This window comes from Polyangiaceae bacterium, assembly GCA_020633235.1.
Lineage (GTDB): Bacteria > Myxococcota_A > Polyangia > Polyangiales > Polyangiaceae > JACKEA01.
In genome coordinates, this window is the sequence record JACKEA010000001.1 from 1,832,972 (window position 1) to 1,943,143 (window position 110,172).

Annotated in this window: 118 protein-coding genes and 1 pseudogene (2 of these 119 only partly in view); 61 read left to right on the top strand and 58 right to left on the bottom strand. The window is 66.6% G+C overall.

The genetic code is table 11. From position 1 onward, the window contains the following. From H6717_07995 to H6717_08020, 6 genes are all read left to right on the top strand, one after another. Positions 1-5 carry the final stretch of a ThiF family adenylyltransferase gene (locus H6717_07995; protein MCB9576951.1) on the top strand. The gene continues 1,399 nt to the left of window position 1, outside the view, so the window shows 5 of its 1,404 coding nt (coding positions 1,400-1,404); its start codon lies beyond the left edge, outside the window; the stop codon is at positions 3-5. 4 nt (positions 6-9) lie between these two features. After that, complete coding sequence (locus H6717_08000) at positions 10-459, top strand: hypothetical protein (protein ID MCB9576952.1); 450 nt, start codon at positions 10-12, stop codon at positions 457-459. Positions 460-510: 51 nt separating this feature from the next. Continuing rightward, positions 511-1,767: a hypothetical protein gene (locus tag H6717_08005; protein MCB9576953.1), complete on the top strand. Its 1,257-nt coding sequence runs from the start codon at positions 511-513 to the stop codon at positions 1,765-1,767. Positions 1,768-2,792: 1,025 nt separating this feature from the next. Further along, positions 2,793-3,368, top strand: coding sequence for a type IV toxin-antitoxin system AbiEi family antitoxin domain-containing protein (locus H6717_08010; GenBank protein MCB9576954.1), 576 nt, complete (start codon positions 2,793-2,795; stop codon positions 3,366-3,368). Then, positions 3,365-4,267, top strand: coding sequence for a nucleotidyl transferase AbiEii/AbiGii toxin family protein (locus H6717_08015; GenBank protein MCB9576955.1), 903 nt, complete (start codon positions 3,365-3,367; stop codon positions 4,265-4,267). The genes H6717_08010 and H6717_08015 overlap by 4 nt, the downstream gene beginning before the upstream one ends. 115 nt (positions 4,268-4,382) lie before the next feature. Then, positions 4,383-5,168: a CbrC family protein gene (locus tag H6717_08020; protein MCB9576956.1), complete on the top strand. Its 786-nt coding sequence runs from the start codon at positions 4,383-4,385 to the stop codon at positions 5,166-5,168. A 13-nt stretch (positions 5,169-5,181) separates the two neighbouring features. Here H6717_08020 and H6717_08025 read toward each other — a convergent pair whose 3' ends face one another. Next, entirely contained in the window at positions 5,182-5,808 is a 627-nt protein-coding gene (locus H6717_08025) for a class I SAM-dependent methyltransferase (GenBank protein MCB9576957.1), read from the bottom strand. Between the two features lie 29 nt (positions 5,809-5,837). Further along, positions 5,838-6,731, bottom strand: a complete 894-nt coding sequence (locus tag H6717_08030) for a hypothetical protein (GenBank protein ID MCB9576958.1) — start codon at positions 6,729-6,731, stop codon at positions 5,838-5,840. Positions 6,732-7,023: 292 nt separating this feature from the next. Here H6717_08030 and H6717_08035 point away from each other — a divergent pair, with 292 nt between their 5' ends. The 3 genes from H6717_08035 to H6717_08045 all read left to right on the top strand — a co-directional run bounded on the left by H6717_08035 (position 7,024) and on the right by H6717_08045 (position 8,298). Next, positions 7,024-7,425 carry a cupin domain-containing protein gene (locus tag H6717_08035; GenBank protein ID MCB9576959.1) on the top strand — a complete coding sequence of 134 codons (402 nt, stop codon included), beginning with the start codon at positions 7,024-7,026 and terminating at the stop codon, positions 7,423-7,425. Positions 7,426-7,588: 163 nt separating this feature from the next. Beyond that, positions 7,589-7,972: a hypothetical protein gene (locus H6717_08040; GenBank protein ID MCB9576960.1), complete on the top strand. Its 384-nt coding sequence runs from the start codon at positions 7,589-7,591 to the stop codon at positions 7,970-7,972. Further along, positions 7,969-8,298 carry a carboxymuconolactone decarboxylase family protein gene (locus tag H6717_08045; GenBank protein ID MCB9576961.1) on the top strand — a complete coding sequence of 110 codons (330 nt, stop codon included), beginning with the start codon at positions 7,969-7,971 and terminating at the stop codon, positions 8,296-8,298. The genes H6717_08040 and H6717_08045 overlap by 4 nt, the downstream gene beginning before the upstream one ends. Before the next feature lies 1 nt (position 8,299). Here H6717_08045 and H6717_08050 read toward each other — a convergent pair whose 3' ends face one another. The 4 genes from H6717_08050 to H6717_08065 all read right to left on the bottom strand — a co-directional run bounded on the left by H6717_08050 (position 8,300) and on the right by H6717_08065 (position 11,400). Next, positions 8,300-9,247: an aldo/keto reductase gene (locus tag H6717_08050; GenBank protein ID MCB9576962.1), complete on the bottom strand. Its 948-nt coding sequence runs from the start codon at positions 9,245-9,247 to the stop codon at positions 8,300-8,302. A 33-nt stretch (positions 9,248-9,280) separates the two neighbouring features. Continuing rightward, positions 9,281-10,006, bottom strand: a complete 726-nt coding sequence (locus H6717_08055) for a glutathione S-transferase (protein ID MCB9576963.1) — start codon at positions 10,004-10,006, stop codon at positions 9,281-9,283. A gap of 112 nt (positions 10,007-10,118) precedes the next feature. Continuing rightward, complete coding sequence (locus H6717_08060; protein ID MCB9576964.1) at positions 10,119-11,078, bottom strand: TerC family protein; 960 nt, start codon at positions 11,076-11,078, stop codon at positions 10,119-10,121. A gap of 4 nt (positions 11,079-11,082) precedes the next feature. Further along, positions 11,083-11,400: an HPF/RaiA family ribosome-associated protein gene (locus tag H6717_08065; GenBank protein MCB9576965.1), complete on the bottom strand. Its 318-nt coding sequence runs from the start codon at positions 11,398-11,400 to the stop codon at positions 11,083-11,085. 87 nt (positions 11,401-11,487) lie between these two features. On the opposite strand from H6717_08065, the gene nhaR reads away from it, so the two are divergent. From nhaR to H6717_08080, 3 genes are all read left to right on the top strand, one after another. Continuing rightward, positions 11,488-12,393: a transcriptional activator NhaR gene (gene nhaR, locus H6717_08070; protein MCB9576966.1), complete on the top strand. Its 906-nt coding sequence runs from the start codon at positions 11,488-11,490 to the stop codon at positions 12,391-12,393. A 445-nt stretch (positions 12,394-12,838) separates the two neighbouring features. Further along, a complete protein-coding gene (locus tag H6717_08075) occupies positions 12,839-14,488 on the top strand; it encodes a hypothetical protein (GenBank protein ID MCB9576967.1) in 1,650 nt (549 codons plus the stop codon). Beyond that, on the top strand, positions 14,481-15,818 hold the full coding sequence (locus H6717_08080; protein MCB9576968.1) for a sigma-54-dependent Fis family transcriptional regulator: 1,338 nt from the start codon (positions 14,481-14,483) through the stop codon (positions 15,816-15,818). Before H6717_08075 ends, H6717_08080 begins: the two co-directional genes overlap by 8 nt. Before the next feature lie 39 nt (positions 15,819-15,857). Here the strand turns inward: H6717_08080 and H6717_08085 are convergent, their stop codons facing one another. From H6717_08085 to H6717_08100, 4 genes are all read right to left on the bottom strand, one after another. After that, positions 15,858-16,079: a hypothetical protein gene (locus H6717_08085; protein ID MCB9576969.1), complete on the bottom strand. Its 222-nt coding sequence runs from the start codon at positions 16,077-16,079 to the stop codon at positions 15,858-15,860. Next, positions 16,076-16,642, bottom strand: coding sequence for an SRPBCC family protein (locus H6717_08090; protein ID MCB9576970.1), 567 nt, complete (start codon positions 16,640-16,642; stop codon positions 16,076-16,078). The genes H6717_08085 and H6717_08090 overlap by 4 nt, the downstream gene beginning before the upstream one ends. After that, entirely contained in the window at positions 16,639-16,965 is a 327-nt protein-coding gene (locus tag H6717_08095) for a winged helix-turn-helix transcriptional regulator (GenBank protein MCB9576971.1), read from the bottom strand. The genes H6717_08090 and H6717_08095 overlap by 4 nt, the downstream gene beginning before the upstream one ends. A gap of 148 nt (positions 16,966-17,113) precedes the next feature. Continuing rightward, positions 17,114-17,542, bottom strand: coding sequence for an MmcQ/YjbR family DNA-binding protein (locus H6717_08100; protein ID MCB9576972.1), 429 nt, complete (start codon positions 17,540-17,542; stop codon positions 17,114-17,116). A gap of 106 nt (positions 17,543-17,648) precedes the next feature. Between H6717_08100 and H6717_08105 the strand changes: the two genes are divergently transcribed. Together H6717_08105 and H6717_08110 are read left to right on the top strand one after the other, a co-directional pair. After that, on the top strand, positions 17,649-17,984 hold the full coding sequence (locus H6717_08105) for a winged helix-turn-helix transcriptional regulator (GenBank protein MCB9576973.1): 336 nt from the start codon (positions 17,649-17,651) through the stop codon (positions 17,982-17,984). Between the two features lies 1 nt (position 17,985). Next, positions 17,986-18,414 carry an SRPBCC domain-containing protein gene (locus H6717_08110; GenBank protein MCB9576974.1) on the top strand — a complete coding sequence of 143 codons (429 nt, stop codon included), beginning with the start codon at positions 17,986-17,988 and terminating at the stop codon, positions 18,412-18,414. A gap of 72 nt (positions 18,415-18,486) precedes the next feature. On the opposite strand, the gene H6717_08115 is transcribed toward H6717_08110, so the two are convergent. Further along, on the bottom strand, positions 18,487-20,085 hold the full coding sequence (locus H6717_08115) for a glycine--tRNA ligase (protein ID MCB9576975.1): 1,599 nt from the start codon (positions 20,083-20,085) through the stop codon (positions 18,487-18,489). 134 nt (positions 20,086-20,219) lie between these two features. Between H6717_08115 and H6717_08120 the strand changes: the two genes are divergently transcribed. Then, complete coding sequence (locus H6717_08120; GenBank protein MCB9576976.1) at positions 20,220-20,684, top strand: hypothetical protein; 465 nt, start codon at positions 20,220-20,222, stop codon at positions 20,682-20,684. A 12-nt stretch (positions 20,685-20,696) separates the two neighbouring features. Here the strand turns inward: H6717_08120 and trpS are convergent, their stop codons facing one another. The 10 genes from trpS to H6717_08170 all read right to left on the bottom strand — a co-directional run bounded on the left by trpS (position 20,697) and on the right by H6717_08170 (position 31,364). Next, positions 20,697-21,809, bottom strand: coding sequence for a tryptophan--tRNA ligase (trpS, locus tag H6717_08125; GenBank protein MCB9576977.1), 1,113 nt, complete (start codon positions 21,807-21,809; stop codon positions 20,697-20,699). A gap of 25 nt (positions 21,810-21,834) precedes the next feature. Further along, on the bottom strand, positions 21,835-22,467 hold the full coding sequence (locus H6717_08130; protein ID MCB9576978.1) for a dimethylmenaquinone methyltransferase: 633 nt from the start codon (positions 22,465-22,467) through the stop codon (positions 21,835-21,837). A gap of 28 nt (positions 22,468-22,495) precedes the next feature. Further along, positions 22,496-23,164 (bottom strand): hypothetical protein, encoded by a 669-nt coding sequence (locus tag H6717_08135; GenBank protein ID MCB9576979.1) that lies wholly within the window; start codon positions 23,162-23,164, stop codon positions 22,496-22,498. Between the two features lie 256 nt (positions 23,165-23,420). After that, positions 23,421-23,915, bottom strand: a complete 495-nt coding sequence (locus H6717_08140; protein ID MCB9576980.1) for a nitrous oxide reductase accessory protein NosL — start codon at positions 23,913-23,915, stop codon at positions 23,421-23,423. Beyond that, positions 23,912-24,709 (bottom strand): ABC transporter permease subunit, encoded by a 798-nt coding sequence (locus tag H6717_08145; protein ID MCB9576981.1) that lies wholly within the window; start codon positions 24,707-24,709, stop codon positions 23,912-23,914. The genes H6717_08140 and H6717_08145 overlap by 4 nt, the downstream gene beginning before the upstream one ends. After that, positions 24,709-25,626 (bottom strand): ABC transporter ATP-binding protein, encoded by a 918-nt coding sequence (locus H6717_08150; protein MCB9576982.1) that lies wholly within the window; start codon positions 25,624-25,626, stop codon positions 24,709-24,711. The genes H6717_08145 and H6717_08150 overlap by 1 nt, the downstream gene beginning before the upstream one ends. After that, positions 25,623-26,846, bottom strand: a complete 1,224-nt coding sequence (gene nosD, locus H6717_08155) for a nitrous oxide reductase family maturation protein NosD (GenBank protein MCB9576983.1) — start codon at positions 26,844-26,846, stop codon at positions 25,623-25,625. Before nosD ends, H6717_08150 begins: the two co-directional genes overlap by 4 nt. Further along, complete coding sequence (locus H6717_08160; protein MCB9576984.1) at positions 26,843-28,951, bottom strand: 4Fe-4S binding protein; 2,109 nt, start codon at positions 28,949-28,951, stop codon at positions 26,843-26,845. The genes nosD and H6717_08160 overlap by 4 nt, the downstream gene beginning before the upstream one ends. 50 nt (positions 28,952-29,001) lie before the next feature. Further along, entirely contained in the window at positions 29,002-30,888 is a 1,887-nt protein-coding gene (locus H6717_08165) for a nitrous-oxide reductase (protein ID MCB9576985.1), read from the bottom strand. Between the two features lie 71 nt (positions 30,889-30,959). After that, the gene (locus H6717_08170) at positions 30,960-31,364 is read right to left on the bottom strand and encodes a c-type cytochrome (GenBank protein ID MCB9576986.1); all 405 of its coding nucleotides are present in this window, start codon (positions 31,362-31,364) and stop codon (positions 30,960-30,962) included. A 236-nt stretch (positions 31,365-31,600) separates the two neighbouring features. On the opposite strand from H6717_08170, the gene H6717_08175 reads away from it, so the two are divergent. Beyond that, positions 31,601-31,759 carry a hypothetical protein gene (locus H6717_08175; GenBank protein ID MCB9576987.1) on the top strand — a complete coding sequence of 53 codons (159 nt, stop codon included), beginning with the start codon at positions 31,601-31,603 and terminating at the stop codon, positions 31,757-31,759. A gap of 51 nt (positions 31,760-31,810) precedes the next feature. Here H6717_08175 and H6717_08180 read toward each other — a convergent pair whose 3' ends face one another. Beyond that, a complete protein-coding gene (locus H6717_08180) occupies positions 31,811-32,287 on the bottom strand; it encodes an Rrf2 family transcriptional regulator (GenBank protein MCB9576988.1) in 477 nt (158 codons plus the stop codon). A gap of 144 nt (positions 32,288-32,431) precedes the next feature. Between H6717_08180 and H6717_08185 the strand changes: the two genes are divergently transcribed. The 6 genes from H6717_08185 (at position 32,432) to H6717_08210 (ending at position 37,853) form a co-directional block, all read left to right on the top strand. Further along, positions 32,432-34,021 carry a benzoate-CoA ligase family protein gene (locus H6717_08185; GenBank protein ID MCB9576989.1) on the top strand — a complete coding sequence of 530 codons (1,590 nt, stop codon included), beginning with the start codon at positions 32,432-32,434 and terminating at the stop codon, positions 34,019-34,021. After that, complete coding sequence (locus tag H6717_08190) at positions 34,014-34,793, top strand: alpha/beta hydrolase (GenBank protein MCB9576990.1); 780 nt, start codon at positions 34,014-34,016, stop codon at positions 34,791-34,793. Before H6717_08185 ends, H6717_08190 begins: the two co-directional genes overlap by 8 nt. A 128-nt stretch (positions 34,794-34,921) precedes the next feature. Then, positions 34,922-35,851, top strand: a complete 930-nt coding sequence (locus H6717_08195) for a family 16 glycosylhydrolase (protein ID MCB9576991.1) — start codon at positions 34,922-34,924, stop codon at positions 35,849-35,851. A 20-nt stretch (positions 35,852-35,871) separates the two neighbouring features. Continuing rightward, positions 35,872-36,585 (top strand): methyltransferase domain-containing protein, encoded by a 714-nt coding sequence (locus H6717_08200; protein ID MCB9576992.1) that lies wholly within the window; start codon positions 35,872-35,874, stop codon positions 36,583-36,585. A gap of 112 nt (positions 36,586-36,697) precedes the next feature. Then, positions 36,698-37,441, top strand: coding sequence for a hypothetical protein (locus tag H6717_08205; GenBank protein MCB9576993.1), 744 nt, complete (start codon positions 36,698-36,700; stop codon positions 37,439-37,441). 40 nt (positions 37,442-37,481) lie between these two features. Continuing rightward, positions 37,482-37,853, top strand: a complete 372-nt coding sequence (locus H6717_08210) for a VOC family protein (protein MCB9576994.1) — start codon at positions 37,482-37,484, stop codon at positions 37,851-37,853. Positions 37,854-37,913: 60 nt separating this feature from the next. Here the strand turns inward: H6717_08210 and H6717_08215 are convergent, their stop codons facing one another. Both H6717_08215 and norR read right to left on the bottom strand, forming a co-directional pair. Then, positions 37,914-38,270 (bottom strand): VOC family protein, encoded by a 357-nt coding sequence (locus tag H6717_08215; GenBank protein MCB9576995.1) that lies wholly within the window; start codon positions 38,268-38,270, stop codon positions 37,914-37,916. 115 nt (positions 38,271-38,385) lie between these two features. Continuing rightward, entirely contained in the window at positions 38,386-39,927 is a 1,542-nt protein-coding gene (gene norR / locus H6717_08220; protein MCB9576996.1) for a nitric oxide reductase transcriptional regulator NorR, read from the bottom strand. Between the two features lie 161 nt (positions 39,928-40,088). On the opposite strand from norR, the gene H6717_08225 reads away from it, so the two are divergent. Further along, positions 40,089-40,571 (top strand): hemerythrin domain-containing protein, encoded by a 483-nt coding sequence (locus tag H6717_08225; GenBank protein ID MCB9576997.1) that lies wholly within the window; start codon positions 40,089-40,091, stop codon positions 40,569-40,571. A 16-nt stretch (positions 40,572-40,587) separates the two neighbouring features. After that, positions 40,588-42,870: a nitric-oxide reductase large subunit gene (locus H6717_08230; protein MCB9576998.1), complete on the top strand. Its 2,283-nt coding sequence runs from the start codon at positions 40,588-40,590 to the stop codon at positions 42,868-42,870. Positions 42,871-42,966: 96 nt separating this feature from the next. On the opposite strand, the gene H6717_08235 is transcribed toward H6717_08230, so the two are convergent. Both H6717_08235 and H6717_08240 read right to left on the bottom strand, forming a co-directional pair. Continuing rightward, entirely contained in the window at positions 42,967-44,178 is a 1,212-nt protein-coding gene (locus H6717_08235) for a sigma-70 family RNA polymerase sigma factor (GenBank protein ID MCB9576999.1), read from the bottom strand. Continuing rightward, positions 44,175-44,510, bottom strand: coding sequence for a hypothetical protein (locus tag H6717_08240; GenBank protein MCB9577000.1), 336 nt, complete (start codon positions 44,508-44,510; stop codon positions 44,175-44,177). Before H6717_08240 ends, H6717_08235 begins: the two co-directional genes overlap by 4 nt. A 236-nt stretch (positions 44,511-44,746) precedes the next feature. On the opposite strand from H6717_08240, the gene H6717_08245 reads away from it, so the two are divergent. After that, the gene (locus tag H6717_08245; GenBank protein MCB9577001.1) at positions 44,747-45,781 is read left to right on the top strand and encodes a S1 family peptidase; all 1,035 of its coding nucleotides are present in this window, start codon (positions 44,747-44,749) and stop codon (positions 45,779-45,781) included. Between the two features lie 149 nt (positions 45,782-45,930). After that, positions 45,931-47,004 carry a CarD family transcriptional regulator gene (locus tag H6717_08250; protein MCB9577002.1) on the top strand — a complete coding sequence of 358 codons (1,074 nt, stop codon included), beginning with the start codon at positions 45,931-45,933 and terminating at the stop codon, positions 47,002-47,004. A gap of 466 nt (positions 47,005-47,470) precedes the next feature. Here the strand turns inward: H6717_08250 and H6717_08255 are convergent. From H6717_08255 to H6717_08275, 5 genes and pseudogenes are all read right to left on the bottom strand, one after another. Beyond that, positions 47,471-47,938: pseudogene (locus H6717_08255) on the bottom strand (SRPBCC family protein). Then, a complete protein-coding gene (locus H6717_08260; protein MCB9577003.1) occupies positions 47,935-48,267 on the bottom strand; it encodes a winged helix-turn-helix transcriptional regulator in 333 nt (110 codons plus the stop codon). Before H6717_08260 ends, H6717_08255 begins: the two are co-directional and overlap by 4 nt. A gap of 92 nt (positions 48,268-48,359) precedes the next feature. Beyond that, positions 48,360-48,794, bottom strand: coding sequence for a YciI family protein (locus H6717_08265; protein MCB9577004.1), 435 nt, complete (start codon positions 48,792-48,794; stop codon positions 48,360-48,362). Between the two features lie 117 nt (positions 48,795-48,911). Beyond that, on the bottom strand, positions 48,912-49,496 hold the full coding sequence (locus H6717_08270; protein MCB9577005.1) for a hypothetical protein: 585 nt from the start codon (positions 49,494-49,496) through the stop codon (positions 48,912-48,914). After that, the gene (locus H6717_08275; GenBank protein ID MCB9577006.1) at positions 49,489-49,764 is read right to left on the bottom strand and encodes a hypothetical protein; all 276 of its coding nucleotides are present in this window, start codon (positions 49,762-49,764) and stop codon (positions 49,489-49,491) included. The genes H6717_08270 and H6717_08275 overlap by 8 nt, the downstream gene beginning before the upstream one ends. Positions 49,765-49,845: 81 nt before the next feature. On the opposite strand from H6717_08275, the gene H6717_08280 reads away from it, so the two are divergent. Genes H6717_08280 through H6717_08295 form a run of 4 tightly spaced genes read left to right on the top strand, consistent with a single transcriptional unit; the run spans position 49,846 to position 53,144 of the window. After that, positions 49,846-50,715 carry a LysR family transcriptional regulator gene (locus H6717_08280; protein ID MCB9577007.1) on the top strand — a complete coding sequence of 290 codons (870 nt, stop codon included), beginning with the start codon at positions 49,846-49,848 and terminating at the stop codon, positions 50,713-50,715. Between the two features lie 9 nt (positions 50,716-50,724). Next, the gene (locus H6717_08285; GenBank protein ID MCB9577008.1) at positions 50,725-51,081 is read left to right on the top strand and encodes an arsenate reductase family protein; all 357 of its coding nucleotides are present in this window, start codon (positions 50,725-50,727) and stop codon (positions 51,079-51,081) included. A 55-nt stretch (positions 51,082-51,136) separates the two neighbouring features. After that, positions 51,137-51,688: an RNA 2'-phosphotransferase gene (locus tag H6717_08290; protein ID MCB9577009.1), complete on the top strand. Its 552-nt coding sequence runs from the start codon at positions 51,137-51,139 to the stop codon at positions 51,686-51,688. 1 nt (position 51,689) lies between these two features. Next, positions 51,690-53,144, top strand: coding sequence for a hypothetical protein (locus tag H6717_08295; protein ID MCB9577010.1), 1,455 nt, complete (start codon positions 51,690-51,692; stop codon positions 53,142-53,144). Here H6717_08295 and H6717_08300 read toward each other — a convergent pair. After that, on the bottom strand, positions 53,141-53,578 hold the full coding sequence (locus H6717_08300; protein MCB9577011.1) for a helix-turn-helix transcriptional regulator: 438 nt from the start codon (positions 53,576-53,578) through the stop codon (positions 53,141-53,143). The genes H6717_08295 and H6717_08300 overlap by 4 nt on opposite strands. A 45-nt stretch (positions 53,579-53,623) precedes the next feature. On the opposite strand from H6717_08300, the gene H6717_08305 reads away from it, so the two are divergent. Continuing rightward, positions 53,624-55,837, top strand: a complete 2,214-nt coding sequence (locus H6717_08305; protein MCB9577012.1) for a molybdopterin-dependent oxidoreductase — start codon at positions 53,624-53,626, stop codon at positions 55,835-55,837. A 33-nt stretch (positions 55,838-55,870) separates the two neighbouring features. On the opposite strand, the gene H6717_08310 is transcribed toward H6717_08305, so the two are convergent. From H6717_08310 to H6717_08340, 7 genes are all read right to left on the bottom strand, one after another. Further along, positions 55,871-56,353 (bottom strand): GNAT family N-acetyltransferase, encoded by a 483-nt coding sequence (locus H6717_08310; GenBank protein MCB9577013.1) that lies wholly within the window; start codon positions 56,351-56,353, stop codon positions 55,871-55,873. A gap of 30 nt (positions 56,354-56,383) precedes the next feature. Next, on the bottom strand, positions 56,384-56,656 hold the full coding sequence (locus tag H6717_08315; GenBank protein ID MCB9577014.1) for a DUF1778 domain-containing protein: 273 nt from the start codon (positions 56,654-56,656) through the stop codon (positions 56,384-56,386). Between the two features lie 199 nt (positions 56,657-56,855). Next, complete coding sequence (locus H6717_08320; protein ID MCB9577015.1) at positions 56,856-57,854, bottom strand: AraC family transcriptional regulator ligand-binding domain-containing protein; 999 nt, start codon at positions 57,852-57,854, stop codon at positions 56,856-56,858. A gap of 17 nt (positions 57,855-57,871) precedes the next feature. Next, positions 57,872-58,684: an oxidoreductase gene (locus H6717_08325; GenBank protein ID MCB9577016.1), complete on the bottom strand. Its 813-nt coding sequence runs from the start codon at positions 58,682-58,684 to the stop codon at positions 57,872-57,874. A gap of 153 nt (positions 58,685-58,837) precedes the next feature. Further along, positions 58,838-60,355: a M20/M25/M40 family metallo-hydrolase gene (locus H6717_08330; GenBank protein MCB9577017.1), complete on the bottom strand. Its 1,518-nt coding sequence runs from the start codon at positions 60,353-60,355 to the stop codon at positions 58,838-58,840. A 12-nt stretch (positions 60,356-60,367) separates the two neighbouring features. Continuing rightward, positions 60,368-61,486, bottom strand: coding sequence for a knotted carbamoyltransferase YgeW (locus tag H6717_08335; GenBank protein MCB9577018.1), 1,119 nt, complete (start codon positions 61,484-61,486; stop codon positions 60,368-60,370). Position 61,487: 1 nt separating this feature from the next. Beyond that, positions 61,488-62,435, bottom strand: coding sequence for a carbamate kinase (locus tag H6717_08340; protein ID MCB9577019.1), 948 nt, complete (start codon positions 62,433-62,435; stop codon positions 61,488-61,490). Between the two features lie 251 nt (positions 62,436-62,686). Between H6717_08340 and H6717_08345 the strand changes: the two genes are divergently transcribed. The 4 genes from H6717_08345 to H6717_08360 all read left to right on the top strand — a co-directional run bounded on the left by H6717_08345 (position 62,687) and on the right by H6717_08360 (position 65,195). Continuing rightward, positions 62,687-63,232 carry a hypothetical protein gene (locus H6717_08345; GenBank protein MCB9577020.1) on the top strand — a complete coding sequence of 182 codons (546 nt, stop codon included), beginning with the start codon at positions 62,687-62,689 and terminating at the stop codon, positions 63,230-63,232. A gap of 311 nt (positions 63,233-63,543) precedes the next feature. Then, positions 63,544-63,774: a hypothetical protein gene (locus H6717_08350; protein MCB9577021.1), complete on the top strand. Its 231-nt coding sequence runs from the start codon at positions 63,544-63,546 to the stop codon at positions 63,772-63,774. 177 nt (positions 63,775-63,951) lie between these two features. Then, entirely contained in the window at positions 63,952-64,467 is a 516-nt protein-coding gene (locus H6717_08355) for a hypothetical protein (protein MCB9577022.1), read from the top strand. Positions 64,468-64,514: 47 nt separating this feature from the next. After that, positions 64,515-65,195 (top strand): hypothetical protein, encoded by a 681-nt coding sequence (locus H6717_08360; protein MCB9577023.1) that lies wholly within the window; start codon positions 64,515-64,517, stop codon positions 65,193-65,195. Between the two features lie 31 nt (positions 65,196-65,226). Here H6717_08360 and H6717_08365 read toward each other — a convergent pair whose 3' ends face one another. After that, the gene (locus tag H6717_08365; GenBank protein MCB9577024.1) at positions 65,227-65,883 is read right to left on the bottom strand and encodes an NAD(P)-binding domain-containing protein; all 657 of its coding nucleotides are present in this window, start codon (positions 65,881-65,883) and stop codon (positions 65,227-65,229) included. A gap of 98 nt (positions 65,884-65,981) precedes the next feature. On the opposite strand from H6717_08365, the gene H6717_08370 reads away from it, so the two are divergent. The 6 genes from H6717_08370 (at position 65,982) to H6717_08395 (ending at position 72,446) form a co-directional block, all read left to right on the top strand. Continuing rightward, the gene (locus H6717_08370; protein ID MCB9577025.1) at positions 65,982-66,866 is read left to right on the top strand and encodes a LysR family transcriptional regulator; all 885 of its coding nucleotides are present in this window, start codon (positions 65,982-65,984) and stop codon (positions 66,864-66,866) included. A gap of 151 nt (positions 66,867-67,017) precedes the next feature. After that, positions 67,018-67,752: a DUF1641 domain-containing protein gene (locus H6717_08375; GenBank protein ID MCB9577026.1), complete on the top strand. Its 735-nt coding sequence runs from the start codon at positions 67,018-67,020 to the stop codon at positions 67,750-67,752. Positions 67,753-67,757: 5 nt separating this feature from the next. Next, positions 67,758-68,945, top strand: coding sequence for an NAD(P)/FAD-dependent oxidoreductase (locus H6717_08380; protein MCB9577027.1), 1,188 nt, complete (start codon positions 67,758-67,760; stop codon positions 68,943-68,945). 108 nt (positions 68,946-69,053) lie between these two features. After that, positions 69,054-69,740, top strand: a complete 687-nt coding sequence (locus H6717_08385) for a hypothetical protein (protein MCB9577028.1) — start codon at positions 69,054-69,056, stop codon at positions 69,738-69,740. Between the two features lie 34 nt (positions 69,741-69,774). Further along, positions 69,775-70,737, top strand: a complete 963-nt coding sequence (locus H6717_08390) for a hypothetical protein (protein MCB9577029.1) — start codon at positions 69,775-69,777, stop codon at positions 70,735-70,737. A gap of 35 nt (positions 70,738-70,772) precedes the next feature. Continuing rightward, on the top strand, positions 70,773-72,446 hold the full coding sequence (locus H6717_08395) for a serine/threonine protein kinase (protein ID MCB9577030.1): 1,674 nt from the start codon (positions 70,773-70,775) through the stop codon (positions 72,444-72,446). A 10-nt stretch (positions 72,447-72,456) separates the two neighbouring features. Here H6717_08395 and H6717_08400 read toward each other — a convergent pair whose 3' ends face one another. Next, positions 72,457-73,419 carry a hypothetical protein gene (locus H6717_08400; GenBank protein ID MCB9577031.1) on the bottom strand — a complete coding sequence of 321 codons (963 nt, stop codon included), beginning with the start codon at positions 73,417-73,419 and terminating at the stop codon, positions 72,457-72,459. A 255-nt stretch (positions 73,420-73,674) separates the two neighbouring features. On the opposite strand from H6717_08400, the gene H6717_08405 reads away from it, so the two are divergent. Then, positions 73,675-74,412, top strand: coding sequence for a class I SAM-dependent methyltransferase (locus H6717_08405; GenBank protein ID MCB9577032.1), 738 nt, complete (start codon positions 73,675-73,677; stop codon positions 74,410-74,412). A 199-nt stretch (positions 74,413-74,611) separates the two neighbouring features. Here the strand turns inward: H6717_08405 and H6717_08410 are convergent, their stop codons facing one another. Together H6717_08410 and H6717_08415 are read right to left on the bottom strand one after the other, a co-directional pair. Further along, entirely contained in the window at positions 74,612-74,977 is a 366-nt protein-coding gene (locus H6717_08410) for a hypothetical protein (protein MCB9577033.1), read from the bottom strand. A 7-nt stretch (positions 74,978-74,984) separates the two neighbouring features. Beyond that, on the bottom strand, positions 74,985-75,173 hold the full coding sequence (locus H6717_08415; protein MCB9577034.1) for a hypothetical protein: 189 nt from the start codon (positions 75,171-75,173) through the stop codon (positions 74,985-74,987). 408 nt (positions 75,174-75,581) lie between these two features. Here H6717_08415 and H6717_08420 point away from each other — a divergent pair, with 408 nt between their 5' ends. Further along, the gene (locus tag H6717_08420) at positions 75,582-76,565 is read left to right on the top strand and encodes a hypothetical protein (GenBank protein MCB9577035.1); all 984 of its coding nucleotides are present in this window, start codon (positions 75,582-75,584) and stop codon (positions 76,563-76,565) included. Positions 76,566-76,828: 263 nt separating this feature from the next. Here the strand turns inward: H6717_08420 and H6717_08425 are convergent, their stop codons facing one another. The 4 genes from H6717_08425 to H6717_08440 form a co-directional block, all read right to left on the bottom strand. Beyond that, positions 76,829-77,182, bottom strand: a complete 354-nt coding sequence (locus H6717_08425) for a hypothetical protein (protein ID MCB9577036.1) — start codon at positions 77,180-77,182, stop codon at positions 76,829-76,831. After that, positions 77,179-80,010, bottom strand: a complete 2,832-nt coding sequence (gene manA / locus H6717_08430) for a mannose-6-phosphate isomerase, class I (GenBank protein MCB9577037.1) — start codon at positions 80,008-80,010, stop codon at positions 77,179-77,181. Before manA ends, H6717_08425 begins: the two co-directional genes overlap by 4 nt. 44 nt (positions 80,011-80,054) lie before the next feature. Next, complete coding sequence (locus tag H6717_08435) at positions 80,055-81,983, bottom strand: PAS domain-containing protein (GenBank protein MCB9577038.1); 1,929 nt, start codon at positions 81,981-81,983, stop codon at positions 80,055-80,057. Between the two features lie 71 nt (positions 81,984-82,054). Further along, complete coding sequence (locus H6717_08440; protein MCB9577039.1) at positions 82,055-84,232, bottom strand: hypothetical protein; 2,178 nt, start codon at positions 84,230-84,232, stop codon at positions 82,055-82,057. A 152-nt stretch (positions 84,233-84,384) separates the two neighbouring features. Here H6717_08440 and H6717_08445 point away from each other — a divergent pair, with 152 nt between their 5' ends. Then, a complete protein-coding gene (locus H6717_08445; protein MCB9577040.1) occupies positions 84,385-84,834 on the top strand; it encodes a VOC family protein in 450 nt (149 codons plus the stop codon). Between the two features lie 8 nt (positions 84,835-84,842). On the opposite strand, the gene H6717_08450 is transcribed toward H6717_08445, so the two are convergent. Together H6717_08450 and H6717_08455 are read right to left on the bottom strand one after the other, a co-directional pair. Next, positions 84,843-85,394 carry a sigma-70 family RNA polymerase sigma factor gene (locus H6717_08450; protein MCB9577041.1) on the bottom strand — a complete coding sequence of 184 codons (552 nt, stop codon included), beginning with the start codon at positions 85,392-85,394 and terminating at the stop codon, positions 84,843-84,845. Further along, positions 85,391-86,194 carry an arsenite methyltransferase gene (locus tag H6717_08455; protein MCB9577042.1) on the bottom strand — a complete coding sequence of 268 codons (804 nt, stop codon included), beginning with the start codon at positions 86,192-86,194 and terminating at the stop codon, positions 85,391-85,393. Before H6717_08455 ends, H6717_08450 begins: the two co-directional genes overlap by 4 nt. Positions 86,195-86,312: 118 nt before the next feature. On the opposite strand from H6717_08455, the gene H6717_08460 reads away from it, so the two are divergent. From H6717_08460 to H6717_08475, 4 genes are all read left to right on the top strand, one after another. Continuing rightward, positions 86,313-86,657 (top strand): winged helix-turn-helix transcriptional regulator, encoded by a 345-nt coding sequence (locus H6717_08460; protein MCB9577043.1) that lies wholly within the window; start codon positions 86,313-86,315, stop codon positions 86,655-86,657. Positions 86,658-86,672: 15 nt separating this feature from the next. Continuing rightward, complete coding sequence (arsD, locus tag H6717_08465) at positions 86,673-87,047, top strand: arsenite efflux transporter metallochaperone ArsD (GenBank protein ID MCB9577044.1); 375 nt, start codon at positions 86,673-86,675, stop codon at positions 87,045-87,047. Between the two features lie 12 nt (positions 87,048-87,059). Beyond that, positions 87,060-88,772, top strand: a complete 1,713-nt coding sequence (gene arsA / locus H6717_08470) for an arsenical pump-driving ATPase (GenBank protein ID MCB9577045.1) — start codon at positions 87,060-87,062, stop codon at positions 88,770-88,772. Positions 88,773-88,983: 211 nt separating this feature from the next. Further along, positions 88,984-89,364, top strand: coding sequence for an acyltransferase (locus tag H6717_08475; GenBank protein ID MCB9577046.1), 381 nt, complete (start codon positions 88,984-88,986; stop codon positions 89,362-89,364). A gap of 20 nt (positions 89,365-89,384) precedes the next feature. Here H6717_08475 and H6717_08480 read toward each other — a convergent pair whose 3' ends face one another. Beyond that, on the bottom strand, positions 89,385-89,954 hold the full coding sequence (locus H6717_08480) for an alpha/beta hydrolase (GenBank protein MCB9577047.1): 570 nt from the start codon (positions 89,952-89,954) through the stop codon (positions 89,385-89,387). Between the two features lie 76 nt (positions 89,955-90,030). Here H6717_08480 and H6717_08485 point away from each other — a divergent pair, with 76 nt between their 5' ends. The 4 genes from H6717_08485 (at position 90,031) to H6717_08500 (ending at position 93,865) form a co-directional block, all read left to right on the top strand. Beyond that, positions 90,031-91,092, top strand: coding sequence for an alpha/beta hydrolase (locus tag H6717_08485; protein MCB9577048.1), 1,062 nt, complete (start codon positions 90,031-90,033; stop codon positions 91,090-91,092). Between the two features lie 131 nt (positions 91,093-91,223). Beyond that, positions 91,224-92,516: a nicotinate phosphoribosyltransferase gene (locus H6717_08490; GenBank protein MCB9577049.1), complete on the top strand. Its 1,293-nt coding sequence runs from the start codon at positions 91,224-91,226 to the stop codon at positions 92,514-92,516. 45 nt (positions 92,517-92,561) lie between these two features. Next, positions 92,562-92,789 (top strand): hypothetical protein, encoded by a 228-nt coding sequence (locus H6717_08495; GenBank protein ID MCB9577050.1) that lies wholly within the window; start codon positions 92,562-92,564, stop codon positions 92,787-92,789. A gap of 86 nt (positions 92,790-92,875) precedes the next feature. Continuing rightward, positions 92,876-93,865, top strand: a complete 990-nt coding sequence (locus H6717_08500) for an aldo/keto reductase (protein ID MCB9577051.1) — start codon at positions 92,876-92,878, stop codon at positions 93,863-93,865. On the opposite strand, the gene H6717_08505 is transcribed toward H6717_08500, so the two are convergent. Continuing rightward, complete coding sequence (locus H6717_08505) at positions 93,862-95,835, bottom strand: ABC transporter ATP-binding protein (GenBank protein ID MCB9577052.1); 1,974 nt, start codon at positions 95,833-95,835, stop codon at positions 93,862-93,864. The two genes, H6717_08500 and H6717_08505, sit on opposite strands and share 4 nt — an antisense overlap. Between H6717_08505 and H6717_08510 the strand changes: the two genes are divergently transcribed. From H6717_08510 to H6717_08525, 4 genes are all read left to right on the top strand, one after another. Further along, entirely contained in the window at positions 95,719-96,057 is a 339-nt protein-coding gene (locus H6717_08510) for a winged helix-turn-helix transcriptional regulator (protein ID MCB9577053.1), read from the top strand. The two genes, H6717_08505 and H6717_08510, sit on opposite strands and share 117 nt — an antisense overlap. Then, positions 96,057-97,127 carry an ACR3 family arsenite efflux transporter gene (gene arsB / locus H6717_08515; GenBank protein MCB9577054.1) on the top strand — a complete coding sequence of 357 codons (1,071 nt, stop codon included), beginning with the start codon at positions 96,057-96,059 and terminating at the stop codon, positions 97,125-97,127. The genes H6717_08510 and arsB overlap by 1 nt, the downstream gene beginning before the upstream one ends. Continuing rightward, positions 97,124-97,915, top strand: coding sequence for an arsenite methyltransferase (locus H6717_08520; protein MCB9577055.1), 792 nt, complete (start codon positions 97,124-97,126; stop codon positions 97,913-97,915). The genes arsB and H6717_08520 overlap by 4 nt, the downstream gene beginning before the upstream one ends. Positions 97,916-98,329: 414 nt before the next feature. Further along, a complete protein-coding gene (locus tag H6717_08525; GenBank protein MCB9577056.1) occupies positions 98,330-98,836 on the top strand; it encodes an arsenate reductase ArsC in 507 nt (168 codons plus the stop codon). 52 nt (positions 98,837-98,888) lie between these two features. Here the strand turns inward: H6717_08525 and H6717_08530 are convergent, their stop codons facing one another. Both H6717_08530 and crcB read right to left on the bottom strand, forming a co-directional pair. Beyond that, positions 98,889-99,230, bottom strand: coding sequence for a DUF190 domain-containing protein (locus tag H6717_08530; protein ID MCB9577057.1), 342 nt, complete (start codon positions 99,228-99,230; stop codon positions 98,889-98,891). Between the two features lie 14 nt (positions 99,231-99,244). Beyond that, positions 99,245-99,625, bottom strand: coding sequence for a fluoride efflux transporter CrcB (crcB, locus tag H6717_08535; GenBank protein ID MCB9577058.1), 381 nt, complete (start codon positions 99,623-99,625; stop codon positions 99,245-99,247). A gap of 207 nt (positions 99,626-99,832) precedes the next feature. On the opposite strand from crcB, the gene H6717_08540 reads away from it, so the two are divergent. Then, complete coding sequence (locus tag H6717_08540) at positions 99,833-100,174, top strand: RNA-binding protein (GenBank protein ID MCB9577059.1); 342 nt, start codon at positions 99,833-99,835, stop codon at positions 100,172-100,174. A gap of 43 nt (positions 100,175-100,217) precedes the next feature. On the opposite strand, the gene H6717_08545 is transcribed toward H6717_08540, so the two are convergent. Further along, complete coding sequence (locus tag H6717_08545) at positions 100,218-102,374, bottom strand: low temperature requirement protein A (protein MCB9577060.1); 2,157 nt, start codon at positions 102,372-102,374, stop codon at positions 100,218-100,220. A 112-nt stretch (positions 102,375-102,486) separates the two neighbouring features. Here H6717_08545 and H6717_08550 point away from each other — a divergent pair, with 112 nt between their 5' ends. Continuing rightward, positions 102,487-103,284, top strand: coding sequence for a methylase (locus tag H6717_08550; protein ID MCB9577061.1), 798 nt, complete (start codon positions 102,487-102,489; stop codon positions 103,282-103,284). On the opposite strand, the gene H6717_08555 is transcribed toward H6717_08550, so the two are convergent. From H6717_08555 to H6717_08565, 3 genes are all read right to left on the bottom strand, one after another. Then, positions 103,262-103,939 (bottom strand): hypothetical protein, encoded by a 678-nt coding sequence (locus H6717_08555; GenBank protein ID MCB9577062.1) that lies wholly within the window; start codon positions 103,937-103,939, stop codon positions 103,262-103,264. The genes H6717_08550 and H6717_08555 overlap by 23 nt on opposite strands. Further along, on the bottom strand, positions 103,936-105,300 hold the full coding sequence (locus H6717_08560) for a serine/threonine protein kinase (GenBank protein MCB9577063.1): 1,365 nt from the start codon (positions 105,298-105,300) through the stop codon (positions 103,936-103,938). Before H6717_08560 ends, H6717_08555 begins: the two co-directional genes overlap by 4 nt. Positions 105,301-105,421: 121 nt before the next feature. Then, positions 105,422-106,543, bottom strand: a complete 1,122-nt coding sequence (locus H6717_08565) for a cysteine desulfurase (GenBank protein ID MCB9577064.1) — start codon at positions 106,541-106,543, stop codon at positions 105,422-105,424. Positions 106,544-106,641: 98 nt separating this feature from the next. On the opposite strand from H6717_08565, the gene H6717_08570 reads away from it, so the two are divergent. Both H6717_08570 and H6717_08575 read left to right on the top strand, forming a co-directional pair. Then, positions 106,642-107,403: a hypothetical protein gene (locus tag H6717_08570; GenBank protein MCB9577065.1), complete on the top strand. Its 762-nt coding sequence runs from the start codon at positions 106,642-106,644 to the stop codon at positions 107,401-107,403. 209 nt (positions 107,404-107,612) lie between these two features. Beyond that, a complete protein-coding gene (locus tag H6717_08575; protein ID MCB9577066.1) occupies positions 107,613-108,005 on the top strand; it encodes a DUF302 domain-containing protein in 393 nt (130 codons plus the stop codon). On the opposite strand, the gene H6717_08580 is transcribed toward H6717_08575, so the two are convergent. Next, on the bottom strand, positions 107,921-108,559 hold the full coding sequence (locus H6717_08580) for a YkgJ family cysteine cluster protein (protein MCB9577067.1): 639 nt from the start codon (positions 108,557-108,559) through the stop codon (positions 107,921-107,923). The two genes, H6717_08575 and H6717_08580, sit on opposite strands and share 85 nt — an antisense overlap. Positions 108,560-109,313: 754 nt before the next feature. Here H6717_08580 and H6717_08585 point away from each other — a divergent pair. Beyond that, positions 109,314-110,172: the 5' portion of a hypothetical protein gene (locus H6717_08585; protein ID MCB9577068.1), read on the top strand. The gene runs 308 nt beyond the window's last position; 859 of the gene's 1,167 nt are visible here — the first part of the coding sequence; its start codon is at positions 109,314-109,316; its stop codon lies beyond the right edge, outside the window.

Here is a 110,172-nt window from a genome sequence, read left to right on the forward strand (position 1 = left end):
CGTAGAGAAATGCGTTGGCTGCGTCGGCTCTGGGCTCGCTTCGTCGAGTGGTTTCTTGCCCTGCGCTTGCCCGGAGGAGTGAGTGACGACGGCTCGGCCTCCGCGCCCGCGCTGCCGCTACCACCGGCGGCACCACCACCACCGTATCGCGTCGTCCACCTGACCGACGATCCCGACGAGCTGCTGCCAGAGACCCTCTACGCCATCGGCGAGAACGGCCACCTCTGGCACGTCTCGCTCGTGTGCCCCTGCGGCTGCGGCGCAACGATCGCGCTCAACGTGCTCCCCGACGACTCGCCGCGCTGGCGGCTGTACGAGAGCGCCGACGGTCCGACGCTGTCGCCGTCCGTCTGGAGAACCACGGGCTGCTGGAGTCACTTCATCCTTCGAAGGGGCTACGTCATTTGGTGCCATGGTCGACGACCGGACGACGTGAGCGAGACCGAGTACAGCGCGTAGGACCGAACCGCGCCGACTCGAGCCCTGAATCCCGCCGCGTAGGTTGCTCACATGGCCATTACCCGCGAGACCCTCTACAAGGAGGTCTGGGCCGAGCCGATGACGAAGGTCGCGGCTCGGTACGGCGCTTCGTCGAGCTTCCTCGCGCGGGTCTGCGAGCGGTTGAACGTCCCGCGGCCGGCTCGCGGTTACTGGGCGCAACTCGAGGTCGGGAAGGCCAGCGCGAAGCCCGAGCTCCCGGAGGCACGCCCGGGCGACGAGATGGAGTGGTCGCGCGAGGGTGAGCCGCGCCGCGTCCCCCGCGCACTACCGCAGGCGCCTTCCAAGAACGAGCCCCCGTCGCGCCGTCGGCGACGCGAGCGGCCGTCGCGACACGAGCTGATCGTCGGCGCACGCGAGCACTTCGAGAGCGCCAAGGAGTCCGACAGCGGGTACCTGCGGCCGCTCAAGAAGCGGCTCATCGACGTGTTCGTCACGAAGGCAACGCTGGGCCACGCGCTCGACGTGGCAAACGCACTGTTCTTGGCGCTCGAGGATCGCGGGCACCGCGTCACGTTCGCGCCCTTGGACCAGCACCTGCGTCGGCCCGAGGTCGACGAGCGCGCCGAGGGAGGGGGCGAGTGGTACAGCTACGCACGCTGGGGCCCGGACCGCCCCACCGTCGTCTACGTTGGCTCCGTCGCGATCGGCCTGACGCTGTTCGAGCTGAGCGAAGAGGTCGAGGTCCGTTACGTGAACGGCAAGTATGTTCGCGTCGCCGACGTCCCACAGCCAACCACGAGGCGGCGGCGCTGGGCACTGCCGGAGCGCGCCTGGACGCACAAGCGTGACATGCCGAGCTGGCGCCTGTGCCTCCGGGGTTCATCCCCGTACGCGCGCGCCAAGTGGGAGAAGCAGTGGCGAGAAGGCAGGGGCTCGGACCTTTCGTCGAAGGTGCCTCAGATCGTCCGCGAGCTGGAGACCGAGGCTGCAACCATCGCCGCGCTCGTTGCCGAGGGAGAACGGCAAGCCGAGATCGAGCGGCAGAAGTGGGAGGTGCAGCAGGCAAAGTGGCGTGCAGAGGAAGCGGAGCGTCGGCGCATCCAGAACACGAAGGAGAGCAGGGAGGAGCTCTTCGCCATCATCGAGGCGTGGGGCGCGGCGAAGCAGATCGAGGGCTTCTTCGAGGACGCCCAGCGCCGCGCGGCAGAGCTCGACGAGGCCACAAGGGACGCCGTTCTTGACCGGCTCAAGCGGGCACGCGCGCTCCTGGGCGATGTCGACGCCCTCCGGCGGTTCCGCGCCTGGCTGTCACCGGAGGAGCGGTAGCGTGCGGGGCGGCGCGACGGCCTGAACGAGCGAGGCGCGCAGGCCACTCCAGCCCGCGGCGGGACTGAGCGAATCCGCGAGAGTGTCCCGGCTCGCGTCGCGCAACCACCTGGATTCGCAGGCGTTCGCATTTCCGGGACGGTGCGAGCGGAGCGAACCAGTCCCGCGGAGAGCCCTGCGAACGGGTTGGTGAACGGCGTCGAATCCGGAGCCAAGAGTCGCCCAAGGACATCCTCCTTGGGCGCTTTGCTTTTGTTGGTCCGCCGCGGAACCACGCTGCGCCGCACGGCCGTTGAGGACACTGGTCCAATCGCCTAGAAGGGCAGAGCGCGAAGTGCAGTTTCGCAAGTGGGCGACGCGCGTGGTCGAAGAGTTTACGATCAAGGGCTTCGGAAGGTGGCAGCTATTCGAGAACCTCGAATGACTGCCGCCAAGGAAGGAGCGTCGACGAGCCCAAGGCTCGGACATCTTCGCAATCGCGGAAGCGGCGAGAAGGGCGAGTGGCACCGATTCCAGGCCGTGCGTGCAAGACCGAGAACGGCCCCGCAACGTTGCCGTGCGGGAGGTCCCCGTCCTGGCGGACATCATCGGCGAGGACATGCCCGAGGGCTCGCAGCTCGAGGCCCTTGTGGCCAGCATCAGGGATTTGCTCGAAGTGCCCGTCGATGGATTCGATGTCGTAGGTATGACGGCAACGCGCGGCGTGGCATCGCCGCGGACCGCGCCGCCGAGTGCAGCTCCACACCGTTGGGTCTCGAAGGGCGCACCTGGCAGGAGATGGAGGAGGCAGCAGTGCGAGCGTGGAGATCATGATCCAGGGTCGGAGGCTGGATGCCATGGTGCTCTCGGAGATCCGGTGCAACGACCGGAGTGGCTTCTACGACGTCGCCCTCCTCGTCTTCAGGCCAGCCCCGCCCACACAGCAGATGGCGCACAAAACTAAAGCTAAGCTGTAGCTGTGTACTTCGGGACTCCGGTATCTTGCACACAACTAAAGTATTGCTTAATGTTTGTGTGTGGCTGAGGTGACGAATCGATCGCCCGACTGGCACGCGCTCTACGAGATCGCCGCTGCCCAGGATGGGTACTTCACGACCGAGCAGGCGGCTGCCGCCGGCTACTCGCCGCAGCTGCTCGCGCACCATCTGGCTGCGAGGCGCGTCGTTCGGGTGCGACGCGGCGTGTACCGCCTCGTGCACTTTCCTGCGGGCGACCATGAAGACCTCACCGTGGTCTGGCTCTGGTCGGAGCTGACGGGCGTGTTCTCTCACCAGACCGCGCTCGCTCTGCACGAGCTCTCGGATGTGCTACCCGCGCAGGTTCACATCACGCTGCCCGAGGCGTGGAGGAAGCGCAGGCTGCGAGTGCCGGACGGGCTGGTGCTTCACTACCGCGATGTCGCCAAGCACGAGCAGTGTTGGTTCGGGCCCGTTCCGGCGACGACTCCGCTGCGTACGCTCGAGGACTGCGCTGCCGATCACCTTCCACCGGAGCTGCTGCGCGCTGCCGCCCGAGAAGCTCTAGAGCGCGGTCTGGTCGCCCGCGACGAGCTCGCCGCCGTAGACGAGGAACTGAGGCATTTCGGAGGTCTCGATTCGTGACCCGCGAGTATCACACTGCCGCCGCCTTCAAGCAGGCTCTCGAGCAGCGGCTCCGCAGCACGTCGGTCTCGGGGATCGACTTCTCTCGACGCCGCCAGCTCGTGGTGTTCGATCGATTCCTCGCACGCGTTGTCGTCGAGCTTGGCGACGCGGTTACGCTCAAGGGCGGCCTGGCCGTCGAGCTCCGCATCGAACGGGCTCGTACGACGAAGGACGTCGACCTGCGCGTGATGGGTTCCTCCGAGCGCATTCTCGACCGCCTTCATGCAGCCGCTCGGCGCGACTTGGGTGATTTTATGGTGTTTTCCGTGCGCCGCGACCGCCACCCCGAGATCCAGAACGAGGGGATGCGTTACGACGGGCTGCGCTTCCGTGCCGAATGCAGCCTCGCCGGCAAGGTCTATGGCCGCGCCTTCGGAGTGGACGTTGCGTTCGGTGATCCGATCTTCGGCGAGCCCGAGGTCATCGTTGCGAAAGACGTGCTCGCGTTCGCTGGCATCGCGCCGCCGACGCTGCGCGTGTACCCGGTGGAGACCCACATTGCGGAAAAGCTGCACGCGTACACGATGCCGCGAGCACGCCCGAACTCGCGAGTGAAGGATCTGCCGGACCTCGCGCTGCTCGCCGTTGCTGGCCCCATCGAAGCGAGCCGGTTGCACGCCGCGCTGCTGCAGACCTTCTCATTCCGCGGTACGCACGAGGTGCCCGAGCATCTGCCACTTCCGCCGGCGACCTGGGAGGCGCCCTATGCAGCGCTTGCGAAAGAGAACCGGCTAGAGTGGACTACGCTCGCAGAGGCGTTCGAGGCAGCGAGCGCGTTCCTCGATCCCGTCCTTGGCGGTCTGTCCAACGCTGGCTGGGACCCGAAGGGCTGGTCATGGAGCAGACACGAGGCGTGACGCCGTCAATCGGCGGGTCGTAGCTTCGAGTCCACGCCTTCTCTTTGCCTTTACGCTAACGAGCTTGGTGGTGCGCTTCCGGCTGGTGACCTTCTGAGATAGAGATACGGACGCGATGAGCTCTCCTTCGCACATGACGTTCGCCGAGCTGGGTATCCCGTTTCCTTTGTTCGCAGCGCCCGTAGCCGAGGCCTCGAAGTACGACGGTCTCGGGACGTGTGAGCTGTGCAACACGGCGGAGAGCCACTGTTTCCGCATCGGCATCGGCGACGCCGTCACGCATCCGTGTGCGTCGTGCGGGGATGTCGTCGGACATCATGTCGCCGACCGGGCTGCCGTTCCGTGCCCGTCGTGCAGCGCGGTGGCGCCGTGGCCCGCCGGTCTCGGCGGCCGGATCCGCGTTTGCTACGCGTGCGTTCGGGCCGGGCGCGGGCTGATGGGCAAGGACACGGAATTCGGGTTGCTGTCGTGGGAACAGCGCGTGGCGGGCGTCACGCTCGGCGTTCCCGGCCTCGGTGAGCACCGGCAAGACTACCCGGGGGTCGAGCTCGTCCAGACGGGCGACCCCGAAATGCAGCTCGGCGAGATGATGGACGCCTGGTTCGGCGCCAAGCTGCCGGCTGCCGCGATGGATGAGCTGCTTCGCACTCCGACGTACTCGACCTGGCAGGGTGAGACGTGGCTGTTCGAAGGCCCGACCCCGATGATCTACCTGGGGTGCTGGCAAGCGTCGAATTTTGACGCCCATGCGGAAGACGGCAACGGGGAGCGCCTGTTTCTCGAAGCCGTGCAAGACGCGGACGAGGGGACCTGGGACGACCTCGCGGACGGCAGCATCTCCGTCTACGTGTTCCGCTCCCCGACGAGCGGACGCCTGCGCGGCACGTGGGACCGGGATTGACGGCGCTCGGCGATCACCCGGCCGCGGGACCGTCCACGTAGCCGATCGGCAGTAGGCCGGGGAGCGCTTCGCACCGGTTCACCGCTACGCCTGCGCGCTCCAGCGCCGCGCGGAGCGACGCGACGGTGAAGCGTCGATGCCCCGGAAAGCCGGTGAGGGCGAGCAGGCGCGAGACGAGCCACGAGAGCCGAGTTTCGTCGTGGCAGAAGGTCGGCGCGATGAAGATGCCGTCTGGTTTCAGCACGCGGGTGAGGGAGCTCAGGGCGGCGTCCAGGTTCGGGACGATGTGCAGCACGTTGGCAGCCACGACGGCGTCGAAGGACGCCGGCTCGAAGGGAAGGTCGTAGATGTCGGCCTGGCGGCACTCGACGTTCCCGAGACCCAAGTCGGTGATCTTGTCCCGCAGGCGCTCCACCATTCGGGGCGCGTAGTCGGTAGCGACGACGGCTGCAGAGGAGCGGGCGAGGACCGGCGTGACCAAGCCCGTGCCGGCGGCAACCTCCAGCACTCGCGCCCGGCCTCGAGCAGCCTGGCCCACGAGCTCGAGCATGCGCGGCAGGGGCTTTCCGAGGGGGCCGAGGGTTGCGTCGTACTTCGAAGCGTGCCGCTGCCAGTAGTCGCGGTCGCGATCGCGGGTCATTGCGTACACTGCTGCATGAGCGACTCAGGTCAAACGGTCAGACGCGCGTTGCCGATCCACGTCTCGACGTCGGAAATGGTGAAGGTGAGCGTGTTGCCGTCAATCTCGGTTGCGTCGTGCTCGCCGGGGAGCAGCAACACGTCCGTGAGCACGGTCGGATCTTCATCGAGGATGCGGAGGTCGCGGGCAAACGCGAGCCGCGCCCGCGCCATCTTCCACAGATGGTCACCGTCCGGGCCCGCGGGCAGCTCGAGGCGGAAGGAGTCGCCTTCGAGCGTCCAACGTACCCCCGGGACACAAACGAGACCGTACGCGCTGCCCTCCTTCCGCGAGCCGGTGGCGATCTGTTCGACGAACCGGTGATCGTCTGCCAACGATGGGCGAGCTGGATCCGTCGACAACGTAGGATCCATGGATTGCAGGATGTCCAAGAAACCGGAAAGGCTCCACGACTCGAGCAGGCGTTGCTCGGAACGGTCCAGACCGAGCACTCGCCGGATCTCGACGCCCGGCACGGAGAGCAGCGGGTCCGCCGTGAGGACGACGACGGTTTGCTTCGATTCCGAGTACTCCGAGCGCTCGGCGGGAGCCGCAAAGCAGCGAGTGATCGCGTCGTCGAAGGCGATGATCTCGCCGATGACGCGGTCGCGCTGGCTGCTGCGCATGTCATGGGCCATCGCGCGCAGTAGGAGAGCCGGCCAGGGTTGGGGCGGCCCCGGAACCAAGATCGACAGCTCGAAGCTCGCCGCTCGGTCAGCGTCGAGCGCGCCGCTCAGGCCGTAGCTGGCGTACAGCGACCCTCCACGAACGGGGACGACACCAACCGCCCACAAGGACGGCCCTTCGGGGAATGCGCGGTCGCGATCGGGTTCGCTGAAGAGCTCGACCGGCCCGCTCCCGATGCGCGCGAGCCTGTCGCTCAACAGCTCCATCCCGGCATCTCGAACGTTCCGAGGGTTGGCCGGCGCTGGTGACATCGACGGCGCATAAGACGGCGCCCGCGGGGCGGCAATGTCGCGAAGGGAGGTTCCGCGGCGGACCAACAACAGCAGGCGTGGCGCGAGATCTCCCGACGCTGCGCTGTAAATGCAGCCAATCGCTCCGGTAATCATTGTTCATGCTGACTTACCAGTGCGTCCAGCCCGCGGCCCCTACTCGTCCGCTCTTGGAGCCCGCATATCTCTCACACGACGGAAGAAGAGAGGAGACACCACCATGGACATCAAACGAAGTGGCGCACTGCCATCCCAGAAGGGGCCTGCGGAGCACTTTACCGGAGCGGTGCGGATCGATCCGCTGTTCCAGGCCGAGGCGCCCGGCCGAGCGAGCGGCGCCTACGTGACGTTCGAGCCCTGCTCGCGATCGGACTGGCACACGCACCCGCTCGGGCAGACGCTGATCGTCACGTTCGGAGTGGGACTGCACCAACGCTGGGGCGGACCCATCGAGGAGATCCGCCCCGGCGACGTCGTCTCGGTCTCACCCAACGAGAAGCACTGGCACGGAGCGGCGCCGAAGACAGCGATGACGCACATCGCGATCCAAGAAGCGCTCGATGGCAAGGCGGTCGACTGGCTCGAGAAGGTCAGCGACGAACAGTACCAGGGCAATTCATGACGGGCGTGCCGTGGCAGCGCCCTTGACCGCCATGCCGACACTCGAACGTTCCGCTCAGATGCTCGCCGCCGTGCTCACGCTCGCAGCGTGCGACCGAGCGGCACCGACGGGAATCCAGCCGTCGGCGAACCCGACCACGGTGGCCCCCGCGAAGGACGAGAACATGAAGATCAAGATGCACTTGGATGGTGAGGTGCTCACCGCCACGCTCGCGGAGGGCGCCGCGCCCCGTGATTTCCTGGCGCTGCTCCCCCTCGAGCTCACCCTTCGGGACTACGCAAGCACGGAGAAGGTCGGGGATTTGCCGGCCCGGCTTTCGATTGAGGGCGCGCCGCCGGGCTTCGATCCCGACGTTGGAGACATCACCTACTACGCGCCCTGGGGAAACCTCGCGATCTTCTATCGCGACTTCGGATTCGCGCAGGGCCTGGTGAAGCTCGGTCGCTTCGATTCCAACGTGGACGAGCTCGCACGGAAACAGGGCGAGCTCAACGTGCGCTTCGAGCGCGCGCAGGCTTCCACCGCAGCAGGAGAAAGATCACCATGAACGACAAGAACCCGAGTCCCCTCCGTCAATCCCTCGGCGCGCTCGCGCCGAAGCTGGTGGACGTGACGGAGGACGTGCTCTTCGGCGACATCTGGGAGCGAGCACAGCTCAGCAAGCGGGACCGGAGCCTTTTGACCTGCGCCGCGCTCGTTGCGACAGGCAAGACCGAGCAGATGGACTTTCACTTCCCGAGAGCCATCGAGAACGGCGTCACCCGAGAAGAGCTGGTCGAGATGATCACGCACCTGGCGTTCTACGTGGGGTGGCCCAACGCGATGTCGGCCATCAACCGAGCAAAGGAACTGCTCGGGGAAGACGGCGTGTAGGTTAGTACCGGTCGCCGACGACGCCTTCCTCGATCAGATCGTCGAGGCGCTCCAGTTGGTCCGGGCGGAGCGTCACGTCTTGTGCCGCCCAGTTCTCCTCCAGGCGTTCGATTCTCCGCGTGCCCGGGATCATGGCGACGTCCCGCGCCAAGAGCCAAGCGAGGGCCACCTGTGCCGGGGTGACTCCGCTCTCCTTCGCGACCTCGGCGACTCGATCGGCGAGGCGACTGTTCTTGGCGATGGCCTCCTCGGAAAAACGCGGGTTCTCCAGGCGCCAGTCTCCGGGCTGGAGATCGCTGCGGGAGCGGATGGCGCCGGACAAGAAGCCGCGGCCGAGGGGACTGTAGGCCACGAAGCCGATGCCCAGGCGTCGAACGGTCGGCAAGATGTCGGCCTCCACGTCCCGCGTCCACAGGGAATACTCCGTTTGCAGGGCGCTCACGGGATGCACCGCGTGGGCGCGCTCGATGGTGTCGGAGTCCGCCTCGCTCAAGCCGATGTAGCGGACCTTGCCCGCCTTGACGAGCTCGGCCAAGGCGCCCATCGTCTCCTCGATGGGCGTGCTCGGATCCACGCGATGTTGATAGTAGAGATCGATGGTGTCCGTTCCGAGGCGCTTCAGCGATGCATCGCAGGCGCTCCGCACGTAGTCCGCGCCGCCCTTGATGCCGTGCCAGCTCCCGTCCTCGCCGCGGGCGACGCCGAACTTGGTCGCCAGCGTGATCTTGTCGCGCCGCCCATGGAGCGCCTTCGACAGCAGGAGCTCGTTCGTGAACGGGCCGTACATGTCCGACGTGTCCCAGAACGTGCAGCCCATCTCCACGGCTCGATCGAGCACGCGCAAGCTCTGAGCTTCCTCCGAGCCGCCGTAGAAGTCCGACATGCCCATGCAGCCCAAGCCGATGGCAGGTACCCGGAGTCCTTGTGAGCCGAGATCGATTTGCTTCATGACGCTGGTCTCCTTCCAAGGTGGCGCGCGAGCTCAGTCGAGCACGCTGCCTCCGAGTCCTTCCACGTAGGCATCGTACACGGGGACGCGCGGCTCGCCTGCTGCCAGTGCTCGCCAACGCTTCACCGCGGGCAGTCCGTTGAGCGCCGCTGCGTAGGGCCGAAGGCCCGCCGGGAGCTCCACGCCATAGGTCTCGAAACGCAAGAGGACGGGGAAGTACATGGCGTCCACGATGCCAAAACGCCCGAACAAGAAGGGACCACCGGAAGCTCGGAGCGCTTGGTGCCAAATCTCCTGAACCCGCGCGATCTCCACGCGGGTTGGCCCATCGGGCACGAAGCTCGGTACCCGCGCAAACGGATTGGAGCTCATGTGCGTGCGCAGATTGGCGAAGCCGCTCGCCATCTCACACGAAAGAGCGCGCGCCTGTGCTCGCTCCAGGGACGCGTCGGGCCAAAGCCCGGCGTCGGGAAACCGCTCTGCGGTCCACTCGCAGATCGCCAGTGCTTCGTGGATGCGCGTGCCGTCGACCTCGAGCACCGGAAACAAACCAGTAACGCTGCCCAGTGCACGCCGCCGTGTGAGCTCAGCCGCAGCCTCGCGCACGTGCGCGTCGGGTTCGGCGTTCACGTTGCCGTTGGTCAGGTCGAGCACGGCCGTGTGGATCTCGGGCTCTGCGCCCGCGTGCCACAGCGGCAAGAGCGCACGCATGGACCACGTGGAGTAGCGGAGCGAGATGACGTGCAGGGTCAGCGACATGCGGAGAGGATACGCTCGGCAGGGCCGCCCCCAAGGGCATTTCTTTGTTGGCCCGCCGCGGAAACGCGCCTTCGCGACCCGTGGTTCCGCGGCGGACCGACACAGGAAGACGTCAGCTGGCGGGCTCGGCGTCCGACGGACTCTTGTCCGTCGGGCTGGGCTTGAGCAGGGACGCCAGCACCGAGCCCGCGATGATGGCGGCGATGACGCCTAGCGAAGCGAGGATCGGTAGCTTGTACACGTCCATGAGCAACATCTTGGCGCCGACGAAGACCAGCACGAAGGACAGGCCGACCTTCAGGTACACGAACTTGGTGATGACGCCCGCCAACAAGAAGTACAGCGACCGCAGCCCCAAGATGGCAAAGATGTTCGACGTGAACACGATGAACGGATCGGTGGTGATGGCGAAAATCGCGGGGATGGAATCCACGGCGAAGACCACGTCCGTCACCTCGACGGCGACCAGGGCGAGTAGGAGCGGCGTCGCGTAGCGGCGGCCGTTTTGAACCACCGAGAAGCGATCGCCGTGGAAGCCCGGCGTGACTGGCAAGAGCTTGCGCGTCCAGCGCACGATGGGGTTATCTTCTGGGTGCAGCTCCTGGTCTCGCTGCAGCAGGAGCTTGATGCCCGTGATCGCCAAGAGCGCTCCGAAGACGTAGATGGCCCAGTGAAAGCGCTGCAGGAACGCGCCGCCCGCCAGGATGAACGCGGCGCGTAGCACCAGTGCGCCGAGCACGCCCCAGAACAACACCCGGTGCTGGTAGACGGCGGGTACGGAAAACGCCGTGAAAATCACGACGAAAACGAAGATGTTGTCGACGGCGAGGGCCTTCTCCACCAAGTAGGCGGTGGTGAACTCCAGGGCGCGCTCGGGCCCGAACCAGAAGTAGACGCCCAGGTTGAAGACGACCGCGAAGGCGATCCAGACGCTGCTCCAGATGCCCGCCTCCTTGACGCTCACCTCGTGGGCGTTCTTGTGAAAGACACCGAGGTCCAGCGCCAGCATGGCCAGCACGAAGACGATGAACGCCAGCCACAGCCCGGGGGAACCGATGGTTTCGAGTGGCACGTTCTCAGCTCCGCTGCACGGTGCGGGCTCGATCGAGGGTGCGCCGCACGGCGTGGCCCGCGCGGCCCAGGGACACGTTGGCGGCGGCGTACGGATCGGCGCCGGGTTCTTCCACCGTGACCGTCCCCAGCGTTGGACCTTGCACGACCACATGGCAGCGCTTGTCGATGCCACCCTTGGGTCCGTTCACGTCCTTGATGCGAACCACGACAGAGCGAACGGCGTCTCCAAAGCGGCTCATCTCGAGATGAGCGCGCTTCTTGATGTGCTCGCGGAGGGCAGCCGATGTCTGGATTGCTCGGAAGCGGATGTCGACCTTCATATCGAGTCTGTAGGGCCCGGTCCGCATGTAGACAATGACGAAGTTTCTACATAATCTGTAGGTATGACCGACATAAAGCCGGAGCGCCTGGAGTGGGTGAACTACCAGCACCTCTTGTACTTCTGGGTGGTGGCCCGGGAAGGCGGCTTGGTGGCGGCTGGGAAGGTGCTGCATCTGTCGCACCCCACCCTGAGCGCACAGGTTCACGCCCTCGAGGATCACCTGGGCGAGAAGCTCTTCACGAAGGTGGGGCGCCGGCTGGTGCTCACGGACGTTGGCCGGGTCGTGGCGCGCTATGCGGACGAGATCTTCACCCTGGGAAGAGAGATGGTGGACACCGTCAAGGGTCGCTCCACCGGACAGCCCGTGCGATTGAGCGTTGGCATCGTGGATGTGGTGCCCAAGCTCGTGGTCAAGCGGCTGCTCGAGCCGGCGTTGGCGCTCGAAGAGCCGGTGAAGATCTTCTGCCACGAGGGCTCCTACGACAAGCTCCTCGCCGACCTCGCGCTTCACTCCATCGATCTCTTGATCGCCGATGCGCCGCTTCCGTCGGGCAGCAGCGTACGCGCCTTCAACCACGTGCTGGGGGAGAGCGGCGTGACGTTCTTCGGCACGCGCTCCTTGGTGAAGGCCTTGCAGGCGGGATTTCCCCAGTCCCTCGAGGGGGCGCCGATGCTCTTGCCCCTGGAGAACACGACGCTGCGCCGCGCGCTGAATCAGTGGTTCGACCGGCTTGGCATCCGCCCTCGCGTCGTGGCCGAGTTCGAGGACAGCGCGTTGCTCAAGGAGTTCGGCGCGGATGGGGTGGGGATCTTCGCGGGATCCAGCGTGGTGGCCAAGGAGCTGGAGCGCCAATATCGCGTGTCGGCGCTCGGCAGCGCGCCGGAGATCCGCGAGCGGTTCTACGCCGTGTCCGTCGAGCGGCGACTCAAGAACCCCGCTGTCGTGGCCATCTCCGACGCGGCCCGGGAAGACTTGTTCGCGTTGGAGTGAGCGTACTGGGGGAGCAATTCCCCAGCTGGCCCAGGATTCCCCAGCTGCGTCCTCACAGGCGCAGATGAATCCAGTGCGGGGGCGGCGGCACGGCGCTTGCTGTTCGCGCTGCCATGTCGAACCTCATCGTCCAACGTACGCCCAAGGACGGGTTGTGCGTCAGCTGTGTTCGTGTCGGGACGTGCATGGAGCTGCGTGTCCCTCGCGCTGCCGTCTGGCACTGTGAGGAATTTCATGCAGGCGAGCCGCGCGCACCTGCGGTGCATGCCCAGCGCTTGCCGGTTTCAGCGGAGCCGCTATCACCAGGGCTGTGCGCCAACTGCGAGCACCGTGCGGGTTGCACCTTGCCAAAGAGCGCCGGCGGCGTCTGGCACTGCGAGGAGTATCAGTGACGGTGGAGCTCGTCGGCAGAGGTCAGTAGCGGACGTGCTATAGGCTCGGACGAGTGCCGACGGAAGCTCTCATCAGTGCCGGCGCCGCAGCGCGAGCATTGTTGCGGCTGGGAAATCGCGGTCCACCGCGAACGGCGTTCCTCCGGGAGGCGTCGGAAGTGCTGTTCGCATTCACAGGCGCCCAGAGTCTCGTCGCGTGGCTCATGGATGGTTCACGCACGTTCCTGTGGCGAGCAGAGAGCGCGCCCGTCGGCGTGCTGGAGTTCGAGCTGCTTGCATCGGCGAACGTTGGCACCGTGCTGATGGATCGCGTCGTGGATGCGACTGGCCTTCGCGCGGCCTCCAGAAAGCTCGCGCGCGGAGGCCTCGAGTATGCCGATCTCACTGGCGTGGCGCGGGCGCCCCGATTGCGGCTCGCCCTGGGGCCAGAGGTGGGTTCGCTGCTGCTCTTGCCTTTCGAAATCGACGCTGAGAATCAGGGCGTGCTGCAGCTCGAGAGCTCGCGGCGGAGCGCGTTCGCGGGCGTCGAGCAGCTGGAGCGCACGGCAGAGCTGCTGGGCGCCGCCATCGCCGCGCGGCGGGCGCAGGCGGCGCTGACGGAGCGCGTGAAAGAGCTGGCGTGCATGTATCAGATCGCCCGAATCGGAGCGGAAGCCGACGCATCCCTCGCTGCAAAGCTCGAGCGCATCGTGGCGTTGCTCCCGGCTGCATGGCAGTACCCGGAGATAACGACCGCTCGCGTCAGCGTGGACGAGCGAGTGTTCGCGTCGGCGGACTTCGCCGTTGGCCCGCATCGCCTAGGAGCTCGCATCCAGAGCGGAGGTCGCTCTCTCGGGGCGGTGGAGGTCTTCTATGTTCCCACGCGCGGGGATCCCAAGAACGCGCCCCTCCTGGAACAATCCCCATTCCTGGAAGAAGAGCTGCACCTGATCGAGGGTGTGGCACGAGAAATAGCCTCCATTGTGGAGCGCCAGGAGGCTGCGGAGGAAAAAGCTCGGCTTCGTGAACAAATTCGGAAGGCAGATCGACTCGCAACGATCGGCCACCTGGCGGCGGGGTTGGCGCACGAGCTGAACGAGCCGCTGGGAAACATCCTCGGCTTCGCGCAACTTTCCCTGAAGTTGCCGGACCTGCCGGAGCAAGCGGCCACGGACCTTGACTGGATCGTGCGATCGAGCCTGTACGCGCGAGAAGTGATCAAGAAGCTGATGTTGTTCGCTCGGCAAGCGCCCTCCCAGGCGACGGTGGTTGATGTAAACGCGATCATTCGCGAGAGCATTCCGCTGCTGTCGACGCGGCGGGGTGGAGCCATCGTGACGGTCGAGTCGAGCCTGACGCCCGCGGCCTTGCTGGTGCGTGGGGATCGCGGACAGCTGCAGCAGGTCTTCGTCAACCTCGCGGTGAATGCCATTCAAGCGATGCCCAGCGGAGGTGTGCTCCGCGTTTCCACGGCAGCTACGGAGCAAGGCGTCGTTCTTTCCGTGGAGGACACGGGTGAGGGGATCCCCGAGGGTGTCGTCGACCAGATCTTCGAGCCCTTTTTCACGACCAAAGACGTTGGGGAGGGCACCGGACTGGGCCTTTCGGTTGCGCATGGCATCGTGACGGCGCACGGCGGTACGATCGAGGTCGACACCGCGCCGGGACGCGGTACGACGATGCGCGTGACCCTGCCTCCGCCATCGGACGACCACCATGACTGAAGAGCATTCCATTCTCGTCGTGGACGACTCCCCGGGCACCTTGGCCGTGCTGGAGCGAAATCTTCGCGCGGCCGGCTACACGATCCACAGCGCGACAAACGTGGACGAGGCTCTGGAGATTCTCGACGCAATCAACGTCGATCTCGTGATCACCGACGTGAAAATGCCCCGTCGGAGTGGCCTCGACCTCGTGCGTGAAGTTCGGGACAACCTTCACGGCACCGAGATCATGGTCATTACCGGGTTCCCCGACGTGGACGGTGCCGTGACCTCGCTGAAGCACGGCGCTACGGACTACCTGACAAAACCCTTCACGGACCAGGAGCTCGAAGCCGCGGTCGAGCGTGCGCTGTCGAAGCTCGCCCTGCGACGAGGCACGGCGGAGACACGTACGGCGCCTCTCCATGGCCTGTTGGGAGAGTCTGCCGGAATGCGGCGTGTGCACGCGCAGATCCGGCGAGCAGCCCAGACGAACGCGACGGTACTGGTCTCAGGCGAGAGCGGTACGGGAAAGGAGCTCGTGGCGCGGGCCATTCACTACGAGAGCAGCCGTGCCGCCGCGCCATTCGTTCCCGTCAACTGTGGTGCGATTCCGCAAGATCTGTTCGAGAGCGAGCTGTTCGGCCACGTGAAGGGATCGTTTACCGGAGCCAACGAAACCCGGGCTGGGTTCTTCTTGACGGCAGACGGCGGAACGATCTTCCTCGACGAGATCGCGGAGACAAACCCGGCGACTCAAGTCAAGCTGTTGCGGGTGCTGCAAGACAAGCAAGTGGCCATGGTTGGCTCGTCGAAGCCCCGCACCGTGGACGTGCGTATCGTTGCCGCCACCAACAAGAACTTGCAGCAGCTGGCGGCGTCCGGCTCATTTCGAGAGGACCTGTATTTCCGGATCAACGTGATTCCAATCGAGTTGCCGCCACTTCGAGAGCGTGGCCCCGACGTGCTCGCGCTGACGCGCCACTTTGCCGCCAAGTACGCGGACGAAGTCGGCCGTGGTCCGCTGGCGTTTTCGGACCGCGTGCTGGAGCTATTTCAGACATACGCTTGGCCCGGAAACGTGCGTGAATTGGAGAACGTGGTCCAGCGCCTGGTCGTGATGGCGGACGGGCCCGAAGTGGACGCAGCGGATCTACCGGTCCTGATGCGTTCCTCTTTTGGCAGTGCGGAGGCGGAGCTGAACCGGTCCCTGGTGCAGGTGGAGGCGAGCCACATCCGGAAGGTATTGGCCAGTGTTAGCGGCAACAAGTCCAAGGCCGCTCAGATCCTCGGCATCGATCGAAAGACCCTTCGCGCGAAACTGCGCCAGCATGCACTGCCCGACGATTGAGCCGACGCCGTAGGGCGCTGGTTGCGCCACCGCAACCGTTCAGCCGAGCGGCTGGGGTCGTCCGCTCGCTCGCCACTTGGAAAGATGAGGGAGGGCGAACAGGTACAGCCCCGTGGGCAACACGCCGAGCAGGGGAAGCAGCGCGAGGAAGCCGACCCACGTCGCTTGGGAGTGCGTCACCAGGGCGACGATATTGATGATCACCGCCACCGTGAAGGCGATGGACAGCCAGCGGTGGACCTGTCGAATCCAGTGATTCATTCTTCGTTCTCCTGCTTGGGTTGCCATTTGGGGGATTCGACTCCGAGCTGCTCCGCGTACTGGGCGTTCAGTCGGGGCCAGTCGAACTTCATCGCCTCGCGGCCCACGATGCGACCGATGGGCTCACCGGCGAGGAGCCGATCCAGCACGTCGAAGCAGATGTGCCAGCCTGCCGCGCCCATCGAGATGAAGCCGCGGTCGATGTTGTGCCAGAGCCGGAGCCGCGTGCCGCTCGCCCGCGCTTCGAGCTCCCAGCGGAGCAGGTTCCCGCCCCAGGTGTATTCGAGGAGCTTCGGCTCTTCTGCGCGAATCACCTTGGACTCGGAGACCTGCGGCTGGGGAGAGCCGACCGTGGAGAGCTTGGTGGGACCCGGTGTGGCGAGGCTCCGATCCGCGTCGAAGGGTGCCCACTCCCGGAGTTGCTCGGGATCCGTCAAGGCTTCCCACACCATGGCAGGCGGGTGGCGCAGATCTCGGACCAGCACCAATGTCCAGACGTCGTCGTCCTTGTCGATGCTGGCGCCAAAGGCGGCGCCGGGAACGTAGCTTGCGCGGTTGCTCATCGCTTCTTGCCTTTCTTCTCCGCCATGCGATCGAGATGACGTTCCAGCGCGTCCACATGGGACGACCAGAAGCGCCGAAACGGTTCCAGCCACTCGTCGACCTCCATGAGTGGCTCGGGGCGCAAGCGGTACACGCGGCGTTGCGCATCTACCCGCGCCTCCACGAAGCCCGCCTCCCGGAGCACCCGGAGATGCTTGGACACGGACGGCTGCGGCATCCCCAGCTGCTCTTCCAGCTCCCCAACGGACTGCTCCGACGAGGCCAAGAGGCTCAAAATTGCCCGCCGATTGGGCTCCGCAATCACCGAGAACGCAGATTCCATGTCAGGTATATGCGCGAGAAGGTATATGCCTGTCAAGCCATTCCTATCGACGCGGTCCATTTTCTTGTTGGTCCGCCGCGAGCCCCTCCTCGTTCCGTCGCGTCGGCCGCATGCTCTTGGCGATGGAGCGACGCGTGCGCGTTTCTCCCTACTTCGCGGTTCTGCGACGCGGGGGCTTCTTCTTGGTTGTCTTCGCTGGAGTGGATCTGCTCTCGAGCTCGGCGACGAGCTTCTTCGGTGCTTGAGCGCGGTAGCTCTCGTCGATCCATTCCTTCAAGAGTGCGACCGGGATGTCCTTCACGTTCGAGAAGTCCGCGGAGACCCAACCGCTCTTGCCCAAGCCGTAGGCGGTTGGCTTGGTGAACGGAAGCGCAAGCGCATCGACGCCGGAGTGGGGGAGCTTGCAGGAGAGCGCGAGGGGCGCGCCCTCGGTGCTGAGGTAGGTGAAGGTCTTGTCGCGCACGGCAAGATCCATGTGATCAGGCCACGGGCTCTTCAGGTGCGCGCCCGGATACCCGAGACCGAACGCGCGGAGCTCCTTCAAGATCCGATCGGTGGACGCTCTCGTCTTCGTCATCTTCTTTGTGGCCACACCCGCAACGTAGGCGATACCGCGGCGGACCAACAAACCTTGGAGCGGGGGGCTTGACTATATAGCCTGTAAGCTATATAGAAAGTGGGCAATGAAAGAGGAAGTCCTTCTGAACCAGGTGTTTTCTGCGCTCTCGGACCCGACTCGCCGGGCCATCTTGGCGCGCTTGGCGCAGGGGGAGGCCACGGTGTCGGAGCTGGCGAAACCATTCCGCATGCGGCAGCCGACCATCTCCAAGCATCTCCGGGTGTTGGAAGATGCGGGGCTGATTCGCACCGCGCGGGATGCACAGCGCAGGCCGCGGAGCTTGGTCGTGGGTGGGCCACTGAAAGACGTGGAGGCGTGGCTCGCCCCGTTCCGGGAGCAGTGGGAGCGGCGGTTCGATCGTTTGGAGGGGTTCCTCGAAAACAAGAAGAAGAAGGTCTGACATGTCCGAAACAGTGATCGATCGAGAGAGCTTCACGTTCGAGTTCGAGCGGAGCCTGCGGGCTTCTCGCGAGGACGTCTTCGACGCCTGGACGCGTCCGGAGCAAATTTCGGAGTGGTGGGACCCGACGGGTACTCGTCTCGCGGGTTGCACCGTGGACTTGCGAGTGGGAGGTGGGTTCAGCTTCGAGAATTCCGGTCACAGCCAGCCCTTCGCCGGCACTTACACAGTGGTCGAACGCCCGTCGAAGTTGGTCTTCGAGGTGATGGGCTCGGTGGGGACGGTGCTCCTGGAATCCGAAGGGAAGACGACGCGAATGCGCGTCAGCATCCGCTGCGCAACAGCAGAACAGCTGGAGCAGTTCATCCAGATCGGGGTCGGCGTGAACACCGAAAAGACGCTGGACAACCTGGTCCGCTATCTGAAGTGACGGGGGGCGCTGACGCGACGGGGATCGCGCCGGACCAACATCCAAACGAAGAATGCTGGTCCGCCGCGGAACCTAGCGCATGCGCTCCGCGATGTACTCGCGGAGCTCGGCGATGGGCACGCGCTCCTGAGCCATGGTGTCACGGTCGCGCACGGTGACGGTGTCCTTCAGTGCGGGATCCTTGCCTTCGCCCAGGGTGTCGAAGTCCACGGTGACGCAGAAGGGCGTGCCGATCTCGTCCTGCCGGCGGTAGAGCTTTCCGATCGCGGCGGTGTCGTCGTACACCGTGCGCATGCCCCCAGCGCGGAGTAGATCGCTGCGGATGCGCTTGGCCGTCGCCACGATTTCGGGCGCGTTCTTCTTGAGCGGCAGCACGGCTACCTTGATGGGCGCCATGTGCGGCTTGAGGTGGAGCACGGTGCGGTAGAATTCGTCCACCACGCGCTCGGCCTGGCCGCGGAGCTTCTTGCCGACCTCGATGGAGCCCGCGCCGGACAGGTTCAAGAGGGCCGCCACGGAGGGGAGATGCTGCGCGATGTCTCCGCGAATGCGCTCGCCTTCCTGCGCGATGGCGGCCTTCTGCTCGTCGGACAGCTTCTGATTCTTGTCCGCGGACTTGAGGAAGGACGCCAGCGCTTCTTCCACCGGCTTCAGGCGATCCGCCGGGGGCGCCTTCACTTGCTCTTCGGCGTAGGCCTCGCTGAGCACCGCCAGCACGCCGCGATCCACGCCGGCAGAAGGCTCGATCACGAAGGGCACCACGTGCTTCTTGTTGGCCGCGTCGAAGTACATGAGCTTTTCGGTGCTGTGGGCGTTGGGGTTCACCTTCGCGAACAGGCCGAGCTCGTCTTGCGCCTTGCTGTGGGAGCCGAGGTCGAAGTCCGTGCGGTTGGCGATGCCCTCGAGCTCCTCGAGGCCGTGGGGGAAGCGATACAGTAGATCCACCGTGGCCTTGGCGTAGTGAGCCAGCTCGTCCTTCTTCTGATGATAGGGCTCGAGGTTCTCTCGCGAGAGGCCCACGGACAGCCACCAGTTGATGCGATCTTCCACCCAGCGGCGGTGCCACTCTTCGTCCTCCCCCGGCATCACGAAGTACTCGATCTCCATCTGCTCGAACTCGCGCACGCGGAAGATGAAGTTGCGGGGCGTGATCTCGTTGCGGAACGCCTTGCCCATCTGCGCGATACCGAAGGGCAGCTTGCGGTTGGTGGAATCCAGCACGTGCTTGAAATTGACGAAGATGCCCTGCGCCGTTTCCGGCCGCAGGTAGGCGAAGGACTCGTCGTCCGCCACGGGCCCCACCTGGGTCTTGAACATCAGGTTGAAGGGGCGCGGATCCGTGAGGTCCTTGGAGCCGCAGCTGGGGCACTTGTCGGAGATTTGGTCCGCCCGCCAGCGCATCTTGCAGCTCCGGCAGTCCACCATCGGATCCGAGAACGTTTCCTCGTGGCCCGAGTAGCGCCACACGAGCTTGTTCATCAGGATGGAGCAATCGAGCCCCTCCATGTCGTCGCGCTCCCAGACGTTGGCGCTCCACCAGGCCCGCTTGAGGTTGTTCTTCAGCTCCGCGCCCAACGGACCGTAGTCGTACGTACCCTGCAGCCCGCCGTAGATGGCGGAGCCGGGGAAGATGAATCCGCGGCGCTTACAGAGTGAGACGATCTGTTCCATGGTTTGTGCGGGCACGGGGAAGCCTCCTTGGCTGGGGACCGGGAGTTCATAGCGCAGTTCTTCCTCGCCGAGGAACCGCCATGGACTCGGTCTCGAGATGGCCTTCGGTTCTGGCAAAAGAGGTAGGATCGGGCATGCGGATCGGGCCCCTCATGGCCGTCACTGTCGGCGCACTCGCCAGCGCCTGTGGAGCATCTCACCGCGGTCCCAACGCGCCAACGGGCTGGACCGAGGACGCGGACACCGTGGAGGTGGGTGCGCGCGGTGGCACCGCGGACTTCTTCCGGACCATTCGCTACTCGCGCCCGCAGCGGACTCTATCCGTCGAGGACTCCGACCCCTTCGCGGGCGAGCATGAGAAGCACCCCGCTCAGGTCACACGGAAAAAGATCGTTCTGAGTCCCGAAGACACCGCGAAGGTGGAAGGGATCCTCGGTCGTCTTCGGCCCAGCGGCGAATCGCTCGACAAACAGTGCTTTCCCGGCGGCTGCAAGTGGATCTCCCTCGACGGCGACGACGACCGTCTGGAGGACGATGACCTGGTTACCCCAGTGCTCAACGACTTGACGGGTTTCTTCCCCGGGGTCCGGAAGTACTGAGGAGCGCGCTCGTCAGTCGAGGCCGTGGTCCATGTTCATGGCCTTGCGTACCTGCTTGAGCGTGGCGACGCCCTCTTCGCGAGCGCGTTCCACGCCGCGGCGAAGCACTTCTTTCACGTAGGCCGGATCCTTGGCGTAGCGGGCGCGGCGCTCGCGGATGGGCGCCAGGTAGGCGTTGAGGGCATCGGTGAGCTCGGCCTTGAGCTTGCCCCCGCCGCCATCCCCAATGCGCGCGGCGATGGCCTCCGGGGCTTCTTCTGTGCAGATGGAGATCAACCGGAGCAGGTTCGCGACCTCCGGACGGGCCTGAGGGTCGTAGCTGATGTTGCGATCCGAGTCTGTCTTGGCGCCCTTGATGGTCTTGGCGGTCTCCTCCGCGGTCATCTTGAGGAAGATGGAGTTGCCGCGGCTCTTGCTCATCTTCTGGCCGTCCGTTCCCAGCACCAAGGGCATGTCGCTGAGCAGCGCGCTCGGCACGGGGAACACCGGTGCGTCTTTGGCGAAACGGTCGTTGAAGCGGCGCGCGATCTTGCGCGTGAGCTCGAGATGGGGGAGCTGATCGCGCCCGACCGGCACCACGTTGCCCTTGCAGAACAGGATGTCGGCGGCCTGGTGGATGGGATACGTGTACATCAGCGCGTTGACCTGACGCAGGCCCGCCGCGCGGATCTCGTCCTTCACCGTGGGGTTTCGGTCGAGCTCCGCGGTGGTCACCAGAGACATGAACGGGAGCACGAGCTGATTGAGCTCCGGGATGTGGCTGTGGCTGAAGAAGAACGTGCGGCCGTTGTCGGGATCGAGGCCCGAGGCGAGGTAGTCCAAGATCACCTCGTGGACGTTCTCGCCCACGGCGTCCGCCGTGTCGCGATCCGTGAGCACCTGGTAGTCGGCGATCACGATGAAGGTGGTCGCGCCCAGCCCCTGGATGCGAACGCGGTTTGCCACGGTGCCGAACAGATGCCCGACGTGCAGCGGCCCCGTCGGGCGCTCCCCGGTGAGCACACGGTACTTCCCCGGGTTCTTCGGCAGATCTTCCCAGATGGACTGGCTCCGTCGCGCCGCCGCCACGAAGGTGGCGGACTCCTGCTCCACGTCCTCGGCGTCGATCTCGAACTTTTCTTCCATGGCGGCGGGAGAGTAGCAGGTGAGCTCAGCCGCTCGGAAGCCCCAGAGCCTCGCGGATGGCCTTGCCCGTGGCGAGCGCTTCCTGCCACTGGCGTTCACGCTTCAGGGCTTCTTCCGCGGCCTCGATCCAGGTCGTGGCGTCCTCCGGAGTGAGGCGCACGAGCCCGTCGTCGTCGCCAATGACGAGATCTCCGGGAGAGATCTTCCGTCCGCCGAAGCTCACCACGCCGTTGACGGCGCCTTGCGCGAAGCTCGTCGGGCCGCGCGGAGTGACGAAGCGACTGAACACCGAGAAGTCGTCCCAGGTGCCCAGGGCGCCCACGTCGCGCACGGCTCCATCGCAGATGATGCCCGCAGCGCCCCGCGCGCGCAGGTAGCCGCCGAGGATCTCGCCGATGGTCGCGGTGTGCCGATGACCGCCGGCGGCGATGACCAACACGTCGCCGCGCTTCGCGAGCTCCAGCGCGCCGATCACGGCTCCGATGTCCGCCGGTGGGCACTCCGCTGTGAGCGCCCGCCCGAACAGCGCCGGCTGCTGACCGGCGGGGCGGAGCGGTCGAATGTCGGGATCGAGCTGGCATGCGCCGCCGGTGATGTCGGCGACGACAGCGGTCGGTACGCGTCGCCAGCGGGCGAGAAGGGCTTCTGAAATGGTCATGGGCGAATCACCGCATCATACGTGAGCGCTAGTCGCGAGCGCTGTCGATCAGGGCGCGGACCTCGCTCATGATGTCCGAGAGCTGCGAGGACTCCAGCGTGGCGCGGACGTTCTTGTTGCCCCAGTACAGGCGTGTGACGCGCCCACGGGATTCGCTGTCGTAGGCGGTTTCCATTCGTGTTCGGAGCTCGGGCATCTTCAGGCGATGGAGCTTGAAGCTCATCGTGGTGAATGGCCCCCAGGACTCCCAGACGAAGATCTTCTTCTTGGCGACGTCGACGTCGAATCCGGCGCGGAAGGTGAGGGCGACGGGAAGGAGCAGGATCGGCGTCAGCGCCAGCCACGGAAACTCGCCGGCTTGCCCGTCGCTGATTACGCCGCCGACAATGGCCGAGGCCATGGCCACGGCGACGATGGACATGATGGTGACCCAGACCTTGTCGATCGGGCGCACGATGTAGCGCACGGAGCCATCGGGCCGCGCGGCGCCCAGGCGGATCTCCGGCGGCTCCGAAGAGACGGCCTTGTCGCGCTTCGCACGCTTCTTCTTCTTCTTCGGAGCGGGCTCGGGCGCTGGCTCGGACTCCGGACCTTGCTCCTGCTGTCGCCGCATCTGGGCGAGCTCCGCTTCTTTCTCAGCGAGCTCTTCCTCCAACGCCCGGACCTGATGCCGGAGCGCGTCCTTGGCGTCTCGCATGGTGTCAGCGTATCACCGCGCTTCGCTGACCCGCTCGGGCAAAACACCCGCGATCGACGAAGCCCGTGGCGCCAGGCCGTTTGCGGCGCTTGCGCAAAGGAAAGCGCGATCGCGCTTCGTGCCGTCTTCGGCAGCTCAGCTTTGGTTTTGTTGGGGCGGCGCGGAAACGCGCCCGGCGCGCCGGGCATCGCGCCGGGCCAACAGAAGCAGTCCCAGGTGGTCCCAGCTGCCGGCGATCAATGCGCTCCTGAGATACCTATCGGAGCGTCTCTGTCAGCCCTTTCCAGTCGTACACCTTCGCGTTGCGCCCCTTGGCGACCACCTCTGCTTGTGCGCGGGTGGCGTAGGCGAGGACAGGCGTGCCCATGACGCCCTTGCGTGAGATCCCCAGCACGTAGCTCGCGGAATCTGCCGGCTTCCATGGGCGTTGGGCGGTACTGGTCTGCGCTGGATCCGCTTTTGGATCCAAGGTTTCCACGAAGACGCGAGAGGCCTTGCCGTGTGCTGACGGGGCATTGAGCCCCTGCAGCAGGTCGCCAATGGAGCAGAACATTTGGCGGGTGCCGTCGCTCCGCACCAGCTGCCCTCGCGGCGACGGTTGTTCGCGTACGACCATTGCGCACGTTGCGCACTCGTCGTCGCCGATGGCTACGGCGGATGCTGCGCCACTTGCCGATGGCGCAGGGTTGTTCTGGCACGCCGGAGCGATGGCGAGGAATAGAACCGGGACGAGGATCCAAGGAGCCTTCATTGCACGACCTTCTGACGGGACAACAACACGCCGCTGATGACTACTGGTACCGAGATCCAAGCTGCCCACAAGAGCGCAGTGACCGCAGGTCCGGGCAGTGGAACGACAACACCGAGACTCTCGAGCACCGCGGGGCCGGCGAAGCGCTCCATCATGTGCAAGCGAAAGAGTCCCGCGGGATTGGCCATGACGAGGCGGGCAATGGTGGCTTGCGAGACTCCACCGTCCGTGACCACCAACAGGCCAAGAAGACCGAGATCGTAGAAGAACACCAGCAAGAACCAGGTGCTGACCACCAAGCTGGCTGCGGTGAGCTGGCGGCGGGTGAGGGAGGATATGAGAACGCCGAGCGACAGGAAGGCAGCGCCCAAGAGCAAGGTCGGCCCGAGCAGCGCCATCAGCACCGACGCTTGTCCCTTTGGCGCGAACGCAACGGCGGCGCCCAGCCCCAAGCCGACCGCGCCGCTGAGAGCGAGCAGGCGGCCGACGAGCTTTGCGAGGACGACCTCCAACTTGCCTACGGGGAGGGAGAGGAGCAGCCCCAGTGTGTTGCGCTCGCGTTCCCCGACTATTGCATCGTGGCCCAGGACTAGGGCAACTAGCGGCACCAACAAGCTCGAGAGTGTGACCAAGCTGGGCCCAGTGAGTTGGCTAGCGCCGCCTTCCGCGCTGCGACCGTAGAGGCTCACGGCGGAGCACAGCAACGCGAAGAGAACGCTGATGACGAGCACCCAACGGTCGCGGGTGCGCTCGAGCAGTTCGTGCCAAACCAGGGCTCGACCCACGCGTCCCATCACTGCCTCCGCTCCAGCAGACGCTCGTACACCGCATCCAACCCTGGCTCGATGACGCGCACTCCGGCAATGGCGCCGGCGTACTGCTGGCGCAGCTCGAGCAAGTCCAGGAGTCCCGCCGGGGGCACGTCGACCAGCAGTTGATCGCCGTCGAGGGCGGCGCGACTGCCGCCGTTCCAGCCCTGAACCCTCTCCACGAAGGGGGTAACGCCGTTCGTGTCTTCTGCCAGGGAGAAGACCACCCGGACTGGTAGTTCCGCCCGCTCGCGAAGCTTGGCCGGCGTGTCCACTGCAACCACGCTGCCCGCGTCCAACAGGCACATGCGGTCGACACGTCGTTCCACCAAAGCCAAGTCATGGGTCGCCATCAGCACCATGCGGCCGGCCTTCCTCCACTCAGCCAGCACGGACCACAGCACCGACAGTCCCTCCTGATCGAGCCCGCCCGTGGGTTCGTCCAAGATCAACAGCTCGGGCTTCGCCAGGATCGCGACGCCCAGTCCCAAGCGCTGACGCATGCCACGGGAGTAGCCACGCACGGCGCGGCGGCTAGCACTCGACAGCCCGACGAAGGAAAGTACTTCGTCCACGCGTCCTTTCTCTACCCCTCGCGCTCGCGCGAAGAACGACAATACCTGGCGTCCAGTCGAGCTCTCGGCGAACGCCACGGCCTCCGGCAAGTAGCCCAAGTGGCACTTGAAGGCATTGTCCACGCGGCGCCTCTTGCCATCCACCACGAGAACGCCGGCCGCCGGACGCACCAGGCCCAGAATTACCTTCACCAGCGTCGACTTCCCCGCGCCATTTGGCCCGACGAGGATCATGGTCTCGCCGGCTTTCACCTCGAGCGTGACGTCCCGCAGCGCCTCGACCTTCCCGAACCGAACGGAGACCCTTTGAAGGTCCAACGTCTTCACGGCTGCTTCCTCGTGATTCGTGGCCGGTTGTCGATGATGGTGGGTACGCGCAGGATGGGTAGGGTCTGTTCGAGGTGCGAAAGCAGCTCCAGCGCCGGGCTACGCACGAGCAGCACTGCCGCGGGGAAGCGGTGGATCAAGCTCGCAGTGAAGCTGTCCAGGCGGTAGGGCCGGTCCCCGAAGCCATCACCATCCTGGTCCCAGCCCAGGTAGTCGCCCCAGTAGTTGCCGGGGCCATTTTTCCCCCACACCAAGTCCTCCGCGGACACATAGAAGACCTGACTGCGGTTACCGACGAACTCGTTGTCGAAGACCTCGTTGCGCACGCTCCCGGCCCAGACTTTGGCGCCGATCTCGTTCCCTCGCATCAGGTTGCCGAAGATACGGTTCTCGGTGCTGGAGTAGACGAACAGACCGACACCATCGTGCTCCATGACGTTGTCGTGGATGGTGCAGTACTGATCGTCCCTGAGCAGAATGCCGTGCTCCTGATTGCCGGACGCCGTGTTGTGGTGGGCGCGAATGTAGCGGCTCCCCATCAGGGCGAAGCCGCTGAAGCTGTCCGAGCTTTCGTTGCCCTCGAGAGTGTTGCGATAGGAGTACATGTAGTGGACGCCGTAGCGCGTCTTCTCGAAGCTGTTCTTTCGGATCACACTGTCGTCCGTCGCGGACACGTAGATCCCGTCTCGTCCACCCGTCACTACGTTGCCTTCGACCAACAGATGCGAAGCGTCGAATAGCTGGATGCCGTTGCCTCGATTCGAACGATGACCCTCGAGGGAGCCGATCACTCGATTGTCGAGGATGCGGGCCTTGTCCGTACGATGGACCCAAACGCCGAAGCCGCAGCCCTCGATTACGTTCTTTCGGAGCACGGCGCCCGTAGCCTTCTCGGCCAGGTAGACGCAGGAATCCGGCGCGGCGAGGTCAGTCCCGCCGTTCTGGATCGAAAAGCCTTCCACGACCGCGCCAGCAGCCTCGATGCGGAGCACGGTGCCGCGGCCCTGACCGTCCAAGACTGCCCCCTTGCCGCGCAATGTGATGCGCCTGTCCACGACGAAGGAGCCCGCGTACGTCCCTTTGGGAACCTCGACGACGTCACCATCCACAGCCTGCTTCAACGTGTCCGCCAGCGAAGGACCCGCAACCAGCACTCGGGCCGGTGCCGGTGATGCGACCAGGGTGCCAGCGAGAACTGCCCACGGAATCAGGCGGTTCATGTTGCATCTCGCGGTCTGGGACGACGCACCGTCGTGGCGTCCTGGCGCAGTTTTGCGAGGCGCTCTTCGTCGGGCTCTCCCTTCTGCAGCAGGCGCTCGATTCCAATCAGCGGCGGGCACACTTGTTGGTCTCGGTAGTTCGCCTCGCACTCCATGCAGCTGAGACAATCCCGTGAATCGATGGCGCCGTCTTTGTCGATGGCGCGCGGTTCACACCCGCGAGTGCAGATGGTGCAGCTCGAGCAGAACGCCCTCCGGTGGGGCCCGGAAATCCTGAAACTGGAGGGCAAAGCCAGCGCAGCGCCGAGCGGGCAGAGGTAACGGCAAAACGGCCGCCACCACACGAAGGAGGCCCCCAGAAGGACTGCCCACCAGGCAAAGAAGAACCACTGACGAGTCCAGGGCAGCACGTAGAACGTGGACTTGAACGGTTCTACCTCCGCCATCTTCTCGCCCAGCTCCGAGGAATACAGGAAGGTACCCAGCAGCGCCGCCAGGACCACGTAGCGGAGGTAGCGGGCCGGCCGGTGCACGCGTTCGGGCAGCTCGAAATTGGGCAGCTTGAGCAGTCGACCCAGCTTGTGGGCGAGCTCCGTCATGGCGCCGTAGGGGCAGACCCAGCCGCAGAATACGCCGCGACCCCAGGCGATGGTGACGACCGCAATGAAGATCCAGCTCACGAACAAGAGCGGCTCGCTGAGGAACAGGCCCCAGCGCCAGTGTCCAACCGCCGAACCGGCGAGCGTGAGCACTTGAGTCACGGAGGGTTGGGCGCGCAGCCAGATGCCCAACCCCAGGAAGCTGGTGGTCAGCACGACGAGATGGAGCACCTTGAGTCGCGCCATGTTCGCGGTCAGCCAGCGGCGCCCGGCGAACAACAGCGCAACGAACAGAAGATAGGCGCTCACCAAGCTTGCGGTCAGCCTGTGATTGTCCCAAGCGGCTCGCCAGATCGCCGTGCTCGCGTCGACCTTGTGCTCGCTGACGTACACGCTGGACGGTAGCTGGAAGGTCGCACGGGTCGCCCGGAAGTCCCGGCTGAAGCCGCCTCGGTGGTTGTAGTGGCTGCCCAAGAAGACCAGGTCGAACGGAGCACCGGGGTCCAGCCGGCCCGCGCGCACGATGAAGCCTGCCGACTCCTTGAACTCTGGTGCGCCGTTTGCCGCTACGCCAGACATGTTGATGAACTCGTGGTCCGTGAACATCGTGTTGCGCAGGCCCTGATCCACGCGCACACGGTCGAATATGCCACCCCGCACGAAGGCCGAGCCCTTGAAGGAGCTGGAGCCGTTGCCCAGGATGACGAGCATGTGCTCGCCCTCCTTCAGTTGGCTCACGCGATAGGCGTACTCCCGATCACCTAGCAGCGCCCGCCCCACCTGCGGAGCATCGGCAATGGTGAACCACAGATCGATGAAGGTGCCGTCCGCTTCCAGCCCCATGTCGCGCTCACTGACGGTGAGGCGGCCGAACACACCCTTGCTCGTCATCTCCGCCCAGGTCCAGGGGCGGTCCTCTTTCACGAAGTGTCCGGGGAAGAGCTCGTCAAGCTTGACCACTCCAACTTCGGACCCCAGGGTGCGCGCCGTGTCGAGGATGGTGCGATTTTCTGCAAGGACGGTGACCGTCGCGCCGCTGATCATGTCGACGGTCACGGCGTCGGGCTCCCGGGACGAACCGACGACGATCTTCTGCGTGGCGGACTTGCCGGCGTAGAACCCGACGAACTCGTGCAGCTTTCGTTCGGGAATGCCGACCAACAGGATCGGCTCGCTGTGCGCGATGACCTTGGCCCCACTGATGACGCCCTGGGGCGTCAGTCCCACGAGGGTGACGAGGGGCTTGCCGGAGTAGCCCTTGATGTCCACCACGTCCGTGGAGAGCACGACCCAACCCACCTCCTTGCCCGCCGCGTCGACGCCCCGCCGGTACCGAGCCCCCTTGACCACGTCGAAGCGCACCGCGCCAGGCAGCACGCCCTTGCAGTCCAGCTTGCTGCAGTCCAGCTCGATATTGCCGGTAGTTTCTGCGGCGGCTCGCGCGGGCAGCAGGGCACACAGCACCGCTGCGAGCACGAACAACGTGCTCCAGACGCCTCGGTTCATATTTCTTCCCGCGCCGGGGCGACAGGAGCCGCCCCGGGCCTCTGAATGCTTCAGGCTTCCACGATCATGCGACCGCGCATTTCCAAGTGCAGTGCGTGGCAGAACCAGGGGCAGTAGTACCAGTACACACCCGGTTTGTCGGCGGTGAACGTGATGCTGTTCGTGTCCTGGCAGTTCACGACCATGATCACGTCGTGCTGCGTCATGCAGAACCCGTGGGAGAGATCTTCCACGTTGTCCTGGTTGGTGACGATCACCTGCACGGTGTCGCCCTTCTTCACCTTGAACATCTTGGTTCCGAACTTGGGCGCCATGCTCGTCATGTACACACGCACGAGCTTCCCCTTGCGGATGACCTTGTTGTCCTTCTTGAGATCAACGCCGTCTTCCTTGGCCCACTCCTCGTACATCTTGAAGCGCGGAGCCTTGCGGGGCTGGATCTTCTGGGGATGGATCAGGTCCCGCTTGACGATGACGCAGTCGTGCGGTTCGGAGTACGTCGGCCCGTCGTGGGCCAGTCGCATCTTCTCGCCGCTGATGTCGATGAGCTGATCGTTCTCGGGATGGAGCGGACCGACGTTCAGGAACCGATCCTTGGAGAACTTGCACAAGGCGACCAGCCACTTGCCATCCGCCTCTTTGGTCTCGCTCATCGACGCATTCGTGTGGCCAACCTGATAGTGAACGTCGATTTTCTGGACGATGGGGTCGACCTTTTCACCCTTGAAGGCCTTGATGGCCTTGTCGATGTTCCACTTGGTGATGACCGAATCGATGAAGATGGATGTGTAGGCGTTGCCCCGACCGTCGAAAGCCGTGTGCAGCGGGCCGAGACCTACTTCGGGCTCCGCGACGACCGCCTCGCGCGGCTTGATCTTGCCGGCAAAGACGTCGGCGAGCTTGTCCACGTCCACCACCGAGACAGTGGGCGACAGCTTGCCGCTGACCACGGCGTACTTTCCGGTGGGATCCATGTTTACCCCGTGCGGGCTCTTGGGTACCGGGATGCGTTGCACGTAGGGGCCGTTGTCCCCACGCGCGTCGATCACGGGGACGTTCGAATCGCCCACTTTGATGCCCTTGCCGGCCTGCACCGCCTTCTCGATTTCCGCGAGGTTGAAGGCGTACAGATGGTCCTGGTCCTTGGCCATCATGCCTTCCAGGTCCGCTGCACCCTCGGAGTTGTAGCAAGTCGCGAACGAGTACATGCCCTTGTAGTCGGCAGCGGCGAGGTCCATGTTGCCTTCGACCATCACCTGCCACTTCACCTCCATCGTCTCGCCGTCGATGGCCGTGTGCATGGCCGCGTAGGTCTTGGTGTCTTCCAGCTCGCCCTTGCCGTCGTCGGGTAGCGGCGTGCGGAACTCGGAATTGCAGAACACGAGGCCCGTCTTGTGGCGCTGGGGGAAGATGCCATGGGTACCCTGCGCGTTCGGGATGTCGGTGATGGCATCGACCTCCATCGTCTCGATGTCGACCCGGGCTAGGCGAGCATTGGTCTTATCGTTCACGTACACGTAGCGCCCGTCGTAGGTGCCGTCCTTGTAGGAAAGGTGCACGTGGTGGGTGTCACCGCTCTCCAAGCCCTTCAAGAGCTGCTTGGACCAGTCCGAGCGTCCCCAACCAGTGGCGGAGTCGCGGTTGAATACGGGTATGCGCTTCAGCTCGCGCATGGACGGCACGCCGAGTATGCGGATCTCGCCGGACTGACCGCCACTCCAGAAGCCGTAGTATTCATCGAGCTGGCCGGGCTTCACTTCGGATTCGAGGTGCCCTTCGCCAGCCGTGCCGGGTGCGGCGCTCCCGCCAGCGGCAGGAGCGGCCGAGCCGGCCGAGCCGGAGCTGCCTTTGTCGTCGCATCCCGCCAGCGCCGCGGCCGCCCCAAGCGCGATGCTTGCCGTGAGGAACTTGCGTCGGTTTTGCGCTTCCTGGTCCATCGGGTTCTGTGCCACTAGTCGCTTCCTTTCCCACGCGCTCGCGCCCCGCGAGCGTTGCCACTGCCCTCGCACTACTTCTTGAAGCCACGCACGATCTTGATGAGCTCGCTGACCACTTCCGGCTTGCTCTTTAGCTGTGGGTTGGCCGGCATCACGGGGCTCTTGCCCACCGCGATGCCGCCGCCCATGATCGCCTTTCGGATCTCGTCGTCCTTCACCTGCGCCTGCCAGGCGGCATCCGTGAAGTTGCGTGGCTTGGGATCCAGCGCCGCAGAGCCCGGCCCATTGCCCTCACCGGACTCGCCGTGGCACACCACGCAGGTCTTCTTGAAGTAGTCCTTGGCCTCCGCCGCAGGATCTCCTGCCGCGACCGGCGCACTAGTGGCTGACGGAGCCGATGGCGTCGCCTCGCTCGACTTCTTGTCACAACCGAGCAAACAAAGAGCCATCGCCAGCGAGCAAAGGGGCTTCAACATCTTGCCTCCCGAGCGGAGCGTGGAGCTCGCGGGACGGTCCCGAGCGAGCTCGAGTCAACGGTGTGCTCGTTGATCTAGCACGCAGGAGCCCACGAAAAAGTCTGTAATTCCAACCATATGACGAGTGTCATAGCTTCATGGATGAACGTCATGCGATAATAAAAAATTGTTGCAAGCTCAATAGATATTCGTGTCTACTGAGCGAGCAGCGCGTTCTGACGCGGGTGCGACTCCGCATGGAAGAAGGGTCGGATCGCATCGAGGAAGTCGCCAACGATTCGTCAATCGTCGTGGTGTCGATCGCGCTCAAAGCGTTCGCGGCTCTTCGTGCCGAAACGCCGTCGTCCGGACGCATCGGCCCGGAAGTCGATGCTGCAACGTTCGTCGTACACTGAGGTGCCCGCAGACACGAAGGCACGTGCGAACCGGCGCCGAGTGCGAGCCGCCTACTTGAACGCTGACGCGGGGCGCTGAGACGCCGCTGTCATCACGACGTCCGCGAGCGTGGTGCTCTGCGCCCACGCCAACATCGCCGCGTTGAGCTTGGACCACGCCGGGTGGAGAGGGCATGGGTTTCGTGCATCGCAGCGACCCCAACCGAACGCGCAGCGTTCGCCGGAAGGCTCTTCCCCCACGGCCGCCAGTATGTCGGAAAACGGAATGCCATCCGGGTCGCGGGCGAGGGTGAACCCTCCACCGTGGCCCTTCTGCGACGCGAGCAGCCCCGCCTCGACGAGCTTGCGTAAAACCTTGGACAGGTAGTGGGAGGGAACGTTGATGGCGCTTGCCAAGTCGCTGGAGCGGACGCCCTCGTTGGGGTTCAAGGCGAGATAGACCATGGCCCGGAGCGCGTATTCCGCCGTTTGGCTCAGGGGCGCCACGCGGTCCGCGGCGGGCAGGGGGAGCGAGTGCTTTGGCCTCATGCGGTATTCTCGATGTCAGACAATAGCGCATGTCGCTCGTAGACCAAGCGGCGCTTTCGTCACACCACGTCGCGTACTTTGGCGGGTAGAGATGCAGAGGAGCGTCGGCTGAGCACGCAGCGGGGCGGTGGTACACTCGCGCGTATGGAGGACCATCGCTCCGAGGCGACGCTCTCGGCGTCTCCGCCGCGGGTGCAGTTCCCGCGCACCTACAACGCCGCGGCGGACTTGCTCGACCGCCACGCGGACGGCAGCCGCACTGCGTACGTGGACGAAGCCGGCAGCCACAGCTACGCGGAGCTGTCCGAACGCGCGGCGCGCATTGGCAACGCGCTGGCGCAGCTCGGTGTGCAGCGCGAACAGCGCGTGGCGCTCCTGATGTTGGACGGCTTCGATTTCCCGGCGGCGTTCTTGGGCGCCATGCGCCTCGGCGCGGTGCCGATCCCGCTGAACACGCTGCTGACGCCGAGCGACTACGCTTTCATGCTGGAAGACAGCCGCGCCGTAGCCGTGATCGTGAGCGACGCGCTGCTCCCCAAGCTGGAGCCGGCGCTGGCGGAGCTTTCGAGGAAGCCGAAAGTCGTGGTTGCCGCCTCGGCACGCGGCGGCGATCGCAAGGAGCATTCGTCGCTGGACGAGCTCGCGGCAACGGCGGCGCCGGTCCTCGAGCCAGCGAGCACGACGCCGGACGACGTCGCATTCTGGCTCTACTCTTCCGGCTCCACCGGCGCGCCCAAGGGCGCGGTGCACCTGCACTCGCACTTGGCGTACACGGCCGTGCTCTACGGGCAGGGCGTGCTCGGCATTCGCCCGGACGACGTGGTGTTCTCCGCGGCAAAGCTGTTCTTTGCCTACGGTCTCGGCAACTCCCTGACGTTCCCGCTCTCGGTCGGCGCCAAGGTGGTGCTCTCTTCCGAGCGGCCCACTCCGGAAGTGGTGGCTCGCGTGATGCGCGAAGCGAAGCCCACCATCTTCTGCGGTGTGCCGACGCTGTTTGCGTCGCTACTGGCGAGCGATGAGCTCGCCGAGAGCGGCGTATCTCCCGCGCTGCGGGTGAGCATCTCCGCCGGCGAGGCGCTGCCGCGGCACGTGGGCGAGGCGTGGCGCGAGCGCTTTGGCAGCGACATCTTGGATGGCATCGGCTCGACGGAGATGCTGCACATCTTCATCTCGAACCGCCACGGGGACGTGCGCTACGGCACCTCCGGCAAGCCGGTGCCGGGTTACGAGCTCAAGCTGGTGGGGGACGACGGCGAGCCGCCGCTGGCGGGCGAAGAGGGATCGCTGTGGGTGCACGGCCCGAGCGCGGCCGCGCACTACTGGAACAACCGAGGCAAGTCCCTGGCGACGTTCCACGGGCCCTGGACGCGCACCGGAGATCGCTACATCCGCGACGAAGACGGCTACTACACGTACTCCGGTCGCGCGGATGACATGCTCAAGGTGGGGGGCATCTGGGTGTCGCCCTTCGAAGTGGAGTCCGCCTTGAGCGCCCACGCTGCCGTGCTGGAATCGGCCGTGGTGGGCCACGCGGACGACGACGGCCTCATCAAACCGAAGGCCTACGTGGTGCTGAAGCCGGGGCAGAAGCCGAGCCCGGAGTTGGAAGCGGAGCTCAAGGCGTTCGTGAAAGGTAGCTTGGCGCACTACAAGTACCCGCGCTGGATCGAGTTCTGCGCGGAGCTGCCGAAGACGGCCACCGGCAAGATCCAGAGGTATCGCCTGCGTGGTTGAGCGCTTGCGTCTGCGGGCCGACGGTCACGCGCTGGAAGCGATCTGGATCGGGCCACCGCCGGAAGCGGCGCCGACGCTGGTGTTGCTCCACGAAGGGCTCGGCTCCGTCTCTACTTGGCGCGACTGGCCCCAGGAGCTCGCGGCCGCGTGCGAGTGTGGCGTGCTCGTGTTCAGCCGCTGGGGCTACGGCCGGTCCGAACCGGCGCCGTACCCGCGCTCGCTGCGCTACATGCACGAAGAAGCGCTCCGCGCGTTGCCGGACGTGCTGGCCGCTGCCGGCGTGGAGCGCGGGATCCTCCTGGGCCACAGCGACGGCGGCTCCATCGCGCTGATCCACGCCGGCAGCGAGCGGCGCGCCGCGTGCGTGCAAGCTCTGGTGCTGCTCGCGCCGCACGTTTTCGTGGAGGACATTTCCGTGCGCTCCATCGCGGAGGCCAAGGTGGCGTACGAGACGGGCGATCTCCGGCTGCGCCTCGCGCGCCACCACGCCGACGTCGATGGCGCCTTCTATGGCTGGAACCGCGCATGGCTCGATCCGGAATTCCGAAAATGGAACATCGAGGAATACCTGCCGCGCATCGAGCTGCCGGTGCTGGCGATCCAGGGCGACCAAGATCCGTACGGCACGCTGGCTCAGATCGACGCCATCGAGCGCGGCGTGCGCGGGCCCTTCTCGCGCGTCGTGCTGCCGGGCGCGGGCCACGCTCCGCAGCGCGACGCCCGCGCCGACGTCACCCGCGCCATCGCCGCATTCGTGCGGGCGGCGTGTTGAGAGGTTCCGCGGCGAGCCAACATCCATCGGCAGCTTTCGAAGTCGGCTGTTTTCGGTCCGGCGCGGAACCTCCCTCCGTGCGTTGACCGAATGTTCACGCCGGGCCTACCCTCTGCTCAGAGAGAGCGATGACGCGAACGACCATTGCCGTTGCTGTGCTCGCCGTCGTCTTGGTGGCTGGCTGCGGTAGCAGCGACGACACCTCACCGGGCAATTCCTCGGGAGGCTCCGGCGGTACGGCCGGAAGCGGTGGCAGTGGTGGCTCCACGGGAGGAGTGGGCGGCGTCGCAGGCAGCGGCGCAAGCGGCGGCGCGGCGGGGGCTTCGGGGAGCGGTGGCGCGGCTGGCGGAGGCGGGGCAGCAGGGCAGGGTGGCTCCGGCGCCGTGTTGCCCGTGGGTGTGTCCGGGAACTGGACGCTCGCCTTCGACGACGAGTTCGACGGCTCCAGCCTGGACTCGGCGAAGTGGACCACGATGGACGGCGGTGGCTGGGGAAGCGCGACGTGCAAGACCGCCAACGTCGCAGTGTCGGGCGGCAACCTCGTGCTGACGCTCGCGTCCTCGAGCTCCGGCGGCTGCGTGTGCACGGGCAGCGCGTGTGCGCCGGCGTTCGGCGGATCGTTCAAGGCGGGCGCCGAGTCCTACGACCTGCCGGTGGGCGGCTTTGCCGAGGCGCGGGTGAACTTCCCCGGGTCCGGAGAGAAGATCTACAACTGGCCCGCGTGGTGGACCAGCGGACCGGGCTGGCCGGCGGCCGGCGAGCACGACATTGCCGAAGGCTGCGGCACGCTCACGGTGAACTACCACTCGCCATCCGGCGCTCATAACTTCGGCACCATCCCGGGCACCTGGTCCAACGCGTTCCACGTGTACGGCATGCACCGCATGGCCAGCTCGGTGGACGTCTACTACGACGGTCAGAAGGTGAAGAGTTACCCGACGGACGACAACGGCAAGCCCCACTCGCTGATCCTGGATCTCACGGAAGGCTGCGGCGGGACGCCCTTGTACGGCGCTGGCTCCGAGGTGCTCATCGACTACGTGCGAGCGTGGGAATAGCGGCTGGGGAGCCGAGCTGGATGAGCGACGAAGAATGGAGCGAGGACGACTCTGAGACGTACCAGAGCCTCTCGCACTATGCGGTTCCGGAGCGCGAACGGCAGATCGCCATTGCGGTGGCCCTGGTGCAATCGAGCGACGCGCCAGGGGGCATTCTCGACCTGTGCTCGGGGGAGGGGCTGATGACCCAGGCGCTGGGCGTCGCTTGCCCAGAGGCGGAGTTGTTTGCCTACGATGGCTCGGCTTCCATGCTGGCGACGGCGCGTCGTCGCGTGGGCGAGCGGCTCGTGACCCGGCAGATTGACATCGCGGCTCTGGATTGGCGCACCAACATGAAGCCTTTGCGCGCCGTCGTGTCCAGCCTCGCGGTGCATCACCTGGACGGTCCGGGCAAACGCCGACTGTTCTCGGATCTGTGGGAGATGTTGGCGCCCGGAGGCGTGTTCGTGCTTGCCGACCTGGTTCGACCCCAGACGGAGGCCGGGTGGAAGCTTGCCGCTGACATGTGGGACGAGGAGACCCGACGCCGGGCGCTCGGTGCCTCCGAAGCGTTCCGGCGCTTCGAGCGCGAGGAATGGAACTTGTTTCGCCATGGCATTGCGCCCGGATCCATCGACCACCCCTCCACTCTCGTCGAGCAGCTGCAGTGGCTGGAACAGGCCGGATTCCGGCGGCTGGACATGCACTGGATGCTCGCCGGACAGGTGCTGCTGAGCGCATGGCGTGAACGCTGAACCGTTCAGTGAACGGTTGAGACCATCGTGCTGCGCTCGGCTCACCTGGCTTTTGTCGCTCGCCCGGGCGGCATGGGCGTTGCAACCGTCCTCCGCCAACGGAGGAGCGAGAATGAGGCAGAACGGTTGGGTGTGGAGTGCTGGAGCGGTGGTGTTGTTCTTGTCGGGTTGCAGCAGCGGCGCCGGAGGAGGCAGCGGCAACGGCAGCTGCGCGAACTTCGCGGGAACGCACAAGGGCTCACTGACTTGCTCGGACGGCTCGACGATTCCGATCGATAGCGTGTACACCCAGTCGGGCTGCACGGTCACATCGACGAGCAACCTCGACAACTCCGTCAAGACGTACACCGCGGACGGCAGCACCATGACGCGGCAGGTGAACGAGGGCGGCGTGACGGGTACGTGCTCGGAGACCGTCAGCAACGGTGTGCCGTCGTTCTCGTGCGACTTGAGCCATCAAGGACAAGCGGTGACCTGCAACGGCACGGGCACCTTCACACCGGCCGCTCCCGGCAGCGGTGGAAGCCCCGGGTTCGGTGGCAGCTCTGGCAGCGGCGGAACGCCCGGCGGCGGCGGGGACGGCAGCTGCGGCTACAGCTGGGGCTCCGGCGACGGCTCCTGTGACGCATGCATGGCCTCGACCTGCTGTGCTCAGATGTCGAGCTGCGGTCCGGGCTCCGCGTGCGCGAGCCTGATCGAATGCTTCTCGAGCAAGTGCCCGGGCGGCGATCAGAGCTGCGTGGAGACCCAATGCGGCGAGCAGCTCGCAGCCGGGGGGCAGGACCTTGCAAACCTGTTCGCGTGCAATCAGATGCTGTGCAACAGCTGCGGCACGTCGAGCGGCGGGGGCGCCTGAGTCCGCTGGCCGCGCGCGGTCGCCCGGAGTACAAGCGGCCATGGAGCGAGTCACGGGAATCGGCGGTTTCTTCTTTCGGTCACGCGATCCGGAGGCGCTGACGGCGTGGTACGAACGTCACCTTGGTGTGCTGCCGGTGCCGGCGTCCTACGACGCGCAGCCCTGGACGCAGGCAGCAGGTCCCACGGCCTTCGCACCCTTCGCCCACGACACCACCTACTTCCCGGAGAAGCAGGGCTGGATGCTGAACTTCCGCGTGGCGAATCTCGACGCCATGGTGGAGCAGCTGAGCGCCGCCGGCATCGACGTGAAAGTGGATCCCGAGGCGTACCCCAACGGCCGCTTCGCGCGCCTGTACGATCCGGAAGGCAATCCCATCGAGCTGTGGGAGCCGAGCGGCGACGAGGCGTGACGGGTATCGCGCCGAACCAACAAAATCTGCAGCTGGATGTTGGTTCGCCGCGGAAACTACTCAACGCGGGCGGTGCCAGCTCACTTCGATCATGATGCCATCCCAGGTGCGGCAGTAGACGAGGACGCCGCGACCGCTTTCGATCACGTCGGAAACGTCGAGACCACGCGCCTTCAGCTCGGTCTGCTTCTTCTTCACTGTTTCGGGATCCGGTACCAGGAAACCGAAGTGAAAGTCCTTCGGGTAGGCGGGCCGGGGCTTCTTCTGCAGCACCAGTGTGAAGCCCTCGCCATCATCCAGGATTGCGATGGCCGGCGAGGCGTGGCTGGTCAGCTGTCGAAACCCGAACACGTCTTCGAGCAATCCAGTGAACCGCTGAACGTCGGAGACCTGCAGGTCCAGGTGGTTGAGTCGCATGGCGTGGGTATCCCTTCCGTCGAGGGACCTCACCGCACCGTGCGGGGATCAAGGACTCCTGAAGGGGAGTGGCCGGGGCTCACCGGACCGGCCTGCCGTTTTCCGACGGGTAATTCTACTTCAAGCCGAGACGCACTGCGAGGTGGTGAAAGTTGCTGCGGTGCATGCCGAGGGAGCGCGCCGCTGCGGACCAGTTTCCGCCCTGTTCGCTGAGGGCGCGCTCCACCAGGGCGCGCTGGAACGCGCGGGTGGCGTCCTTGAAATCGACATTGGTCGGCACCGCGGCGGGCTCGATGGCGGCAGGGGCGGGGGAGGTTGCAGAGAAGTCTGAGCCCAGATGCGCGCTGCCGATCACGACGGGATCTCCGCGCTTGGCGTGGGCAGCGGCCTTGAGCGTGAGGCGGGACAGCACGTTTTCGAGCTCGCGCACGTTGCCCGGCCAGTGATAGCGCTTCAGGGCGGCCATGGCGCGCGCGTCGATGCGCACCGGACCCAGGCCCAAGCGCCGGCGCATGACGTCGCAGAAGTAGCCCGCCAAGAGCGGGATGTCTTCCGCGCGCTCCCGAAGCGCCGGGACGCGGAGCGGATACACGTTCAAGCGATGGTACAGGTCCGCGCGGAACCTGCCGGTGCTCACCTCGCGCTCGAGGTCACGGTTCGTGGCGACGATCAAACGCACGTCGGCCTTCACGAGCTTGTCCGATCCGACGCGCTGGATTTCCCCTTGTTGAATCGCGCGCAGCAGCTTGGGCTGGACAGAGAGGGGGAGCTCTCCAACCTCGTCGAGGAACAGGGTGCCGCCCCGAGCCACCTCGAACTTGCCGGCCCGGTCCTGCGTCGCACCCGTGAAAGCGCCGCGGACGTGACCGAACAGCTCGCTGTCCGCCAGTGTCTCCGGTAACGCCGCGCAGTTGACGTACAACATGGGCTCGGCGCGCCGCTCGGAGGCAGCGTGAACGGCACGCGCGACGAGCTCCTTGCCCACGCCGGTTTCCCCGGTGATCAGCACCGTGAAGTCCGAGCGAGCGACGAGCTCCACGTCCTGCCGCAGGCGTTGGATGACGCGTGTGGTTCCTATCATGTCGCTGCCCTGGCGCAGCTGAGTGTCGCGCATCAGATCCCGTGCGATCAGCCCCTGGCGCTCTGCGCTCTGCTCCAGCGCCTCGATCATGTGGGTAGTGCGGATCTCGGCGGCGGCGAGGGCGCCGACAGCCGCAAGGAACTCGGTGTCGATCGCTTCGAACGCGTTGGGTCGCGCAGCGTCCGCGGTCAACGCACCAATCAGCTCGTCTCCCACGCGCAGCGGGCAGCCGAGACACGCGTGAATGCGCGTGAACTCCCCGTGGTCGTGGGCCAAGAGGCCGTCGTAGGGGTCGGGCAGCTCAGTGTCACTCGGAAACGTGACCGGGCCGTCGGAGCGACAGATGATCTCGAGCCGCGGTTGCTCGCGCAGCGCGAAGCTTCGACCCATGGCATCGGGCGTGAGCCCCTCCGCGACGATGGGCACCAGATGATCCCCTTCGAGTCGAAGCAGCACGGCGGCGTCGTACGGGATGACTCGGCGAAGCGCTTCGAGCAGGCGGTGGTAGCGCTCTTCGGAGGAGAGCGCTGCCGTCAGATCCGACGCGATGGAGAGCAGGGCTTGGAGGTGATTCAACGTTGCAAATAGTACAACACGTTATGACTAGCGCAACGCTTGATGGTGTTGCGAAAAGCATAACTTGCCTCTCGATGCGCGCGAATTCCAGCGATTAGCGAGCGGCACGCTGGTTGCTCCAGGGGCGTCGAACTCATGGATTTCGGAGGCTACCCGTGACCATCGCCGCTCAACCCCTGGGCTGGGACCAGCGCCCGCTGTCGGAGCTCATCGAGCACATCCTCGAGCGCTACCACGCCCCGCTCCGCAGCGAGCTACCGCGCCTGATCGAGCTCGCCTACAAAGTCGAAGACGCGCACGCCGACAGCGAGCGCTGCCCGCACGGCCTCGCACAGTTGCTCACGGAGGTGCTCGACTCCGTGGAAGGGCATCTGCAGAAAGAGGAACAGATCCTGTTCCCGATGTTCCTCTCCGGTCGTGGCGCCATGGCCCACATGCCGGTGCAGGTGATGTTGCAGGAGCACGAGGACCACGAAGACAACTTGGTCCGCATCCACCAGCTCACGTCCGGACTGACGCCGCCGGACGAGGCGTGTGAGAGCTGGCGCGAGTTGTACCGCGGTCTCCACGAGCTGGAGGTCGACCTCATGGACCACATCCACTTGGAAAATGACGTTCTCTTCCCGCGGGCGCTCGCGGGCTGAAGCAAGGAGCTTCGCAATGGATCGCACGAAGAAACTCTGGATCGCCCTTGCGGCGGTGCTCATTGGCACGTTCACCGTGCTTGGCGTGTTCGGGCGAGAGGTTTATCGGCAAGCGCCGCCCATCCCCGACCGCGTCGTCACCGCGTCCGGTCAGGAGCTGATGACGAAGGATCAGATCCTGCGGGGACAGCGCGTGTGGCAGAGCATTGGAGGCCAGCAAATCGGCTCGATCTGGGGCCACGGCGCCTATCAAGCGCCGGATTGGTCCGCGGACTGGCTGCATCGCGAGGCAATCACGTTGCTCGACCAGTACGCCGCCCCCGCGAGCTATGCCTCGCTCCCGGCGGAGCGGCAGGCGGCGCTCAGGGAGCGGCTCCGGCGAGAGCTTCGGACCAACCGCTACGACGCGACGACCGGGACGCTCACGGTGTCCGACGCCCGCGCCCAAGCGATGAAAGCCACAGCGGATCACTACGATGCGCTGTTCGGGGACGATGCGTCCCTGACGCAGCTCCGCAAGTCCTACGCGCTTCACGAGCACGCGGTGCCGGACGCTTCCGAGCGCCACGACATGACGTCGTTCTTCTTTTGGACCGCGTGGTCTTGCACCACGGACCGGCCGGGAACCGACGTGACGTACACCAACAACTGGCCGCACGAAGCGCTGGTGGGCAACGTGCCGACGTCTGCCAACCTGATCTGGTCGTTCATCAGCATCGTTCTGCTGATTGCCGGGATTGGTGCTCTGGTCTGGTACAAGGTGTTTCGCGATCGCGACGAAGACCTTCCGGATCCGGCTAAGCAGGACCCGTTCAGCAAGCTCACGCTCACTCCCAGCATGAAGGCGGTGGCGAAGTACGCCGTGGTCGTCATCGCGTTGTTCGTGCTGCAGGTCGCTACCGGCGCTCTGACGGCGCACTACACGGTGGAAGGCCAGGGCTTCTTCGGCCTGCCCATGTCCAGCTGGATCCCTTACGTGGTGAGCCGCACCTGGCACGTCCAGCTGGCAGTGTTCTGGATCGCGACTGCCTTCTTGGCCGCGGGATTGTTCCTGGCCCCCGCCGTGGGCGGCAAGGAGCCGAAGTATCAGCGCTTGGGCGTGAACGTCCTGTTCGGCGCGCTCTTGGTGGTGGTGCTGGGGTCGCTGGCCGGCGAGTGGATGTCGGTCAAGCGCCACCTCGGGCTCGATCTGGGCTTCTGGTTCGGTCAGCAGGGCTACGAGTACGTCGACCTCGGCCGCGCCTGGCAGATCGCGCTGTTCGTCGGTCTCATCTTGTGGCTCGTGCTCATGCTCCGTGGCCTATGGCCGGCACTGCAGCGCCGTGACGACACGCGCCAGCTCGTGATGCTGTTCGCGGGCTCTGCCGCGGCCATCGGCTTGTTCTACGGCGCGGGCTTTTTCTACGGCGCCAAGACGCACCTGTCCGTGATGGAGTACTGGCGTTGGTGGGTCGTGCACCTCTGGGTCGAGGGCTTCATGGAGGTCTTCGCCACGGCGGCCATGGCCTTCATCTTCTCGCGTCTCGGCTTGATTCGTCCGAAGAGCGCCACGCGGGCGGTGCTGTTCTCCACCGCCATCTTCCTGGTGGGTGGCATCCCCGGTACCTTCCACCACCTCTACTTCAGTGGCACGCCGGTCTCCATCATGGCCGTCGGCGCGAGCTTCAGCGCACTCGAGGTCGTGCCCCTCGCGCTCATCGGCTTCGAGGCTTGGGAAACCTACAAGGTGTCTCGCGGTGCGCCCTGGATGGCGACCTATCGCTGGCCGCTCCGCTTCTTCTTGGGCGTGGCGTTCTGGAACTTGGTGGGCGCCGGCGTGTTCGGCTTCCTGATCAACCCGCCGGCGGCGCTCTATTACATGCAGGGCCTCAACACCACGCCGGTGCACGCTCACACTGCGCTCTTCGGTGTGTACGGCCTGCTCGCCCTCGGTCTCACGCTGCTCGTGCTCCGACGTTTGGCGCCGGCGGGAGAGTGGAACGAGCGTCCGATCCAGTTGGCCTTCTGGGCCATGAACGGCGGTCTCAGCTTGATGGTCGTGCTGAGCCTGTTGCCCATCGGTCTGGCTCAAGCGGTGGCCAGCATCGACCATGGTCTGTGGTTCGCCCGCAGCGCGGAGTTCCTGCAGCAGCCGTGGATTCAGACACTACGCTGGCTGCGCCTCGTCGGTGATTCCGTGTTCATCATTGGCGTCGCCGCCCTGGTGTACTTCGTGGTCGGGCTGAAGACGGGTTGGTCCTACAAGAAGAAGGAGGAGAGCGAAGCGTTGCCCACGGGCCAGCGAGCCCACGCTCATTGAAGATTGGATGTTGGTTCGGCGCGATCCCCGTCGCGCCGCGCCGCACGGTCGAAGCGGGTGCGCATCGCGTGCCCGCTTCGTCGTGCGAGGCGGACGTCAGGGGTGGGCCCGCGCCGCGGCAACCAACCTGCGGCTCAGGAGCTTGTGGATGGCGGGGGTGGGCGCAGCGGCCAGGGCCGCTTCGCGGTGGCGCTGGGCGAGTGCGTCGTTGCCGGCGCGGCGATGGAGATCCGCGAGCACGGCCTCCCATTGGTACGAGTGGGCAAGCGCTTGGGGCGGCTCGACGCCCTGCAGTAGCTCGAGGCCGGCCTGCGGGCCCTGCCCCTCCGCCACGGCCACGGCACGGTTCAGTCGGTGAATGGCGGACGGCGCGAAACGTTCGAGCAGGGCGTAGCTTTCCGCGATGCGATCCCAACGTGTCTCGTGAAAAGACGGCGCCAAGCAGTGCTCCGCCGCAATGGCCGCTTCGGCGTGGTAGCGCGAGAAGTCGTCGCCTCGGGCAGAGCGCGCGAGCCATTCGAGGCCGAGAGCGATTTGCGTCTGGTCCCAGAGGTCGCGATCCTGTTCCTCGAGCAGCAAGAGCCCGCCGTCCTCGTCGTGGCGGGCAGCCATCCGCGAGGTGAGCAGATGCATCAAGGCCACCAGCGCATCGCTCTCCGGGGAGCAGCCCCAGGCGTGCTCCGCGAGCAGCGTTGTGAGGCGAATGGCCTCCGCACCGAGCTCACGCCGAAGCGCTGACTCGGTGTGGAGCGATAGATGGGCCTCGGTGAACAGCAGGTACAAGATCTTGCGCACCGCAGGCAGCCGCTCCGGATTCGGTTCCATCGTGTCCGCACCGAGCTCCCGCAGGCGAGCGCGCGCTCTCCCGAGACGCTTGTACACGTTGGCTTCCGAGGTGAAGAGCCGTTGTGAGATCTCTCGGATGTCGAAGCCACACAGCGTCTTCAGCGCGAAAGCGACGCACGATTCCTCGGGGATTGCCGGATCACAGCAAGTGAAGAGCAGGCGCAGCAGGTCGTCGGGCTCGGGGACCTCTGCCTCCGGCGGGGCGTGCTCCAAGATGCGACGCCGTCGCGAATGCGCCCTGAGCTCGTCCGTGAGATTGTTCTGCGCTACTCGAAAGAGCCAGGCGGAGGGAGAGTCCGGCAGGCCGCCGCGGGGCCACGTTTCGAGGGCCGCCATCAACGCGGACTGCGCTGCATCCTCCACGGCCTCGATGTGCCTGGCCCCGACACGTCGCGCGAGGGTGGCCACCAAGCGGCCGTACTCGTGGCGGAAGAAGTGTTCGACCCGCAGCGGAGCGGTCAAGGAGTCTTGATCTCGCGAACCTCGACGCTGGAGCCGGGTCGAACCACGCCCGGGCACTCCCGCGCCACCTGAGTCGCTTCGTCCACGCTGTCTGCGGACACGATCATGTAGCCGCCAACCACTTCCTTGGATTCCACGAAGGGGCCATCGGACGAGCCCTCGGAGGTCACGACGCGGCCGCCCCCGAGAGGGCCTCCCATGTCCACGATGTTCGCGCTGAACTTCTCTTTCCAGGCGTTGAAGACCGCGTACATTTCTTCCATCTGAGCGGGGGACGGCTTGTCCCGGTTGCCGCCGGCCTGGCTCCGCTGAATGCACAGATACTTGGGCATGGCTTTTCTCCTGTCGGCTTGCTCTGCCGACGAGCTACGACGTGCGGCCCCACGGGTTTTGGACACCCGAACGCATTTTCCTTCGCTCGTTGCATTTTTTCATCGTTTTTCGGCCAAAATCGCGCGGCAACTCAGCTACGACTGTTTTGATCCGTGGTGACGGCGGCGTCAGCTTCGTGACGACCCGGGGGAAATGAGCGGCGATTGGGCGGCACACAGCTTGCTTGAGCGCGCGCATGCGCATTCGTCTCTTGCTCTTGGCTTTGGCGGTCTCGGGGTGCTCCGGGGGTGGGGAAGGCGTGGACAGCGTCGCTTCCGGCATCCTCGGTGGAACGGCGGACACGGATCACCCCGCGGTGATGGCCACTGGGCATCAGGTGGGCGTCGGTCAGTACTGCACCGGATATCTGATCATGCCGGATCTCGTGCTCACTGCGCACCACTGCACGGCGGATCCCGCGACGCTTCCGTCCACGGTGTGCACGCCGACCGCGTTGATGCCCCCGTCGCTTCCAGCCAGTGACATCCTGGTGGTCGCCGGTCCGTCCAGCGCCAGCTCCGCCTCGATCTACCCGGTTGCCGAAGTGCATGACGTGCCCAATCGCGACAGCAGTACCTTGTGCGGCAACGACATGGCCGTGCTCCAGCTGAAGCAGCCCGTGACGGGCGTGGAGCCCATCGCGCTGCGCATGGACGCCGCGCCCGAGGTCGGCGAAACGCTGTCCGTCGTCGGCTACGGACAGACGGATCTTTCGGATCCGAACAGCTTTGGGGATCGCCACGCGCTATCGGGCGTGCACGTGGATCACGTGGGCTACGAAGAAGGACCGAACGGCGCGTACACCGTGGAGGGCGAGTTCACGGTGGACACTGGGCCCTGCGCCGGAGACTCGGGCGGGCCGGCCTTCGCCGCGGACGGCCGCGCCGTTGGCGTGATGTCGCGCGGCTCCAAGAGCAGCTGTCAGCACATGGTGTATTCGCGCGTGGACGCCCACGCCGAGTGGCTCGAGAGCTTGGCCCGAGATTCCGCCGACCGCCTCGCCGTCGATCCACCGAGCTGGGCAGAGGCCGGCGCCGCCGGAGCTGCGGGCGCTGCCGGAGCGGCGGGCAGTGGCGGTGCGGCGGGCAGCGCCGGAGCTCCGCCGAGCTCGGGCGGAGCGTCCGAAGATAGCGGCTGCTCCGTACGCGCGCCGGCCCGCGGCCAAACATCGGCGGCCCTGCTCGCGCTGATGGCTGCGGTGCTGCGCCTGCGGCTCCGCCGTCGCGCGTAGCGCGCCGCCCGCGTTCGACTATCCTTGCGGTGATGTCGTCGGGGGTTGCCCGTGTTCTGCTCGCCATTTCGATCGCCACGGCGTCGTGTCGTTCGGAGAAATCATCGGAGCCTGTGCGCCCCGCGACGAGCTCGACTGGGAGCACCGTGATGAAGTCGAAGTTTGCCGAGGGCGACCGCGTGGTCGCCGATCCGCATGGCCTCGGAAGGATTGGCCCCACGCGGGTCGACAAGGGCGAGACGTATGTCGCGGTCAAGCTCGACGTTGGCAAGACCTTGTTTCTGCCTGCGGCGAAGCTGGACGAGAGCGTGCGCGCACTGATGTCGAAGGCCGAGGCGGAGCGTCTCCTGTCTGAGCTACGCGCGCCGCCCGAGCCCTTGGACGCCCGTCGCCTCGACGAACGCGTGGTGGACGCCAAGCGAGCGCTCGTCAAGGGAAGCGCCCCCGAGCGTGCTCGAGCGCTTCGCGCCTTGTACGGGTCCAAGTACCGCCTTTCGCGCGCGGAGCAGCGCCTCGTTGCCATGTTCGAGATGGCGCTGCTGGCGGAGATCGCCGAGGTCGTCGGCGTCCCCGCCGAGCGTCTCGGACGCGAGCTGCACGCCGCCTATCCAGCCTTTGCCGAAGCGGCTCCGAGCCGCCCCGAGGAACCGCCGCCGGCAGCGCCGAAGCCGCCCATCGTCGTACCCGGCTACGAATATCTGGGCGCCTTCCAGCTGGAGGGCGAGCGCCTGGCAATCGGGGATCCCCCCTATACCCGCTCGCGGAACGACCCGGCCAAGACCACAGTGGCGGGCGCACGCCGGAACACGCTCGTGAGCGCCAAAAAGGGACGCTGGCACGGCTTCATTCACCCCGGCGCGGAGGGACGACCGGGAGCGCTCTTCGCCGTACACGAGGAGCGACTGAAGACCTTCGTTCGCGACGCCGCAAAGCTGAGGCCCATCGCCCAGCTGCGGGTAGATGGCGGACAGATGGCCGTTGTCGATGCCGCCGTGCGGGACGACGAGAGCTACCAGGACGCCATGAGCTTTCGGATGAGCTCGAACGGTCTGGTGCGCGACCGCGGCTGCATGAGCGAGTCTGGCTTTGGTGACGGCGTGTACGTGGCCAGCGCGCTCACCGAGGGCGGCGTGGCGCTGATTGTCGGCGTGGACTTCGCCGCCGAAGGCGTGCCGCCGGGGTTGAAGAACGCGCCGCCGGGCACGCAGCTCGGCCGTCATTGACGTGCGGTTCGCGACGGGCATCGCGCCGGACCAACATCATTTCGATCCTCATGTTGGTCCGGCGCGGAAGCTAGCGGTCGAGCTGGTGCAGCAATAGGGAATTCCCCTCGGAGTCGAGACACATGCGCATGGTGCAGTGCGGACCGCGCACGACTTCGCCCAAGAGCGTCACGCCTTCGCGCGCGAGGTGCGCCATCAAGGCTTCGATGTCCGTCACTTCCAGGGCGATGGTGCCGCCGGCGGACTGGCTCGGCGCGTCCCCCGTGGTGTTCGTGAGGGCGAGGCAGCCGCCGCCGGGAAGATCGTACTCGACCCAGTGCTTCTCGCCGAAGTTGCCGGCCATGGCGCAGGTGAGGCCAAGGGTGTTCTCATAGAAGCCGCGCGCCCGGGCGACGTCCTTCACGGGATACATGGTGAAGGCGATCTTTTGGACCGCGGGGAGCGCCGTGGACAGCGACGGATTCGCTGCGAGCACGCGTTCCAGCGCTTGGTAGCTCTGTTCGGCACCGGTTTCCATGCCCGAGTGCAGCATGCCGTCACGCTCCTCCACGGTGTGGAACTGAGACACGCTCACGAGCTTGGTGCGGCCGTCGCCCAAGTCTTCGAGGGTCATGGTGTTGATCGCCACGTGGCCGGGCATGCCGTCCCACTCGAAGGTCGCTACCAGGCGCTCGGGAGGGGACACCTCGCGATAGCGCCCCTCGAAGCCTTGCTTGCCCTGGGGCGTGTGCTCCACGTAGCGCCAATGGCCGCCGGGCTCCACCACCATGCGTTCGATGACCAGCTTGTTGCCGCGGCCCCACCACTGCGCGAGCAGCGCGGGCTCCGTGAGCGCGCGCCATACGCGTTCGCGAGATGCGGACAGGATGCGCTCGAGACGGATTTCACGATCGCTCGGCGTGCTGACGGAGAGGGCGTTCTTCATGGGCGTCATTCCTTGGTTCGTTCGAGAAACGCTTCCAGGCTGTCCAGGCGTTCCGCGAGCATTTGGCGGTAATGCTCGATCCACTCGCCCTCGCGCTCGAGGCGGCGGGGACCGAGGCGACAGGTTCTGACGCGGCCCACCTTCCGAGAGGTGACGAGGCCCGCCCGCTCGAGCACGCCAACGTGCTTCTTCATGCCCGTGAGGGTCATGCCGAAGCGCTCCGCGAGCTGCGTGATGGAGGCGTCGTCCTTGCCGAGCTGCTCCAGGATCCCGCGGCGGGTGGCGTCGGAAAGCGCTGAGAATCCTGCGTCCAGCGCAGCTGGAGAATACTGAACCATAGGGTTCAGTATGGGCCCGCGCGGTGGCCAGCGTCAAGGGGCAGCGCGGAGCCGGGCGCGCGGTCGCCCAGCTCTGCGTGCTCACGGCTTCGTCACGAGCCCTTCTGGCGCTCGGCGTCGGCGCGGATGCGCGCCTCGTGCTCCTGGAGCTCCGGCGTGAAGGCCTCGCCGAAGTCTTCCGGCTCGAAAAGGGGACGGAGCTCGAGCTCCGCTTCCTCCCCCGGCATCGGCTCGGGGCAGCGGCGGGCCCACTCCAGCGCCTCGTCCATCGAGCGCACCTGCCAGATCCAAAACCCGGCCACGAGCTCCTTGGTCTCCGCGAAGGGGCCGTCGATGACCGTCTTCTTCCCACCGCCCATCCGCACGCGCTTGCCCTTGCTGCTCGGATGCAGGCCGTCCCCGGCCAGCAGGATCCCTGCCTTCACCAGCTCTTCGTTGAACTGGAGCATCGCCGCGAGCAGCTCCTGGCCAGGCATCACGCCGGCTTCGCTGTTCTTGGTTGCCTTCACCATGACCATGACCTTCATCGTAGTTCCCTTCTGCTCTCGGGCATTTCGCCCGCTTTCACGGAGACGACAATCCGCGAAGGTCCAGATCGACGGGGCGGCTGACTCTTTTTTCGAGGCGAGGCGAAATCGCCGAAATCATTCGTAGCTCTGCCCCGCCTCCAGGAAATCCGTGAGCTCCTCCCAGCTCAGGAGCGGCAGCTCGACCGTTGGCTCCTGGAGGTCTCGGGGATCCGCGGCCACGAGGTTCCCGGCGGCGTCCAGTGTGGCCACGGGGCCGGGTACGAGCATTCGGCCGGTGTCGTCGCCCTCCTCCCAGCCCCCGAAGCTGCCGGCCATGGCGCACTCGAGGTAGCTGCAGGGATCGAAGTTGTACCAGTACGCCCCGCTGGGCGCGGACACGCCGAAGTAGCGGTACTCGTCGTCGAAGGTGCCGGCGTCGCGCATCTCCTTCAGATCGCGGATCTGCGCGCTGATGCGAGCGTCCCACGGAGCGAAGGACTCCGCGGGCGTCGGCCGCACCGTCGGAGCTGCGTCCTCGAACGCCGCCGCCAAGAGCGCCGCGAAGCGAGCGGGGCTGAGGCCGGGCTCGCGCGCCGCTGCGCGCGCATGAGCGCGGAGCCGCTCGAGATAGTCTTCCAGCTGAGGACGCTCCTTCGCGTGCCGCTTCGTCAGCGCCGCCACGAAACGGTACAGATCTCGGTTGGTGCGAATGTCAGACATGGTCGAAGGCGTCCAGCTTCAAATCCGAAACCAGACCGCGCTGCTCTGCCTCCCGGAGAAGCCACTGCGGAGCGAGGCCCAGGTCTTGGAGCAGGGAGCGCTCCTCCGAGGTGCAGCCATTGAGCTCAGCGAGCGCGTCCGCGGTTTGGGATACGGCCCTGGAATGGACGCCGGCGTTGGGCAACGCGTGCCGTCGCGGATTCAGGGTCACGGTGTGGAGCCGCTCGAAGCGGGCTTGGAATTCGATGTGGTTCTGTAGGTCTTGCATGTTTTTTCCAAGACCAAGCTAAGTCCAGTGGGTATCAGTCAGAACTTGTGATTTCATAGTAGCTATAGTCATAGGTTATAGTTGGGCGTGAGCTACGACGTTCTCCTGTCTTTCGTGGTGTTTGCCGAGCACCTGAACTTCACCCGCGCCGCGAAGGAGCTGCACATCACCCAGCCCGCGCTCCACGCGCAGATCCGAAAGCTCGCCGAGAGCGTGGGCGTCGCCCTCTATCGCCGGCGCGGACGGGAGCTGGTGCTCACGGACGAGGGACGGAAGCTGGCGAGCTTCGGGCGCGAGATGTCGGTGCGCGGGCGGGAGGTCCTTTCGGAGCTCCGTGGACGGCGCGAGCGGGGTCCGGTGGTCCTCGCGTCCGGCCAGGGCGCCTATCGCTACCTGCTCGGAGCAGCCATCAGGCGCTTCCCGAAGGATCGCTGGCCGCTCCGGGCGGTGAGCATGTCGGCGCCAGAGACCGTGGACGCGTTGCGGGATGCCCGCGCCGACGTCGGCGTCGCGGCCCTTCGCGTTGCGCCGGAAGACCTCGACGTTCGCGAGGTGCGCAGCGTTGGTCAGCTCGTCGTCGTTCCCCGCGGCCATCGCTTGGCCCGGCGCCGCAAGCTGAGCTGCGCGGATCTGGACGGCGAGAACGTGGTCGCCGCGCCGGCCGGAAGTCCCCACCGGGTGATGCTCGAGCAAGCGCTGGTGACGGCCGGGGCGCGCTGGAACGTGGCAGTGGAGGCGACCGGCTGGGACTTGATGCTGCAGTTCGCGCGCTACGGCCTGGGGATCGCCGTGGTCAACGACTTCTGCCCGGTTCCGCGGGGATTTACGGGCATACCGCTGGCGGGAGCTCCGGCCATTTCCTACTTCGTGCTGACGCGCCGAAGCCTTCGGCACAGCGGCGCCGACGCTCTCGCGCAGCTGATCCTGGAGACGGCAGAGAGATCGATCTAAGAACGTCCCATGGCGACGACCGTGTACCAATATCCCGGCTGCAGCACGTGTCGAAAGGCGCTCCGCTGGCTGGACGACGCAGGTGTTCCCTATCGCTCGGTGAACATCGTAGCGGCGCCGCCCTCGAAGGCGACGCTGAAGAAGGCGCTCACGCTCTCGGGATTGCCGCTCGGGAAGCTGTTCAATACGTCGGGCCAGAGCTACCGCGACGGTGGCTTCAAGACGAAGCTTGCCACCATGACGGAAGCTCAGGCCCTCGAGGCGCTGGCGAAGGACGGCAAGCTCATCAAGCGACCACTGGTGGTGGGAGACGGCTTTGTGCTGGTGGGATTTCGAGAGCCGGAGTGGAGCGCCGCCTTCGACTGACGGGTTGGCGCGAGGTTCCGCGGCGGACCGACAAAATCAAGGAGTACGGCAGGACGTGGAGAACGGGCGGCGCGTGCGCCTCAGCAAGTTCCTGAGCTTCGTGCTCCGGCACCAGCCGGAAGCCGTGGGCCTCAGCCTCGATGCCGCGGGCTGGGTCGAGGTGGACGCGCTGCTCCGGGCGTGCGCGGAGCATGGACGGCGCATGAGCCCCGAGGATCTCGCGGAGGTGGTGCGTGAGAACGACAAGCAACGCTTCGCCTTCTCCGAGGACGGGTGCCGCATTCGCGCGAGCCAAGGCCACTCCACGGACGTGGCGCTCGGCTATGCCGAAGCGGAGCCGCCGGAGGTTTTGTTTCATGGAACCGTGGCACGGGCGCTTCCGTCGATTCGCGACAAGGGCCTCACGCGCATGAAGCGCCACCACGTGCATCTGTCTCCGGACGAAGCCACGGCGAAGAGCGTGGGGGGGCGACGCGGTCGTCCGGTGGTGCTGCGCGTTCGGGCGCGGGAGATGCGCGCGGCGGGGCATGTCTTCTATCGGACGGACAACGGCGTGTGGCTCACGGAGGCCGTGCCCTCGGCGTTCATCGACGGTCTGGAGGAGTGACGTGGATCTGCTAGACGGCGTGAGCGCGGTGGATTGGACGAGCTTCAAGCAGGAGAGCGGGGACGCTCCGCGGATCCCCACGCTGTTCGAGAAGCTCCTGGATGCGAAGGCGGCGGTCCGGAGCCGAGCGGCACAGGATCTCGCTCGCGCGTTGGTGCCCTACGACGGCTACGTTCGGGCGTACTTTCACGTGGGCCTCGAGGCGGTGCCCTTCGTTGCCCGGCTGGCAACGGCGCCGGAAAGCCCGGTGCGCGCGCCGATGCTGCGACTGCTCGGGGATCTCGCGGCGGGCAATCACCGTCGGCATCTCGAGCGCGGGTTCCATCTGGAGTTGCTCGACGACGACGAAATCGGGCCGGGGCGTGAGGTGCACGCCGCGGTGGTCGCCGCGGTGGACGGTATCCTGCCGCAGTTGAGGGACTCGGATGCCGACGTGCGCGCGAGCGCGGCGTTCGCCCTGGCGTGGCTGCCCTCGGAAGCGCCGCGCAGCATCGACGCGCTGCTCGAGGGGTTGGCGTCGGAGAAGTCTCCGGCAAGCTCGTTGCTCGCGCTGGGCTACGTGGCGCGAGCCGCCGGTAGAGCGGACCTCGGGCGCGTGCTCCGAGCGCACACGCAGGACAAACCGCCAGCGGGCTACGCCGCGGTGCTCGGCGCGCTGCTCGCGGATCCCGACGGCATGGACGACCTGGAGGACACCGCCCTCGCGGGGCCGCCCAAGCCCGTGGTCAAAGGGCTCCCGTTCAACGGCGGCGCGTTGGGTCAGCTCGGACACTTCATCGTGTTGGGCGCTACCTGTGCGCGCTGCAGCTTGGCGCGGCATCTGCAGTTGGTGGACAAGGCGCGGCAGAATCACCCGGCGTGGTTGGCGCGCGTCGTGAGCTGGTCCGTGTTTCCGGCAGCCGGCAGTGACGGCGCCCGGCGCGCCGAGCTCTTGAATCCGCAGCAGATCTCGGAAGAAGCTCGGGGCGTGCTGCGCGATCTCGCCCGCGGCCTGAGCGCGCCACCTTCCGCCCCTGAGGCCCTTTTGGTCGCGGATTTCCAAGGGTTCGAGCCGGCGCGCCAGTACACGCTGTTTCGTCGCGTGGGGCTCTTCGGCAGCCGCGGTCACAACGAGCGCGCCCTGGGCCTCGAGCCGCCGGGCCCGCTGGATCGCGTGGTGGACGGCGCGCCGCTCTGGCACTGGCTCAGCAAGGCGCGCGACGAACGGATTTCCTTCGACGACTGGCGCGCGCGCGTCTCGGAAGACGAGCTGCTCGCCGTGTGCGAAGACGCCGCCGCGGTGCCGTTCGATTTGCACCAGGCGTACCCGCGCTCGGGAAGCTACGACGTGGTGCCCTTGGTGGAAGTGATCGAGCGAACGCTCGCTTCTCACCAGGTGCCGTCCGCCTTGGCGCAACGCTTCGCTCAGCTCCGAGCAAAGGCGACGGGACGCGGCACGCGCCCGTGGCCGTTCTAACCGTTCAGTCGGAGCTCCAGATCGCCGGCGCGCACCGGCTGGCCCTGTTCGTCCAGCACCCGCACTCGGGGGAGAGGTCGCCCGGTGCGGCGGTCCAAGACTTCGAGTGGAGCCTTGCCGTCGTACACCCAGCGATCACCCCATTGCCGGAGTGCCGTGAGCACAGTGAACAAGTCCTTGCCTTTGGTGGTGAGCGCGTACTCGTAGTGCTCGCCGTGGCGGCCCACGTCGACGCGTTCGAGCACCCCGTGATCCACCAGATGCGCCAAGCGCCTACTCAAGATGTTCTTTGAGATCCCGAGGCGCTCGGCGAAGTCCCGGAAGCGGCGGACGCCGAGAAATGCATCTCGGATGATCAGCAACGTCCACCAATCTCCAATGATCTCCAAGGATTGAGCCACGGAGCAGGTCTGATCACGGAAGCGCCGGCGCATGACAATTTGGTTGCATGAAAAGACCAGATTGTCCAGGCTGGGAGCATGACAGCGTGGAAGGCGTCGGCCTGCATCCTGTGCGAGTGCAACTGCGGACTTCAGGTGGAGCTCGGGGGCGAAGACGGGCGTCGGCTGGTCCGCTTGCGCGGCGACAAACGCCATCCTGTGTCCAAGGGTTACGCCTGCGAGAAGCCGCACAGGCTGGATCACTACCAGCACGCGGCGGACCGGTTGACCACGCCGCTCAAGCGCAGAGCGGATGGATCCTTCGAGGCTCTCTCCTGGGAGCAGGCCCTGCGGGAGATCGCCGCGCGCCTTTCCAAGGTGCGCGACGAGCACGGTGGCGAGACCATCTTCTACTACGGCGGCGGAGGGCAGGGGAATCACCTGCCGGGCGCGTACTCCTCGGCGACGCGACGGGTCCTCGGCTCGCGCTATCGATCGAGCGCGCTTGCGCAGGAGAAGACCGGCGAGTTCTGGATCGCGCACCGCATGATGGGCAGCATGACGCGCGCGGATTTCGAGCACGCGGACGTGGCGCTGTTCATCGGCAAGAATCCGTGGCACTCGCATTCCATTCAACGAGCCCGCGTGGTGCTCAAGGAGCTCTCGGCGGACCCGGAGCGGACGCTCATCGTGATCGATCCGCGGCGGACGGAGACGGCGAAGCTGGCGGACATCCACCTGCAGGTGAAGCCGGGTACGGACGCCTGGCTGCTCTCCGCGCTGATCGCCACTTTGGTGCAGGAAAACCTGGTGGATCACGAGTTTGTCGCGGCGCACGCCAGCGGCGTGGACGCGGTGCTCGGCGCCTTCTCCGCGATCGACATCGGGAAGTATGCGGCCCGGGCGGGGGTGGCAGAAGAGGCGGTGCGCAGCGCGGCCCGCACCATCGGAAAGGCAGCGCGCCTGTCCACGATGGAGGACCTGGGCGTGCAGATGAACCACCACTCCACGCTCGCGAGCTATCTCCATCGCCTGTTGTGGATGCTCACCGGGAACTTGGGCAAGCCCGGGACGCACTACATTCCCACGCCGCTGATCGACTTCACCAACGGAGAGCTCAAGCGCAAGAGCCCCGTGGTGGGCGCGCCCGTCATCGGTGGGCTGGTCCCGTGCAACGTGATCGCCGAAGAGATCCTCACGGATCATCCCAAGCGCTTTCGCGCCATGATCATCGAGGCCGCGAATCCCGTGCACTCGTTGGCCGACAGTCAGCGCATGCGAGAAGCGCTCGAGGCGCTCGATACCGTGGTGGTCATCGACGTGGCGATGAGCGAGACGGCCCGCGCAGCGGATTACGTGCTGCCCGCCGCCACTCAGTTCGAGAAGGCGGAGGCCACGTTCTTCAACTTCGAGTTCCCCGCGAACTATTTCCACCTGCGCCGGCGCATGATGTCACCGCCGGAGGGGCCGCTGCCCGAGGCGGAAATCCACGCGCGCCTGTGCGAGGCGCTGGGAGCCTATTCCGAGGCAGATCTGGCGCCGCTCGTGGAGGCGGCGAAGTCTGGGCTCTCCGCCTACGCCGCGGCCTTCGTCCAGCACGTGCTGGGCAACTCCAAGCTCTCCGGCGTCGCCTCCGCAATCCTGTATCGCACGCTAGGCCCCGCGTTGCCGGAAGATCTCCGCGAGGGCGCCGTACTCTTCGGCCTCGTCTTCGCGTTTGCCATGCAGCACTCGGATGCGATGACGCGCGCTGGACACGCGGGGCCGGCGGAGCTGTTCCAGGCCATGCTCGACGGCGAGACCGGCATCGTGCTCGCGGTGGACGAGTGGAAGGACGTGCTCGGTCGCATCGCCACGCCGGATCAGAAGCTCGCCCTCGCCCTCGACGACATGCTCGAAGAGGTGAAGAAGCTCGAGGCCGAGCCAGCGGCGCTCGACGACGCTTTTCCTTTCGTGCTGTCGGCGGGCGAGCGGCGCTCGTTCACTGCCAACACCATCATCCGCGATCCGAGCTGGCGCAAGAAGGACGCCGAAGGCGCCCTGCGCGTGAGTCCCGCGGACGCCAGCGCTCTGGGCGTGAGCACCGGAGATCGACTGCGCCTGACCACCAAGCGCGGCAGCACCGTGGTCGCGGTGGAGGTCTCCGACACCATGCAGCCGGGCCACGTGTCGCTGCCCAACGGCCTGGGCACCAACGCAACGGATCTCGTGGGTGGCATCGCGCCGAACGAGCTCACGGCCGTGGAGGATCGCGATCCCTTCGTCGGCACCCCGTGGCACAAGAACGTGCGGGCGCGCCTGGAGCTCGTCTGATCCCGCCCTGTGAGGACGACATCGACCACTGCGTTACCGACTCGCAGCTAGTGCGGCAGCGATGTCACTCGTCTTCTGGACGAGACGGCAGGTATTGCGGGGCACCGCAACAAAACCATAGTGCCCGTAGAACCGAGCTGCGTCTTCGTCGATCGCGTCGACGACAACGACGCGCGCCGCAGCGATGTCGCTCGCGGCAACGGCGCGTGACAGCGCGTCCCAAAGCAACTCGCCGCCCAGACCTTGACCTTGTAGTGTGCGATCCAGCGCGAGCTTGGCAAGCAGGATAGCGGGAATGGCATCCGGCGATCCGCGCGCAATCTTCCGAGGCAACGTGTTGCGTGTGACCAGGTGAGCGGCAAGACTGAAGTACGCGACGACTGCGTTGTCACCGCCATGCCACACGAACGTCCTGGCGGTGCGCATGCCTGCGGCGTGAGCCGCGCTCTGCTTGAGCCACACATCCAGCTCCGGCTTGCCCGGGTCGAATGACTCGATCACGTGGGTGTCGGCCAGCGACTCCGAGGTCCAGCGCGACAAGCTCGCTTACCGCTGGACGACGCGACGCCGCGAAGCTGCGAGCTTGACCAGCGCACGATTCGGCTTTGGAGGTGCGTCCAATGCCCTCCAGAGTTTGTCGAAGAATTCCGTTGGCACCACGGTCGCGGCGCTCTCGGCGATGACCCGCTCAGCGGAAGCGCTGGCGGCATCCAGCATGAACGTGCTTACCGACTGCTTGCGCAACTCGGCTGCGTAGCGGATGCGGCGCGCGCGTTCGGGCTGCGCCCGGAGCTCGATGCGTTCTGTGCGGATTGCCATGTACGGACAATGTACGGCGCGTCGCTACGGAGTCAACCCGTTTCCGCCGCGCCCGCTGCGTCAGGGATGCATGAGCATCAGTGTGAGCACGGCCCTGGGCCAGCGCGCGGCGGCGATGCCGTCCCCGGCGCGGGCACGAGGGCAGGGGACGAGCCCGTGCAGGCAGCAGGATGTTGGCCCGGCGCGATCCCCGTCGCGGTCAGCCCGCACTCAGTTGGCGCACCGCTTCGGGGGTACGTCCGGTCCACTCGTGGAACGCGCGGAAGAACGAGCTGGGCTCGTCGAAGCCGAGAAGAAACGAGATCTCCGTGCACGACAGCGACGTCTTCACCAGATAGTGACGAGCGAGCTCTTCGCGGGTGCGGCCCAGCAGCTGGCTGAAGGTCGTACCCTCTTCTCCCAGCCGCCGCTGGAGCGTGCGCTTGCTCATGCCCAACCGGCGCGCCACCGCTTCCATGGCCGTCTGCCCGCTGGGGAGCGACTCCAAGAGCACGGCGTGCACGCGCTCCGCGGTGGTGGCATCGGCGTCGAGCTCCGCCAGCCGGCGCCGGAGCTCCGGCTCGAAGGTCTTCCACATGGCCTCGCTGGCCGTGAGGAACGGCCGTTCGGCGTCGGCGCGCGAGAAAGTGAGGGCGTGGGACTTCCCGCGCTTCACGGCCACGCCGAAGAATTTCGCGTACTCCGCTGCAGGCTGGGGCGGGTTCGCTGTGACGACGGAAAGGGGGCGCACGGGCTCCCGCGTCGCGATGCGTGCCAGCCTCACGATGATGGCGAGCTCCGTCGCAATCAAAGACTGCGGCGGAATCGCCTTGGCATCCAGCCAACGGAGCGTGAGCACGAGCTCGCCACGCTTGCTCGCCACGTCCAGCGCCATCGGCGCGATCAAGCGCTTGTAGCTGGACAGGCGCTCGGCCGCGACGGTGAGGTTTGGGCTGCACAGCGCCGCGAACAGCGGCGGCATGAAGGACTCTGCGGTGATCACTCGAGCCAGGTGAAGCGGGAACAGCGGATCCGCGACCTCCACCTGCAAGGCCTGCCAGAGCCGGAAGTACTCTTCGGTGCTCAGGCTCACGCCGGCGCGCACAAAGAGGTCGTCCGGGAGCTCCGCCCGGCGCAATAGGCTCGCCGGGCGCACGCCGAAGTCCGACAGCAGCGGCAGCCACGCCGCTTCGAGCGGAAACTCCTTGGGGCGCGCCATCGACTGCTCACGCTGCATCACAGCTGACTCATCACGGCCTTGTCGAAGGAGCGATCCCCAAGCCACTTGCGCGCCGCGATCAGCGGTTTGGCCAGCTTGCCGGCGGCGTAGCGCGTGCGCGGGCGCTTTTTGGCCAGCGCCTTGGAAATCAGCTTGGCGATGAGCGACGGCGGTGAGGCGCCGCTCTCCTGGTAGCTCTTTCTGGTGGCTTCCGCGACCTTGCGGGCGAGCTCACCGTAGGCGGTGCTACCCGAGCGCTCCAGCATCGGCCCGGTCATCACGTCGCCGAACTCGGTGAAGATGATGCCGGGCTCGATGATGATCACGTCGATGCCAAAGGGCGCGAGCTCCAGCCGCAAACAATCCGACCAGCCCTCCAGCGCGTGCTTGGTGGCGTGGTACCAAGCGCCGAGGGGCGTGTAGATCTTTCCGCCCATCGAAGAGACGTTCACGATCTTCCCGCTCCGCTCTTCACGCATGTGCGGCAGCACCAGCTGCGTGAGGCGTGCCAGGCCGAACAGGTTCACCTCGAACTGGTAGCGCGCGTCGTCAATGGACGTATCTTCCATCGCGCCGTACATGCCGAAGCCGGCGTTGTTCACCAGCACGTCCACGCCGCCGTGCTCCGCCGTGATGCGCTCCACCACTCGGACGATGTCGTCGTCCTTGGTGATGTCCATCGCCAGCGGGATGGCGCCGAGCTCGGCGAGGTCTTGCATCTTGTCGACGCGCCGCGCCGCTACGTACACGGTGAAGCCGTCCGCCAACAGTTGCTTCGCGGTTTCCTTGCCCATGCCGGACGACGCGCCGGTGACGAGTGCGGTGGTCATGCCTCGAGGGTAGGGCGCGCCGCGCCGCCGGCCAGTGGCGGATCGCGCCAAGGGCGTAGCAGATGGCGCCGCGCCGGCTTTTTTGTGCGGTTTCCGCGCCGCACCAACATCCAGCCGATGATGTCGGGGCGGCGCGGAACCTCGCTCAGCCCTTCACGTCGCAGCCACGTACGCGCTGGGGAAGCGCGCCAGGAACGCGATGGCGTGCACCAGCTCCCGCAGGTCGACGCACTCGCCGATCTTGTGCGTGTTCTGCTCGATGCCGGGACCGAGGCCGAACATCGCCGGGTGCTTGTACTCCCCGGCGACGACCCACGCCTTCTTCTCCGGCACGGAGATGCTCTCGTCACTGGTCTTTACCGGGAAGCCGACGCCGTCCGTGGAGAAAATCCAACGATCCACCCGGGCCTCTTTCTTGATGCTGCCGCCGGGCCCCGAGCTCTGCACATTGGGCGCGATCACCTGCTGGTACACCTTCACTGCGGTCTGGATGGCGGGATGGTCTTCCGGCGTGACCCAACCCATGTAGATCTGCGGATTGTTCAGGGTGAAGCCGCGCCAGGTGGGCTTGTCGTAGGTGGGCACGCGAATGTCGACGGACAGGCCCGCGTCCCGCGCGGCCTTCACGGCGGAGAGAGCTTCCACGTCCGCCACGGCGCGTTCCGGGGTCTCGCCGATGGTGAGGCGGCGATCGAAGCGGAAGGTGAAGCGATCCGGTACGGCGCAATCGCTGGGCGTTTGCAGCTCGGCCCAGCTGGCGGTGCGCGTACCGTGGCCGAGGAACGGATCGTCCAAGAAGCCCTGGCGCGCCTCGTACGCCTGCGCCGCTTCCGTGAGGATGGCACCAGCGTATTCCAGGGGATTCAGCCCCTCCCAGGGCATGGATCCGTGGCAGGAACGCCCCGTGACCTCCACCTCGATCTGCATGCGGCCGCGCTGACCGCGGTAGATGCCGAGAGCGCCCTTCTTGGAGTCCCCCGTGCCTTCCGTGAGGATCACCACGTCCGGAACCAGCTCCGGCGCCGCGCCCGGGAGCAGCTTCCGGGTGACGAACATGGGGCCGCCACCGTCGTTGTCTTCTTCCGACGCGGTGGCGTAGCTGCGGACGATGGCACCGCGGAGCGAGCCCTCCGCCGCGAGCTCCAACAAGATCTTGGAAGCGACCACCTGGGAGACCACACCGGAGAGTTGATCCGCGCTGCCCCGACCGAACAGCAGATGTTGCCACTCGTCTTCCGGCGGCAGCCAGCCGAGCTCTCGCTGCAAGAAGGCGCGGTCCACCTTCTGGGGGTCCACGAGACCATCGTAGGCGTCGATGCCGCCGCCGATCTTCTGCGTCCACTGGTCGCGGAGGGCACGCACGGTGTCGGAGTGGCCGTCCAGGTAGATGACGCGCTTCTCCGAACGGGGGATGCCGTCGCTCTCGTCCTCCAGGGTCCACACCAGGTTGCCGAAGTCGTCGAAGAACACGTCCTCCGGCCGCCGCACGGCGCCGATCTCCACGATCGTCTTCTTCAAGTACTCGAGGCGCGGACCTTCGTGGTTCGACAGGCCCGAAGAAGGATCCGTCTTCACGTGATCCGCGGGAATTCTCACCACTTCCGCAAGGATCTTCGCTCCCAGGGAACGGTATTCAGCAGCTAGCTTGGCGACCTTTTCGTCCAAAGACATCGTCGTATCCTTTCACTTCGCCAGCTGCTCGAGCTTGTCGGCGAGGTTTTCCACCTTGGCCGAGGCGAGCAGCGCCATGATCACGTACACCTTCCAGTTCGCCTCGCGGGCCACGTTCACCACGTGCTTCTGCATCACGCCGGGGGAGACCTCGGCGCCGATGTCCGCGGGCAGGCAATGCATGTACAGGGCATCTCCCTTTGCGGTCTTCGCCATCTTGGCCTCGTCGCAGATCCAGTCCTTGTGGCCGGCGTTGCGCGACAGAGCGGCCTTCTCGATGTCCGCCATCTTCGACTTGTCCTTGTCGCGATTGGCGGCCACCCGCTCCAGCATCAGGTCGTAGGGGCCCCAGCTCTTGGGGTACACCACGTCCGCGCCCTCGAAGGCCTCCGCCATGGAGTGCGTGACACGGAAGCTGCCGCCGGACTCGCTGGCGTTCTTCTTGGCGTCGGCCAGCGGCTGATCCATCAAGGAATAGCCTTCCGGATGCGCCAGGGTGACCTGCGCGCCGTAGCGAGTGAGCAGCATGATGAGGCCTTGCGGCACGCTCAGGGGTTTGGCGTAGCTGGGCGAATAGGCCCAGCTGACGGCGATCTTCTTGCCGGACAGGCCTTCCGGGAAGTTTTCGCGGATCCACGACAGATCCGCCAAGCTTTGGGTCGGGTGGTCCACGTCGCACTGCAGGTTCACGATGGGCACCTTGCGGCGGTCGTCCGTGGCGGCGAGGTAGTCGTCGATGCCGCGCTTCACGTCGCGCATGAAGGCGTTGCCTTCGCCCAAGATCAGATCGTGGCGCACGCCCAGGGCGTGAGCGTTCATGCCCAACATGGCGCCCGTCTCGCTGGCCGTCTCTCCGTGGGCCACCTGGGTGGACGAGCCGTCCACGATCACCGGATGCATGCCGAGGCGCGCGGCGGCGCCGGCCCAGGCGCTCTTGGTGCGCGTGGAGTTGTCGAAGAACATCGCGTAGGCCAGCTCGTGGGGGCACAGCGCCGCGCGTTTGCCGGCGCGGTCCAGCTTCTGGAACGCGGACGCCACGCCCAGCAGCGCGTTCACCTCGTCCGTGGGCCAGTCTTGGGTGACGAGCAGGCTCTTGCCGAACAGGCGCGACAGTACTTTGGGATCGATCACTTCAATGCTCCTTCACGATGCGAGTTCCAGCGCGTCCTTCGAACGCGCGCGCGAGATCTTCCGGCTTGCAGATCACGACTTCCTTGCCGCCGCGCTCCAGGAAGTAGAGGGCAGCCTCCACTTTGGGCCCCATGCTGCCCGGCGGGAACTGGCCGCTGTCGGCCAGCGCTTGAAGCTCCGCGGGCGTGGTCTCTCGCAGGGCCGTGCGCTTTTCCGTCAAGAAGTCGCGATAAATGGCGTCCACGCCCGTGGTGATGAACATGCGCTGGGCGCCCAAGGCCACACCCAAAAGGGCGCTGGTCCGGTCCTTGTCGATCACCGCTTCGAGTCCGTCGATGTGACCGTCCGCCCGGCGCACCACCGGGATCCCGCCGCCGCCGCAGCACACCACCGTGGCTCCCGTCTCGGCGAGGCGCCGAATCGTCATCAGCTGCACGATCTCCACCGGCGACGGGGACGCGACGACGCGCCGCCAGCCGCGATGCGAGTCCTCCACCATGGCCCAGCCGCGCTCCGCCTCGAAGTGCCGCGCTTCCTCCTCGGAGTAGAACTTGCCGATCGGCTTGGTCGGTTCGGAAAATGCGCGGTCCTCGTGATCCACGAGCACCTCGGTGACCACGGTGACGACCTCCGGCTCTGCGCCACGCCGGACCAGCTCTTCACGCAAGTCCCGCTGGATCATGTAGCCGATGGCGCCCTGCGAGTCCGCCACCAAGGAGTCCAAGGGCACCTCGTGCACCTGGGACTTGGCGAGCTCCGAGCGCAGCTGCATGAAGCCGACCTGAGGCCCGTTGCCGTGGGTGAGCACCAACTGCACGCCGCGCTCCGCGAGCTCGGCAATGGGCACCACCGCGCGCGCCGTCACCGCGAACTGGTTCTCGACGGTCGGTGGCAACGCCGGATCCAGCAGCGAGTTTCCCCCCATGGCCACGACGACCAATTCGCTCACGGTTCCTCCTTGGAAACGGCGAGGCTAGCGCAGCCGCCCTCCCGCGGGGCGCCGTGGGCCCCCAAGGACACCGAGCGCAACGACAAATGTCATTTCCAGGCCGCCGCGCCCACGGTTTGGGGCCGTTCCATGTTGGTTCGCCGCGGAACCCGCTCGAATCGACTCGTGTGCGGGGTCAGTGCAGCGCAGTCTGCAGGCCCGGGTCGGAGGTTTTCGCGCAACTCCGCTCGACCGCCGTCGACTGGCGACGCATGAAACGCATTGCCCACGCATCTCTCCTCCTTTCAGCGTTCCTCTTCTGTTTGCCGCTGGTCAGCTGCAGCTCGGGTTCCGGCTCGGGAAGCGCCTCGGCCGGGTTGGTGGAAACCTGTTCCGGCCAGTACACCTGCACGGACGGATACGACGACGTGAGCTCGACCCTCGAGCAGCACGACGGCGCTTGCTACGTCGGCTCGATTCGCATCGACCCGGATGGCACCGCCTCCTACGACAACACCGTTCTCACCTGGTCGGGAGACGTCAATGCGTTCTCGCTATGCCAAGACAGCGACTGTCTGACGTGCACCGCAGACAACCCAAGCGCTGCCAGCAACACGAAGCCGGCAGCGAAGTCGTGCCAGGGCAGCCCTGACTCCTGTCCGAGCTACCCGCCGTGCGCTGACGTGCGCGGCTGCTACATGCACGTGCACTACGACGCCTTCGGCCATCCCGACAACACGTGCGAAGGCTACCCTGATTCGTGTGAATCGATGGGCGACGAGGAATCGTGCATCGAACAAGGTTGCGAGTGGATGTGACGCTCCCGGGTGAAGCAGCCGTGCCCACGTGAGCCGAATGGGTGAGTGGGGAACGACGTGCGAACGAACGATTCGCAGATCGGATATGTCTTGGGGTGTGAAGCCCGCCCTGTTCCTGATCCTGCCGTGCATTGCCTGTTCTTCTGTTGGTCCGCCGCGGCCACGTCCCGCCCCGCCGCCCGAGCCCGCGGCGGCAGTGGCGCCGGCGCCCGCGCCACGCACCGACGGAATGGCGCCGCCGCCCTTCACCGCCGCCGACGAAGGAGGGGCAGATCACAGCGGCGATTACCTGGAACCAGCAGGAGCGGCAGGTGACGCGCCCCGCCAACGCAACGCGCATCGAGCGCGTTCGCATCACCGTGCCTGCGGGCACCTTCGACGCGCAGCTCTACACCGTGGACGAGCTCCGGGACGACGGCCTGCGGCGCGTGATGAAAGACTGGTACGCGCGGGAGGTGCCGGGCATCCCGATCAAGAGTTGGATGACGCTGGATGGCCGCGTCGTCCACGACGCCGTCTTGGTCGAGAACCGCACGCGCTGACAATCCGCGACGGGATTCGCGCCGGACCAACAATAAGAAGACGGGCCCTTCGAGAAGTGGATACCCTCCGTGGGGTGATTGCCAAGAACGCTGCCGAGGCGCTGTTCCGGCGCGCATCCCGCCAGGCGAAGAAGCGAGTCGCTGCGGCGGAGGCGCAGGTGGAGCTGGTGCAAGGGCGTGTGGTACGAGCACGCGCTCTTGCCGTTCGACCGCTACCGTTTTCTGAAGCTGCCGACGTTTCACAAGAGCGAGCCCAAGCAGAAGGGGCAGGGGACGCAGGCGTTCGGCTTCGACGGGGAGGGGCGTGTGGTGCTGCATCGCAGCTACGCCACTCCCAACGCCTACGTCGAGCGGGCTTCGGCGTACGCGAAGGGTGGCTCGGAGTGGACGCGCTATCGCCGGGACGGCGCGTTGCTGGAGGCTGCGGTCATCCAGCTCGGCCCGCACGGCATCACCGAGCTTCGGATGTGGGACTGGGAAGAGGTCGGTCAGCACTGGAAGATCCGCTACGAGGACGGACGCCCGACGACGATGATGGTCGAGCAAGCGGTTCCCGAAGAGCCGCTCGCGAAGCATGAGCTGTCCGCCGAGTGGGACGACGAGGGCGCCTTGGCGCGGATCCAGCGTCACGATCTGGTGTGGGATCGCCGGCGCGTGGAGTGGGAGCGGCCGAAAGCGCGCAAACGAGGCTGAGACTGGGCGCGTGGACCAACGCCACCCGCCTCTGTAGGATGACCGCGATGGAGGCCGTTGGGCTCACGTGTCCAAACTGCGGCGGGGGGCTCGGCGCTCCGGAGGGGGGCGTGTACCTGTGCGGCTATTGCGCGCATCGCTCGCTCCCGGCGGCGCTCGGGTTCGATCCCGCGGAGCGCGCCGCGTCCCTGGCCGGGGCGTTGGCGGAGTTCGAAGCGCGGCGCGCACGGCCTGCCGGCGCGCGCGATGAGCTGCGGCGTCGACAGCGGGAAGCGCTGGCGCGGGGGCGGAGGGTGAACGCGTTCTTGATGCTCGGGCTCGGCGCGCTGTTCTTGCTGTTCGCCGTCGCCTGTGGCGCCCTCGCGGTGATATCGGAGGCGGGGCTCGGCGTGGTCGCGTTCGGCGGGTTCTGGCTCGTGCTGGGCGGCCTGCTGCTTGGGATCGGCCGGCGCTACTCGAGGAGTCACGCCCGGGAGCAGCGGCTGCGGGAGCAGGGGACCCGCGGCCGGGCGACGATCCTGAGCTTCAAGGACCTGCGCATGATGGTGGACGGCGCTCCGCGCTACGAGCTCGTGCTGCGCGTGGAGGTTCCGGGCGCGGAAGCGTACTCCGTGCGCCAGATCGACAACGTGCAAAAGTCGGAGGTGCTGTCGACCGGGGGCGACGTGCCGGTGCTGGTGAGCCCCACGGATCGCATGGACGTGCTCGTCGACTGGTTCGCGGCCTGACCGGACCCAGTCGACGAGACGCGCGCGAGCGTCAGGCGTCCTTCTTCACGATGTGGACGTTGAAGTCCGGAGTGCCCAGGGCGCCCCACAGCCGGAGCCAGAGCGGCAAGTACGACTCCGTACCGCGCGCCGTCGTGATGTCGCCCAGATCAATCACGCGCTTCCAACCGAACCACTCGGTGAGGATCTGCTGGACCTGCTTCTTTGCGTCGGCGTCGTTGCCGCTGACGAACACGTCGTGATCCCCCGGAATGCGCGCGGGATCCACCATGACCTCGCAGTTGATCGTGTTCAGCGCCTTGACCACCTTGGTTTCCGGATAGGCGCGCTGGACTTGCTCGCCCAAGGAGTCGTCGTTGAACACGCTCAAGGTGGGTGGCATGCCCTTGGAGAAATCGAGCGGGTTCGCGATGTCTACCAGGACTTTGCCGGAGAGGTTCTGCTTCCCGGCCGCTTCCAGCGCGGCCAGGGTGGCGCCGCCCTGGGTGCAGTTGAACACGAGCTCGCCGAAGGCGGCGCTGTCCGCGAAGGTGCCGAGGCTGGCCCGCGCCTTCGTGCTCTTGACCCAGGCCTGACCCTTGTCGTTGTCCCTGCTGCGGGAGCCCATCATCACGTCGTGTCCGAGCGCCACCAGCTTGCTCGCGATCGACTGACCCACCATGCCCGTGCCCAAAACCGAGATCTTCATCGTGTTCTCCTCTCGCCCCCGAACCTACGGTCCGCGGCCGGCAGAGTCAGCCCCGCCGAGGCTGGCTTCTGAATTGATCAAATGTAAATAATCAGACCATGGCGTCTCTTTCGGCGGTGGAGGCCTTCGTGGCGGTGGCAGAACGGCGGAGCTTCTCCAAGGCGGCGCGGGCCCTCGGGCTGTCCCCAGCGGCGGTGAGCCGCTCGGTGAAGCGCCTGGAAGCGGAGCTCGGAACGGAGCTGGTTCATCGCACCACGCGCAGCGTGGAGCTCAGTCGCGAAGGGCTAGCCTTTCACCGTCGCGCGCGCATCGCCCTGGAAGAGCTGCGACTCGCCGCCGGAGAGCTTTCGCAGTCGCGGCGAGAGGTTTCCGGGACGGTGACGCTTTCTGCGTCGCTGGTGCTCGGGCGCGTGCTGGCGGCGGAGCTTCCGCGGCTGCTCGACCTGCATCCGAAGCTCCGTGTGGAGCTCGAGCTCAGCGACAGTTACCGCCGCCTGGTGGACGACCGCGTGGACGTGGCCGTGCGCGTCGGTGTGGTGGACGCCGAAGGTCTCGTCGCGAAGAAGCTCTCGCGCCTCCGTTGGTTGACGGTCGCGTCGCCGGCGTACCTCGCGCGCTTCGGCATCCCGGAGCAGCCGGAAGACCTCGAGACCCACCGCTGCTTGGTCTTCCGCGGGCCCCGCGGCCGCGTCACCCCTTGGAGCTTCGCCGAGCCCAATGGATCGCTGGCGCTTGCGGGCGCGCTGGCCATCGACCAGGGTGAGCTGCTCGTCGATCTGGCGCTGGCGGGCGCCGGCGTGTGCCAGGTGTTCGACTTCATGGTCCGTCCGCACGTCGAGAGCGGCGCGCTGGTGGAGCTGTTCCCCGGGCGGAGCGCCCAGGGGCCGCTCTTGAGCGCGCTATGCCTCCCGGGCCAGCGCCGGAACGCGAAGGTCCGGGCACTGTTCGACTTCTTCGGCGCGTGCTTCCGCGAAAGGCTTTGATGGGGGATGTCGGTCCGGCGCGAGCTCCGTCGCGCGCGGTTGACACGGCGCGCCGTGAAGCGCTGACGTTTCAATCCGTTTCGTGCGCAGCGCAGAAGGCTGCGGAATGCGGGCGCACGCGGGGTGGAACGCAGCTTGCTGTACGTTGGTCATGACCGAGGGAACTGCGCCGGTAGCGCGGCAGGAGGACCCAGTGCTGTCCGCCATTCGGCGCCTCGAGCAACGCCTGGCGCGGATCGAAGACTCCGTGTCGCGGGCCGAGGGGCTCGCGCGGCAAGCCGTGCCCACCGCGGCGACGGCGCTCGACGTGCTCGACGACGTCGCCCGCCAGGCGGATGAACGGGGCATCGACGTCGACCAGCGGATGCGCACGGCGCTTCGGCTGCTCGAACGCGCGACGCAGCCAGAGACCGCGCGCATGCTCGAAAGGACCTTGGACTTGGCCGAAACGGCGCCGCAAACCCTCGCGACGGTGGCGGACGTGGTGGACGGGTTGATCGCCAAGGGCGCCGAGGCGGGCATCGACGTGGACGAGCGCCTACGGGTGATCGTGCGCGTGGCGGAACGCCTCACCTCTCCCGGCGCCCTCAGCGTGGCGGAGACGTTGGTTGGAAACCTCGACGCCATCTCGCGGCTGCTTGGCTCTGGCATCTTGGCCCCGGGCCCCGTGGAGGTGGTGAGCCGCGCGGGCGGAGCGCTGGCCAGCGCCGGATCCAACGGTGCGCCGAAGACGGTGGGTGCCTGGGGCGCGCTGCGCTCCCTCAGTGACCCCCGGGTGCAGCGCGCCTTGGGGTTCGCCCTGGATTTCGCCCGGCGCTTCGGTGATTCGCTGGACGCCCTGGACGCCGTTCCTGCCCTCGTGGCCTCCACTGAAGACGCGGAGTGATCGAAATGCAAAACCACCATTCAATCCTGATCGTGGGCGGTGGCGCCGGCGGCATCTCCGTGGCCGCGCGTCTGATGAACCAGCCGAACCCGCCGGACGTGGCGCTCATCGAGCCGTCCAAGCGGCACTACTACCAGCCGCTGTGGACGTTGGTGGGGGCCGGTGTGTTCGACAAGGAGACGACGGCGCGGCCACAGGAAGACTATGTGCCCGACGGCGTGAAGTGGCTCCAGACGAAGGTGAAGGAATTCTTGCCGGACGAAAACGCCGTCGTCACCGAGGACGGCGAGCGCCACAGCTACGACCAACTGGTGGTGGCGGTGGGCATGCAGCTCAACTGGAGCCAGGTGGAAGGGCTCGAGGGGAATGTCGGCAAGAACGGCATCGTCAGCAACTACAGCTTCCGCACGGTGGACAGCACCTGGGAGGTGCTCCGCAGCTTCAAGGGCGGCAACGCGATTTTCACGTTTCCCGCCACGCCCATCAAGTGCGCGGGCGCTCCGCAGAAGATCATGTATCTGGCGGACGACATCTTGCGCAGGAACGGCGTGCGGGAAAAATCCAAGGTGATCTACGCCGCCGCGAGCGCGGGCATTTTCGGTGTCCAGAAGTACGCCCGCGCGCTGAACAAGATCGTGGAGCGCCGCGAGATCGAGACCCACTTTCGGCACGATCTGGTGGCGATTGACGCAAAGAAGAAGACGGCCACGTTCCGTCATCTCGACAGCGACAAGACGCTCTCGCTCGACTACGAAGTGATTCACGTCGTGCCGCCGCAGAGCGCGCCGGACGTGGTCAAGAAGAGCAAGCTCGCCAACGCCGAGGGCTGGGTCGAGGTGCACAAGCACACCCTGCAGCACGTGCGCTACCCGAACGTGTTCGCGCTGGGGGACGCCAGCAGCCTGCCGACCTCCCGCACGGGCGCTGCGGTGCGCAAGCAGGCGCCGGTGCTCACCGAGAACCTACTGAGCTTTCGCTCCAAGCAGAAGCTCGCCGCGAGCTACGACGGCTACGCTTCGTGTCCGCTGATCACCGGCTTCGGCAAGCTGATCTTGGCGGAGTTCGACTACGACGGAAAGCCGGCAGAGACGTTCCCGTTCGATCAGGCGCAGGAGCGCTACAGCATGTACGCCCTGAAGGCCTACGGTTTGCCCGAGGCGTACTGGAACGGGATGCTACGCGGACGGATGTGACCGCGGCGGACCGACATCCAAACGAACAAAGCGCGAAACGTTGCTCCTGGGAGCGGCACTCGCCAAGGGCGTTTGACCCTGCCCAAGCTTTGGAGGACAAGGCCAAGCATGGCAGGACGGCGCGTGATCGTCACCGGCGCCACGGGCATGGTGGGTGGCCTGGCTCTCGAGCTGTGTCTCGCGCATCCGGACGTTTCCGGCGTGACCGCCGTCGGCCGCCGTCCGACCGGGGTCAGCCACGCGAAGCTTCGAGATGTCGTTCACGAGGACTTTTCGAGCTTCGAAAACATCGCTGACGTCTTTGCGGAGCAGGACGTGTGTCTGTACTGCCTGGGCGTGTATGGCGGCACGGTTTCTGATGACGTGTTTCGCGCGGTGACCACGGACTACACGCTGAGCTTTGCGCAGGCGCTTCACGCGCGGAGCCCCGGCGCGGCCTTCTGCTTCTTGAGCGGACAGGGGGCGGATCCGAGCGGAAAGAGTCGCATGGCGTTTGCACGCTACAAAGGTGCTGCGGAGAGCGGACTACGTGAGCTCGGCTTCGGACGTCTGCACGTGTTTCGACCCGGGTACATCCATCCGGTGACTCCGCGTACGGAGCCCAGCCTGGTCTATCGAACGATGCGCGCGCTCTATCCCGCGCTCAGCGCCGTGTATCCCAACGTGGGCGTCGAATCCGAGGACTTGGCTCGCGCAATGGTCCACGCCGGGCTCTTCGGGGTGGCCGGACACGACGATCCGGTGCTGGAAAACCGGGACATTCGCCTGCTCGCGGCGTCGCTCCGGCAGGAGTGAGCCACGGTCGCTCGAGCCGGTGTAGCATTCGCCAATGCGAGCTCGCTGGGTCGGACTCGGCCTCTGTGTTGCGCTGACCTGGGCTGCACCGGGCTTTGCGGACGAGCCGCTCGGCGCCGACGTGTTGTTCAATGACGCCGTCGAGCTGATGAAGGCCGGGAAGTTCCCGCAGGCTTGCCCGAAGCTCGTCGCCAGCCAGCGCTTGGAGCCGCGGCTGGGCACGCTCTTCACGTTGGCGGAGTGCCACGCCCACGAAGGAAAGATCGCGTCGGCCGTCGCTCGCTACGACGAGTATCTGCACGAGCTTTCGCGGGCCACGGCCTCGGAGCGGACGAAGGAGGCAGAACGCGAGGCCGTCGCTCGTGAGAAGAGCGAGCAGCTTCGGCCGGCTGTTCCGCAGCTGAGATTGACGCTGGCGAAGGACCTGCCCGGAGATGCGCGCGTGTATCGTGGAGACGTCGAGCTCACGCGCGCGTCTTTGGGCGTGTGGCTCCCGCTGGACCCCGGCCGCTACGAAATAGTCGTGGAGACGAAGGCGGGGAAGAAGTCACGGGCCGTCGAGCTCGCACGAGGAGACAAGAAAGAGCTTCGGCTCCAGATTCCGATCGCGGCGCCCAGTGCGCCGCCACCCGCGGGTCGGAAGCACCCCGACCCCGCGCCGCGAGGCGACCGGCCGACCTCGAGCTCGCGCTCGACGGTTGCTTGGGTGGCGATGGGGATCGGTGGGGCGGGGCTCTTGGCTTCCGCAGCGACCGGCCTCGCGGTGCTTTCCAAGAAGGGCACCATCGACGACAACTGCGGGATTGGTGGGGACTCGACGGCGTGCAATGCCAAGGGCAAGAGCGCGGCGGACGACGCCAAGGTCCTGGCCCTCATCAGCACCGTGAGCTTCGGTGTGGGCGTCGTCGGACTCGGGGCCGGCACCGTTCTGTTGCTCGGCGCCAGCGACGGCGGCGGCGGTAGTGGCGCAAATGTCGCAGTCCGCGGCGCGTTCTAGCGGTCGGGCAACAGATGGGGAGTATGATCTGCGCCATGGGCGAGGCGCTCGTGCCCGGCACCATCTTCGCCGACCGCTATCGGATCGTCGGGCAGATCGGGACTGGCGGCTTCGGCGCGGTGCACGCCGCGGTCCACGAGGTTACCGGACGCAAGGTGGCGCTCAAGGTGCTCTGGCCGCAGTTCGCGAGCGAGCCGCAGTTCCGCAATCGCTTCATGGTCGAGTGCCGGCTGGCGGCGCAGATTGGAAGCGAGTTCATCGTAGACGTTCTGGATGCCGGCATAGACGCGGCCACGGACATGCCGTTCTTGGTCATGGAGCTGCTCCGCGGGGAGAGTCTCAGCGCGCGGATTGCACGGAAGCGAACGTTCAACGCCGAGGAGACGATCACCTATTTGAGCCAAGTCGCGGTGGCTCTCGATCGTACCCACGCGCACAACATCGTGCATCGAGACCTGAAACCCGCGAATCTGTTCTTGACGGAGCGTGCGGACGGCGCACCCCTGGTCAAGATCCTCGACTTTGGCATCGCCAAGGTGGTGGCTACGAGCGCGCTCGAAGCCGTGAGCAATACCCTGGGCACGCCGCTCTACATGGCGCCGGAGCAGTTCAATCAGAGCGCTGCCACACCCTCCACGGATCTGTACGCCCTGGCGCTGATCGCGTTCAGGTTCCTGGCGGGCGCCCACTACTTCCGACTCGAGCAGGCGCGCGTGGAGAATGTGTATCAGCTCGCCCAGGCCCTCGCCTCCGGCCCGCAGGAGCCGGCGACCGTGCGCGCCAAGCGCTACCGGAGCGCGTTGCCGGCGGCGTTCGACCCCTGGTTCGCGCGGGCCGCGAACGCTTCGCCGAGCCATCGCTTTGCCTTTGCCAGTGAAGCCATCGGCAGCTTGTGCGATGCCCTCGGACTTCCGAACCGTCCGGCACTGCTGGCGCCCGAGCGACCGAAGCTGACGGGTGCGCTGAGCTTCGTTGCTGACAGTCTTGGCAATGCCGGCCGCGCCATGGAGCCGAAAGAGTCGTCCGCCGGACCCTTCTCCTTCGGAGTGGGGGATCGCGTCACGGCGGCAGCCGTTCCCGAGGCACCCGCCAGTGCCGCGACCCGCCGGGACGGCCCACAGCGCGCGCCGACCGAGCGGCTGCCGGCCCGTGCGACGGTAGTCTCGGCAGTGGCGCCGTCGCTCCGGGAGACGGTCCGCTCGGGAGCGGGAAATGGCGAGAGGGGCATCGCTCCGCAGTTCACGGAGCCGCTACCGACGCTGGAGGCGAGAGCCGCGCGGTCGAGCCGCCTTGCGACCACGATCGATGCCGACACGACGACGATGCCAGACAGCGTCGAAACTTCGGTGATGCAGTTTCCCGCGCCGTTCGCGCCCAGCGTCCAGCCGCGCTCATCCCGCCTGCGCATCGCCATCGTGGGTGGCGCCCTGCTGGCGGCGCTGGCAATCGGGGGCATCGCCCTCGGCGCGCTCGCGCTTCGGCCCTCCGCCAAGATCCTGTCGGTGCCCCGGGCCCCACGGGTGACCATCGCGAGCGGCGTCGCTTCGGCAGCCGCCGTCCCCGCGCCGGAGGAAATCCCCTCCGCTGCCGCCTCGGCGGAGCCGCCCGCGGTCGTGGAGCGCGAAAAGGCGGAGCCGTCGCCCAAGGCCAAGCCGTCGGCGTCGGCCGCCGAGACGCAGGATCCGAGCAAGCTCTGGTATCGATACTGAGGCCGCTGCCTCACGGAATGCAGCAGAAGGTCACCGGCTTGGTGGCCACGGCGGTTCCGCTGAGCGTGCTCGTGCTGGGCGCGCACGTCACGGCTGCCGGCGGAGCGGCGTTGTACTCGAGGTGCAGGGGAGCCGAGCTGGTTATCTTGACGCAGGTTGCGAGGGAGGTCGTCGTGGTTGGGCCTCCCGAGCATGCCGATGTGGGAAACATTCCCACCTGTCCGGCGCACTTTCCTTCGGGCGTCCCACAGCTGCACTTGGAGCATTTTCTCGTGTCGGAGACGCCCTCGTAGGCAACGTTGGCCTTCGAGTAGGCGCCGGCTGGACACGTCATGTCGCCGGATTGGTAGATGCAAACGTGTCCCGTCCCCGGGTCCGCGGGCAGGCAGGCACCGCCCTCTTCACAGCTGCCCGTGGTGTCTGCTCCGCCGCACAGCCGTGCCTCGCTGCCCCAGGTGGCAGCCTGGATGTCGTGCTGGTCGACTGCGGTGCACGCGCCGACCACGTCCGGTGGTTTGATGCGCATGGCGGGAGGGAGCGGCCCGGGGACGTTGACGCAGGCACCGGGAGCGAGCTGCGCCAACGAATTGCCGGCCGTGGAGCAGCCCGTGGCGTGACCGAACAACTCCGCGCTGCCGCAGGTGGGTGCGCTCGGTGGGTCACAGCTGCACGCGCAGGTCGCCGTGCCCGGCTGAAACTCGGAGTGGACTACGAGCTCCGCGCTGGGAAAGGCTGCCGGGCAGTCCGGCGTCGACGCCGAGCCCTGGACCAGCACGGGCCCCTTCCAGCCACTGGGGACTGGCGGCACACACGTCTTGCCCAGGCTCTCGCAAGACGCCGTCGCGCCCGCGCTTCCATCGAGGCCGGCGGCGCCCGATGCGCCGCTGGGGATCTCGCGGTAGTCCGCGTCGACGCCCGTGATCTGCGCACACGCGGTCACGAACACCAACCCGACGTACCCGGCCGCTCGCATCTGCAACCAGTTTGCCACAGCGGCTGCGTGGCGGTGCACAATCGTGTCGGTACCGCGGCGGACCAACAAAAGCAGACGCTAGAGGAGCGCGATCACCGCGCTGGCGCTGTCCGTGGTGGAGCCGTTGCCGAGCTGACCGACAGCGTTGTAGCCCCGGCACTTCCGCTTTGACTCATGCTGCACGGTTGCTTGCCTCGGCGCAACGTAGCGCGAAGTGTGCTGTCTTCGGGCTGCGGAAGATAGGATAACTTCTTCATGAGCTCGATCTACGACGACCTGGTGGACTGGTACCGGCTGCTCGATCCGCTCGCGGATCACGCGGAGGAGGCTGCAGCGTTGGAGGCCGCGGCCCGCCGCGTGGTGCCCGACGCCACGACCCTTCTCGAGCTGGGATCTGGGGCGGGGAACGGCGCGCACTTCATGAAGCATTCCCTCCGCTGCACGCTCACGGACATCTCACCGGCAATGCTGACCCTGAGCCGCGCGGTGAATCCGGAGTGCGAGCATCTGGAAGGAGACATGCGCTCGCTGCGGCTCGATCGTAGCTTCGACATCGTGCTCGCTCACGACGCCATCGTGTACATGACCACGCGCGCGGATCTGATCGCCGCCTTGGAGACCGCGTTCCTCCACACGCGGCCGGGGGGCGTGGCGCTGCTCGCGCCCGACTGCGTGGGCGAGTCATTCAAGGAGCTCTCGCAGCTCCACGAGAACGACGATGGCGTCCGCTCGCTCCGCTGCCTGGACTGGATGTGGGATCCGGAACCGTCGGACGAAACCTATCGCGTGGATTACTCCCTCTTGCTTCGCGACGGGGCGGTGCTTCGTTCATGTCACGAGACGCACATCGAAGGCCTGTTCACGACGGAGACGTGGCTCGGCACCTTGCGCCAGGTGGGCTTCGACCCGGGGATCGTTCCACGGTTCTTGGATGACGAAGAAGTCGACGCGGGGTACGCGCCGCACGTCTTCGTCGCCCACCGCCGCAGCTGACGCTTCTTGTTGGTCCGGCGCGGAACCGGCGCTCAGCGCTCCGGCGGAGGTCGTCGCGTGCACTGAGATGGGTCGGCCTCGGGGGCGCTCGCCGGCGCGTCGGAGCGACGGCCGATCGGGATCTTCTCGTGTGCAGGCGGTCTGCGCGCGCACCCGAACGCCAAAAGCCGGACGACCGCTGCGTGGCGATCGAGCGCGGTCAGACGTTCCCGCTTTCCACTTGCGCCTTCATGCGATCGAGCATTCCAGCCAACTCCGTCCCGGCCTTTTGGGCGCGTGAGTCGGAATCCTGGCTGCGGCGGTACTCGAGGTAGGCGTGGTCGAGCTGCCGCATCATCTTGGTGACCTCCGACACGCGGGCAGTGTCGAGGGTGTTTCCCTTGAACACCCCCGCGGCCAGTCGATCCGCGGAACCCAAACGCGCCGGCAGCAGTTCCGCCTGCGCCCGCAACGAAGGTGGAGCTTCATCGCGCTCAGCGAACTCGTCCACCTGCAACGTAGCGTCCAGGGAGTCGATCAACTCGCCCAGGGCTCGCAGAAATACCCGTACGCGTGCACCCTTCATGGAAGACCTACAACGCCCGGACGGTGGCGAGGGCGCCTTCGACGGCGGCCCAGTCGAAGGCGGGCAGGCCGTCTGCCGCCCAGCGGCGACCGACCTCGATCAGGGCTTCCCGACGCGTGCGGGCCCACCGGGTAATGCCTGCGACGTGAGTCCTCCCCGGGCGAGCCTCGATCTTCCAGTCTCCTGCGTCGGACACGGCGTTCCGAGGAGAAATCCGGACGTCCAACGCCGGCCGTCGGCTTCGAGCTCGTAGACCATCGTCGCCTTGTCGCGGTACTGCGCGACGATTCGGAGCTTGGTGGACGAAAGGGCGGTTGGGCTTTTGGGGGACAAGTGTTCCTTTCGATCGAAGAGCGCGATTGTTGGCGTGGCGGACAAGCGCGCGTTCGACCGTGCGTCGCTGAGGTCACCCTACCGCGAAACCCACGCTGACCAAGGTGACGAAACAAGAGGCCGATTGTGAAGTCGTCCAACAGGTGCTAGCTTTCGCTTCCCCAGAGGGCGGCCCGGCCGTCGGCCGCAGTCGCCCTAACCAAGACCCGCGAACGCGTGTGGCGACCCGCGCAGTGGGCGCTGTTTCCCTTCAGCCGTGGAAAGGCGTTGCATGGACACCATCGTAGATTCGTCGAGCCCCATTGCCGTTTTCGAGCACAAGAAGCGCCGTGAGTGGGGACTCGGGGTGTTGGCTTGGGAAGCGGAGGACCGCCGGGGTTACGTTTTCGAGAACGGCCAAACACGCGTTCTCATGCACCCCTTCTATTCGCTCATGACGCCCGTGAAGCGATCTGCCGGGGAGGTCCGGGCCCTGCTCGAGTGCCTCAAGCCAGAGTTGGAGGCGGCGCGAGCAGAACGTGGGTCGGTGCACACTCCGAGGTCTCTGACGTCTGCGATGTCTTTCGAGGAGCAGTTGCTGCTATTTCGCGATCGATTCCCGCAAGGGTTTTCGGATCCCGCGTGGCTCGAGGATCAGCGCGGCCTGGGTGCTCCCAAGCGTGTTGGAGCACACCGGGATCCGGCGATCGCCGAGGCTCGGCAAGTGCTGGACGCGGCCGTCCTCGAGAGCCGGCTCGCGAAGCAGGAGTACGGTGAGGTCTTGGCCGACATGGGCGCGTTGCTTCGCCGAACGGATTTGGTCCCCAGCGGTGAGATCGCTCCATTGCTGGAGGTAGAGGAAGGGCAGCAGAGAGTCCTGGTGAACGCGGTGCTCGACTTCCTGCATGGAAACGATCCGTTCGGCCCGCGCTTCGATCAATTCTTGTTGGCGTACCGACAGGTCATGGGCGCGCCCCCGGGGTGGCAGCTGACGACGACGCTTCCTGCCCTGCTCGATCCCGAGAATGTCGTTTCGATTCGACCCACGGCGTTCCGGGCTCAAGCCAAGCTTCTGGCTCGGCGGCTCGCCATCCCGACACAACCGTCTGCGTCCGGGTATCAGCGGTGTGTGGCGCTCGCCAAGTTCACGGCCGCCAAGCTCACCGAGCGTGGGCTTCAGCCGCGTGACATGCTCGACGTGCTGGACTTCATCCGCGTGACGACCAGCGCGGCGGCTCGCCGCCGTCTATCGGAGCTCAAGAGCGCGATGCCTTAGGCTTGCGTCTCTGCCGCGAGCAGTCTTTCCAGCTCGGACAGATCCACCTTTGCCTCGTTCAGCTTGGTGAAGGCCCGCGTGGACCACGCGGGTGATCGTCGTCTTCTCGGCTCGCCGAGACTTTTCCAGCTCGCCGAGGACGCGACGACCCGGGGATCGTTCCACGGTTCTTGGATGACGAAGAAGTCGACGCGGGGTACGCACGTCTTCGTCGCCCACCGCCGCAGCTGACGCTTCTTGTTGGTCCGGCGCGGAACCGGCGCTCAGCGCTCCGGCGGAGGCCGTCGCGTGCACTCGGGCCAAAGCGTGCCGTCGCCGCGGTACGCCACGCAGTTTCCGTCCTCGCAGCGCGGTGTGCCCGCCACTTGGTTGGCGCAGCCGTCCTTGCACTCCCGGAGCCTCGTGCGGTTCTTCTCGTACCAGTGGGAGCTCACGGCGCCGTAGGCGCAGCTGTTCCTGCAGTCCGCGGCCGACTTGCACTCGAAACGAGATGGGTCGGAGCCCGGATCGAGCGCGGGCCTTGCGACGCTCGACGGCGCCGTCTCGGACTGTCGCTCCGACGCTTCATGCCGGGTGCAGGCGGTGGCCAGGGCGAGGGCGAACAACAAGCGAATCATTCGCCCCGATCCATGGCGTCGGAGGCCAAGCGGCGCAAGATGCCATCCGGCTCCGCGAGCCCTTGGGCGACGATTTCCTCTGCGCGAGCCGCGTCATCCGCCAGGGCGTAGATGCGAAGTTGGGGCGCGTTGCCCGACGGTCGCACGTGGGCGACGTCTTCGGAGGCGAAGTAGATGCGGATGCCGTCGAGATAGTCGAGCTCGACGATGGCGCCGAAGCCGGCGAAGTGGCGCGCAAGGGCTGCCCGGATTCTCGTCAGCTCTCGGTCGAGCTCCGCGGTGGCCGCGTGCTCTCGACCCGAGGCATCGCGCCACGTGATTCGTCCTTCGAGAAACGACACGTGAACAACGTCGGGGTTCGTCGGGCCGAAACGTTCGACGATGGCGCGGCTCACGGCCGGATCGACTTGATCCAATAGGCCGCTCTTGCCGTGGCGCCTGGGGAGTGCGGCGAACATCTCGCCAAGGGTCTGCCCTTTCGCGCGGGCGGCCGAGAGCGTCGCTACTATGGGCAGCACGGCGTCGCGGGTGGGGAGCGGCGCGAGGGCGCCGTCGGGGAGCTGGACTCGCGACGCCAGGAGGAATCCGCCGTTGGCTTCCCAGCCCATCACGCGCTCGCCTTCGAGCGTGTCCATCGCCGCGATGACCCAGGGAGAGCCGATCCGCGTACGGACGACCTTCACACCCCGCGGCGCGAAGTGCCGTTCGATGGCGTCTGAAGAGCTGATGGGCACGGCGATGGCGTCCGCCTGCAGGAAGTCCGCGACCACGAGCCCGACTCGATCGCCGCCGAAGAACTGGACCCGACCGTCGGCATCGACGGACAGCAGCATGGGACGATCACTGTCGCCGTCGGTCGACGCGATGGCGTCGAAGCGACCGAACCGCTCGAGCGCGTCGTCCGCGAGCGCCTGTATGGCTGCGAGCTGAGCGTCGGAAATGGCTTCCGTGTCGATGGCGACGAAGCTCTCGGAGCGGCCCGTCGCGTGCACGGTCGCGCCCAGCCCGCGGAGCACCTCGGCGAGCACCTCGCGTCCGACGGCGGAGTGCTCGTAGAGCAGCACCGTGGTGCCCGAAAGAGCGTCCGACGGAAACGCGTCGAGATAGCGGCGGACGTAGGCGGCGCGGCCAGCGTCCGAGGCAGGTGGGAGCTCGACGCGCTCGCGCAGCATGCCGCTGTCGTCGAAGGCGGACGCCAGGGGGTCCCTTTCGTATTCCGAGTGGCGGGCGCGGGCCACGGCGGCGAGGATGTCCGCTTCGTCGGCCTTCAACACCTCACCGGCGCTCTTGTTGAACTTGATGCCGTTGCGATCGAAGGGGATGTGGCTGCCCGTGACCATGATGCTGGGACAGCGGCGCAGGAGGCCGAAGTAGGTGAGGGCCGGCGTGGGGATGCGCCCGACGTAGTCGACCGTTAGCCCGCGGTCGCGAACGGCACGAGCCACTGCCCGGAGGATGCGCTCCGTGCTCGGGCGCTGGTCGCCGGCGAGCACCACGGGGGTTCCGGGAACGGCGTCTCCGATGGCCACGAGGAAGTCCAAGAAGCCAGCGGTGTTGATGTACGCCTCGAGATCCGTGATGTCGGTGACCAGCCCGCGCAGGCCGCTGGTGCCGAACGTGAGGCGAGCCGGATGCTTTCCTCGGAAGCTCGTCGCGGGCTCGCGGCCGGGGACGCCGGCCACGAACAACACCGCGGGCTGCTCACTCGCCACCTGGTAGGGGCTGGCGTCCGGCACGAGGCACGCTGCTCCGGGTGATAGCGAGTGCTCTTCTCCGGCGACACGCACGATGGCGGTGCCTTGAACGCAGAGCACGGTCTCCGCTCCGTTGGCGACACGCTCCAGAGTATGGCCGGGAGCGAGCTCCAACCGCTGAAGGCCCAGAACCGGCGCCGGCACCGGATAGCGGCCCACCACGTGGGCGCCGTCCCACACCGGCGAGACGATGGGCGGAACGCGCGCGTCGAAGCGCACCACGGACAAGAGCTCTCGGACGTCCACGTGCTTCGTCGTGAGCCCGGCGCGCAGCACGTTGTCGGAGCTGGCCATCAGCTCGATGCCAGCGCCGCGGAGGTAGGCGTGGGGCACGCCGGCGGGTAGGAACAAGCCCTGCCCGGGCTCGAGGTGGACGTGCTCCAGCAAGAACACGAACACCAGCCCCGGATCCGGCGCGGCTCTCCCCTGCGCTCGGTGAGCGGCGAGGGCCCAGTGCTCGGGACTGTCGAGGTCCAGCGCTTCTTCTTCGAGGCGAGCGAGCAGCTGGGCGAGAGCAGTCTCCACCACGGTGGGCGGCAGCGCGAAGTAGGTCTCGAGCACGGTTGCGATCTCTGCCCGCCGCGGCAAGAGCGCGCCAAGCTCCGGCACTCGCTCCAGCATCGTCGCGATCTCCTCCGGCGGGCGGAAACCGCACAGGGCATCGAAGGGCGTGAGCGCGACGATCAGCTCGGGCTTCTCGCTGTCGTCTCGATAGCAGCGATGGGCAGCATCTCGAGGCACGCCGGCGCGTTCTTCGCGTTCGAAGCCACGCCGCGCCTGCTCCACGCTCGGATGCACCTGAATGGAGAGCGGCCGGTCCGCGGCCAGCACCTTGAGCAGATAGGGAAGTCGGCCGTAGCGAGCGAAGTGCTCGGGACCGATGAGGGTCTCGGAGACGAGCGAGTCCAGCGGCGTGCCCGCCGCGGTGTGCGCCGGTGCGACGGGATGCGCGCCGTACCAAGCCTCGGCCACGGGCTTGCCCGTGGCGGCTCGTCCCAGAAGCTCCGGGATGAACCGGGGATCTCCCCAGTCGTAGTGGCGGAGGTTGGGCGTGAGGACTAGAGCGTGAGCCATCGGAACGGCGAGACTCTACGCGGGTTTGGTGGGCCTGCCGAGCCTCAGCTGGCGTCGAGCACGCTGCGTATCTTCTCCAGCAGCGCGGCCGAGCTGAAGGGCTTTTGCAGGAAGGCGTCGCCCGCGCCGAGCTCCGCGTGATGCGAGATGGTGCCTTCCGTGTAGCCGGACATGTACACGACCCGGACGTCGGGGCGGATTTCCTTCACCACCGAGGCCAGATCCTTCCCGCTCAGGTCGGGCATGACGATGTCCGTGAGCACCAGATCGATGGGCGCCTCGCGCCGACAGAATGCCAGCGCTTCGCTGCCATTGGCGGCCTCCAGCACGGAGTAGCCTTGCTTCTTGAGGATTCTCGCGGCGGCGCGCCGAACCGTGCGCTCATCCTCTACGAGGAGGATCGATTCCGTACCTTGCCCGGAGCGGGGACCCGCGCCCCCGGCGGTGTCGACCGCAGCCTCCCCCTCGGCCAACGGCAGGTAGATCTTGAACACTGTGCCGCGATCCACTTCGGTGTAGACCCAAACGTATCCGCCGGACTGCTTGACGATGCCGTACACGGTGGAAAGCCCGAGCCCCGTTCCCTTGCCGGCTTCTTTGGTCGTGAAGAAGGGCTCGAAGATGTTGCTCTTCACGTCTTCCGGGATGCCGGTACCCGTGTCGCTCACGGCCAGCATCACGTAGCGGCCGGGTGGCACTTTCACGTCCTTGTTGGCGCCGTAGGTCTCTTCCAGCGTGACGTTGGCCGTTTCCAGCGAGAGGCGCCCGCCGCTGGGCATGGCGTCGCGAGCGTTCACCGCCAGGTTCAGGATCACCTGCTCCACCTGGCTCACGTCCACGCGCACTCGGCTCGGTTCTGCCGCGAGGCGCGTGACCAGCGTGATGTCCTCGCCGATCAGGCGTCCGAGCATGTTCTCGAGTCCGCTGACGATGGAGTTGAGCTCCACCACGGCGAGGGCCTGGATCTGACGACGGCTGAAGGCCAGGAGCTGGCTGGTGAGGTGCGCCGCGCGGTCCGCCGCTTCGGCGATCTCGCGGGCGTCGTCTCGGGCAGGGTCGCCCTCACGGAGCTCCTCTTGAAGAAAGTCCGCGTACGAGCGAATCACCGTGAGGATGTTGTTGAAGTCGTGGGCGACACCGCCGGCTAGGCGGCCGATGGCTTCCAGTCTTTGGGCGGCGCGCATCTGCTGCTCCATGTCCTCGCGCTCTTGCTCCGCATGGTGCCGCTCGGTCACGTCGTGAACGATGCCTTCGAGGGCTACGACGTCTTCCGGGCTGCCGGCAGGACCGTTCCAGATGCCGACACCTTGCTCCCAGACCCAACGGAGCGCGCCGGACTTGGTCACGATGCGATACTCGAGCTGATACGGCTCGTGGTGGGTCAGCGCACGCTGGACCGCTTCCCAAACCCGCTCTTGGTCCTCTTCCAGAATCAGGGTCCCGTAGCTCAGCACTCGGTTGCCCGTCAGCTCGTCCGCGCGATAGCCAGTGAGGCGTTCGCAGCCCGCGCTGATGAACTCCATGGTCCACTGAGCGTCGTTCCGGCAGCGGTAGGCGAGGCCCGGCAAGTTGTCGAGCACGGTGGACAAGCGTCGTTCCGTCTCCTCCAGGCGCTGGCGGCGTTGTCGAGTACCCTCGGCGATGGGTACGAAGGTGCCGCACAGGAGCTCGGGATCGTCCTCCAACGGCTTGCAGCTGGCCAGAGCCCAGAAGTGGGTGCCGTCGTCGCGAACCAGCTCGATCTCGTGGTCCAAAAAGGCGCCTTCGGTTTGGATGCGCTCCATCAGTGCCTTCTGGTCGTCGGGGTGCGCATACACCTCGTGAACCCGCCGACCGAGCAACTGGCTCACCGAGGCGCGGAGCGTTCGGGCCGCGTGCTCGTTGGCATACACGACACGGCCGGTCGTCCGTTCCGACAGGACGACAGCGGCGGGAATGGCGTCGATTGCGGCGTATGAGTCTCGGCTCGGCATCGGGTTGCCGGGAAGCCCCCCCGGCAAACGCTGAGCGTATCAAAAGCGCACCGCGTGGGAACAGGCGTTCGTCAGCCTGCCCAGCCAATCATGACCGGGTCGAACACCGACATGTTCCCACTCCCAGAGGTCACTTCGAACCGGACCTGCACCTTGGAGGCGTGGTCGAAGTCCGCAATGTCGAGGATTTCCGTGCGATATGCATCGGAGCGCAGATCGATGTTGCTGGTGCCGAAGGGGTAGCTTCGGACCACACGGCAGCTTCCGAAGCCGGATTCCGAGCATCCACTGAAGCCATTGGAGCTGACCAGGACCCGCGCCTGGACCGAGCTCTGCCAGCGGATCGAATAGACGAGCTTTGCCTCGTGCATGTTGGCGATGCTCCACTCGCCGCTGGTCAGCCGATACGGCCCACTTCCGCTCGGGTCGAAGGTCCAAAAGCACTCTTCTCGTGGTCCGCCGGGTTGGTCGTCCTTGAACGTCCAGCCGTTGCGAGTGGGGAAGAGGTCGGGCTTGCACAGATTGATCTCGCCCCAGCCGGGATCCCCCATGGCGATGGGCGAGCAGTTCTTCCCGTCGGCGCACAGCGGGATCAGCGTAGGGAACGTGTACGGGTCACCCGTCGGACGCCAACGGTACATACGGTACTCGACGCCGTCGCGTACGTCGTCCACGTCCGCAGTACCGCCCGGCACCAGGAAGTCCACACCCGTCAGGTGTTTGCGAGCGGCCACGCGCAAGGTGGGGTACTCCCCGGCGGTGCCGTCGGGCTGACGTCGGTGCAGGTGCGGTAGGCTGAAGTCGCGGAAGTAGCTGCCGTCGTTCAGCTTCGGAGCGGCATTCAGGATGCGACGATTCAGCTCCAGGAAGTTGTCGAACAGATCCTTCAGCTGGGCGCTGGGCAGGCTCTCCGCTTCGAAGCCGCAGCCCGTGTAGGTCATCTCGATGCCCGCACCCAGAAACTGGTCGGCGTCCATCGGCAGCTCACCGTAGACGTGCTCGGTGACGGAATCCCCCGCGATGGAATACAGCAGGCGGTACGTTTGCCCCGAGATGTACGGCCTACCGCTCTCTTCGTCCTTCATGGTCGGCGCGCGTTCCGTACCCATCAGGTCGTAGAACGCACCCAGGTCCGGGGCGCTGCAGTTGGAGTTGGTGGTGCAAGGGGTGAGCCCCGAGGACCCCGGGGATATGCCCTCGGGGAACAGGAGCGCGTTGCCGTAGGAATGGACGTTGAGGGCGAAGCGCGTCCTGTAGGCGCCGTCGTCCATGGAGCTCGCGAACAGCGACAGTAGCGGCATGCTCTCCGGCGCCGAGGTTGGATACGGACCGCGGTAGGTCGAGTTGAGGCTGTTCAGGCACGAGGTACCGGAGCCCGGCTCGTAGAACGTCGCGGTGTCGTTCCGATTGATGTCCGTGCCGATGCCGGAGGTGCACGGTTGACGATTCGGCCGCCACTCGCGGTCGACGCTCGTGTGCGTGTAGTCGTATCCGTCTGGGTTGGACACCGGCACGATCACGATGGCGACGTCTTGCAGCAACTTGCGGACGTCGTCGACATCGTCGCGGAAGCTGTCGGCCAGATAGCGGAAGAGGCGCATCGCCATCTCCGGACCCACCCATTCCCGGGAGTGCTGGGCGGCATACACGACGTATTGCGGAACGGGCGGGTCGCCCGGCCTGTGCAGCTTGCCGATGCGCACCGCCTTCATCGGGCGCCCTTCGTAGCTATCGCCGAAGTAGACGGTTTCCACGTACGGAGTACCACCGATGGGGGGATAGTTGCTGGCCGCGGCGTCGAGCTCCTGCAGGATGTTCTGGTTGCAGAACGACACCCGGGACGAATGCTCGGCGTAAGGACAGAACGTGTTGGGATCGGGAGAGCCGGAGCACGTCTCGCCGGGGGAGTTCTCCTTGCCGCCGAGCAGGCTCGTCGTCAGCGGGCGCCATTCGATGCCGAGGCCCGAGAGGCTTTCCAGCGTGGGTTCCGGCAAGCGGGCTTGCCACCACTGCCCGGCGGGGGACATGTCTCGCACGGGGAACAAGAGACCGCTGCCTTCCGGAAACAGCTCGGCCAGCCGCGACTGGGGAACTCGCACCAACACCTCCCGCACCCCATGAGAGCTCGTGCCCGTGGGCGGCAACGAATCTCCCTGGCTGCTGCACGCAGCGACCGCGCCGAGCGCCAACCCGAGCCCGCAAATGGCCACACCCTGCCGCACCCGGCGGCGTCCCCGACTCTGCGCCATGTCGTCCTCCTCGCTTCAGAGGGGGACTTCGCGGCGAGCCCCGCGAACCTGACAGGGAAGACTCGCGCCGCACCAACAGACCCTTGAAAGTAGTTGCGAATTGTTGTAACTATTGCGCGAAACGTAAATTGAAGCCCCAGGAGACGACTACGATGAAGCCCACACCCGCGGACTGGCCCCGAATCTCGAGCGCGCTCTACTACGAAGACGTGGGCCCGGCCATCGATTGGCTGTGCGACGCCTTCGGCTTCGAGGTGAAGCTGAAGGTGGTGTCGAGCACGGGTCGCATCGAGCACTCCGAGCTGGTGTTCGGCGGCGGGCTGGTGATGGTGGGGGAGGCCGACAAGCTCGACAAGTTCCCGTATCGCCGGAGCCCCACGCAGGTCTCCGGCGTCAACACCCAGAACATGATGGTGTACGTGGACGACGTGGAGGCGCACTGCGCCCGGGCGCGGGCAGCGGGGGCGGAGATCGTGACGGAGCCACAGACCACGGACTACGGCGAGGACTACTGGACCGACCGCATGTACGAGTGCGTGGACATCGGTGGGCACCACTGGTGGTTTTCGCAGCGGCTCAGGAATCCTGGAGAAAAGGCGTAGACCCGCTCTCAACACTCGCAGCCGTTGGAGCGCGGCTCGCAAGAGACGATCTTGCCTCGCGCGTCCACGACGATGTCGCACTGTTCGTCCAACAGCTCTCGGAGCTTGGCGCGCCCTCGCTGGACGCGTGATTTCATGCAGGTGAGAGACACGCCGAGCATTTCAGCCGCTTCCTTGTGGCTCTTGCCCGAAAGCTCCGTGAGCGTGATCGCTTCGCGGTAGGGGGAGGGGAGCTGGGCGACGAAGACGGCGAGGTACTCCGAGACCAGGGTGGCGACCGCGCGGTCGTCGTCGTCCAGTGGCGCCTCCGGCTCGACCCCGGGCGCCTGCGCCAGCAGCGGGTGACGCGCGCGCCGGCGCTGGTGATCGGCGATCGCGGTCCGCGCGATGCGGAACATCCAGGCGCCCATCCGTGCTTCGTCCTCCAGCGAGCCCAGCCCGCGATGCATGCGGAGCAGCACGTCTTGGAGCACGTCGTCCGCATCCGCGTCGCAAGCGACGCGGCGGCGGACGAACGGATACAGACGGGCGCTGAGCCGATCCCAGGCCGGAGCGTTCATGCCGCTCCGTCGCAACAGCTCGGGCCGCAACAGCTCTTGGCCGTCTTTCGAGCTTCTATGGTGGCGGACGCGATGTAGTCCTCCGCGCCGCTTCCCGGGGACCAGTCGCGAATGAAGCTTCGGCTTTCCTCGCTGACTCGCACCTTCACCTCGGCGAAGCCCGCCTCCTTCAGCAGCGCTTCGATCTCCGAAACCGGCGCTGCCCCGGCGACACAGCCGGAAAGAGCCGCTTCACCCCGGAGAGTCGGGGGCAGCTCGCGAAGGGCGACCACGTCGGAGATGGCCAGACGGCCACCCGCCTTCAACACCCGAAACGCATCGCGGAATACCTGCGCCTTGTTCGGAGACAGGTTGATCACGCAGTTGGAGAGGATGACGTCGACGCAGCCATCGGCCACGGGAAGGTTCTCGATCTCGCCGAGCCGAAACTCCACGTTGTCGGCTTTCACCTTGTGAGCGTTCTCGCGCGCCTTGGAGATCATCTCTGCGGTCATGTCCACGCCAATCACACGGCCGCTGTCCCCGACCTGACGCGCGGCCAGGAAGCTGTCGAAGCCGGCGCCGCTGCCGAGGTCCAGCACCGTTTCTCCGGGGCTGAGATCGGCAATGGCCTGCGGATTGCCGCAGCCAAGCCCGAGGTTTGCGCCATCCGGCGCTTGGGAGAGCTCGTCGTCGCTGTAGCCGATGCGCCGCGAGTGCTCGGGGGTGGGCCCGCAACAGCTGGGCGCGCAGCCCATTTCTCCAGCGGCGACGCGCGCATAGTGCTCTCGGACGGTGCTTCGGATTTGATCGTCGTTCACGGGGAATGCCTCCTTCGACCCTGAAGACGCGGATGTCGGGCAATGGACGCAGACAAATGCGGGGCGTCATCTCGGGGTTGACCGCGGAGCCCACATTTCGTATTTAGACGAAATACGAATGAGCGTCCAGACCAGCACAAAAGACGCCTGTTGCGTGCCAGGGCCCTTCGTCCCGCGCCCTCGGCTCCGGGGGCAGGAGGCGGAGCAACGGCTGGCCGCGCTCACGCGGGCCCTCGGCCACCCGGCGCGCATCCGCATCCTCAAGGTGCTGCTCGCGAAGGACGTGTGCGTGGCGGGAGAGCTGGTGGACGAGGTGCCCCTGGCCGCGTCCACGGTGTCGCAGCACTTGAAGGTGCTCAAAGAGGTGGGGCTGATCCGCGGCGAGGTGGACGGGCCGCGGCGTTGCTACTGCGTCGATCGTGCGGTCGTCGAGGAGCTGACAGTGCTGCTCGGCGATCTGTGAAGAAGAGGTAATCCGATGTCCGAAAAGACTGTACGCGTGTTCGATCCTGCCATGTGTTGCGCGACTGGGGTTTGCGGCCCTTCCGTGGATCCGGTTCTTGCCGCGTTCGCTGCGGATCTGGATTGGCTCTCGAGCATGGGCGTCTCCGTGCGGCGCTTCAATCTAGCGCAGGAGCCAGCCGAGTTCGCAGCCAACGCCACGGTGAAGCAAGCGTTGGAGGACAAGGGCGATGGCGCTCTGCCGGTGATCGAGATCTCCGGCGAGGTGAAGAGCACCGGCGTGTACCCTTCCCGCGCCCAGCTCGCGGCATGGCTCGGCGTCAACGCGGAGTCGGCCCCCAAGAGTACCGGGTGCTGCGGCGGCAAGGGCAAGTCGGGCGGCTGCTGCTGATGAGGTGACGCCATGCCATCCTTGTTTCCGAACCCCACGCGGGTGCTGTTTTTCACTGGCAAAGGCGGGGTTGGCAAGACCAGCATCGCGTGCGCGACGGCCATCGCCCTGGCGGAGCAGGGCAAGAAGGTGCTGCTCGTCAGCACCGACCCAGCGTCGAATCTCGACGAGGTGCTCGGCGTAGCGCTCGATGGCGCGCCGCGGTTGGTGCCCGGCGTCGAGAACCTCTCGGCCCTGAACATCGATCCGGAAGCGGCGGCGCGGCGCTACCGGGAGCGGGTGGTGGGACCGTATCGCGGCGTACTGCCGGAGAGCGCCATCGTCAGCATGGAAGAGCAGCTGTCCGGGGCATGCACGGTGGAGATCGCCGCCTTCGACGAGTTCTCGAAGCTGCTCGGAGATGCGTCGGCCACGCGGGATCTGGATCACGTCATCTTCGACACGGCGCCTACCGGTCACACGCTTCGGTTGCTCGAGCTGCCAGCGGCCTGGAGCCAGTTCTTCGACGAGAACGTGGGCGGCACGTCGTGCTTGGGCCCGCTCTCCGGGCTGACCGCGCAGCGTGAGCTGTATGCCGCTTCGCATGCGGCGTTGCGCTCTGCCGCCAGCACTACGGTCGTGCTGGTGGCACGTCCCGATCGCGCGTCGCTGAAGGAAGCCGAGCGCACACGCTCCGAGCTTTCGGCCTTGGGCATCTCGAACCTGCGTTTGACCATCAACGGCGTTTTTCGCGCAGAGAACGCCGCAGATCCCATCGCCCGGGCGCTGGAGCAGCGGGGCCATGCCGCCCTCGCGGAGCTTCCTCCCGGCCTGGCGGCGCTGCCGCGCACGGAGGTGGCGCTGGTGCCCTTCGGCCTCGTCGGCGTAGACGCGCTGCGGAGCCTGGGGCAGGGCGGGCGCGCGGCCCCGGCGCTCGGGGACATGCCCCGCTCGGACGACGTCGTCACGGAAGCCATGGACGCGTTGGTTCAGCGCATCTCTGCCGCCGGGCGCGGCGTGGTGCTGACCATGGGCAAGGGCGGCGTGGGCAAGACCACCATCGCGGCGCGCATCGCGCGGGACCTCGCTCGCGCCGGCCACTCCGTGCTGCTCACCACGACGGATCCTGCCGCCCACGTGGCGGACGCCGCCGGCGGCCCGCTCCCCAATCTGGAGATCGCGCGTATCGATCCGGAGCTCGAGACCCGCCGTTACTCGGAAGAAGTGATGGCCACCGTCGGTCGCGACATGGACGAAAGAGGCCGCGCGCTATTGGCCGAGGATCTGCGCTCGCCGTGCACCGAGGAGATAGCGGTGTTTCGTGCCTTCGCGGAGTGCGTGGCGGGCGGGCGGGACCGCTTCGTGGTCATCGATACCGCGCCCACGGGGCACACGCTGCTCTTGTTGGACGCCGCCGAGGCTTATCACCGCGAGGTGCTCAAGAAGGCGAGCGGCAGCCCCGACGCCGTGCGCGAGCTCTTGCCGCGGCTCCGGGATCCGTCCTTCACCCACGTGATCTTGGTGACGCTGGCAGAAGCGACGCCCGTGCACGAAGCACTGCAGCTCGAGCGCGACCTCGCCCGCGCGGACATCCCCGTGGAGGCGTGGGTCGTGAATCAGTCGCTCACGCCGCTCGGGGTGAGTGATCCCGTGCTCCGCTCGCGCCGCTCCGAGGAGCTACCGTTCTTGCGCCAACTGACGGAGCACGCGCCGCACACCATCGTGGAGGCGTGGCACGCGAGCTGACGCGAGCTTCCGCGCCGAGCCAACATGATTTGCATGAGCATGTTGGTTCGCCGCGATACCCGTCGCGGCTCACCTGGTCACGGAGCTCCGGCGTGGGCTCTCGAATGCGGCGCCCTGAAGAGCAGCCCGGCGCGGCGTGCGGGAGCGCCGGGAGCCACTCGACTTGAAGCGGTTTTCTCGTCCCCACGTCTGACGTGCTATGAAAGCGCTCGTGAACCCGCGAACTTGGCTGATTCCGATCACGGCGGGGCTGCTCCTGCCCTTGGCGATGGTGTCCTCACCCGGCTGCAAGAAGGACGAGCCGCCGCCACCGCTGCCGTCCGCGGCGCCGGCCGCCACGGAAACGAGCGCGCCGCTCACCCTCGAGATCGAGGACGCCGGTGAGCCTGTCGAAGACGCCGAAGCCGGGCCGAAGAAGACGTACACCGGAGGCAGCTCGGCCAGCATGAAGAAGTGCTGCCAGGCCGTATCGCAGAACGCCGAGAACGCGCCGGAGCCGACCAAGTCGTACATGAAGCAGCTGGCCGCGGCGTGCTTCGCCGCAGCCGCAGCCGGCCGCGGCTGGAGCGGCGGCGGTTTCGCCTGCAAGTGAGCCCGCGCTGAGCGGCGCGCTCAGCCCATGGCTCGCAAGCTCAGCAGCGTTCCGAGCACGATGGGCTCCATCGCGGCGTTGAAGTGAGCGGCGCCGGCGACGACGCGCACCTCGGCGCCGATGCGCGCTTCGAGCTCGGCCCGCGTGCCGTGGTAGTCCGCCGTGAAAGGATCGTCGTCCGAGAGTAGCGCGACGGTGTGGCCCATCGCGTCCCGGGCGCGGCTGGTGTCGATGGGCGTGTCCGTCCAGGGGACGATGTCGTCCCAAGGCTCGTCGATGGAGAACCACGGGGCGACGAGCAGCACGCCGGCGGCGCGAAAGCCGTCCTGGTGCTGAGCCAGCGCGCGCATGACCACCTGGGTGCCGACACTGTGGCCGATGAGCCAAGTCGGCGCGCCGCCGGAATCCAGCGCCTCCGTGAGGGCGGCGACGGAGCGCTCGATGTCGGGTGCGTCCCGCGGCTCCGGCTCGACCACCTCCACCGAGGTGAACAGATCGGGAAAGCCGGCGAATAGCTCGTCCCGAAGCCACGGGTACCAGTCACTGTCCGCGTGACCCCCATAGCGCGGCACGATCACCAGGCGATGCATGCCGGGCGTTTTGCCACGTAATCTCGCCTGGCGGTAGGCGTTGCAGCCCGCGCGGGGGGACGCTAACTCCGTGTCCATGGCTGAGCTGGGTCCGATCGCGTGGGTACGCGCCCAGGGCGCTCGACGGGTGCTGTGGGTGGTGCGCGCGATTCCGGCGCTTGGGCATCGCTTGGCAAGCACCCGCCGGCAAGAAGCGGACGGCCGTGTCCTCGATCGGGACACCGCCGTGGTGCTGGCGATCGACGAATTGGTGAACGGACCGCCCGCCAAGGACGTGGCGGTGGACGTCGCTCGCGCTCGGCTCTTGGAGGAGGTCCGCTCCGTGGACGGGCCACCGGCGGGTGGCGTGGAGGTGGACGAGCGAGAGGTGCAGGGCGAGGGCACCGTGCTCCGGGGGCGGCTATACGCTCCGGAAGGGCTCGCCGCGCCGTCGCCGGGGATCGCGTTCTTGCATGGTGGCGGCTGGGTGGTCGGAGATCTCGACAGCCACGACACGCTCTGTCGTCGCCTGGCGCGGGACGCGCGCTGTCGGGTGCTCTCCATCGACTATCGCCTCGCTCCCGAGCATCGCTTTCCGACGCCCGTACGCGACGCCGTTGCGGCAGTGCGCTGGGTGCTGGCCCACGCCGAGGAGCTGGGCATGGCGCCAGAGCGCATCGCGGTGGCCGGGGACAGCGCAGGCGGCAATCTGTCCGCCGTCGTGGCGCGGCATCTGCGGCGCGACGAGCGAAAGCCCGCCCTGCAGGTCTTGATCTACCCGGCGACGGACGCGACGCGCTCCTTGCCGAGTCACCAGAGCGTGGGGCAGGGGTACTTCTTGGACGAGGACGCCATCAACTGGTACCTCGACCACTATCGCGACGAGAGCGTGGACGATCGGGATCCGGATCTCTCACCGCTGTGGGCCGCCGACGTGACGGGAGTGGCCCCCGCGGTGATCGTCACGGCTGGCTTCGACCCGCTGCGAGACGAGGGCGAGGCCTACAGGAAGAAGCTCGAGGACGCCGGAGTGGCGGTGGTCTATCGGGAGCACCCGTCGCTGATTCATGGCTTCACCCTGATGACGGAAGCCGTGCCGGCTGCACGCAGAGCGACGGAAGAGCTTGCAGGAGACATCGCGCGCCTGCTCCGCACCTGAGGCATCCTGTCCCAGGGGGTTGCATCCGCTCTGCGAGCGCGGACGTTTGTCGTGTTCGAGAGGCGCCAGTGCTTCCCGATCGCGCGGACGATGGATTTCGACGACAGACAGCAACTGGGGGCTTCTGCGGCATGTCCGGCTTGATGATGGACTTGTACGAGCTGACGATGGCTCAGGCCTACGAGCGCGAAGGGCTCGATGGCGCTGCCGTCTTCGAGCTGTACTTCCGGCGAATGCCCGCAGGGCGAGGCTACGTGATCGCGGCGGGGCTGGATGCGGCGTTGGCGGCGTTGGAAGGCTTCCGCTTCTCGGATACGGACCGACGCTATCTGTCTTTTCTGGAGCAGCTGGACCCCGAGTTCGTCGCGCGACTGTCGGACGTGCACTTCTCCGGAGACGTCTGGGCCGTCCCGGAGGGCACGGCGGTGTTCGAGAACGAGCCCCTGGTCCAAGTCGTCGCGCCCTTGGCTCAGGCTCAGCTGGTGGAGACACTGGTGTTGAACCCGGTTCACTTCCAGAGCACCATCGCTAGCAAGGCCGCGCGGGTCGTGGACGCCGCCGCCGGACGGACGGTGGTGGATTTCGGGGCGCGGCGTGCCCATGGCTTGGACGCGGCCCTCGGAGCGGCGCGCGCCGCGTACATTGCGGGCGCTGCCGGCACGTCCAATCTACTGGCCGGGGAGCGCCACTCGATTCCCGTGTTCGGAACCATGGCGCATAGCTACGTGCAGGCGCATGCCACGGAGGAGGGAGCGCTGCGGGCCTTCGCAGGGGTGTTTCCGAATACGACCTTGCTGGTCGATACCTACGATACCGAGCGGGGAGTCCAGCGCGCCATCGAGGTCATGAACGAGTTGGGTCCGGTAGCCGCTCTGCGCCTGGACTCTGGTGACTTGCTTCAGCTGTCGCGCGGCGCGCGACGCGCGCTGGATGAAGCGGGGTATCGGAGCGTCGAGATCTTCGCCTCCTCGGGCTTGGACGAGCACGCGATCGCCGAGCTGGTTCGAGCGGACGCGCCCATCGATGGTTTCGGCGTCGGGACCGCGCTGACCACCTCGGAGGACGCACCGGCGCTCGACATGGCATACAAGCTCGTGGAGTACGCAGGCCGGGGTCGAACCAAGCTGTCGTCCGAGAAGGTGGTGCTGCCGGGACGGAAGCAAGTCTTCCGCCAACGGAGTGGCAGGGACGTGATCGCCCAGAGCGACGAATCGCCGGGAGGCATCCCGCTGCTGCAGGCGGTGATGCGGGACGGGCGGCGAACCGAGCGGGTACGCCTGGAGGATGCGCGCCAACGGGCGGCGCTCTCCATCGGGGCCCTCCCAGCGGCCGTGCGGCGCTTGAGGGCTCCCGCACACTACCCAGTGGACGTGTCCGCCCGCACCAACGCGGCGCTCTCGGAGCTTCGCCGCGAGCTCTCTTGACGGTTGGGGGTGTTCAGTACGGCGGGTTGGCGCCAGATTCTCGACATGGGTCACGACACCACCATGCGCACCATCCAACGCTTGCTCTCGGACGTGGAGGAGCTGCTCAAGACGCCGAGCGTGGGCGTGGAGCTGGCGCAGCGCGGGATCAACCAGAGCGTGGCCCTGGTGGCGGTGCAGGGACTGTCTTCTTATCTGCATGGGGACAAGCGCCGCGCAGCCGATGATCTGGGCACCGCGGCGGAAGAGATCCGCGCCCGGCTCGCGATGTGAGGTTACCGCGGCGGACCAACAAGACCTGCGGACTGGCGCCGAGCAGGGCTCGGCTCTATGCGTGGCCCTCCAAAGGGAGGCGAAGCATGCAAAAGCGCAAGTTGGGGGCCGGTGGGCCGGAGGTTTCTGCCCTGGGCCTCGGCTGCATGGGAATGAGTGACTTCTACGCCGGGCGGGACGATGCAGAAAGCAGGCGCACGTTGGAGCGAGCGCTGGAGCTGGGCGTCACGTTCTTCGACACCGCGGACATGTACGGCTTCGGCGACAACGAGGAGCTCTTGGCGCCCTTCCTGGCCCAGCACCGAAAGCAGATCGTGCTGGCGACCAAGTTCGGCATCGTGCGCGACCGGAAGGACGCGACGGTGCGCGGCATCGACGGTAGCCCCGCGTACGTGAAGAAGGCGTGTGAGGCGAGCCTGAAGCGTTTGGGCGTGGAGACCATCGATCTGTACTATCTGCACCGCAAGGATCCGCAGACGCCCATCGAGGACACCGTGGGCGCGATGGCGGAGCTGGTGAAGGAAGGAAAAGTCCGCTTCTTGGGCCTCAGCGAGGTGGGGCCGAAGCATCTCGCGAAGGCGTGGTCGGTGCATCCCATCGCTGCGGTCCAGAGTGAGTACTCGCTCTGGACGCGGGATCCGGAGGACGGACTGCTGGCCGCGTGTCGGGACCATGGGACGGCGTTCGTGGCCTACAGTCCGCTGGGCAGAGGCTTCTTGACCGGGCAGATCACGAAGTTCGAAGACCTGGCGGAGGACGACTATCGTCGCTTCTCTCCGCGCTTTCAGGGAGACAACTTCGACAAGAACCTGGAGCTGGTGAAGGCCGTGCAGGCGATGGCCAAGGAGAAGAACGCCAGCGCGGCGCAGTTGGCCCTGGCCTGGGTGCTGGCCCAGGGGCAGAACGTGATCCCGATACCGGGAACCAAGCACGTGCGCTACCTGGAGCAGAACGTCGGCGCCATGAACCTGACGCTGAGCGACGCCGATCTGAAGCAGCTGAACGACATCTTCCCCGCGGGTGCCGCCGAAGGGCTTCGTTACCCGGAGCAGATGATGGGCGTGATCGTCGATTAGCGATAGCCCGCGGCCTGCAGCGAGAACAGCCGTGCGTAGTGGCCGTCCAGGGCGATGAGCTCGTCGTGGCTGCCCTGCTCGATGACCTTTCCGTGAGCCAAGACCACGATCTGGTCGGCCATGCGCACGGTGGAGAAGCGATGGGAGATGAGCACGGCGATCTGCTTCTCCGTCATCTCTCGAAAGCGATCGAAGATCAGCGTTTCTGCCTCCGCATCCATGGAAGCGGTGGGCTCGTCCAGCACCAAGATGTCCGCCTGTTTGCGCATGAACGCCCGCGCCAGCGCGATCTTCTGCCACTGGCCGATGGACAGCTCGCGGCCGCCGGAGAACCAGCGCCCGAGCTGCGTATGGTAGCGGTCGGGGAGCTCTTCGATGAACGGCGCCGCGAGGCCCTTTTCGGCGGCCTCGTGCCAGCGCGTCTCGTCGTCGAAGGCGCGTTCGTCGCCGGCGCCGATGTTCTCACCGACGACCAGCTGGTAGCGCGCGAAGTCCTGGAAGATGACGCCGATGCGGCGGCGCAGGGCCGACGGATCCCAGTGCTCGAGGGAGAGGCCGTCCAGGGTGATGGTTCCGGAGCTGGGTGAGTAGAGGCGCGTCAGCAGCTTGATGAGGGTGGTCTTGCCGGAGCCGTTCTCGCCTACCAGCGCCAGCTTGTCTCCGGGGCGGAGCGTCAGGGTCACGGCGGACAGGGCGGGGCGATCTGCACCCGGATAGCTGAAGCTCACGTCCTCGAAGCGAATGCCTTCGCCCGGAGCCGGCCCCTCGCTGGCATCGCCACGGGCCGCCTCCACGGGCTCGTCCAAGAAGGAATACAGGTTCGAGAGGTACAGGTTGTCCTCGTACATCCCGCCGATGGCGGACAGGGCCGAGGTGAGCGCGCCTTGCCCTTGCTTGAAGACGAGCACGTACATCGTCATCTGCCCGAGGCTGATGGCCCCCGCGACGGTGGCGATGGCGATCCAGCCGTAGGCCCCGTAGAACGCCGCGGTGGACAGCACCCCGAGGACGAAACCCCACGCGCCGCGGCGGAGGGTGAGGCTCTTGTCCTCGCCGAACAAGGTCTCGAAGATCCGGCGGTAGCGGGCGAGGAAGCGCGGACCCAGCTGATACAGCTGCACTTCCTTGGCGTAGTCTTCCCGCGCCAGCACCGTCTCCAGGTACATTTGCTGGCGCGTTTCCGGCGTGCGCCAACGGAACAAGCGGAAGGCTTCGCCAGAAAACTTCGTTTCCGCGATGAACGCGGGGAGCGCCGCGGCGACCAAGATCAACACGGCCCAGCCCGAGAAGGCGAGCAGCAGGCCGCCGTAGCTGACGAGGGAGATGGCGTCCTGCACCAAGCCGAAGGTGCGCATGACCAGGCTCAGGGGACGGCTGGACGCCTCGCGGCGCGCCTGCGTCATGCGATCGTAGAGCTCGGAATCCTCGAAGTGCGACAGCCCCAGGGTGAGCGCCTTCTCCAAGATCATCACGTTCACGCGTTGTCCGAGCAGCGCCCGGAGCAACGAGCGCACCACGCCGATGCCGCGCTGGAGCGCCGCTTGCGCCACGACGAGCCCCATCTCGAGGCCGATCCACTCCAGCGCCAGGCGGTGGCTACCGCCGCTGCGGTGCGCGGAGACCACCGCGTCGACGATCAGCTTGCCCACGTAGGCGATGGCCGCGGGTAGCAGGCCCGCGAGAACGCTGAGGACGATCAACGCGACGGTGAGCCCGCGGCTCGTGGACCACACCAGGGCCACCGCACGACCGCTATGGCGGTAGACCCCGAGCCGACTTTCGAGCACCGATGGACCATAGGACGCGGCCGGCGCTTGACGACCCCGGCGCGAGCAGGTAATCGCAAAAATACGATGAGCGCTCCGGTCCCCGGCTGCTGCCCGGCTCCAAAAACCGAGCAAGATTTGCGACCGATCGAGGGAGAAGCCGCGGACGACGAGCTGGCGGCGTTGGCCAAAGCCATCGGTCATCCCGCACGGGTGCGCATCCTTCGGCTGCTCGGGCGGCGGGACACCTGTGTCTGTGGAGACATCGTGCTGGAGCTGCCCCTGGCGCAGTCCACGGTGTCCCAGCACTTGAAGGTGCTGAAGGACGCGGGTCTGGTTCGCGGCGAGGTGAGCGGGCCGCGGGTCTGCTATTGCATCGAGCCCGCGGCGCTCCGGCGCCTGCGCGCCTTGGTGGGAGGGCTCTGATGAGCGAGCACGTCGGTCGCCGGCTGTCGTTCTTGGATCGCTACCTCACGGTGTGGATCTTCTCCGCCATGGGTGTGGGCGTCGCTCTCGGCTACTTGGCGCCCTCCGTGCCGAAGGCGCTGGGTCAGCTCACCGTGGGCACCACCAGCGTTCCCATCGCCGTGGGCCTGATCCTGATGATGTTTCCGCCGCTGGCGAAGGTCCGCTACGAAGAGCTCGGGCGGGTGCTGTCTAACAAGCGCGTGCTGGCGCTGTCGCTGGTGCAGAACTGGATTATCGGGCCGATCTTGATGTTCGCGCTGGCGGTAATCTTCCTCCGGGACAAGCCGGAGTACATGCTGGGGCTGATCCTCATTGGCCTGGCGCGCTGCATCGCCATGGTGATCGTGTGGAACGACCTGGCGCGAGGGGATCGGGAGTACTGCGCAGGGCTGGTCGCGTTGAATTCCATTTTCCAGGTGTTGTTCTTCTCGGTGTACGCCTGGCTATTCGCCACCGCGCTGCCGTCGTGGCTGGGGCTCCAGGGTGCGGTGGTGGACATCACCATCGTTGAGATCGCCAAGAGCGTCGCGATCTACCTGGGAATTCCCTTCGCCGCGGGCTTCTTGACCCGCAGAGCGCTGATCGCGAAGCGGGGCCGCGACTGGTACGAAACCCGCTTTGCGCCGCGCATTGGCCCCATCACCCTGGTGGCGCTGCTGTTCACCATCGTGGTGATGTTCTCGCTCAAGGGCGAGGCCATCGTGCAGCTGCCGCTGGACGTGGTGCGCATCGCCATTCCGCTTCTGATCTACTTCGTGCTGATGTTCGCGGTGTCCTTCGCCCTCAGCAAGCGGGTGGGCGCCAGCTACGGCGAATCGACCACGCTCTCGTTCACGGCGGCGAGCAACAACTTCGAGCTCGCCATCGCCGTGGCCGTCGCCACCTTCGGCATCCACAGCGGTGCGGCCTTTGCCGCGGTGATCGGCCCGCTGGTAGAGGTTCCGGTGCTCATCGGTCTGGTGAACGTCGCGCTCTGGATCGAGAAGCGCTACTTTCGGGCTCGAGATCCAGTGGAGGCAGTGTCATGAGTGAATCCAACGACCAGGTGCGCGCCACGGTGCGCGATCACTACGCCCAGGTGGCGGAAGCCGAAAAGGGCGGCTGCGCGCCGGGGTGCTGCGGCGTGCCCGCGGGCAGCAGCCTGAGCTTGGGCTACAGCGCCGAAGATCTGGCCAGCGTTCCCGAGGGCGCGGACCTCGGCCTGGGCTGCGGCAACCCGCAGGCCATCGCCAAGCTTCGCCCCGGGGAAACGGTGGTGGACTTGGGCAGCGGCGCCGGCTTCGATTGTTTCTTGGCGGCGCGCCAGGTGGGGGACGCGGGGAAGGTGATCGGCGTGGACATGACCCCGTCCATGCTGGAGAAGGCGCGCAAGAACGCCCGCAGTGTGAACGCCACGAACGTGGAGTTCCGCTTGGGGGAGATCGAGCACCTGCCCGTGGCCAACGACACCGCGGACGTCATTCTCTCCAACTGCGTGATCAATCTGTCGCCGGACAAGGTGCAGGTGTTGAAGGACGCCTTCCGCGTGCTGAAGCCCGGCGGTCGCCTCGCCGTGAGCGACGTGGTGGCCCTCGGGCCGATCCCGGAGAAGATCCAGAAGGACGCGCTGGCCCTGGCGGGGTGTGTGGCGGGCGCGGCGGATGTGAAGACGCTGGAGGACATGCTGCGTGCCGTCGGCTTCGAGCAAGTGAGTGTGGTGGTGAAGCCCGAGAGCCGCGAGTTCATCCAGGACTGGCTGCCGGGCAGCGGCGCCGAGGAGTACGTGGCCTCCGCCAACATCACCGCGCAAAAGCCCAAGAGCCGCGGCTGCTGCTGAGCCGTGCGACCGTCGTTCATCGTGCGGGCGGCGGACGTTTCGGAAGAAGCGTCTGCCTATCCCGGCAGCGAAGAGCTCATGTCCGCGGGGCGCGCCATCGGGCGCGCGGCGGGGCTCGAGCGCATCGGCTTGCATCTGGAGCGCCTCGCGCCCGGTGTGCGCACCAGCTACCCCCACGCGGAAGAGAAGGAAGAAGAGCTGGTCTACGTGCTCGAGGGTAGCGTCGATGCGTGGATCGACGGCGAGCTTCACCCGATGCAAGCCGGGGATCTCGCGGCATTCCCCGCCGGCACGGGCATCTGCCACAGCATCCTCAACAACTCCGACGGCGAAGCGCTGCTCTTGGTCGGGGGCGAGCGGACCAAGCCGGACAACCGCATCTACTATCCGCTGAACCCGGAGCGCCGTGACGACATGAAGCCGGAGCAGTGGTGGCACGACGCGCCGCTCCGGCGCCGCGGCCCGCACGACGGCCTCACGGATCGCCGCCGCGCCGAGCTCGGACTCGAGGCTCGAAAGGCCGAGAGCGTGCTGTTCCTGTGCGTGGCGAACTCCGCCCGCAGCCAGCTGGCGGAGGGTATCGCTCGCCAGATCTTGCCGGGCCGGGTGGCCAGCGCCGGCAGCGCGCCCTCCCGGCTCAATCCCTATGCGGTGGAGGTGATGGCGGAGATCGGCGTGGACATCTCCGCGCAGCACTCCAAATCCGTCGACACCATCGACCCGGCGTCGGTCGACGTGGTCATCACACTGTGTGCCGAAGAGGTGTGCCCCGTGTTTCCGGGGCGCGTGCAGCGCCTGCACTGGCCGGAGCCGGATCCCGCCGCTGAGGGCCTCCCGCGAGAAGAGCTGCTCTTGCGGTTCCGCAGCGCGCGGGACGCCATTCGCGATCGCATCGAGCGCTTCGCCGTCCGCCCCGCGTAGTTCTCCCTCCTTCGAGGGTTCCGAAGCGGCTCGCGGCGGACCGACAAGATGCTCACTCCGGGCGCGGGGCGTACTTGTGGACGCGGACCTTTTCCATGGTGACCAGGCCTTCGGCGACCATTTCGTCGAGGATGGGCACCATGCGGTCGACCTGCTCTTCGGTGTCCACCACCTCGATCACGACCGGCAAGTCCTGACTCAGGCGCAGGATGTTGCTGGTGTGCATGATGCTATGAGCGCCGAAGCCCGCCACCCCGTGGAATACCGTGGCGCCGGCAAAGCCTTCCTTGCGCAGGCGTTCCACCAGCGCCGTGGCCAGCGACTGGTGGTGCCAGGTGTCGCTCTCGCCGATGAAGATCCGAACCAGAACCTGCTCACCCGTCAGAATGCGCATGTGCTCCTCCTTCTTCAGGCGCCCAGCAACAGGCGCCCGGCCATGAGCCCTAGGAAGCTCGCCCCCAGGCAGGCGAACACCGTGATGCCAACGTTCAGCGCCGCCAGGGACCAGGCCCCGTCCTGGATCAGCTTCATCGTCTCGTAACTGAACGTGGAGTAGGTCGTGAACCCGCCCATGGCGCCGGTGGTCAGCGCCAGGCGGAGCGACGGGGACATGCCCGTGGACAGACCCACGTGCATCAAACACGCGAGTAGGAACGAGCCGGTCAAGTTGACCGCCAGGGTTCCGTAGGGGAAAGCCGCTCCCAGCCAGCGCAATGCCCAGCCGCTGACGAGGTATCGGGCGCCGCTGCCGAGGGCGCCGCCGAGACAGACCCAGAGAAACCGTTGCATGGGAAAACGTGGCCTCGTTCGCGAGCTTAGCGGGCATCTAAGGGCAGGCCGCGAGGCGGGGCAAGCCCGGGCCGCGAAGTATTGATTTCCGGGGGGGTTGAGCTAGCCTCGGCGAGGTCACCAGATCGTTTCCGGCATCGGGTCTCGCCGCTCTCACTTCTGGGATGGCGCGTTTCTGTATCGCCTGAGCGAGAGGATGAGAGAGACATGGGAAATCGGCTGTATGTAGGGAACCTGCCATTTTCGACCACCAACGACACGCTCCGTGATCTGTTCTCGGCGCACGGCGAGGTCACGGACGTTCACGTCGTTACGGATCGTGAGACGGGCCGTTCCCGCGGTTTCGGATTCGTGACCATGGGCACGGACGATGCCGCACAGCGCGCCATCGAGGCGACCAACGGCACCATGCTCGACGGTCGCGCGTTGCGCGTGAACGAGGCGGAGGAGCGCGCTCCTCGTGGTCCTCGTGGCGGCGGCGGCGGTGGCGGCGGCGGTGGTGACCGCGGTCGGCGCGGTGGCGGCGGAGAACGCCGCAATCGCTACTGACGCGCGAGCGCCGGCCGGATGGCCGGCAACTGAAAAACGGCGACTAGTCTTCGGACGGGTCGCCGTTTTTCTTTGGATCGGAGAGGCCCAGGGTCTCCATCGCAGCGGCGTCCGGCAGCGTGTCGTGGAACTTGCCGTAGTCGATCATCAGGCGCCCATCCGGCAGCTGACTGATCACGTCCTCGAAGCGTTGGTTCACCCGGATGTCGTCCGGGTAGTAGATGTGCCGCGCGTAGATCGTCTGTCCGTAGGTTCCGTCGTGACCCATGAGCGTGACCACGATCGAAATCAGATCTCCGCCGAGGGGTTTGTCCCAGTCCACGCTCCCGAGGGGGCTCTGTTCGTCGATCTCGTGCATCACCGCCCAAGAGAGCACGAACATGGGTGAGCGATCCCGGGTGAGGCGCAGGTCGCGGACGCGCCGGAAGTGGTGCCCTTCCGGCGTCAGCTCGTCCACGAGGGCGTGCAGCGTCATCGTCGCGTCGACGACTTCGTTCCCACGGGCGTTGCCTGCCCGCAGCATCAGCACCCGTTTGCCCTCCATGCGCGTGACGACCAGGTACTTGGAGAACAGCACGCTGGCCCGCGCGCGGCTGGCCTTGGCGAACACCAGACCGGTGGTGAGCGCCACCCCGATGAGCCCCACCGCCGCCTCCACCGTGACGATCACGTCACCGAACACGTTTCCGGGGGAAAGCGCGCCGTAACCGATGGTGGCCAGGGTCTGTACGCTGAAGAAGAACGCATCCGTGAACGTGCGCGAGTGTCCGCCGCTGATCGACTGCGGATCCAGGGTGTAGAGCGCTGCGAAGAACACGTTCGTGATCACGAACAAGAACGCGAAGGCCACGAACACGCGGGTCCAGCTGCCTTCGATGAAATAGAAGTACAGATCCCGGCGCAGCTCCGAAGGCGTGCCCTTGCGCACGGCGTCGGTCACCACCGGTCGGTTCTTCTGCGCGGGGGCGGCATTCCCCTGAGCATGGCGCTCGCGGGTGATCTCGGCCGTGGTCTTGGCTCCGAGCTCGGTGTGCGCGGCTTCTTCGAAGGGCGCCATCATCATGTCGAAGGCGACCTGCGCCACGGTGACCAAGAGCACGAGAGACAGGAACGCGCCACCGCTCATGGCGCCCCCCGCTGGCGCCAGCAGCAGCAGCAAGAGCGCCGAACCCCAGCGCGCGTTGATGCGAGCGCGGTCGCTGAGCTCGGCCTGACGTCGCTCCGTCACCGAGTCGATGGCGGCCACGCTGAAGTAGGCCACGGCCAGCGAGCCCGCGAGCAGATAGCGATACGCCTCCGGCGCCGGCTGATCCCAGCCGAAGTGCACGGCCTTCTTCACCGCCACGCCGACGGCCGTGAAGCCGATCTGCAGCGGAATGTGGAAGTAGAGCCACACCACCCACTGCCCGCCACCGCTGCGAATGCGCGAGCCCGCGATGTCGTCGAAGTACACCCACCACAGGCTGCAGGTGACCAGCAGCACCAGGCTCGCCTCGCCGTACACGGACAGGTTCACGCCTTCGCCGGCCAGCGCGCTCAGCACCTTCACGAAGGACTCGCCCAGCACGATCAGCGTGAGCAGGCCGTAGCGTTCGCCCAGGTGCTCGAAGTCCAGCGGAAAGCGCTCGCTCAGCTCCCGCGATTGTCGGCTGAGGGGTGAGCCGAGCACGCCGACGGTGCCGACGCCCCACATGCCATAGGCCACGAGCGGGGGCATGAACGCCGCCACCACCCACAGCGCTCCCCCGAACGCGAACACCAGACCCCAGAAGCGGCTGTAGTCCACGGCCTCGGAAACCTGCAAGTAGGCCCGGAGGTACATCCCCGCCACCACCAGCTGCGCGATGCCCGCGGACAGCGAGAAGGCGAACACGTGTCCGTCCAGCACGCCGGGAGCGCTGATGGCCATGGCGCCCACCGCGAACATCTGCAGGAACACCAGCAGGCGATGGGAGAAGTCGTCCAGCGTGTAGCGGTTCTCGAAGAACGTGAATCCGGTCCACGCCACCCACAACGGCACGAACACACCGGCGAAGCCGAGGAACCCCTTGACCGACGTGTGACTCGACAGCCCGTTGCCCAGCTGGATGAACGCGGCGACGAAGATCAGGTCGTAGAACAGCTCGATCCAGGTGGCCTTCTTCTCGAGACCGAGGGCCGGGCTGTGCAAGAAGGGCCGGTGGAACCAGCGGCTCCGCATGCCCTGGATCTATACTCGATTGGGGCCGTTTCCGCGCCGCACCAACAAACTCTCTTTCAATCCCCGTTCGGGTTTTGCTGGTCCGCCGCGGAACCACGCGTACAGTCCTCGCGTGCTCACGGCCCGGTCCACCCGCGGGAAGACGTCTCGGGGACGGCTTCGCGTCCTGGACACGTGGCTGTGCCGCGCGGAGCGCGAGCTCGTGCGGCGCGCGGAGGGCGGTCCCGTCGTGGACGTCGGGGTCGGGGAGGCGCCGTGGACGACGCTCGAGCTCGCCCGCGCGCTGCGGCGCGAAAACCCCGCGCTCGCCGTGATCGGCGTGGAAGTGGACGCCCGGCGCGCGGCGGCCGCCGCGGCGCACGCGGCGGGGGAAGTCGAGATCCGCGTGGGCGGCTTCGAGCTGCCCCTCGCGGAGCCGGCGCGCGTCGTGCGCGCGATGAACGTGCTCCGGCAATACCGGCCCGAGCACGTGGCCGCGGCCCACGCCGCTCTCGCGCGCGGCGTCCAGGTCGGCGGCGTGGTCGTGGAGGGCAGCAGTGACAAGGCGGGGCACGCCTTGGCGGCGCTGGTGCTCCGGGTGACGCGCGACGGTCCGCGGCGCGAAGCACTGGTGCTGCACTCGGCGTGTGTGCGCGGCTTTGCGCCGCTCGCCCTGCGCGACGTGCTGCCCCGCGATTTGCGCCGCGGCGTGTTGCCGCACACCGCCCTGGGCATGCTCTTCGCGCGCTGGACGCGCGTGTGGAGCAAGCTGAAGACGGCCGACCCACGTCACAGCTTTCGCGCGTCGGCGCGGGCCCTCGCCGAGCTGGACGCGAGCGTGGAAGCGGACGAGGCGCTCTTGGCTCAGGGCGTCGTGGTGTGGCGTCCGGCCGAGGGCGTGCCCGCTCTCACGGATTGGCGACCAGATTGATCGACCACGCCGTGGAGCAGGCGCCGCCCTTGTGCACCACCTGCAAGAGCACGTCTCGCGAGTCGTCGTTGCCGCTGCCCGTCAGGCCGTCGCCCCATTTCACGTCGAGGGTTTCGTTGGCGCCAATGCCGCCCGCGTCCGCCTTGGCGTAGGGCGAGAGGCCGCAGGGCGAGGCGTCTTGGTCCACGTTCACGTAGGCGTATACGTCGATGTCGGCATCCGCGGGCACGTCCACACTGGCCGAGAGCTGCAGGGCGTGACCGATCACGCTGTGGTTGTCTTCCGTGACGCGGATGCGGAACCACTCCGATTCCGTGCCTTGGATCTGTTGAGTATCGCTGCCGCTGTCGCCGCTCATGGAGCCGAGATCCGTAGGCGCTTGGCAGGTGGTGGTGGTGCTGCACGCGGTGGCGCCGCCGGCGCCCGCGGCTCCAGCACTGCCGCCGAGCCCGCCACTGCCGCTGAGCCCGCCGCTGCCGCTACTGCCAGCGAGGCCACCACTGCCGCCGCCGCTGCCAGCGGTGCCGCCAGTGGCGGTGCCTCCACCGCTGCCACCCAGAGAGCCACTGCCGCCGCCGGCTGCCGGCACGTCGCCCTCTCCGCCGGTAGCGCAGGCGGAGAGCAAAAACGAAAGGAGAACGGCTCGGACCTTCATTCCACTGCGAGGTGTCCGGCGTGGAGCAACTCCACGAGCACCCGTAGAGAATCGCGTCGCGGCAACGGCGACACGTCCAGCGCTTCTTCCACGCTGAGGCCGCCTTCGAGCCGCGAGAGCATGAAGGCCTGCTCCGGAGTGAGCGCCGCGTGCGACGCGCCGATCACGCGCACGCGACGGGTCTGACCGCCGAGGGCCTTGAGCAGATCTGCTTCGGAGTCCGGAACTACGCGGCGGGGTACCGGACCGCTCTTGCCGTCCGGCAAGGGATTGTTGGGACTGGACGCCAGCTGCGTCTTGGCCGTGCCCTGCTTCTCCCGCTCCGCGCGAGTGGACGGTGGCGGCGAGGACGGCGCCGGTGTGGGCGGGCGCCGCGGAGAGCGCGACGACTGCGGCGGTGCGGAAGTGGGACCCGTGCCCGGCAACGCGCACTGGGCGGCGATGGCGAAATGCTCGACCAGCTCCGTCACGCTGCCGTAGCGCTCTTCCGGCTTCTTCGCGAGGGCGCGCTCCAGCACTTCTTGAGCGGCTTCCGGTGTGCCCGGGGCCAGCTCCCGGAGCGAGAGCGGCGCCGCGCCGATGATCGCCTGCAGCACTTCCATCACCGTGGTGCCGGTGAAGGGCATGCGGCCGGCGAGGCACTCGAACACGATGCAGGCGAGGGAGAACTGATCCGCACGAGCGTCCACGTTGGCGGTGCGACCCAGGGCTTGCTCCGGCGCCATGTAGTCGGGTGTGCCCAAGATGTCGAACTCTCGGGTGATCTTGCGGCCGCCGCCGGTGCCCTTGCTGATGCCGAAATCGAGCAGTTTCACGAAGCCCTTTTGCGTGGGCAGGTCCACCAGGAACACGTTGCCGGGTTTCAGGTCGCGGTGGACGATGCCGAGGGTGTGCGCCGCGGAGAGGCCCAGGGCGACCTGCCACGCGATGCGCACGGACTCCGACAGCGACAGCGTGCCTTCACGCTCCAGGCGCACGGCGAGGCTTTCACCTTCGAGCAGCTCCATCACCAAGTACGGCTCGCCCGCAGGCGTGGTGTCGAAGTCCGACACGTGGACGATGTGGGGGTGGGCGAGCTGACTGATGATCTCCGCTTCGCGCTGGAAGCGGGCGAGGGCTTGCTCGTCGTTCACCAGGTGCTGAGCCATGATCTTCACGGCCAGTCGGCGCCGCAGACGGACGTGCTCGGCTTCGAACACGGTGCCCATGCCGCCTTCGTCGATGGCGCGCAAGATGCGGTACGCCCCTCCCAGCACCTCCCCGGGCCGGACGGAGGAAGCTCGCTCCGCTACCGCCAAGTCCTCTTGCACCACGCTCGATCCCTCTTCACCGCCGGAGTCGGACCCGCGACGAAAGCTCACTCTATCACCCTCCGCCACGAACAGCGGCAGCTTCCGAAGGTAAGGTGATGTGGGACGGGGTGACGCATTGGGCGCTTCGAGCCCATAAGCGTGGAGCCGGAGCCATGAGGGCGCCAGGCCCTCACGGCCGGAGCGCTTCTAGCAGCAACGCCGCGGCGCGCTCGACTTCTTCCTCGCGGGTCTCGAAGCCCAGGGACAGCCGGATGGCGCCCAGGGCGAGCGGCCCGGAAACGCCCATTCTGGTGAGCACCGCGGAGGGTGTTTCCGTTCCCGCATGGCAGGCCGAACCGGTGCTCGCGGCCAGCTCGGGCACGCGACCCAGGACCTCGCTGCCGCGCGTGCCCGGGGCGGCGACCAGCAAGGTGTTCGGTAGGCGTTCGGCGTCCTGTCCGAACGCGACGAGGTCGGGATGTCTCGCTCTGAGACGCCACCACAGGCCGTCGCGCAAGGACGCCACCCGCTTGCGGTCTTCCGCCGTGCGCCCTCGGGCGCGACGACAGGCGACCCCGAGGCCGACGATGGACGCGACATTCTCGGTCCCGGGCCGGAGGCCGCGTTCGTGGGAGGCGCCCAGCGTGAGGGGGGTCAGTGCAGTGCCGCGGCGCACGATCAGGGCGCCGACGCCCTTGGGCGCGCCCAGCTTGTGGCCGGCGATGCTGATCAGGTCGGCGCCGAGGGCGGCGACGTCCAGCTTGGCGGCAGATTGAGCCGCGTCCGTGTGCACGCGCACGCCCCGCGCGTGGCACAGCTCCACGATGGGGCGAATGGGCTGCACCACGCCGGTCTCGTTGTTGGCGTGCATGATGGTGACGAGCGCGGTGTCGTCCGAGAGCGCCCGTTCCACGTCGTCCGCGCTCACCGCGCCGGCAGCGCTGACGGCGATGCGCGTGACCCGGTGGCCCCGGCGCTCGAGCTCCGCGGCCGGCGCCGCCGTGGCCGGGTGCTCGATGCTGGACGTGATCAGGTGGCGCGGCGACGAGCCCGCCGGCAGCGTGCCGAAGATGGCAAGATTGTTCGCCTCCGTGCCGCCGGAGGTGAACACGACCTCGTCGCTCTCGGCGCCGACCAACGCTGCGACGTCGCTGCGCGCTGCCTCCACCGCCGCGTGCGCATCCCGGCCGTAGGCGTGGGAGCTCGACGGATTGCCGAAGTGCGTCTCGAGGTACGGAAGCATCGCCGCCAGGACCTCTGGCAAGAGCGGCGTGGTTGCGTTGTGGTCGAGATAGATCGGGCGCTCGGCCATGGCGCTTCATATCAGTGATGCGACCATGTGCGCAGCTGTCCGACAAAACCGCGGCGAAGGCGCCTCGTTTCGTCGAGTGGAGACACTGTTTGTTCGAAATGCTTAGAGGGATTGCGACACTGGGGCTTTCGGTAGTGGTGTGTCTCGTGGGCGCGGCCGCCTGTGGCAGCAGCGATCAATCGGGACTTGGCAGCAGCACCGGCGGCGCCGGTGGCGGAGACAGCGGCATCGGCACGGGAGGAGCGGGGACCGGCGCTGCCACCGGCAGCGGCGGTGTGGGCGGCGGGCCCGCATGTGTGAACAGCGGGGATTGCGCGCCACCAACGCCCTACTGCCACCCGACCGCCGGGGTTTGCATCGAGTGTCTGGGGGACGCGAACTGCTCGGGCAACCGTCCATATTGCGACACGGCGCAGGGCAAATGCGTGGAGTGCGTGGGCGACGGCAACTGCAGCGGCGACACGCCTTACTGCAACACCGCCGCGGGGAGCTGCGTGGAGTGCACCGCGCCCGCCAACTGCACGGGGCCCAATCAGACGTGCAACGTGGCGACGCACCAGTGCGAGCGATCGTGCTCGTCCAACACGGACTGCGCGCAGGCGAACAACCACCCCTACTGCGACACCGCCAACGGCGTGTGCGTCCAGTGCCTGGCCGACGGCAACTGCGGTGGTGACAACCCCTACTGCTTGCTGCCCGCGGGGCAGTGCGTGCGCTGCCTGAACGACACGCAGTGCACCAACAACGGTCGGCCGTACTGTCAGCCGGATCGCCATCAGTGCGTGGAGTGCCTGACGAGCGACAACTGCCAGCCTGGGGAGACGTGCAATCCCCAGGAGTTTCAGTGCGGAGGCGGCTGAACGAGACTCTCCGGGTCCCCAACCGAGAGAACCGTGAGCCCGAGCGCCGTGAGGTGCTCGGGCTCGCGACTTTCGGGAGGTTCCGCGGCGGACCGACAAACCCATGATCGGGGTGGTGGCATCTCTCCGAACGCGCCTTACGATAGGCCCGCCGAGCGAGCCCGCTGGCACGGATTTCGCTGAAACACGCGCGAAACGGAGGAATGATCATGAGTGACTACGGATTCGACGTCCTGCTCGCCAACACCAGCTTCGACGACGCGGTCGCCAAGGTGACGGACGCTTTGAAGGCAGAAGGCTTCGGCGTGCTCACGCGTATCGACGTGAAGGAGACGTTGAAGAAGAAAATCGACGTGGATTTTCAGCGTTACGAGATCCTCGGCGCGTGCAACCCGAAGCTCGCCCATCGCGCGCTGTCGACGGACTCGTCCATCGGCCTGCTGTTGCCCTGCAACGTGACGGTGGAACAGGTGGACGGCGGCGTGCGCGTGTCCATCGTCGATCCGAAGGCGATGTTTCAGGTGGTGAAAGGCGACGCGTTGAAAGACGTTGCAGAGGAAGCGGAGTCCAGGCTGCGCCGGGTGGCCTCGGCGCTCGGCTGACCGAGGCCGGCGAAGGCTAAAAATCGCGTCGCGTCTTCCGGCGGGCGGCCCAAGAAGCGCCGCCGCCGCTGGCGCCGGTTCCAGGCCGAGACGAGGCGCGCATACTCCGAGAGCTCCGCACGTTGGGTTTCGAGCAGCGTGCGGAGCTGGTGCGGGCTCTCGCGTTCGCCCCGCTCCCAGGGGCAGTCCCCCAGCGGCAGCAGCCGCAGACGTCGGATGCCGCCGCGGCGGCCGAAGCTGGCGTGGAAGGGAAAGCTCCGGCAGGGCAGGGGGCGCGCGGCGTAGACGCCACACAGGCCGTCTGCCCCGAGCAGGGCGCAGCCGCTGTCGCCGAAGCGCAGCGTCATCAGCCGTCGGCCGCCGGCGAGGTCGAGGCAGGTCTCCGGCTCGCCGCTCATGTCGAGGCTCGCCATCTCCGTGAGCTCCGCGGCACTCTTGCCCGTGGCGGTCATCAAGCGGCGCACGTCCCTGTGGGTGACGGGCACGCGCACGGAGCGGCAGCAGTTACCGCACGCGGTGCAGCGAAAGCGAAGCAGGTGAAGGCCGGACGCCACCGCGAGAGCTTAGCTCCTCCGTGCATGCCAAGGCGAGAGCTCGAGTCCTGTATGTCGGTCCGCCGCGGAACCACCTTCGGCGACACCGCCGTCAGATCGCGGCGAGGAACACCGCCAAGCCGCCAAGACGAGAGAGAAAACCGCCAAGACGCCAAGGTCGCCAAGCCGAGAGAGAGAAAACCGCCAGGCCGCCAAGCTCGCCAAACCGAGAGAGAGAGGGGGTTGTGAACGTGGAGGCGACGCATGGAAACGGCGCAAGCGACGCGAAGAGTCTTCAGCGCTCAGCCCAGGATCTTGGTCTCTCTTGGCGATCTTGGCGCCTTGGCGGTTTGACTTCTGCTTGGTCGAGGGTCGCCAAGCCGCTGAAGCTACCCTCGGCAGCGGACGACTAACGTCGCTGTCACGCATTAGACGACTGACGGTCGCGCCGCCGTTGCCGCGCGTCGTTCGAGGGCGGGCGCGCGCGGCCTTCTGAGCCAAGCGACCGGAAGAGCGCAACACGAGACAAGCGCGAACGGACGACAGAATTCGACACCGCGAAGGCGATTTCAGTTGACGAGATTTCGGACGCTCCGCGCTCTCATTTCGCCGCTCTGGTTCGCACAACGCCCGCGCAGCGCACGTGCGCCCACTGGGCGAGCGTTCGAAACGAAATCGATCTTCGAAGTGCCCGCGCGCTCGAAAGCGCCTCGAGAGGGCGCTGAAGAAGACGAAATTTCCCGTGGTATGCCAGGGGAAACCACGGGGGTTTGTCATGTCATCATCCAAGGCCATTTCCGTAGAACTGTCTGCCACCGAGCGCACTGCGCTCTCCGCACTTCAAGACCTCTCCAATCGCGATCTCTGGTCCAGCGCGGTCGTTGCCAACGCCGGGCGGCGCAAAGCGATCGCGCACTTGGTCGCGCACCTCGCCGAAATCGACCGACGTGAGCTCGTGTACGACCAGGGCTACTCGTCCATGTACGACTTCTGCGTGCGTGGCCTGGGGATGAGCGAGGGCACGGCGTATCGGAGCATCGCCGGGGCGCGGGCAGCGCTGTCGTTTCCGGTGGTGCTTTCGCTACTTGCTAGCGGAGATTTGCACCTTTCCGGGCTTTCGCTCTTGGCTCCGCGACTCACGCAGGACAATCACACTGCGCTCCTGGAAGAAGCCGCCGGCAAGACCAGCGCGGGGATTCGCGTCGTGCTCGCGCGCTGGTTCCCGAAGCCGGATGTTCCGGACCGGGTCGAGCCCAGTGCCGGGAAAGGGTCGGGGGCCGGCGTGGAACCGCTTTCGGAAGGGCGCTTCGAGGTGCATTTCAGTGCCGGAGAGAGCCTGAAAGCGAAGCTCGAGCACGCCCAGAATCTGATGAGCCACGTGAGCCGGGAGCTGGAGGTCGTGGTCGAGCGGGCGCTCGACGCGCTGATTCGCGAGCTGGAGAAGAAGCGCTGGGGCAAGACAGACAAGCCGCGCCGCTCCCGCGGAACGAAGCCGGGCGAGCCCGGCCGTGCAGCCCGGCGCGAGGTGTACGAGCGCGACGGTGCCCAGTGCTGCTTCGTGTCGGAGTCCGGGGTGCGCTGCACGGCAAGGGCGTTTCTGCAGTACGACCACATCGAAGCCACCGGCATCGGTG

Excerpts from the sequence above, each read along its gene's own strand:
- H6717_08485 (MCB9577048.1), top strand. The coding sequence starts at position 90,031 with ATGGCTGAGCTGGGTCCGATCGCGTGGGTACGCGCCCAGGGCGCTCGA.
- H6717_08040 (MCB9576960.1), top strand. The coding sequence starts at position 7,589 with ATGAAGATCAAGATGCACTTGGATGGTGAGGTGCTCACCGCCACGCTC.
- H6717_08215 (MCB9576995.1), bottom strand. The coding sequence starts at position 38,270 with ATGCGACTCAACCACCTGGACCTGCAGGTCTCCGACGTTCAGCGGTTC.
- H6717_08085 (MCB9576969.1), bottom strand. The coding sequence starts at position 16,079 with ATGAATCACTGGATTCGACAGGTCCACCGCTGGCTGTCCATCGCCTTC.
- H6717_08440 (MCB9577039.1), bottom strand. The coding sequence starts at position 84,232 with ATGGCGCAGAGTCGGGGACGCCGCCGGGTGCGGCAGGGTGTGGCCATT.
- trpS (MCB9576977.1), bottom strand. The coding sequence starts at position 21,809 with ATGGAAGAAAAGTTCGAGATCGACGCCGAGGACGTGGAGCAGGAGTCC.
- H6717_08320 (MCB9577015.1), bottom strand. The coding sequence starts at position 57,854 with ATGGCGCGCCCCAAGGAGTTTCCGCTCGAAGCGGCGTGGCTGCCGCTG.
- H6717_08525 (MCB9577056.1), top strand. The coding sequence starts at position 98,330 with ATGAAGCCGGAGCAGTGGTGGCACGACGCGCCGCTCCGGCGCCGCGGC.
- H6717_08450 (MCB9577041.1), bottom strand. The coding sequence starts at position 85,394 with ATGAACGCTCCGGCCTGGGATCGGCTCAGCGCCCGTCTGTATCCGTTC.
- H6717_08275 (MCB9577006.1), bottom strand. The coding sequence starts at position 49,764 with ATGCAAGACCTACAGAACCACATCGAATTCCAAGCCCGCTTCGAGCGG.
- H6717_08115 (MCB9576975.1), bottom strand. The coding sequence starts at position 20,085 with ATGGAACAGATCGTCTCACTCTGTAAGCGCCGCGGATTCATCTTCCCC.
- H6717_08540 (MCB9577059.1), top strand. The coding sequence starts at position 99,833 with ATGGGAAATCGGCTGTATGTAGGGAACCTGCCATTTTCGACCACCAAC.
- H6717_08185 (MCB9576989.1), top strand. The coding sequence starts at position 32,432 with ATGGAGGACCATCGCTCCGAGGCGACGCTCTCGGCGTCTCCGCCGCGG.
- H6717_08395 (MCB9577030.1), top strand. The coding sequence starts at position 70,773 with ATGGGCGAGGCGCTCGTGCCCGGCACCATCTTCGCCGACCGCTATCGG.
- H6717_08460 (MCB9577043.1), top strand. The coding sequence starts at position 86,313 with ATGAGCGTCCAGACCAGCACAAAAGACGCCTGTTGCGTGCCAGGGCCC.
- H6717_08400 (MCB9577031.1), bottom strand. The coding sequence starts at position 73,419 with ATGCGAGCGGCCGGGTACGTCGGGTTGGTGTTCGTGACCGCGTGTGCG.
- H6717_08420 (MCB9577035.1), top strand. The coding sequence starts at position 75,582 with ATGGACACCATCGTAGATTCGTCGAGCCCCATTGCCGTTTTCGAGCAC.
- H6717_08375 (MCB9577026.1), top strand. The coding sequence starts at position 67,018 with ATGACCGAGGGAACTGCGCCGGTAGCGCGGCAGGAGGACCCAGTGCTG.
- H6717_08035 (MCB9576959.1), top strand. The coding sequence starts at position 7,024 with ATGGACATCAAACGAAGTGGCGCACTGCCATCCCAGAAGGGGCCTGCG.
- H6717_08300 (MCB9577011.1), bottom strand. The coding sequence starts at position 53,578 with ATGCGCCGGCGCTTCCGTGATCAGACCTGCTCCGTGGCTCAATCCTTG.
- H6717_08050 (MCB9576962.1), bottom strand. The coding sequence starts at position 9,247 with ATGAAGCAAATCGATCTCGGCTCACAAGGACTCCGGGTACCTGCCATC.
- H6717_08120 (MCB9576976.1), top strand. The coding sequence starts at position 20,220 with ATGCGGATCGGGCCCCTCATGGCCGTCACTGTCGGCGCACTCGCCAGC.
- H6717_08090 (MCB9576970.1), bottom strand. The coding sequence starts at position 16,642 with ATGAGCAACCGCGCAAGCTACGTTCCCGGCGCCGCCTTTGGCGCCAGC.
- H6717_08490 (MCB9577049.1), top strand. The coding sequence starts at position 91,224 with ATGTCCGGCTTGATGATGGACTTGTACGAGCTGACGATGGCTCAGGCC.
- H6717_08345 (MCB9577020.1), top strand. The coding sequence starts at position 62,687 with ATGAAACGCATTGCCCACGCATCTCTCCTCCTTTCAGCGTTCCTCTTC.
- H6717_08555 (MCB9577062.1), bottom strand. The coding sequence starts at position 103,939 with ATGAAGGTCCGAGCCGTTCTCCTTTCGTTTTTGCTCTCCGCCTGCGCT.
- H6717_08325 (MCB9577016.1), bottom strand. The coding sequence starts at position 58,684 with ATGACCACCGCACTCGTCACCGGCGCGTCGTCCGGCATGGGCAAGGAA.
- H6717_08500 (MCB9577051.1), top strand. The coding sequence starts at position 92,876 with ATGCAAAAGCGCAAGTTGGGGGCCGGTGGGCCGGAGGTTTCTGCCCTG.
- H6717_08365 (MCB9577024.1), bottom strand. The coding sequence starts at position 65,883 with ATGAAGATCTCGGTTTTGGGCACGGGCATGGTGGGTCAGTCGATCGCG.
- H6717_08545 (MCB9577060.1), bottom strand. The coding sequence starts at position 102,374 with ATGCGGAGCCGCTGGTTCCACCGGCCCTTCTTGCACAGCCCGGCCCTC.
- H6717_08140 (MCB9576980.1), bottom strand. The coding sequence starts at position 23,915 with ATGAAGGCTCCTTGGATCCTCGTCCCGGTTCTATTCCTCGCCATCGCT.
- H6717_08570 (MCB9577065.1), top strand. The coding sequence starts at position 106,642 with ATGCTTAGAGGGATTGCGACACTGGGGCTTTCGGTAGTGGTGTGTCTC.
- H6717_08445 (MCB9577040.1), top strand. The coding sequence starts at position 84,385 with ATGAAGCCCACACCCGCGGACTGGCCCCGAATCTCGAGCGCGCTCTAC.
- H6717_08105 (MCB9576973.1), top strand. The coding sequence starts at position 17,649 with ATGAAAGAGGAAGTCCTTCTGAACCAGGTGTTTTCTGCGCTCTCGGAC.
- H6717_08575 (MCB9577066.1), top strand. The coding sequence starts at position 107,613 with ATGAGTGACTACGGATTCGACGTCCTGCTCGCCAACACCAGCTTCGAC.
- H6717_08530 (MCB9577057.1), bottom strand. The coding sequence starts at position 99,230 with ATGCGCATTCTGACGGGTGAGCAGGTTCTGGTTCGGATCTTCATCGGC.
- H6717_08055 (MCB9576963.1), bottom strand. The coding sequence starts at position 10,006 with ATGTCGCTGACCCTGCACGTCATCTCGCTCCGCTACTCCACGTGGTCC.
- H6717_08095 (MCB9576971.1), bottom strand. The coding sequence starts at position 16,965 with ATGGAATCTGCGTTCTCGGTGATTGCGGAGCCCAATCGGCGGGCAATT.
- H6717_08130 (MCB9576978.1), bottom strand. The coding sequence starts at position 22,467 with ATGACCATTTCAGAAGCCCTTCTCGCCCGCTGGCGACGCGTACCGACC.
- H6717_08360 (MCB9577023.1), top strand. The coding sequence starts at position 64,515 with ATGGAGGCCGTTGGGCTCACGTGTCCAAACTGCGGCGGGGGGCTCGGC.
- H6717_08065 (MCB9576965.1), bottom strand. The coding sequence starts at position 11,400 with ATGAAGGTCGACATCCGCTTCCGAGCAATCCAGACATCGGCTGCCCTC.
- H6717_08245 (MCB9577001.1), top strand. The coding sequence starts at position 44,747 with ATGCGCATTCGTCTCTTGCTCTTGGCTTTGGCGGTCTCGGGGTGCTCC.
- H6717_08260 (MCB9577003.1), bottom strand. The coding sequence starts at position 48,267 with ATGGTTCAGTATTCTCCAGCTGCGCTGGACGCAGGATTCTCAGCGCTT.
- H6717_08205 (MCB9576993.1), top strand. The coding sequence starts at position 36,698 with ATGAGGCAGAACGGTTGGGTGTGGAGTGCTGGAGCGGTGGTGTTGTTC.
- H6717_08270 (MCB9577005.1), bottom strand. The coding sequence starts at position 49,496 with ATGTCTGACATTCGCACCAACCGAGATCTGTACCGTTTCGTGGCGGCG.
- nosD (MCB9576983.1), bottom strand. The coding sequence starts at position 26,846 with ATGAACCGCCTGATTCCGTGGGCAGTTCTCGCTGGCACCCTGGTCGCA.
- H6717_08230 (MCB9576998.1), top strand. The coding sequence starts at position 40,588 with ATGGATCGCACGAAGAAACTCTGGATCGCCCTTGCGGCGGTGCTCATT.
- arsB (MCB9577054.1), top strand. The coding sequence starts at position 96,057 with ATGAGCGAGCACGTCGGTCGCCGGCTGTCGTTCTTGGATCGCTACCTC.
- H6717_08520 (MCB9577055.1), top strand. The coding sequence starts at position 97,124 with ATGAGTGAATCCAACGACCAGGTGCGCGCCACGGTGCGCGATCACTAC.
- H6717_08005 (MCB9576953.1), top strand. The coding sequence starts at position 511 with ATGGCCATTACCCGCGAGACCCTCTACAAGGAGGTCTGGGCCGAGCCG.
- H6717_08020 (MCB9576956.1), top strand. The coding sequence starts at position 4,383 with ATGAGCTCTCCTTCGCACATGACGTTCGCCGAGCTGGGTATCCCGTTT.
- arsD (MCB9577044.1), top strand. The coding sequence starts at position 86,673 with ATGTCCGAAAAGACTGTACGCGTGTTCGATCCTGCCATGTGTTGCGCG.
- H6717_08285 (MCB9577008.1), top strand. The coding sequence starts at position 50,725 with ATGGCGACGACCGTGTACCAATATCCCGGCTGCAGCACGTGTCGAAAG.
- H6717_08405 (MCB9577032.1), top strand. The coding sequence starts at position 73,675 with ATGAGCTCGATCTACGACGACCTGGTGGACTGGTACCGGCTGCTCGAT.
- H6717_08045 (MCB9576961.1), top strand. The coding sequence starts at position 7,969 with ATGAACGACAAGAACCCGAGTCCCCTCCGTCAATCCCTCGGCGCGCTC.
- H6717_08380 (MCB9577027.1), top strand. The coding sequence starts at position 67,758 with ATGCAAAACCACCATTCAATCCTGATCGTGGGCGGTGGCGCCGGCGGC.
- H6717_08390 (MCB9577029.1), top strand. The coding sequence starts at position 69,775 with ATGCGAGCTCGCTGGGTCGGACTCGGCCTCTGTGTTGCGCTGACCTGG.
- manA (MCB9577037.1), bottom strand. The coding sequence starts at position 80,010 with ATGGCTCACGCTCTAGTCCTCACGCCCAACCTCCGCCACTACGACTGG.
- H6717_08100 (MCB9576972.1), bottom strand. The coding sequence starts at position 17,542 with ATGACGAAGACGAGAGCGTCCACCGATCGGATCTTGAAGGAGCTCCGC.
- H6717_08505 (MCB9577052.1), bottom strand. The coding sequence starts at position 95,835 with ATGACCGATGGCTTTGGCCAACGCCGCCAGCTCGTCGTCCGCGGCTTC.
- H6717_08180 (MCB9576988.1), bottom strand. The coding sequence starts at position 32,287 with ATGAGGCCAAAGCACTCGCTCCCCCTGCCCGCCGCGGACCGCGTGGCG.
- H6717_08165 (MCB9576985.1), bottom strand. The coding sequence starts at position 30,888 with ATGGACCAGGAAGCGCAAAACCGACGCAAGTTCCTCACGGCAAGCATC.
- H6717_08135 (MCB9576979.1), bottom strand. The coding sequence starts at position 23,164 with ATGCGAGACGCCAAGGACGCGCTCCGGCATCAGGTCCGGGCGTTGGAG.
- H6717_08210 (MCB9576994.1), top strand. The coding sequence starts at position 37,482 with ATGGAGCGAGTCACGGGAATCGGCGGTTTCTTCTTTCGGTCACGCGAT.
- H6717_08160 (MCB9576984.1), bottom strand. The coding sequence starts at position 28,951 with ATGAACCGAGGCGTCTGGAGCACGTTGTTCGTGCTCGCAGCGGTGCTG.
- arsA (MCB9577045.1), top strand. The coding sequence starts at position 87,060 with ATGCCATCCTTGTTTCCGAACCCCACGCGGGTGCTGTTTTTCACTGGC.
- H6717_08315 (MCB9577014.1), bottom strand. The coding sequence starts at position 56,656 with ATGGCAATCCGCACAGAACGCATCGAGCTCCGGGCGCAGCCCGAACGC.
- H6717_08425 (MCB9577036.1), bottom strand. The coding sequence starts at position 77,182 with ATGATTCGCTTGTTGTTCGCCCTCGCCCTGGCCACCGCCTGCACCCGG.
- H6717_08385 (MCB9577028.1), top strand. The coding sequence starts at position 69,054 with ATGGCAGGACGGCGCGTGATCGTCACCGGCGCCACGGGCATGGTGGGT.
- H6717_08480 (MCB9577047.1), bottom strand. The coding sequence starts at position 89,954 with ATGCATCGCCTGGTGATCGTGCCGCGCTATGGGGGTCACGCGGACAGT.
- H6717_08510 (MCB9577053.1), top strand. The coding sequence starts at position 95,719 with ATGAGCGCTCCGGTCCCCGGCTGCTGCCCGGCTCCAAAAACCGAGCAA.
- H6717_08240 (MCB9577000.1), bottom strand. The coding sequence starts at position 44,510 with ATGCCCAAGTATCTGTGCATTCAGCGGAGCCAGGCCGGCGGCAACCGG.
- H6717_08305 (MCB9577012.1), top strand. The coding sequence starts at position 53,624 with ATGACAGCGTGGAAGGCGTCGGCCTGCATCCTGTGCGAGTGCAACTGC.
- H6717_08080 (MCB9576968.1), top strand. The coding sequence starts at position 14,481 with ATGACTGAAGAGCATTCCATTCTCGTCGTGGACGACTCCCCGGGCACC.
- H6717_08195 (MCB9576991.1), top strand. The coding sequence starts at position 34,922 with ATGACGCGAACGACCATTGCCGTTGCTGTGCTCGCCGTCGTCTTGGTG.
- H6717_08435 (MCB9577038.1), bottom strand. The coding sequence starts at position 81,983 with ATGCCGAGCCGAGACTCATACGCCGCAATCGACGCCATTCCCGCCGCT.
- H6717_08265 (MCB9577004.1), bottom strand. The coding sequence starts at position 48,794 with ATGAAGGTCATGGTCATGGTGAAGGCAACCAAGAACAGCGAAGCCGGC.
- H6717_08410 (MCB9577033.1), bottom strand. The coding sequence starts at position 74,977 with ATGAAGGGTGCACGCGTACGGGTATTTCTGCGAGCCCTGGGCGAGTTG.
- H6717_08175 (MCB9576987.1), top strand. The coding sequence starts at position 31,601 with ATGGAAGAAGGGTCGGATCGCATCGAGGAAGTCGCCAACGATTCGTCA.
- H6717_08170 (MCB9576986.1), bottom strand. The coding sequence starts at position 31,364 with ATGTTGAAGCCCCTTTGCTCGCTGGCGATGGCTCTTTGTTTGCTCGGT.
- H6717_08370 (MCB9577025.1), top strand. The coding sequence starts at position 65,982 with ATGGCGTCTCTTTCGGCGGTGGAGGCCTTCGTGGCGGTGGCAGAACGG.
- crcB (MCB9577058.1), bottom strand. The coding sequence starts at position 99,625 with ATGCAACGGTTTCTCTGGGTCTGTCTCGGCGGCGCCCTCGGCAGCGGC.
- H6717_08330 (MCB9577017.1), bottom strand. The coding sequence starts at position 60,355 with ATGTCTTTGGACGAAAAGGTCGCCAAGCTAGCTGCTGAATACCGTTCC.
- H6717_08250 (MCB9577002.1), top strand. The coding sequence starts at position 45,931 with ATGAAGTCGAAGTTTGCCGAGGGCGACCGCGTGGTCGCCGATCCGCAT.
- H6717_08000 (MCB9576952.1), top strand. The coding sequence starts at position 10 with ATGCGTTGGCTGCGTCGGCTCTGGGCTCGCTTCGTCGAGTGGTTTCTT.
- H6717_08025 (MCB9576957.1), bottom strand. The coding sequence starts at position 5,808 with ATGACCCGCGATCGCGACCGCGACTACTGGCAGCGGCACGCTTCGAAG.
- H6717_08495 (MCB9577050.1), top strand. The coding sequence starts at position 92,562 with ATGGGTCACGACACCACCATGCGCACCATCCAACGCTTGCTCTCGGAC.
- H6717_08565 (MCB9577064.1), bottom strand. The coding sequence starts at position 106,543 with ATGGCCGAGCGCCCGATCTATCTCGACCACAACGCAACCACGCCGCTC.
- H6717_08110 (MCB9576974.1), top strand. The coding sequence starts at position 17,986 with ATGTCCGAAACAGTGATCGATCGAGAGAGCTTCACGTTCGAGTTCGAG.
- H6717_08200 (MCB9576992.1), top strand. The coding sequence starts at position 35,872 with ATGAGCGACGAAGAATGGAGCGAGGACGACTCTGAGACGTACCAGAGC.
- H6717_08145 (MCB9576981.1), bottom strand. The coding sequence starts at position 24,709 with ATGGGACGCGTGGGTCGAGCCCTGGTTTGGCACGAACTGCTCGAGCGC.